We start from the raw sequence: 113,319 nt of genomic DNA on the forward strand, positions 1-113,319 counted from the left end.
GTCTTGGGATTGAGATAGGCGGAAATGTCGTGCTCCAGCACGCCGGAGGCGCAGTAGAGGCAGCGGAACCACTCCGCCGAGGCATAGGGCGGTTTCACCTCGTTGTAGTAGACCTCGACCACCATCAGCCGCATGCGTCGACGATCGATCCACGGCTTGATGTTGTCGGGCCGGTCCTGCCAGGTCGATTCCAGCGCTCCCTGGCCTCCAGTCACGGGATCGCCGATCCGGGCATAGGCTTCAGGGTTGCGCGCCTTCACGTCAGCCGCATCCATCCACTTGGCGATGCCGAGATATTTGGCGTCCTTGAAATCGGGGCGGCGCGAATAGGGATCGGCGAAGAACTCCTCCCAACGGATCTGGGTGTTGGTGATGTTCTGCCCATCGGCCTCGATGATGATGGCCGCGGTGCCCTCGATCAGGAAGTTCTCAGCGCAATCCAGCTTCACCTGCTGGAAGTTCGACACGTCGGCGATGTAGCGTAGGCACTTGGAACCGAGGTCGGCCGCATTCTCGTCGTCGGGCGTGGGATTGCGGGGATAGCCGCGCGGATCGACCTTTGCGGCCTCCAGCACGCCAAGAATTCCGTCGATCGCGGGGCGGATGCGGTTGGTGTAGATCGGCGGCTGTCCGCGCTGCTTCATGATGCGGCGGACGTCGGATTTCAGTTGGAGCGGACCGTCATAATAATCGCGATCGCGCTGGCAGAGCAGCCGGTTCGCTTGTGACGAGTCCCTGCTGTCGTCGAACATCTTGCGCAGGCGTTCCTGCGGGGGCGGATCGACAGCGAACCTGTGCGGGAGCATGTCGGACTTGCCGCTGATCGGTGCCGGGGCGGCAACCACATCGTCAGCCAGCATCGCGAAGCTCTTTCAGCCGGCGCTCGATCGCTTTGACCCGCTCGCCATAGCCACCGCCCTGGAGCTTGGACGCGGCGAGCTTAGCCTCCAGTGCTGCGATTTCCTCGGCTCGATCCATGCGCGGGATTTATCATCGGCGCGGTGCCGGCTTGCTTTAGAGCGCGGACCACCGCCTCTGCGATCGCATCGCACGACAGAAGACACTTTGTCCGAAACGGTGTGATCTCTCGGACGCCGAAACTGTGGATTACGAATAGATCATGATAAGACTCCCCCATCATAGGGGGAGGCAAACGAATGACTCGCGTAAAGATCGAGGCGTAGCGGTATGGACCGCAAAGGGGGTGTCATTTTGGCAATGTTCGCGCTCTGTGGTTGCGACCTATTGTCGCCGCAGTGGAAGGGATGGGTCTATCCAAATGGAGCCGAGCTTACAGTCGACATTCCCATTGGCCTGTTCTCAACACTGGAGGAGTGTAGGGCCAGCGCAAAAAGAACCTTACAGTTCACAGCTTCCCGAGATGAGAATGGAAACGCGATCGAGGGCGACTATGAATGTGGATATAAATGCAAGGCCGCCTCGGATCTCGGCGGTCTCAACGTCTGCGAGAAAACTGAGCACTAGTGTATGTCATTGCGGATCAGAACCCTTCCAGTTCTCTTCTCCTCTATTCTGGTCGCCTGTTCAGGTGCCAGCAGCCGTTCAGACACGGCGACGCTGTATCGCAACTCTGCTTTCGATCCGACGATGCGGGTTCACTGGGCTTCGTTCGATGCTGACGAGAGCGATCCCGCATACAACTCTAACAATTGCGGGATGGCTGCGCGGTTACTGAATGCCAATGTCGCGGCAAGCGCAAAAGCTGACGGCAAGGAGCGAGATGCCTCCGTAGGGTTCTGGTGCGAGCTTGGCCCCTATCGAGAAAAGGGTAGCGTACCGAGCCAGTTTTATGAATCGTTTCCGGCGGACGTTGCTTACTAATTCCCTGGATAAGGTGGGGCCGCGACTATGAACGGCGACGACATCACCAGCACCGTATTCGCGACTGTCGCTATATGCTCCTGGCTGACGGTCAGGTCTTTGAAGCGGAAAATCGACGAGCAGGCCGCTATGCTCGCGAAACTGTCGAACGAGATTTTGGATGAGATGAAGCGCAACGCGCCGCGGAAATCCTAAAGATGCTGTCCCTATCCCTCTCCCTTAGGACTGAGGGTGGGGAGTAAGTCGAATTGGATGCGTTATGACTCGCTCTCTATTGACTCTCACAACTAAGCCGTGATGATTTAGGTCAATGTCCAGATTGCATCTTTATGCCGACGAAGCCGGTGATTTCGTTTTTAAAAGAAACGGGAAGGCAAGTAAATATTATATCCTCTGCACGATAGGCATCGAGGATTGTTCTATTAGTCATCAGCTTCACAACCTGCGCCGACAGTTGGCATGGGATCAGAAACCTGTCTCCGATTATTTCCATTGCACGACTGACAAACAAGAAGTCCGTGATGAAGTTTTCCGCATAATCTGCGAGCATGATTTCACAGTGCATGCCACGGTCATGGAGAAGTCCAAGGCACAGCCACAAGTTAGAGTGAGCGAGGAGCGATTTTATCAATACGCTTGGCTTTACCACTTGAGGTATTCTGGCAGAATATATCGCGGGAGTTACGATGAGTTCCACCTGACTGCCGCGACGATCGGCGTTAAAAAGAAGAGAACAGCCTTCGAGGATGCTGTCCGTGATGTCTGCAACCAGACCGTCAACACTTCCCAGTGGCGCACATCATTCTGGCCGTCGCAGTCCGATCCGTGCCTACAGATGGCGGACTATTGCACCTGGGCTATTCAGCGGAAATGGGAGATGGGGTGCACGCGCTCTTACGACTTGATCAAGAGCAGGATTGTATATGAGTACGATCTTTGGCGGCGCGGCAGCACTCATTGGTATTGAGTTGCGGCCGCATCCTCAGCTATCTCACGAAGTGCCCAGGGGCCCTTATCACTGAGTGCCAACCGCGCTGCGGTTGGAGCACAAAGCGCCGTGATTGTCAACGTTCTAACACCCCCTCAACCGCCCTCCCCGATCGAACTTATCCCATCGCACCGCGACGCCAGCTCGAATAGCAGAGCAGGAGTCGCACTTCTTCCTAAGCGTGGACAACTGGTGATGATGCCTCGCGGCTTGCTCCAGTCCTGATCACTCGACATAAGCGCCTCGGGACGCAGCGGGGGCGCAGCGATGAGATTGAAGCCATCCGATCAGCAGATCGAGATCATGCTCGCCGCCGCTGCTTCTGGCGGCACCGTAGGGGCAGCAGTTTTGTTCCAGCATCTTGGCGGAGAAACCAACGACATCCTCGGTTTCCTCGGCGCAATGGTCGGAGCATCCGCCACAATATGGGGGGCTCTCTTCGTGGAAGACCGGCGAGCATCCACAGCCAACCGCCAAGAGGTTAGGGCCACTGCGGAAATCGTCAGGTTCGCACCCGCCCTGATCGACGAGGTGGCCAATGTGCTCGACCTTGCCCGCACCAGCAATTACAACATGGAAGATCTTGAGATAAGCCTCGAAGCGCAATGCGACGTACTGCGCACCATCGCCGCGACGGCAATGGAGGCCGCCGATCGAGCGGTCACCTTTAGGTTTGACCTGCGGGTGCATTTGAGGCGCTTCTCGGTTGCCACAACAGATCTGGTCGAGGCGTTTACAGGCCGCCCAATCCTGCGCGTCATCCGCGACCAGCAAAGTCGAAATATCCGTCAGGCATTTGATACAACCTACGGTTACATCGACGTTGCCCGGGAAAAGGTTGAACTGGCGCTCACAGCTCTCGATAGAAGCTGACATCACCCCGCCCCCGCCAAATCATTGGAATCCATCCCCATCGACGGCCGCATCGCGATCACCGGCCAGCCCACAGCCCTCACCCGAACATGCTCCCCTCGCTATCGGGCATAGCCGGCGGCCTGTAGTCGGTCGGCGTGTCCACCTTGGCGATGGTCGGGACGATCGCGGGATGAGCCATGTCGAGAGCACGGCCGATGTTCGCCGCTGCATCCACCTCATCATCGTGCTTACCTGCCGGAAACTGCTTGTACTGCGCGATGACCTCGCTGCCGAGAGACCCAACCGGGATATGCACCTCTCCCATCGACGCCTTTGCTTGGAATGGTTGCGCTTTCGTCGGCTTGTCGGATCCGTGCGGGCTTAGAGGCTCAATCCGGCAATAGATCCGGTGCTTGCGCATCGCGGCGATAATGAACGGCTTGGACGCTTTCCAATTGTTGTCGTCCTCGGGGAACCAGCAGAGCGGTTTCCACTTGCGGATCAGCGGCAACGCGCCCTCGGCCGCGACCGCCTGCTCCCCTGTGTGTTCGTCGATCTGGATGCCCATCGCCTTGTCGATCGTGCCTTGGGTACGAAATCCATCGAGCAGCCAGATGTGCTGACTGGCGTCGACACCCCAGATGCGCAGAACATTGAAGTCAGAATCCTGTGCATCGCCGGGCGCGTGATCGCTGGTCATGTAGATGTTGAGGTTCTTCGGCGCGACCTCGTACCGCTTGAACCACGCCTCCTTAAAGAACAGCCCCTCTTCCGGCGCCGGCTTCTGCTGATAGAGGCTGGTCCAAGTCCGCACATTTCGTTGAAATGGCCGCCAGTGTTCATGACTGAACCACTCCGGCCAAAGCGTTTCACCCATCGACCGGCCTAGTGGATCGTCCGCCGCATCGGCGATGGCTGGCAAGCAAATCACGTACCAGCGCCGACCGTCGCGTCCGTCGAACCAACCGCTTTCACCCCGCCATCCGTCAGGCAAGATACGGCCGGCCGGATCATCTTCATGCCACCTAGTCAGGATCATCACTTGTGGCGCCCCTGGGATCAGCCGTGAGCAGAAATCGTCCGTGTAGGCATCCCACGTCTTGTCCCGGATCACCTGGCTCTCGGCCGCTTCACGGCCTCGGATAGGATCATCGAGGACGCCAAGCGCCGCCCGGTTGCCTGTCAGGCCCGAGAGGATGCCCCCGGCCATATATTCGCTGCCATTATCCAGCATCCATTCGTCAGCCGCCGTCTTCGATGGATCGAGGCTTCGACCGAGCAGGTTGGCGAATGATCGCGACTGGATCAGTTGACGCGCCCTTCTGCCCTGCTTTGACGCGATATTGCTGGCGTAGCTGGCGAGAATGACATGTCGCCGCGGTTTGCGGCTCATGAACCACGGAATGAACACCACGTCGCTGTAGGTGCTCTTTGCGCTGCCCGGCGGCATCAACACCATGAGATTGGGGATCAGTCCACCTTCAACCCTTTGCAGGCAGTCCAGCAGTAGAGCGTGGTGAGCAGCCAGTGATCCGATCTTCATGATCGAGAAGCCGTCCTCGTCCTCCGCATCACTCAGCGGGACGGTCGGGATATCGACCATGCAGGCGAAATCGGGGAGGCTGTTCTGCGCGAGATCCCGCCTCACCGCCTGTATCAAGTCGCTGTCGATCAGCATCAGAGCGCCAGTTTCGCGATCTCCCGCTTTGCCTCAAGCGACAGACCAGAAACATCGATCTTGTTCCGGATGGGCGGCGCCTCATCGTCACCACTGATCGGCTGCGTTGGCTTTCCCCAACCACGGTCCAGAAGAGCTGTCGATGCGGCCACGATCGCGGCGGGCGGGCTCGCGTCGTCCCTGATCACCTTCACCAGCGCATTGAGCGCAATTTCGGTGTGCTGCCGCGCCATCTCCCGCAGCGACATGCCATTAGCCAGGACAGCCTTCGGCCTTCCTGACGGGTTTCCAGATTGCCCTTTTTGAAACGGCATAGCTATCAACCTACCCCGTCAACCCGCCTTCCGAAGCTTTAGACTGCCGGCGGGGACCTCGATGCCGAACCTGCGGCACAGGTCGATGGTTCGGTCAGCGGTCAACCCGGGTGGGACGGCGCCATGCTTCGCCGCCCATCCCAGAATTGCGAGCAGCAGGTTGTGCGAGCCCATCGCTTCGGGCGTCTGCGAGGTGTCGACCTGCGGGAGGGCAAGGCCTTCGCCACGACGGATGCCGCGGTCGTTGTAATCACCCCGGCGGAGATAGGTCAGGCGCATGTTGATCGCCTCGGGCGTTCGACCGGGCAGGAAGCGCTCGGACATCTCCGGTGCGGAGATGCCCAGCAATGGCGCGGATATCTTCCTCCTCGGCCCAAACGTTGTTCAGATTAGCCACGCCAGCCTCTCATCATTCATGGATTTGTGCATGCTCAAAGCTGCGTCACGCCTATTCGCGCTCGTGCCGATATTGATCGGGGAGGCAATCGTCCGCGAGCATCGACCGATATTCGGGGATGACGAGCAGCGCTTCGTGCACCTTTTCGGACGGAATGTCGTGGAAGGCAGTGACGTGCCAAGCCTCGATCATGAGCTGGAGCTTCTGACCACGATCGTCCAACTTACCCCAGTATGCGAAGCAAGCCCCCACGCTCGACCGATAACGATCGGACCTTCCAGCTCGATCAGGATGTCGGACCACCTCGACATCCTCACCGCGAGTCCAGCAAATCATCGCGTTCTCAATCGGAATATCCATTTTCAATCCCCGCATTGTGATCGCTCTAGCCACTTTAGCCACTCTCGCCGGGCCCCCGGCTAAAGGCCGGCCAGACAGTGGAAAATGTCAACAGCGAGAGAGATATTATGTTTAAAAGACAATAGGATAGGCCGCTCCCATTCCCTGTAGAAATGGAGATAAAAGACCCGTCACTGTCGAACGCTAGCCAGACTTTAGCCGGCAGGTGGCTAGAGTTATGGCCCGCCGCGCATCGCATATGCCTCCCACACCGGAACGGCGCGCGATCGGTCGAACCGACGCCAACGCAACTGATTGCCATGATCGACGGTCAGGACGATGCTTTCGACATCGACCCGATGGATTTCGATGGGACCGCTCCAGCTCCACAAGAGCAGCGCCAACCCGTTCCTGTCAGCGCGAGCGGCCGAAATATCGGGGTTTGAGCCATAAACCTCCAGGACATCCCAGCCCCGGGCAACGAGATCACCGCCCCACTGCTGATCGATCTGGAGGCAGGTCCAGACCAGTCGGTCCCATCGCTCCATCGGCATGTGCATAGGAGCCGGAAGCGCCTTCAACAGGCGCAATCCCTCTGACCATGGACGGCCGGGGGCGGCTAAAGTGGCTAAAGCGGCTAAACTTTCGCGTCCATCACGACGGGCATCGCGGAAGCGGGAGAACCGCGCGGCCTTGATGCCTGCCTCGAAACCGTCCGCAATCGCGGGTTCCGTCGAAGCTATGGCCGGCTTCAATACCGGGATGAAGGGGACATATTCCTTAGCGGACATTGACGACCCAAGCCTCCTTGCAGCGCTTGCCGTCGATGGTGGTTCCGGCAGGAATGGGCGTCAGATGGTCGTTGCGCGCCAGGAGCGCGCAAATCTCGCGGACGCGATCCACCGGCAGTTTGCGCAACGAACGCGGCGCGCGCTGCTGGATATGGCTCATGCCTATCTCAGGCGCGGCATACTTGTCCTTCAACCACTCAGAGAGTTCCTCCGCCTCCAGGATGAGCTGGTCGACCACGCCGTGATCAGCGAGCCGCAAGGCCTCGCTGATATAGAAGTTCATGAGCTGGATTCCGGCCGCCATATACTCTGCGCGGATCGTCGCCTCACGCCGACCGACCTGAAAGACATGGATCACCGCCGCCAGGCGGCAGGCATTTTCAGCGGCCTTGCCGGCGAAACCGCGAATACCCGAGAGGATACCGCCCTTCCCCTGCTGCTGCTCGATATGATTATAGAACTCCCAGAAGAGCCGCTGGCCCTCGGGATCGAATGACAGTTCGGCCCGTTCGAGCGCGTTCATCCGCTCGGGGTTCATCGGCAATTGCGTGCGGATGATCGTAGCCAATCGCTCCTTGAAGTCGGCGAGAGCGTCCGCGATCTCAACCGGCTCGATCGCCCCGACTTCATGCAGGCGGGTCCCGGCCAGGGTCTTCGGCTTGGCCGGCAGCATGCGGGCAAGGAAGCCTTGCTCGCGCATCTCCTGGTTGCCGAACATGCGATCGACGTAGAAGCTCTGAAACATGACGTGGAACGAGAAGGCGCGGCCGGGGAGATATTTATAGCCCTCCCCCTTCGTCAGGGTCTTGATCGGCTTGCCGTCCCACAGATCGGAATAGGCGGCGATGGTTGCCGTCAGGTTCTCGTCGGACATGCCCCAGCTTCCAAGCCAGGCGCCGCCGTCGTTGTGATACAGGCCGACCGAAGGCCGGCCGTGCTCGAGGATGTGAAGAACGCCCTGCGTGGATCCCGGCGGGACGATCATCGCCGGCAATAGCGGTTCCTGAGGCGGCGCACCGTGCCGCTCGACCGCTTCGCGGATCTGGGCGTAATCGCCCTTATGGTCCTTGGCGATCTGGTCCTTGATCGATTTCCACGAGGCGTGTGCTGACTGGTAGATGAGCTTCTCGCGCTGATACTCGACGCTGAGATCGGCTTCATGTTCGTCGATCGCGGCACAGGCGAGCTTGTCCGATGCGGTCTTTCTGTCTCCGGAGTCGGCAACGGTCGTCAGGAAGAGCGAGACCGGCTTCACTTCGAGAGTGGGCAGACGAACCACGACATGGCCCTGGACTGCCAGGGCTACGGCCGACAGGACCGAATGAGCCGCCAGGGCATCGGGCACCTGGACCCGGCGCATGATCGAGCGGGTGGCCGCCGCGGCGATAACGCCCAACGCATCGACGGGATATGGATCAGGGTCGACCGGCGTCCCCCGCAGCGGGATCGGCTCGGGCCTGCGCACCTCGGCTTGGGCCGCATTGGCGGCAAAGGCCCCGCTCACTGGCGGATACCCCTGAGCTGATCATTCCAATCCTTGTAGCCATTGGACGGCCACATCACGCGCACGGCCAAGCCGACATCGGTCAGTTCCTGAGCCGCCCTCTCCACCGCAGATCGTCCGGCCGCGTCGTTCTGGCCTGCGATCAGGACGGATTTGACGACTTCGGGAAAGCGGATCATCGGCATCAGCGCCGTTCCGAGAGCGGCAAGGACCGTTTGACCCGGCATCTCCTGCGCGAGCGAAAGGGCGTCCTCAGGCCCCTCAGTGATGACGACTTCGGCGGCCGGCGGTCCAAGCCAGATAGCTCCACCAGCGACACGCCCGAGGCTCAGCTTGGATCGCCTCGGCTTCTGCCAGCGCTTATCGGCGCCATCATCGAGCAGGAATATCCGCTGAATCGCGACCAGATCGTCGCCGATGGTTACGGCGCCAAGCAGCGCGGGAAGCGCCCTGCCCCATTTGCCGGTTTCCTTGTCCCGCGCCGCCGGGACCATGCCGAAGCGGATCGAGGGCGGTAGCTCCATGTTTATGCCCCGTGAGCGGGCATAAACCGATGCCGGGGTCCCAGCCGTAGGAACCGCCGCATCCCAGAACGTGCGAGCCTCGGCAATCGCCTGCTCGCGTTCGGCAGCGTCCTCAGCAGCGCGTTGTGCGCGTTGCTCGGCCGAGACGATCGGAAGATCAGACACGCCCAGCCACGCAAGGGTATCGGTAAAGCCGAGCCCCTCCTTCGCCATGACGAAGCGAATGATGTCGCCAGACGCGCCACAGCCGAAGCTATGATAGGTCCCCTTCGCGTCGTTGACCCGCAGGCTGGGCGAACGCTCGTCATGGAAGACGCAGAGGCCTTGCAGCTCGCGCCCCGCCTTGCGGAGCTTGGTATATCGCCCGACGACATCGCTGATGTTGTGCAGCGACCGGGCATCTTCGACCCGCTGGCGGAACTGGGCTTCCTCCGCTGGGTCGCGGGGCTGTGCGTTTCGGGGGTGCTTCCACATCATGCGGCGAAGCCTGACACGGGCGCGTTGTCGCCGTTACCGCCGTCATTGCAGATGACGTGCATGAGCGTTCCCGTCATTCCGATGCGCCATGGCTCTGCGCCAGCATGTCAAGCCAGCGGCGGGTGAGCGCATTTACCTTGCGGATGAGCTGGGCGTGCGGCCGAAGCTCCTCGGCCTCGGTGATGCCGTCAGCCTCGATCTCAATGATCGCCGGCAAGAGCATCGCCAGAGTGAGCGCGGCGCGATCGTCCGAGGAACAGATCGCCCCGGCCTCGGCCCATCGACCACCGGCCAGCCGTAGCAGCGGATCCGCAAACCGCCCTCCCCACACGTCGCAGCCGGCCAGGAAGGTCGGCAGGTCCATCGCCGACCCACCAGCCGCGTAGATCGCGGCGCGGTCCTCGGAGCGCCCCAGAACGCGGGCCATGTCCTTGAAGGTGATGTCGTCGTCGGCTTTGATCTCGGTGAGGACGGAGCCCTGCACCTCGACCGCTTTCGACGCGGAGAACGTCCGGCGGGCCCGGTGGATGTGCGGTGCGTTCATGCCGTAGCTCCGACAGCATGACGAATGATCCAAAATGGCGACATCACTCGCCACCTCCCCGGCGCCCGAGATTGTTCCCAGGCGCCGGTTCGGTCATTCTGCGGTTGGAACGACCAGCAGAAAGGCAGTGGAAATGGCCGACAGCGTTACGATCACGAACTTGCCCGATAGCGGCAGCCCGGAACGAGTTGCGCTCGATCTTTGCAAGATGGTGCTGCACGGCTCCATTAAGGGAGACAACCACGCGGCCGTTTACAGCAAGGGCAACATTCTCGCGACCTACGCTGAATGCCGCCAGGCAGTTCGAGGGGGAGCCTACGATATCAGCAACCTCGTCTGACCGGTCAGTTCGCCAATCGATCCATCGCGGCCTTCGCTTCATCTGCGAGGGCCGCACGATCGGCACTGACGAGGAAATCGTAGAACTCAGCCGCAAGGCGAACGGTGTCGGCTTCCAGACCGAAACTGACGGCAAGGCGGAGCGCTTCCAGGCGCAAATCTTCCTGTGGCATCGATACATCCTTTCGATTGATCTATGCATGGAGGCGCTCCAGCCGCTTAAGCGCCCGCCAGCGCTTCGACTCGATCAAACGGCGACAATCTGCCGCCGAGCGACCCGACCGCCAGCGATCAAGCCCCGGCTGCTGTCGAAGGACGGGATGCGTCATCGGCCCGCCCCCGCATGGTGAAGGACCGCAAAGCTCGCATGGGCGTGCAGAACGTCATGTGCGCCTACGCCAACCTCATCGGCGCGACGATCGAGGCGTTGCAGAAGGCCGAGGTGCCGGATGCCTATACCCATTATTTCCTCGACCGACTGGAACTGGCGAACGAGGCGACGCTGGTCGGCGCGGAGGCGGAGTTCGCCGCGCACCTGATCGAGCTTTTTCGGAGGGTGGTGTCGGAGGCTGACTGAGTCTTGCTCGGATGCCCGCCGCCGTTAAGGGAGACGGCTGGGCTCAGAAGATGGAGTATTTCCCTTGCGTCTGACGGTATCGTCTCGCGCGGCCAGTTTTGCTCGGACCCGAGATAAGCTAGACAACGCTCAAACGTTGAAATTTCCATTGTCCGACCGTCGCGCAATCGTTCGAAGAGCTTGCCGTCATTTGTCGACCGCGAAGACAGGGTCTTTAGTGTGGTTTTTGGCTGCAATTGCTGGGCCTCTTCGACCCAGCGAGTAGCCAGCCGAACGAGATGGGGAATGAGCGCCATGAGGATCAAATACGGGCTAAAACCCGCATCGTCAAGGGCTACAGCCCGTCAGAGCGGAGCGATTGTGAATGAGTGAAGACCAGCCGCGCCCAAAGACGGTGTTTTCTATCGAGGAACCCCCGATTGAGCTGATGATCCAGCGCATCGACGAGCGACTGAAAGTGCTTGGCCTGACCGATCGCCAGGCTTCGATACGTGCGACAGGATTGCCCGACGCCATTCGGGAGATTCGGCGCTTCAAGCGACCCGGCTCGAAGCGAATGATCCAACTTGCCAAAGCCCTCGAAACTACACCCGACTGGCTGGGTGGATACGTTGATCACCAGCGGGGAAAGGTGTGGCTTGAAAGCACCGAATCAGCGCTGCCAATCTATGGCGTTGCCGACCTGCCGAGAGACATACCCGTTTTCGCAGCCAGCGTAGATGAAACCGCCCCCGCCTTTTTCAAAGACATCGTGGAGAAGGAACACTCTATAGAGGTGAAAAAGCGCCTCTACGTAATGTGTTTTGGCTATAATTTTAACGATCCCATCGACTTCGCACGCCGCCCCCCCAGGCTAGCGAAGCGAGACGATTGCTACGGGATCATTATCCATGACGATGCACTATATCCCCGTTTTGAGATTTCCGATGTCCTCTACGTGGATCCACGCCGACACGCCGCTCCCGGAGAATACGCTCTTGTTCGGATAAAGAAGGAAGCGATACCTGACTTTAAAACTCAGGGAGAATGGGCTTTCATCGCACAGATCGATCCCGATAAATCGGAGCGATTAGACCAGCCTTGGGCGCTACGTGTGTTCAATCCCGATCTTCGATTTACCCTCGACCGCCGCACCGTGGCGGAGGCTCATCGCATAATTCCGTGGTCTGAACTTCTGTCATTATAGTGCGGGCCACAGCCCGTTGACGCGGGCTATAGCCCGCATTATAAGTTCTCCATTGGCCGGCTCACTCGTGGCGGCTAATGGCAGGCTTCGGCGATAGACACGTCGCCCCTGTCTCCTCTCGAATGAAGGAGACTACCGATGAACGCTCATTCTTCGATTATCGCGATGGCTACCGCCGAGCAGGCGACCGCTCCCCTCGCCTGGGAACAGGCCTACGAGACCTATCAGGCGGCCCGCAAATCTGGCGTGGAGTATAGCGAGAGTGGGGCCTACATCGACGAGATCGGAGGCCCTCTAGGCCTCACCAGATATGAGGCGCTCAAGACGCTTCTCGCCACTCCCGCACCCTCGTTGGATGCTCTCGCAATCAAACTGGCCATCTTTGCCGGTGATGATGGGCATGAATATGAGGCGGCCGGCGTCATGCAGGCTCACATCATGGCGGATGCCCTCCGCCTGGCGCATGAGAGTAGTGCGTCACCTGAAATTACCCGCATTGCGGTGGCCCAGCACGAAAAGGCTGTGGAGAGCCTGTCTTACTATTTCGACGACGCTGAGCGAGCAAAACGGATGGAAATACAGGCCATCTCAGCACGTGTAGTCGAGCAGATCACCGGCAAGCCGGTCGCCATCGAGCGCTCACCAGTTTCATGGAATGACGCTGTCGCCGCCCTCGACGCGATCACGGTAGAGGAACAGGCATTTGAGGCACGGGTCAAGGCAGGTGAGAACCCGGCGGACCATGAGACCGACGCACTCGCGACGAAACTCGCCGTCCGTTATCGCAACGTATTCGCTTTTCCCGCACCGACGATCAAGGAAGTTGGAAGCAAGCTCCAGCTTTTTGTCGATCATCAGTTGTGCGAGCGGGCGGATGCCGCAACCTTCATCGAGCCAATCATTGAGGATATCGAACGCCTCGCGCCCTCGACAGGTCCCGACGTCGATCCAGAGCTGATAGCGGCCTGCACCGAAGTATTGCAGCTTCGTGCGAGCGAGCCTGAACCGAGCCGTCAAGATACTGAGGCCGCGGAGTGGGAATGGCGCATTGGAAAAGTCGAGGAAGTCCTGCGAGATAATGTCTCGACATCCGCCCCGGTATTGATCGCACAACTTTGGGTGGCCGTGGACCACATGGTAGACCGCGCAAAACCGTCTTGGCTTCGTGATGCGATCAGCCAGAATGACTTCGGAACGATCATGGCTCGGCGTGAAGATCTCGACTTCGACGTGCGTATGGTCGTCCAGGCAATCGACGGCCTCATGGCTATGGAAGCGGTAGCGGTCGAAGCGGGGCAGAGTGCCGAACGCGAGGTCGCCCATGCCTGACACCTGCCGCCGCTGCGATTTCTTCCTCGATCGGGGGCTGGCTTCGGCCAGCTCCCCACCATCGAAGAAGAGCGACGTGAACACGGGCATCTGCTGGCGCCACGTTCCGCAGATCAAGCCGGGCTCCTCGGTCGACGGTCGAGCGATCTTCCCAACGATCCACGCCGATCACTGGTGCGGCGAGTTCCAGAACCGCGCGCTCCTTGAATCGCCCTGCTGAGGAGGGCCGCAGATTGCCCCGGACAATGTACCGGGCGAGTTCCCTGCCCTCGCCGGGCAAATCTGCGGACTGGCACGAAAGCCATGGCTTTAGCCGTACAAGGATATTGAAATGAACAGCTTTCACAGCTTTGGAATGACCGAGGTCGCCACCAGCGCGATCGTCTCGATGCGCCGGTTCAAGCGCAGCGCGCAGGATTGGGCCTATAAGATCACGCTTTCAAACGGCGAGGGTCTCATCGTCGAGACAAGTGACGTCAGCATTCTCCTGGAGCGGCCGATCCAATTGATACCGGCTCCGATCGGAACATCGATCTGCCATTTCAACGACGAAGATTGGAACGCGCACCGCGCTCAAGTGATCGCCTGGGCCTTGTGCGCCGATGGCGAGGTTCGGCCGGTGACGCCAGCCGGGGTGAACGATAGCGAGTGCCTGGGGCCACACGAGAATCTGATCGTCGAGCTACCTGATGGCACGTGCCACGAAACCGGGTTCGACGGGCGGCACTTTGCCAGTCTCGATGAACTAGTGGAGGACCGCAAGGCTTGGGTCGAGCGGGCTCGCAACGCTGCCATCCAGCAGGACGCGACTTCGGAGGCAATCCGATGAAACCTGCGGCGGATCCTATCGCGCAAGCTTGGGAAGCTTACGACGCAGCCGCCCTGGAGTGCCATCGCATGCGGATAGAGGGTATCCCAGCCGACCAGAGGGTCGAGAAGGAGCTCGAAGCCGTCCGACTGCACCAGGCCTTCTATGTCGCGAGCCTGCGATCGGAGCCGGCGTCGCAATGCGCTGGGATTGATACGACAAGCGCGGCGGGCTGAAAGGATGCAACTGATGAACACTGTGGTTGTCCGCGATCGGCGCAAGGACCGCCTTCTCCGTATCGCGGAGGTCCGCCAACGCACGGGCCTTTCCGTTCCCTCTGTCTATCGACGGGAGGCGGCCGGAACCTTCCCTGCTCGCATCCGCACAGGCCCGCGCATGGTTGCCTGGTACGAGAGCGACATTGACGATTTCGTAGCCGATCCAGGCGGATACCGCGTCAATCAGGCTGCCTGACATCCCGGCAGCATGTGGCATACGCACTAGGACCGACACCCACAGCATCGGATAAGCTGGCAGTTTCCGAGGGTTCCAGTGATTAGCGGCTTGATCGCCGGAATCGCGGCGTTTGCGGGGTTAGGTGGCGATATAAAACTCAGGGTGGTCCTTGAACATAATAGAAATGTTGCGCCCGCCATCATTACCAGGAGCGCCAACCCCTCTAATTATCAATTCGACACATTCCTGTGTCACGTGATCTTCTTGAGATATTGTATCCGTATATTCGATACGAGCAATAATAATAAGCCGATATTGACCACTCGCGATCGCATTAAGATCGGAGGAGCTTATCGGATTTGTGTGCCCGACAATATGGCGGTTTTGGACTATAGAGCGTCCAAATCTTCGATCGATTGCCGGTATGTCAGAGAGATTCTGAGAGATTGGTTCTCCAGATTTTATCCATCGCATCGAAACCATGACGCCCGTGCGCATGGCAGGAGTTTGACCGAAATTGACAAATGGAATCTCAACCACTTTCGGAGCGTTGGTATCGGCATTGAATCCGAATTCAATAGTTCCGGCGTGCATGTAAGCTCGCAGCCGCAGGTAGGCTTCATATTGGGCATGTTCGGCCGATTTTTCAGCCGCAACGGCATTGCGGCTAGCGATTGCCAAGGCATCCTCAGCACCTCTGGTCGCCTCCTCGGCAGCAAGCACAGCCTTACGCGTGTAATGGAGAGTGGCGAGCAATCCAACGAGGCCGCCAATGGAGACCCAGAAACTCCACTTTGCCCAAAATGCGCTATTTTCGGTGGCCTTAGCCGCGCGCCACTGGGCGCAAAGATCGCTTTCGTCGTGCCCATATGGCTCATGGCATGGCTCGCCATATTTGATGGCTTTAATCGTCGCCGGCTGCTGTGGATCGCTGGCGGAATAGCGATATTCGGGATACCGCTGCTCCTGGGGGTAATCTGATACCCCCACCATCAACCCGGCACCGTAGGCAGTGAATAAGGCTGCTACCCCAGCTGCAATTGCGAGGCCCCGATAGCCTCTAGGCATTGTAGGAAAAACGCAGCCGTGAAGCCGCCCCTGCTGATCTTGTTGTTAAGGTTGCGCTCGTTCTCTGTGATGCCAAGCGACGCCAGCTTTTCCGCAAGCTGAGCATAGGTGACCCCTCGACGTTTAAGCTCCCCCTTCAGGAGGTTCTTGGCCAGCGCCTCATACCGGACGTTCACGGGATCCGATTTTGCGACCATAGAAGATCATACCTTGGAATACCGCCGGTGGATAACATGCGCTTTTTATCGGTTGGCATATCACCGCATCCAGTTCAAATCGTCTGTTGGCGACCTGCAGCACCGCTGATCAGCGACTCACCAGAAATCCCTATCGGGCGTTGGCCATGGCTCTCGCCGAATCTATCTTGTCATGTTGACGGCGAAATGCCCACCAAGCCATCTTAAAGCGGTTGGGCGAAGATACTGGATGCCCATCCTTAAGCCAAGTCGCATATAGCGCGGTAGCCTCGCAATAGATTGATGATTTCTTAGCCTGCATCGCATTAATAAAATCAGATGCTCCTTCATAATCCATCATGAACTGATTATGGTACCATCGCTTATAGAATGCCTCGTCGAAAAGACCTCGGCGAATACCAAGCGCCATCAACTCATATATATTCATCTGATGAGTAATAACGTTCCGGTCAGATGTTCCGATAGATCCATCATCAGCGATCGAAACAATCTTAAACGGATCATCTACATCTGCGTTCTTACGAATAAGATCACGGAACGCACGGTATTTTTCCTGCACGTCCGAATCCATTAGAGTTTTCATGACCATGTCTAAAGTGGCTCGACGGCGATTAGCGCGACGCGTGTACCAGAACGCGATAAAGGCAACGACAACGGATACTGCAGCGAGCATTGCGCCAGCGGCCGGCGCGGCGTCCTTCCACGCCACCAAAATATCTTTCATGTTCCCCCCGAAACGAAAACGCCCCAGCTTATAAAGCCGGGGCGTTTGGTTCAATCCGTATGGTTGCGGGGCTTAGTCGACGTATCCTTCATGAGCCATTTTCATCACTCCCATTTCCCCTCCAGATAACCATCCATTGCTTAACAGCAAGTGCACGGTGCATTTATATTTTAGCAATCATACATCATCACATACGATGATCTTCTACCAAACGAATGATGATATTTTTCCCAAATTACTGCTTAGCAATCAGCAGGTCAACGTTTATCGGAATGCTCACGTTCCCTCTAAGGGACATTCCATACCATGCCAGCACTCTAACTGCCCCGCGCTTTCCGACTTCCCAGCCGCCCCCAAGCCCCTCATTGGAGCAATCTAAAGGGGTCCGGCAGATCCTTGGTGATCATGTCCGCCCAAGCTTGCCCCAGATCGCGCCGCCGCTTCAAGTATCGCGCGCGGTTATAGGCCCACTCCGACGCCGACATGCCTTCCGGCACATGCGCCAGCATCATGTCGATGATCATCCGGTCGCCATCGCGATCCAGTTCGGCGGCGCGCTCGTTCATGATGGTGGAGAAGGCCGAGCGCCAGCCGTGCGGGACCATCTTGCCCTTGTACCGGCCGCCGCCCAGCCGCTTGTACATCGAACTCACCGCCGAATCGCTCATGGGCACGCGACGATCATGCTGACCGGGGAACAGCAGGTCGAACCGCCCGGTCAACACGCGCAGCGCGCGAAGGACCTGAACCGCCTGCGACGGCAGCGTGACCTCGTGTCCGAAGGCTGCGTTCCCCTTGTCCTCTACCTCCAGCTTCATCCGCTCGGCCGGGATCGACCACAGCGCGTCCGGTGCCGGCGCGTCGGGATCATCCCAATCTATGCCAGTGAACTCCGACCAGCGCGCGGTGCGCAGGACGCCGATGCGGACGACCGTCATAGCCAGCAGGCGCGAACAGAGCTTGGTTTGCGGGTCTGAGGTAGAACGGTCGACCGCCGTCTGGAAGTCGAGTAGTTCGGCCGTGCTGGTGAGAGCAGGATGCTTCGACCCGGCCGGCGTCGGCCGCAGCGCTGCGCCGATCTCCGACACGGACAGCAGCGCCTCGGCACCAACCAGGTGCTCGCCCTTGGCGAGCTTGAAGATGCCGACGACATAGCCCTTCACCCGCTTCGCTGTTTCGATCGAGCCTCGCTTCTCAATCTTGCGCAGCTCGCGGAGCACCATCGGTCCTGTCACCTCCGCGATCGGCATCTTGCCGAGCGCCGGATAGAGATCGCGGGTCAGCCGCTCGTTCACCCGCTTGAGGTGGCCGGGCGACCATCGGACTTTCTCCGCCTCCATCCATTGCTCGGCGACGGCCTTGAAGGTCGCGCCAGCCGCGGCGATGGCTGCCAGCTTGCGCCGCTCGATCTCGATGGCGGGGTCCTTGCCCTCGCGCAGCATCGCGCGAGCCGCGTCCCGCCGGTCGCGCGCCTGGGCCAGCGTGACTTCAGGGAAGAGACCGAACGTCAGCAGCTTTTCCAGCTTCGCATAGCGATATTTGAACCGCCACGACTTCGCCCCCTTGGTGGTGACGAAAAGGTGGAGCCCTTTCGAATCGGCGAGCTTATAAGGTTTCTCGCGCGGCTCGGCGTTGCGGACTTCCGTGACGGTCAGCATGCCGCTATCATATGGGGGTATCGAAAGCGCTTCAAGGCCCTGCTACCCCCACCGATCCCCCCAGCTATTGCAAGCTATAGCGGAATTTGTGGCAAGTTGTGGAAGATGGCCCCACCAGAAAAGCCCGAATTTCAAGATCTAGCGATATCTACTGGAGCTAGTGAAAAGTGGCGCTGGTGGGCCCGGCAGGACTCGAACCCGCAACCTAGCCGTTATGAGCGGCCAGCTCTAACCATTGAGCTACAGGCCCCGCCCAGCGCCGCGCAGGCGATAGACGAGCCTTTGCCGCGCGGCAAGTTACACCGCGTCCTGTTCGGCGTGCAGGTCGCCCAACGGCAGGCTGAGATAGAAGCGGGTCGCGTCGATCTCCAGCATGCCGCCGCTGGCAATGGCGAGGTTGCGGACGAGGCGGAGCGCGAAGCCGAGGCCGAGCACCGGTGCGTCCGGCCAGTTGCCGCTCGGATTATAGCCGGGATCGAGCAGCATCTTCTCGTCACGGCCGTCGAGCGAGCGCGGGCGCAGGATCGTCAACAGCATGTGCGTCGAGCGACGCGGATCGCGTTGCAGATCGACGCTGATCCGCTCGCCCTCCCCGGCCATCGCGATGGTGGCGGCGAGCAGGCGGGACAGCATCCGCTCGACGGTCGGCGCGTCGACCGCGACCGGCGGCAGGGTGGAATCGATCCGGAAGGCGAGACCGCTCGCCCGCTCCTTCGCGACCGCCTCGAAATTGGCATGGAGCCGGGTCAGGATCGCGCCGGCGTCGACCGCCGCCGGGCCGCTCGCCGGCGGCTCCGCCGTCCGCGCCGCCGCAACCATGTCCAGATCCTCGACCGCGCCGAGCAACTTCCTGCTCTGTTCCAATATCTCCTGCGCGCGGCCGCGATAGGCTGCCGCTGCGGGGCCGCGCATCTGCCCCTCGATCATCTCCGAAAAGCCGATGATCGCGTTGAGCGGGGTTCGCAGCTCATGCACCAGGTGGCGCAGCGAATCATTGAGCGCCGGCCCCGCCGGCGGGTGCGATCCGCCCGCCATCACCGCGGCACTCTCATCGGCGCGCGGCCGGCGGGCAGTGCCGCGATAGCCGCTGAACCGGCCGTCCTTGGGATCGAAGAAGGGCACTGCCGAAATCCGCCAGTCGCCTGAGGCGGGCCCTTGCCCGGCGATCGTCAGCCGGGCGTCGCGGAACGGGGTGCGGCTGCGATAGGCCCCGGCGGCATGGCCGTCGACGCCATGGTCGGTCTGGTGAGCGGCGACGGCGATGGTCTCGCCGATGATCGGCCCGCGCGGTACCCCCTGCACCCAGCAGATCACGCCGTCGACGCCGGTCTCGAACCGGAAATTCTCGACCCGCCCCGGCACGCCGCCGTCACCGGCCGGCTCGCTCTCGAGCCCCGCCTGCGGATAGCGGCTGCGGAAGGTCTCGATACGGGACAGGAGATCGCGGATCTGGCTCTCGCCCGACGGCGGCAGCGGCTCCGCCGCATCATCGAGCCAGGCCGAGAGCGCGGCGGGCTCCACCGGCTCCGGCGCGTCCTGCGATCCGTCCGGTTCGACCGCGGCAGTGCCTTCCTCGACGCTCGCGGCGGCCGGCGATTCCGGTTCCTGCGCTTCGGCGACGAGCGCCTCGATCGGCGCGGCGAGCGGCGCGAGGCTCGCCTCGGGCGTTTCCACCGGCCCCGGGATCAGGAAATCGCTGGCGCCGAAGCCTTCGAGCGCCTTCTCGACCTCGCCGCCCAGGTCGCGCCGGTTCCGCAGCAGGTTGCGCGCGCTGGGGGTGAGCCGGGGCAGCAGGTCGAGCCATTGGCGCGCGCTCAGGATGACATGGCCGAGCATCGGCGCGGCGATGTGGGGCAGGTCCTCGGCGAACAGCAGGACCAGTTCGGGGGGCACTCGGCGCCCGGCGAGGCCACGCCCGGCGGCCAGCCGCAGCTCGACCGGAATCTCCGGCCGCACCGAACGCAGGAAATTATAGGCGTCGACCGCGCGCGGCGCGTCGACCAGCGGATCGTCGACGCGATGCCCACGTCCCTGCGCCAGCACGTCGACCACCTGCCGCCAGAGGATCGCCCTGGCTTCAGGTGTCGGCGCCGGCTGCGCGAGCAACGTGGCCAGCATGTCATCGAAACGCAAAGGCCCGCCTCCACTCGGTGTTGAACGGGTTTGAGCCACCGTTCCCCCTGCGCCGGATATTAGATGGCAACGCGGCGAGCGGAAAGAGCGTTTGAGTCGGAGGCGCCGGTGCTATTTTAATTGCACTTGGCGGAAACTTTATTCTACGGATGGCGCCAGTTTTTGAAAGGTTGCTCCATGTCCGCCCCCTCTCTCGATCAAATCGATCGCACCATCCTGCATGAGCTGCAGGAGGACGGGCGGATGACCAACGTCGACCTGGCGAAGAAGGCCGGCCTCACCGCCCCGCCCTGCCTGCGCCGCGTCCGCGCGCTGGAGGAAGCGGGCGTGATCGAGAGCTACCATGCCCGCCTCAACGCGGCGGCACTGGGCTATGGCATCACGGTGTTCGCGCTGGTGTCGCTGCGCAGCCAGGCCGAGGAGGATCTTCGCCAGTTCGAGAGCCATGTCGCCGCCCTGCCGGAAGTGCGCGAATGCCACATGCTCAACGGCGAGATCGACTTCATTCTGAAGATCGTGGCGCATGACCTGCAGGCCTTCCAGCAGTTCCTCACCTCCCAACTCACCACTGCCCCGAATGTCGCGAGCGTCAAGACCTCGCTGACGATCAGGACCTCCAAGGACATCGCCGGCATCCCCGTCGACGGAATCTGACGACCGCACGCATGCCCATATCAAGGCAAAAGGGCCCGGCGCCGATGGCGTCCGGGCCCTTTCCGCCATGGCCTATGGCTTACGAGGTCGGCGGGTTCTGCGCCCAGACCTTCGCATAGTTAGCGAGCACGGCGTAGTTGCCGGTCGTCACCTGGTCGAGGGCAGCCTTGGCGCCGGCCTTGTCGCCGGCCTGGGCGAGCGCGAGGCCGAGGCGGAAATTGGCCTGGGCGGCATCGGCGCCGGGCTTGGTCAGCGCGACCTTGTAGAGTTCGGCCGCCTTCGCATAGTCCTTGTAGCCATAGACGAGGTCAGCCGTCGTCATCACCGACTTGTAAGTCGCCTTCGGGCCATTGGCGGCGGTGATCGCCGCCGGGATCGACGCCTTGTCCGGCGCCAGCTTCGGCTGCGACAGCGCGATGATCTCGCGGGTGTTCTGGCTGGTCGAGGGATTCAGCTTGCCCGCCGCGATTCCCTCGTTGAGGACGTCGACCGCCTCGTTCGGGAAGCGCAGATACACCGCCAGCGCATAGTCGATATAGTTCGACTGCGCCGACAGCGGCAGCACGCCGACCGCACGCGACAGGCGCAGCAGGTCGAGGTCGGCGTCGCCCGACAGGCCGGCCATCTGGCGATAGATGAATAGCGAATCGTGCCAGTTCTGCTTGACCGGATAGGCGGCGAGCCAGGCGGTGGTGATCTTGACGAACTCGTTCGGCAGCTTGCCGCGCGAGGCCATGTCGGCGCCGCGGCCATACCATTCGCTCGGCGCGGCCTGGCCGGCAGCGGCCTTGGCGTCGATCACCTTCTGGAGCGTCGCCAGCGCCTCGGTGGTCTTGCCGTTGCGCGACTGGGCGTCGGCGAGGATCGCATAGGCATCCGCCTCGGTGCTGCCGGCGGCGATGGCGCGCGACAGCGAAGCCTCGGCCTTGGCGTAGTTCTTCGCCTGATAGGCGAACTGGCCCTGGAACCAGTAATATTTGGAGCGGGCGTCGTCGTTGAGCTGATTGGCGGCCTCGCCGGTCGCGATCAGCTCGTCGAGCGCGGTCGAGAGCCGGGCCTGGTCGCCGCTCGCCTGGGCGGCGTTGAGGCCGTACTGGGCGACGACATATTGCTCGTCGGGGGTCTTGGCGAGCTGCTTGGCCTGCGCCAGCGCGGCATCGGCCGCCGGGATGTTCTTGGCCTTGATCGCGGCGTCGGCTTCGGCGAGCGGCTTGCGGATCGCCTCGCCGATCTTGAGCGCGGGCGCAGCGGCCTCATCCTTCTTCTTGGCAAAGGCGGGGGTACCCGGCGCCACCGCGGCGACGGCAACGCCAAGCGCCGCGACGAGCGCAAAACGGGACGTGAATTTCATGCTTCAGGCCTCCTAGGCGGCGACCGCAAGGGGAACGGCCGCCGGTAAAACACGCCGGTTGACTAATCGCTCCCACGGTTCCGCACAAGCGCGGGCGAAATGATCCGGCTTCACTCGTCGTGCTCTAGGCACCGCTCGCTGAATGGGGATTGAACCGCCGGCGGTTGATCGCGTCCGTCCGCGCAGCTAGGGCGGGCCCATGCTGCTGCTCCTCTCGCCCGCCAAATCGCTCGATTATACGAGCCCGCTGCCCCCGCTCGAAGCGACCGCGCCGCGCTTCGCGGAAGAGGCGCTGGCGACCGCGCAGGCGGCCTCGAAGCTGAGCGCGAGGAAGCTCGCAGGGCTGATGGGCATCTCGGACAAGCTGGCGAAGCTCAACGCCGGGCGCTACGCCGATTTCGCCGGCCAGGAGGAGCGGCCCGCGCTCTACGCCTTCTCGGGCGACGTCTATGTCGGCTTCGAGGCGAAGACCCTCGACGAGCCCGCGATCGGCTTCGCGCAGGACCATGTCCGCATCCTCTCGGGCCTCTACGGCCTGCTCCGCCCGCTCGACCTGATTCGCCCCTATCGGCTGGAGATGGGAACGCGCTGGGCGCCGGGCCGCAAGAAGAACCTCTACCAGCTCTGGGGCAGCAAGATCTCCGACGCACTGGCCGCCGACCTGCTCGCCGAGGGATCGGACGTGATCGTCAACTGCGCCAGCAAGGAATATTGGCACGCGGTCGAGCAGGCACCGCCCAAGGGCATCCGCATCGTCACCATGGACTTCCGCGAGCTGGCGCCACAGGGCCTGATCTTCAACAGCTTCGGCGCGAAGCGGGCGCGCGGCATGATGGCGCGCTGGATGTGCGAGCACCGGATCACCACCCCCGAGGACCTGAAGGGCTTCGACAGCGACGGCTATGCCTTTTCGGCCGAGGGGTCGGACGATTCGACCTGGCGCTTCGTCAAGACCCGCTGACGCCGGCAGGAACATCCCGCGATCCGGCCCGTTGATGCCGCAGGACCGACGGGAGACAGGATATGAACAGCCGCACGCACCCGACCGATCGGGACAAAGGCAATGGCGTGGAACTCACCACCGAGGAAGCCCGTGCGGGCGCGACCCCGCACATGACGCGCTACATACTTGGCTGGGGCCTCGCTCTCGTCATCATCGCCTTCCTGATCGTGCTGGCCGCCTACAGCTGGGGCTGAACGCCCCTCGCGGGGGTCGGAGCGTCCCCGCTTCACGTGCCGTGGGCCGCATCGCCTCTGGCCTTTGCGACCGTCCTTCGTTAGGAGCATCTGACCACCCCGTTCCGGGGTCAGAAGATCGCCTCAACGAACACGGACCCACAGACTTTGGCCAGCGTACCGCCGCCCATCGAAAACAGCGACATTTCCCCGATCTCGATCATCGACGAGATGAAGTCGAGCTATCTCGACTATGCCATGTCGGTGATCGTGTCGCGCGCCCTTCCGGACGTGCGCGACGGGTTGAAGCCGGTGCATCGCCGAATCCTCTATGCGTGCCAGGAGGGCGGCTTCGTTCCCGGCCGGCCTTATCGCAAGTCGGCGAAGATCGTCGGCGACGTGATGGGCAACTATCACCCGCACGGCGACGCATCGATCTACGACGCGCTCGCGCGTCTCGCCCAGGATTGGGCGATGCGGGTGCCGCTGATCGACGGCCAGGGCAATTTCGGCTCGATGGATCCCGATCCGCCGGCGTCGATGCGCTACACCGAGGCGCGGCTCGCCAAGGTGGCGATGACCCTGCTCGACGATCTCGACAAGGACACCGTCAACTTCACGCCGAACTATGACGGCTCGCGCGACGAGCCGCAGGTGCTGCCGGCGCGCTTCCCCAACATCCTGGTCAACGGCGCCGGCGGCATCGCGGTCGGCATGGCCACCAACATCCCGCCCCACAACCTCGGCGAGGTGATCGCGGCCTGCAAGGCCTATGTGGACAACCCAGCGATCACGATCGACGAGCTGATGGCGATCGTCCCGGGCCCGGACTTCCCGACCGGCGCGATGATCCTCGGCCAGTCGGGCGCGCGGCAGGCCTATCATACCGGGCGCGGCTCGATCATCATGCGCTCGCGGCACGAGGTCGAGGAAGGCCGCGGCGACCGGCGCTCCATCGTCCTGACCGAGATCCCCTACCAGGTCGGCAAGTCGGGCCTGGTCGAGAAGATCGCCGAGGCGGCGAAGGACAAGCGGATCGAGGGCATCTCCGACATCCGTGACGAGTCGAACCGCCAGGGCGTCCGCATCGTGCTCGACTTGAAGCGCGACGCGACCCCGGACGTGGTGCTCAACCAGCTGTGGCGCCACACCCCGGCGCAGACCAGCTTCCCGGCCAACATGCTCGCGATCCGCGGCGGCCGGCCCGAGACGCTGAACCTGCGCGACATCGTCGAATCCTTCGTCAAGTTCCGCGAAGAGGTCATCACCCGCCGTTCGAAGTTCGAACTGAACAAGGCGCGCGAGCGGGCGCATATCTTGCTCGGCCTCGTTATCGCGGTCACCAACCTGGACGAGGTGGTGCGGATCATCCGCGGGTCGGCGAGCCCGGCCGAGGCGCGCGCCGCCCTCCTCGCCCGCGAATGGCCGCGCGGCGAGATCGAGGCCTATATCAAGCTGGTCGAGGCGGTCGACACGATCGGCGACGCGCCGACCTACCAGCTGAGCGAGGTCCAGGTCCGCGCGATCCTCGACCTGCGCCTGCACCGCCTGACCGCGCTCGGCCGCGACGAGATCGGCGACGAGCTCGCCAAGCTTGCCGAGTCGATCGCCGAACTGCTCGAGATCCTCGGCAACCGGGTCCGCCTCTATCAGGTGATGGTCGAGGAATTCGACGCGATCCTGGTCGAGTTCGCGACACCGCGCCGCACCGAGATCGCACCCGCCGGCGACGATATCGACGACGAGGACCTGATCGAGCGCGAGGACATGGTCGTCACCGTGACGCACGGCGGCTACATCAAGCGCACCCCGCTCGAGGCGTTCCGCGCGCAACGGCGCGGCGGCAAGGGCCGCTCGGGCATGGCGACCAAGGACGAGGACGCCGTCACCGAGCTGTTCGTGACGAGCACCCACACGCCGGTGCTGTTCTTCTCGAACCACGGCAAGGTCTATCGCAAGAAGGTGTGGCGCCTGCCCGAGGGCGCGCCGCAGGCGCGAGGCCGGCCGATGATCAACCTGCTGCCGCTCGCCGAGGGCGAGAAGATCACGACCGTCCTGCCGCTGCCCGAGGACGAGGAGAGCTGGAGCGCGCTCCACGTCGTCTTCGCGACCGCACATGGCAATGTCCGCCGCAACTCGATGGACGCCTTCGCCAACGTGCCGACCAACGGCAAGTTCGCGATGCGCTTCGACGAGGATGCGACCGACCGGCTGATCGGCGTCGCGCTGCTGACCGAGGAGGATGACGTCCTGCTCGCGACCCGCGGCGGCAAGGCGATCCGCTTCGCCTCGACCGACGTGCGCGAGTTCCAGAGCCGGACCTCGACCGGCGTGCGCGGCATCCTGCTCAAGGGCGACGACGAAGTGATCTCGCTGTCGATCCTCAAGGGCTTCGACGCGACCACCGAGGAACGCGACGCCTATCTGCGCGCCGCGCCGTGGAAGGACAATGAGGCGGAGCCGACGCTATCGCCCGAGCGCATGGCCGAGTTCGAGGCCGCCGAGGAGTTCATCCTGACGGTCTGCGCCAACGGCTATGGCAAGCGCAGCTCGGCCTATGAATATCGCCGGACCGGCCGTGGCGGCCAGGGCATCGGCAATATCGACAATCTCGAGCGCAACGGTCCGGTCGTCGCCAGCTTCCCGGCGCATAATGGCGAGCAGCTGATGCTCGTCACCGATCAGGCCAAGCTGATCCGCCTATCGGTCGGCGACACCCGCGTCATCGGCCGCAACTCGGCCGGCGTCCGCCTGTTCAACGTCTCCGACAACGAGCACGTCGTGGGTGCGGCAAGGATCGAGGAAAGCGATGACGAGGCCGAGGTCGACCTGGGCGACGGCACCGGCGAAATCGCTCCCACCGACGACGCGGTGGTGGGTGAGGACCTGGCCGACGGCGGCGAGGCGTCGGGCGACGAATGAGAATGACGGCGCCCGGCCTGGAGCGATTTCCAGGCGTCGCAGCTCGAATATAACACCCTGAGGAGCCACTGAGCTTGGCGAAGTGGCGTCTCGAAGGGCCTTCGGGACGGGCTTCGACTTCGCTCAGCCCTCCTGAGGCTGAGCGGATATGGTGATCCCGATCTAAGGCGCAGTTCTCCAGGCAAATGGCAACATCTCCCGCCTCGGAAATCGCGGCAAGGCAATAGGCTGGAGCGGCCGATCCGACGCAGTCGGATCGTGAACCGCTCCTGCCGGGGCGCTTCAAAGGCCCTTCAGCACCCCTTCGAGCTTGTCGACCGGATGGTTGACGAGGTCCTTGTCGATCTCCGCCACGATCCGCGCCTCGACCGCCTTGTCATAATGCTGGCGCAGCTCGCCCAGCGTACGAGGCGGCGCCACTATTATCAGCTGTTCGAAGCCGTTGGCCTGCGCCCGTTCTGCTAGGAGCGCCGCCATATCGGCCGCGAAGCGATCCTCTTCCTGCTGGTGATAGTCGGTCTCCTCCATGGTGCTGTGCCGGCCGCTGCCGCCCTGCGACATCGCCTGTCCCGGCCCGTCCGACTTCAGGTCCCGATCCTTGAGGCCCGCCTGCGCGCGCTGATCCTCGACGACGAGGTTGGGATAGTCCGCATCCCCCTCGTTGCGCAGGAACAGCGACTTGCGACCGTCGGCGACCAGAATGAGCGCGTCGTGGGAAATCCGCATTTTCTGCTCTCCTCTCGATGATCTGTGAGGAGAACGCGTCAGCTAGGCGGGGGTTGCCCTCTCCGCGCTACCCGTCACCCCAGGACAGGCCGGGGTCCATGTCTCTCATCAGCCAGAGGACATCTGAGAAGCTATGAGCAGTTCTTCGGCCATGTCTGAGCGTACCACAGACCCTCGCTCTTCAATAGCGTCGGAACAGCTTCCGCACGAGCTGCCCGCGCCAGGGACGGCCGTGATAGTTGAAGAAGAACCAGCCATAGACCGTCGTGAAATAGAGCACGACGAAGGCGAGCGGGTCGCGGTTGGCGCGCATGTGGCGGAACAGGGCGAGGTCGGCGGCGCGGCGGTCGCGCTCGGTGCCGCCGCCATATATGCCATAGGCATTGTCATGGGCGCGGCAGCCAGCATTGCGATTATGCTTGGAGCCGTCCATGAAGAGACAATACTGACGTTCCTTGTCAGCCATGGGTCGAGTAAGCAGCGGCGATGCCGGCGTTCAAGCGCAAAATCTTCTATCTCAGCGGTTTCGATCCTCGGGGCGCTCGCTTCTACCACCAGCTCTACGCCGAGCAGGCAGCGTTGTTCGGCGCCAATGCCGGCCGCGAGATCGCGGTCGGCAAGCGGCGTCGCGAGCCTCCGCATTCGGTTGCCTGGACGGTCGAGGACAAGAGCGGCGACACCGTCTCCGACCATGTCTTCCTGGGCTGGGACGACGTGGTACGCGCCCATTGGGTCAAGAATCCGCTCGCGCTGCTCCGCCGGTCGGTCGTCGCCTATTGGAACTTCACCCGGCTGCTCGACTGGCCGATCGTCCGGACCTTCCCCTTCGGTGTCCGCTTCGCCTTCTATTATCCGGGCGTCTCGACGATCCTGCTTCCCGTCCTGTTCGGCCTGCTGCTCGCGCTGCCCCTCATCCTGCTGCTGGGATCGACCTGGGGGGTCGCCGCCGCGGGGCTGGTCGGCCTCGCCGTCGCCCTGTTCGTGGTGAAGAAGATCCAGGGCTTCTGGCTGCTGCGTTTCATCATCTTCAACGACACGCTGGCGAGCGATCGCCTGCCCGCCGACGTCGACCAGCGCATGGCCGAGTTCGCCGGCCAGATCCGCGCCAGCCTCGATGAGGACTGGGACGAGATACTGTTCGTCACCCACAGCAACGGATCGATCCTCGCCGTGCCGATCATGGCGCGGCTGCTCGACGCCTGCGGCGGCGCGCTGCCTGATCGGTTCAGCCTGGTGACCCTGGGATCGTGCATCGCCCTGATCGGCAACCGCAAGGACAGCCGCCGTTTCCACGCGCTGCTCGAACAGGTCGGCCAGGGTGATTTCCGCTGGCTCGATATCGGATCGATCACCGACGGCGCCTGCATCGCCGGGATCGACCCCTGCGTGAGCTGCGCCCAACCGCGCCGCGCCCGGCTGTTCCAGACCAGCCCGCGCTGGTTCAAATATTGCGATCCAGCGACCTATCAGGCGCGCCGCCGCAACAAGTACGAGACCCATTTCGACTATCTCAGGACCTTCGACCGCATCTCGCCGCTCGACTATCTCGCGATCAGTTCCGGCCCGCGCCCGCTGGCCGCGTCGATCGAAGCCTTCAAGGCCGAGAACCATGGCTGACGCGTCCGACGGCGAGCGGCCATTCACGCCCCCCTACCCCATTCCGCACCGGAGCAAGGCGTCGCTGTTCAAACGCTTCCTGACCGGCTGGAACAGTTGGATCCACACGCTGTTCGAGCGCAGCTACACGATGCAGATGGGCGAAATCCGCCTGCCCCGGCTCGATTTCTTCATCGCCAACGACCTGTCGGTGGTCGAGCGGGTGATGGACGACCGGGAGAAGGTGTTCCCCAAGCACCGCTTCCAGCACGAGCTGCTCGACCCGCTGATCGGCAACAGCGTATTCTCCGCCAACGGTCAGGACTGGGAAGAGCAGCGCGAGATGGTCAACCCGGCCTTCGCGCACACCAACCTCAAGCGCGTCTTCCCGGCCATGCAGGGCGCGGTCGACGACCTGCTGGCGACCATCGCGACGATGGACCGGTCGAAGCCGATCGCGGTCGACCCGCTGATGACGCATGTCGCGGCTGACATCATCTATCGCACCATCTTCTCGGTGAAGCTCGACCAGGCCAGCGCCGACCGCATCTACCACGCCTTCCACCGCTATCAGAAGAACATCCAGCCGGGCGCGATGCTCAAGCTCTACGGGCTGCCGCTGTTCGGCTATCGGGGGCGCGCGGCGCGGGCGGCGGCGGAGATCCACGCCGTGTTCGGCCCGATCGTTAAGGCGCGCTACGACGCATGGCATAGCGGAGGGGGCGAGGCCGGGAACGACATCCTCCAGTCGCTGCTCGAGGCGCGCCATCCGGCAAGCGGCGACCCGTTCAGCTACCAGGCGATCATGGAGCAGGTGTCGACCATCTTCCTGGCGGGGCATGAGACCGCCGCATCGGCGATGACCTGGGCGCTCTACCTGCTCGCCGAATGCCCGCACTGGCAGGACGCGCTGCTCGCCGAGATCGACCGTGAGACGGGGGGGCAACCGATCGCCTTCGAGCATCTGCGCGCGCTGGGCGGCGTCCGCAACCTGTTTCGGGAGACGCTGCGCCTCTATCCGCCGGTCAGCTTCCTGGTGCGCGAGGTGACCGCGTCGACGACGATGCGCGACAAACTGCTCCACAAGGGCGCGATGATCGTGATCTCGCCCTGGCTGATCCAGCGCAACCGCAACAACTGGAAATGCCCGCACGCCTTCGCGCCCGAGCGGTTCGACGATCCCGAGGAGGCCGAGGCCTGCCGCCGCGCCTATATGCCTTTCGGCAAGGGACCGCGCATCTGCATCGGCGCGGGTTTCGCGCAGCAGGAGGGCATGCTGATCCTCGCCAGCATCGTTCGCGCCTTCCGCCTGCGCTATCCCGACATTCCCCGGCCCGAACCGGTCAGCCGGCTGACGCTGCGTCCCAAGCGCGCGGTCCAGCTCTGGTTCGAGGACCGCCGCTGATGCTGGAAGACCTCCCGACCGCCGAACTCGCCGCCTATGTGCGCAAGTGGGACGGCCACCTCACCCGCTATTTCGGTCCGCGCATGGACCCGGCGGGGAAACGCATCCTCGTCATCGGGTCGCAGTTCGGCCCCGAGATATTATGGGCGCTCAAGCGCGGCGCGGCCCGTGTGGTAGGCGTCGATCCGGCCCCCGCGCGCACCGATGCGCTGGAAGCGGCCCTGGTCGAGGCAGGCCTGGGCGACCGGCTCGACGCGTTCGAGATGATCAGCGGCACCACCCACACGCTCGGCGACGTGGGCGGCTTCGACTATGTGATGTCGAACAATGTGTTCGAGCATATCCACGACCTCGCCCACACCCTGATGTCGCTGCGCCGTTTCGTCCCGGCGCGAGGCAACCGGATCGTCATCTTCGCCGATCCGCTGTTCTATTCCTCGGCGGGGCACCATCTCCGCGCCGGGCCGTGGGAGCATCTCACGCGATCGGCGGCCGAGCTCGAACCGACGGTGCCGCCGCGCCAGTGGGAGGCCTATCGCACCCAGCTCAACGGCATGACGATCACCGATTTCCTCGGCGCGGTGCGCGACAGCGGGATGATCCTGCTTGACCTCGGCATCGTCCCCGATCGGGCGATGGACCGTTTTGCCGAGCTGCGGCCGCTCATCTCGCCGGGCCTGAAGCCGATGGACCTGTGTTGCGAGGGGATCGCCTGCACCCTCGCCTTCCCCGAGAATATCTGAACGTCAGCCTCGATCGCCCCCTGTCCGGCCCCTCACCCGCGACCGATAGTCGGCCGGCCCTTCGCCGGCCAGTTGGGCGAAGGCCTTGGCGAAGGCGCTGAGCGAGGCATAGCCGACCTCGGCCGCGACGTCGGTGACGCGGCCGCCATCGGCGAGCATCCCCATCGCCCGCAGGATGCGGAGCTGCGCCACCCAGGCCTGCCAACCCATCCCCGTCTCGCGGGAGAAGGCGCGGCGGAAGCTGCGTTCCGACATGGCGGCGGCGGCGAGCGCCGCCGGCAGGTCGATCCCCGCCGGATCGACCACGGCCAGGTCCATCGCCCGGACGATCCCCGGATGCCGCGCGCCCGGCAGGCTGAGCGGCAGCTCGCTCTCCAGCCACTCGCCGCACATCAGCGCCAGCGTCTCGAAGAAGCTGCGCGCGACCGGATCGCGCTCGGCCACGTCCTGCGGCCAGCGCAGCGCGTGGAGGATCATCTCCCGCATCACCGGGCTGGCGACGAGGATGCGCACCCGCCCGCCATCGTCAGCAATGGCATCTGGCGCGAAATAGAGCGAGGCGGTGTCGACGTCGTGGACCAGCGTGCGGTGCCGCTGCCCCGCCGGAATCCACGCCGCGCGGCCGGTCGGCAGGAGATGGCGGGCGCCGTCGGTTTCGATCTGGATCGTGCCGGCCACCGCATAGATGAGCTGGTGATAGGGATGATCGTGCCAGTCGTAGGAAATGGCGCGCTCGGGATCGCGGAAGGAGAAGCCCCGCCCGCTGGGGTGGGCCAGTCCATAATCTTCGAGAGCGGTGCGGGTGGCGGGCTGGTCGAGGGTACGCATTGGCCGATTCGCGCTGATCAATGACCGATCGACGTTAGTCGGCCATTCACGCCAAGGCTATAGCCCCTCCTCGATTTCGGGAGGACCAGATGAACGACGACAGCCAGCATAATGACCGGATCATCAGCCAGTTCACGCGATGGGCGCAGCCCTTCGCCGAGCTGCCGATCCATTCCGCCGAGGACGGCATGGCGCGCACCCTCGCCGCGGCCGTGATCGCGCCGACCGATCGGGTGCTCGACGTCGCGTGCGGCCCCGGCATCGTCGCCTGCGCCGCCGCCGCCCATGCCGCGCATGTCACCGGGATCGACCTGACCCCGGCGATGATCGAGCAGGCCCAGGCGCGCCAGGCGGCGGCCGGCCTCGCCAATCTCGACTGGCGGACCGGCGACGCGACCGCCCTTCCCTTCGCCGATGCGAGCTTCGACCGGGTCGTCACCCGCTACAGCTTCCACCATCTGCGCGAGCCGGGCCGGGCGCTGGCCGAGATGCGGCGCGTCTGCCGCCCCGGCGGCCGGATCGTCGTGATCGACGCGACTCCCGCGCCCGAATGCCAGGCCGCCTATGACCGGATGGAGACGCTGCGCGATCCGTCGCACACCAGCGCCCTGACGCTCGACCAGCTGCGCGGGCTGGGCCAGGCCGCGGGACTGGAAGAGGCGATCGTCGACAGCTACCGGCTGGAGGCGCTGCTCGCCACGCTCGCCGACGCCGACGACATGGCCGCGCTCGACGCGATGTTCGACGCCGATATCGCCAGCGGGGAGGACCGCATCGGCGTCCAGGCGTGGCGCGCGGCGGACGGCGTCCGCTTCCTCTTCCCGATCTCGATCGTCGCCTGGCGGCGCTGAACATCCGCGCGGCGGTCACGCCGCCGCGCGTGCCAGCCGTTCGAGGGTCGGAATGAGATCGTCGAAATGGTCGATCAACGCGGCGGCGCCCAGCTGATCGACCGGGCGATCGGAGAAACCGAAGGTCACCGCAATCGTCGGGACATTGGCGTTGCGGCCCGTATCGGTGTCGGTGATCGAGTCGCCGACATAGGCCGCCCTGCCCCCGCCGCACCGCGCGATCGCCTCGAACAGCGGGGCGGGATCGGGCTTGCGAACAGGCAGCGTGTCGCCGCCGACCAGCGCGTCGAAGCGGTCGGCCCAGCCGAGCTGGTCGATGCAGCGGCGGGCGAGTCCCTCGGCCTTGTTGGTGCAGACGGCGAGCTTGACCCCGCGCGCCGCGAGTCGGTCGAGCGCGGCGTTCAGGCCGGGGAAGATCTGCGTCCCGTCGGCGATATGGTCCAGATAATAATCGATGAAGATCGGGAAGCCCTGCTCGACCAGCGCCTCGGTCATCTCGCCGGTCGCGGCGAGGCCCTTCTGGAGCAGGGCGCGGGCGCCATGGCCGACCATGTGGCGGACGTCCTCGGCCGGGACCGGCGGACGACCCAGCACGCCCAGCGCATGGTTGAGCGCAGCGGTGAGGTCGGGCGCGGTGTCGGCAAGGGTGCCGTCGAGATCGAAGGCGACGACGTCGAAGGGAAAATCGGCTGGCATGGCCCGCTCCATCGCCCGGCCGATATGGAAAAGGCAAGCGCTTCGTGGCAGAGCAGCGCATCATGACCGACCGCCCCTTCGCCGCCTTGATCCTTGCCGCCGGCAAGGGCACCCGCATGAAATCCGATCTCCACAAGGTGCTGCATCCGATCGCGGGCAAGCCGATGCTGGGCCATCTGATCGCCGCGGTCGACCGGCTCGGCGCCGCCCGCAAGCTGGTCGTCACCGGCGCGGGGCGCGAGCAGGTGGAGGCGTTCGTCGCGCCGCTCGGCGTCGAGGTGGCGACGCAGGAGCCGCAGCTCGGCACCGCCCACGCCGTCCAGCAGGGCGAGGCGGCGCTCGCCGATTTCGACGGCGACGTCCTGATCCTCTACGGCGACGTGCCGCTGGTGCCGGCCGAGACGATCCGCCGGATGCTCGATCGGCTGCAGGCCGAGGACGCCCCGGTCGCGGTGGTGCTCGGCTTCCGGCCCGACGACGCGCTCGCCTATGGCCGCATCCTGGCACGCGGGGACGGCACGATCGACGACATGGTCGAATATAAGGACGCGACCACCGAGCAGCGCGCGATCGACCTGTGCAATTCCGGCCTGATGGCGGTGCGCGGGCGCGAGCTGTGGCGGCTGCTGGCCCAGGTCGGCAACGACAATGCCGCCGGCGAATATTACCTGCCCGACATCGTCCGCATCGCGCGCGCCGAGGGCGGCCGCTCGGTCGTGGTCGAGGCCGAGGCCTGGGAGGTCGCCGGCGTCAACAGCCGCGCCGAACTGGCCGCGGTCGAGGCCGAATGGCAGCGCCGCCGCCGCCTCGCCGCGATGGCCGACGGCGCCACGCTGATCGCACCCGAGACGGTGTGGTTCAGCCACGACACCATGGTCGGCCGCGACGTGGTGATCGAGCCGCACGTCGTGTTCGGCCCCGGCGTGACGATCGAGGACGGCGTTACCATCCGCGGCTTCAGCCATATCGAGGGCTCAACCATTCGGACAGGTGCCGAGATCGGCCCCTATGCACGGCTGCGGCCGGGGGCGGACATCGGCGAGGGTGCGAAGATCGGCAATTTCGTCGAGGTCAAGAACGGCCGCTTCGGCAAGGGCGCCAAGGCCAATCACCTATCCTATATCGGCGACGCCGACGTCGGCGCGAAGGCGAACATCGGCGCGGGCACGATCACCTGCAACTATGACGGCTTCCTCAAATATCGCACCGTCATCGGCGAAGGCGCCTTCATCGGATCGAACAGCGCGCTGGTCGCGCCGGTGACGATCGGCGACGGCGCGATCGTCGGCGCGGGATCGACCGTCACACGCGACGTCGAGGCCGATGCGCTGGCCGTCGCGCGCGGCCAGCAGGAAAGCCGCACCGGCTGGGCCGCCCGCTTCCGCGAGGCGATGAAGATCAAGAAAGCCGCACGCAAATAGGGATGATTGTCAGCCGCGATTAATAGTGCTTTGAGCACGGAGCGGCCGGATGGTCGTGACGGATGCGGGGCGTTAGTCGATGTGTGGCATTATCGGCATATTGGGCAAGGAAGACGTTGCGGGGCGGCTGCTCGAAGGGCTGCGGCGGCTCGAATATCGCGGCTATGATTCGGCGGGCATCTGCACGATCCATGATGGCGCGCTCGATCGCCGCCGCGCCGAAGGCAAGCTCGACAACCTCGCGAAAAAGCTGGCGGCCGAGCCGCTGCCCGGGGTGATCGGCATCGCCCATACCCGCTGGGCGACCCATGGCGCGCCGACCCAGGACAATGCCCACCCCCACGCGACCGGCGAGGTGGCGCTGGTCCACAACGGCATCATCGAGAATTTCAAGCCGCTCCGCGACGAGTTGATCGCCAAGGGCCGCACCTTCGAGAGCCAGACCGACACCGAGGTGGTGGCCCATCTGATCTCCGCCGACGTCGAGGCCGGCATGGACCCGGTCGAGGCGGTGCGGACCAACCTCAAGCGGCTGCACGGCGCCTTCGCGCTGGCGATCCTGTTCCGGCGCGATCCCGACATGCTGGTCGGCGCCCGGCTCGGTTCCCCGCTGGTCGTCGGCTATGGCGAGAATGGCGAGACCTATCTGGGCTCCGACGCGCTGGCGCTCGCCCCGCTCACCCAGAAGATCGCCTATCTCGAGGAAGGCGACTGGGTCGTCATCACCCGCGAGAAGACCCAGATCTACGACCGCGACGACCAGCCGGTCGAGCGTGCCGTCGTCCATTCGGGCGTGTCGAACCTGTCGATCGACAAGGGCAATCACCGTCACTTCATGCTCAAGGAGATCTACGAGCAGCCGATCGTGGTGGCGCAGACGCTGAAATCCTACGTCCGCCGCCTGGAAGAGCAGGTCTCGCTGCCGATCCCCGACTTCGACCTTGGCACGATCCGCCGGGTATCGATCGTCGCCTGCGGCACGAGCTTCTATGCCGGCATGGTCGCCAAATATTGGTTCGAGCAGTTCGCACGCGTGCCGGTCGACCTCGATGTCGCGTCGGAGTTCCGCTACCGCGCGCCGGTGATGGAGGAAGGCGGCCTCGCCCTGTTCATCAGCCAGTCGGGCGAGACCGCCGACACGCTGGCGGCGCTGCGCCACGCCAGGTCCGAAGGGCAGAAGATCGCGGTGGTGGTCAACGTCCCCACCTCGACCATGGCGCGCGAGGCGGACCTGCTGCTGCCGACCCATGCCGGGCCCGAGATCGGCGTCGCCTCGACCAAGGCGTTCACTTGCCAGCTCGCGGTGCTCGCCGCCTTCGCCGCCAATCTGGCGCGCGCCAAGGGCCGGCTCGACGCCAAGGCCGAGAAGGAGGTCGTCCGCCACCTGTCGGAGGCGCCGGCCGCGATCAACGGCGCACTCGCCTATGACGAATCGATCGAGGCGATGGCGAGCGTGATCGCCGGCGCCCGCGACGTGCTCTACCTGGGCCGCGGGCCGGACTATCCGCTGGCGCTGGAAGGCGCGCTGAAGCTCAAGGAGATCAGCTATATCCACGCCGAGGGCTATGCCGCCGGCGAGATGAAGCATGGCCCGATCGCCCTGATCGACGAGAATGTTCCCGTCATCGTCATCGCGCCGAGCGGCCCGCTGTTCGACAAGACCGTGTCGAACATGCAGGAGGTGCAGGCGCGTGGCGGCAAGGTAGTGCTGATCTCCGACTATGACGGCATCCAGGCGGCGGGCGAGAATTGCATGGCGACGATCACCATGCCCAAGGTCCACCCGCTGATCGCCCCGATCGTCTATGCGATCCCGGTCCAGCTGCTCGCCTATCACGTCGCCGTGGCGAAGGGGACCGACGTCGACCAGCCCCGCAATCTCGCCAAGTCGGTGACGGTGGAATAGGCCTCCAGAGTACCGTGTGTTCCACCACTTCCGCTCAACCTGAGGAGCCATTGAGCGAAGGCGAAATGGCGTCTCGAAGGTCCTTCGAGACGGGCCTTCACCTTCGTTCAGTCCCTCCTCAGGATGTGCGGAGGTGGTGTATCAAATGAGCCGCACGATACCCTAGACCACGAAATCGGCGGTGCCGATCCATGCCGGATCGACTGCGCCGAGGTCGACCGCCGAGTCCACCGTCGCGCCGCCGCTGCCCGAATAGAAGATATAGGTATCGGCGCCGACCTTCATCGCCGCCACCTCGCCCAGGCCGGGATGGGCGTCGAACAGATGCTGCGCCTCGGCGGCGGCCGCCGACAGGCTGGTCTGCGCCGCGCCGGTCAGGACCGCGGCGGGCCGGAAGCCGATCGACAGCCGGTCGACGCCGTCCTGGAAATCGGTGATTCGGTCGGGCGCCGCCAGGATCGAGCCGCTGCCCGCGAAGACGAAGCGGTCGATCCCCGCCCCGCCGGTCAGCAGGTCGGCGCCGAGATCGCCCGACAGGATGTCGTTGCCGTCGCCGCCGACCAGCGTGTCGTTGCCCTGCCCGCCGCGCAGATAGTCGTTGCCGACCCCGCCATCGACCTGGTCGTTGCCAAGATTGCCGTTGATGCTGTCATTGCCTTCGCCGCCCCGGATCGAGTCGTCGTCGGCGCCGCCGTTGACCCGGTCCGATCCGTTGCCGCCGTCGAGCGTGTCGTTGCCGGCATTGCCCTGCAGATAGTCGCTGCCGTCGCCGCCATCGATGAGGTCGGCCCCGTCCGGCCCGCCATTGGGCGACTGGCCATAGAGATGGTCGTTGCCCGCACCGCCATGGATGGTGTCGGCGCCAGCCCCGCCCTGGATATTGTCATGCCCGCCGGTGCCGGTCAGCACGTCGTTGCCGGCCGGCGCCTGCCCCGGCGCGGAAGGCAGCTCCGACAGCGTATAGGCGCGGACATAGTCGATCTTGTAGTCGGCCAGCAGCGATCCCGTCGTCCCCGACGTCACCGCCAGGTTGAGGATCATGTAGAAGGGCTTGTGCATGTCGTCGGGGGTCGACGCCGTCTTCACGGCGGTCCCGTCGATATACCAGGTCAGCGAATCCTCGGTCCACAGCAGGCCGTAGCTGTGCATTCCCGAGGTCGCGCCGTCGACGAAGGTCTTGGTGTAGGATTGGGTGTGCGTGCCCGTCTCCTTGGTGTGGAGCGTCTGGACGGCCTGTTCGGTGCCATAGGCCTCCATGATGTCGATCTCAGGCGGCCAGGAGCCGTCCGCCGGCATCAGCCAGAAGGCCGGCCACGCCCCCTTCTCGGCGGGCAGGTCCAGCCGCGCCTCGAAATAGCCGTAGGTCTGCGACCACACATCGCGCGTCGTGATCGCGCCCGACATATAGTCATAGTTCCACAGCGCGCCCTTTGCGTCGGTGGGCATGTCGCTGGCGGTGATGGTGAGCACGCCGTCGGCGATCCGGAACGGATTGAGACCGAGCTCGGTGGCACCGGTCCCCTTGAGCTGCGGATCGACGTAGATCTCCTCCTCGCCATTGCCGCGCAGCGTCCGGTTGTCGAGGCCGCTCTTGTAGTTGCCCCCGCCATACCAGGTCTTCCACGTGCCCCCGCCGCCGCCGCTCCACAGATCGAAGCTGTCGAACTCATCGGCGAAGCTGAGCGTCAGGCCGGACCGGTCGAGCGGAAGCTGGAAATTGTCGGCGGTGAAGTCGCCGATCGAGGCGTTCCTGATCGTCACCATATCCTGGCCGGACAGGCGCAAGAGGACGTCGCCGCCCTGCTGCGTCATCGCGCTCACAACGGTCTGGAAGTTCTTGAAACTGGTGAGGCCGGCAAGGCGGATGACATCGGCGTCGTCCGCATTGCCCGGCTTGAAGTCATTGACGACGTCGTTGCCAGATCCCGTGCCGAAGATGAAGACGTCTGATCCGCCGCCACCGGTCAGCGTGTCGCTGCCGCCGCGTCCTTCGAGCTGGTTGGATTCGCCATTGCCGACGATCCGGTTGGCGAGCGCGTTGCCCACCCCGGCATAGCCGCCCCAGATCTCCAGATTCTCGACATTGTCGGGCAGGACATAGTTGGTCTGCGCGATCACCTTGTCGGTGCCGCCGCCCGCCTGTTCGACAATATATTTCGGAACCGTACCAATAGAATAGGTATTCGAGGACGCATCCCCGATGATCTCGCCACTATAATTCATGATTGCCCGCCTGCTCGCATGCCCAATGCCATGAAGCCGGACGGTTTACGAATCCTAAAAGCCCGCCAGGGTCGAAATGACTTTCGGTAATCTACTTATTCTAGCCGAAATGACACGGTACTATTCATTTTAGCGTGAGGTCAGGCGGCTGATCTCGGCAGCGGCGGCGAAGCCCGCCTCACTTGCATAGGTACCGATCCGCCCGAACGGCCCGATCGGGTCGCACAGGTGCCAGAGCAGGCGCCGCCGCTTCGGCCAGGCGATCGCCGGGTCCTCGGGGGACAGGCTCATCGCGGCGAGCGTCGCCGGGTCGAGCGACCGCATCGGCCGCCTGACCGGCGCCGGCGGGAGCGCGACGGGCAGCAGCGCCCCCGCGCAGTCCCAGGCAAAGGCGAGAAGGTGACGAATGCCCTGCGCCCGCGCGACGACGTCGAGCACATGGCGCTCCTGGTCGGACATGGCAAGCAGCTGCGCCGCGAGATCGGCGAGATAGCGCAGCGAATGCTCGCGATGGAAGGCCGCCTTGACGAAGCCGATCGCGGCAAGGAGGCAGGCGTGGATCGTCGAGAGCACCGGGATCTCGGCGCTGCCGAGCGCCATGCGGCGGCCATTGCCGATATAGGACGCCAGCTCACGCGGTGCCGGGCAACCCGGCTGCTGGACGCGGTGGTGGAGATCGACGGTGGCGAGCGAACGGCCGGGCGGAACGAAATGCTGCTCTCCCAGATAATGGAGCCACCAGCGGCTCTCGCAGCGATCAGCCGGTGCATAGCCAAGCGCGCGCAGCACCTCCGCCGCGCGGTCATAGTCGTGGCGGTCGACCAGCAGGTCGAGGTCCGATGAGGGCCGGGCGAAATAATCATCATAGAGCGCACGGAGCAGCAGCGGCCCCTTGAGCACGACGAAACCGACGGAGGCCGCGTCGAGTGCGCCGCTCACCCGCTGCACGGTCGACAGGTTGACGCTGTTGATCATCAGCGACCGCTGACGGAACGCCTTGACGGCGGCGCCGACCTTCGGCGGCGCGGCGATCCCGCTGACGAGCAGGCCGTGCTGGACCTGAACGAGCAGCCGCCCGCGCGCCGCCATGCCGATCAATTCATCCCAGTCGAACCGGTCGCCGCGCGGCGGCAGCGGCCGTGCGACTCCGTCGAGCGCGCTCGCCAGCAGCGACAGCAACAGGACATGCTCGGCCCGACGATCGATCCCGGTCGCGACAGCCTCCGTCGTCACCGGACGATCGAACGCGCCGTCCAGCGCGGGCGCGAGACCGCCGACGGGGAGCGGTTCACTCGCCATGCGACGCCGGCCTGGTGACGGAGGCAGCCGGCGCACGGCCGGCCCGCTGCGGGGGAAAGGGGACGACGCCGTCGAGATCGGCGGATCCGCAGATATGGACGCGCCCCTGCTCGATCCGGACGACCTGGTCGGCGATTGCGGTGATCCGGGCGCGGTGGGCGATGATGAGGATCGCCATCGTCCCGCGCAGCCGTTCGAGCGAGCGGATGATCAGCGTCTCATTATCCTCGTCGAGCGCGCTGGTCGCCTCGTCGAGGATCAGCAGGTCGGGACGGCGCAGCAGCGCCCGGGCGAGCGCGATGCGCTGGCGTTCGCCGCCCGACAGGCGGATGCCGCGATCGGCGACGACGGTATCGAGCCCGGCCGGCATGCGCGCGACGAAGCCGGCCGCGCCGCTCGCCTCCAGCGCCGCCCACATCTGCGCCGGATCGGCACCGGGCGCGGCGACGGCGAGGTTGGCGGCGATGCTGTCGTTGAGCAGAAAGCCGTCCTGCGGGACATAGGCGACCCGATCGCGCCAGGCGCGCAGGCCGCAATGGGCGAGCGGCCGACCATCGAGCAGCACCCTGCCCGCGCTCGGCTCGACCAGCCCCATCACCATGTCGGCAAGCGTCGTCTTGCCGCTGCCCGAGGGGCCGGCAATGGCGGTGATCCGGCCGGCGGGAATGGCGAAGCTCACGTCACGAAGCACCGGGAGGCCTGCGCCATAGTCCATGCCGACCTGGTCGAACCGGATTTCCTGCCGCAGCGGGGGAATGGCGGCGAGCCCGGCGACTTCGGCCTTCTCGCGGTCGGCCTCGAACCGCGCGATCAGCCGCCGCGAATCCTGCCAGGCAGGCAGGTGCGAGAGGAGCTGCTGGAGCGAGTCCTGGATCATGTTGAAGCGCGGGCCGATCCGGACGAACAGGAACAGCAGCACCGCGATCCGCGCCAGCGGCAGGTGGAGCACCGCGACCGAGACATGGATGAAGCCGACCGCCGCGACCGCGCCGACCAGCTGGAACAGCAGTGTGCCGTTGGCGGTCGCGCGGGCGAAACGGATCATCTCCTCGCGTACGTCGCGGAGCATCGCCTCCAGCCGCGCGGCATAGCCCGCCTCGGCGTTGAACGCCTTGGCGACCTTCATACCGGCCAGGAACTCGGAGATCATGTGCTGCTGGTCGGCAAGCGAAGCGCCGAGCGTCTCGCCAAAGCGGGTCGCCCGGCGGCGAACCGGATAGAGCGCGAGCAGTACGACACTGCCGACGCCGATCGCGAACAGCGTCATCACCGGCGAGATCGCGGCGGCGAGCACCGCATAGATCGCCACCATGACCAGCGCCTGCAACAGCAGCAGCAGGTTATAGACGGCGGCGCGGACCCGTTCGACGTCGCCGGTCAACGCCTGCTGAAGGTCGGCGGCACGGGTCGCCGCGACGCGGGTCCAGCGCGCGGCCCCGATCGCGCGGAACAGCCGCAGCCGGATCGCGTCGACGCAGAGTTGCATCATCCGCGCGACATGGACCGCCTTGAACCGGGTGAGGACCGCCTGCGCGGTGACGAAAGCCAGGAAGCAGCCGAGCAGCGGCACGAGGCTCAGCCTGGTGGCCGGATCGAACAGATGCCCGACCAGCGGCAAGCCCGCCATCGGCACGCCGCCGCCCGCCCCGCCCGCGAACTGGAGCAAGGGGATCAGCAGCAGGATCGAGACGCCTTCGGAGAGGCTGCCGAGCAACAGCAGGACGAGCGCCATCATTCCCCGGCCGCCGCTGCGCCGCAGGACGAAGCCGGCGAAATCGGCTATCGGCCCGATCGTCATCGCCTGCCCCCGATCCGGACCGCGCCCTGCATCTCAACGCTCGCCGAGCAAGGCGTGGACGAAGGCCACCGTTTCGTCGAGCCGATCGAGGCCCACCGGCACATGGAGCCGCGACACCTGCGCGGTACGGGCGAGCCGGCCGCAGCGTTGTAGATGCTCGGCCTCCGCCGCTCCCGCCAGCACCGCGCGCCCGAAGCGCGCGATGTAGGAGAAGCGCATGACGGCGCCAAGCGCATCGAAGCCTTCGAGCGGCTCGACCATCGGCGCCTCGCCGCCGCGTTGCAGGACGAAGATATGGTCGGGCCGCACCTGCCGGTGGGAGAATCCCCCGCCGAGCCGGAACTGGCGCTTGGGCAGGCTGGCATGGGCCAGCGGCAGCGCCTCCGCGTCGCCGAGGTCGATCGCGGCCGAGCTTTCCTCGGACAGCTTGAGCTGGGCGAAGGCGGGCAGGATGCGCGGCACGAGCGGATCGACCAGGTCGATCGCCAGCAGGTCGTCGGTCAGCAGGCGATGGCCGGCCTCGACGAACGCCCCCGCCGTGGTCGATTTGCCCGCCATCTTGTCGCCGACGAACACCGCGCTCCTGCCGCCGATCGCGACCCCGCTGGCGTGGAGCACCAGCGCGCCCCGCATATGCAGCATCAACCCGAACACCGGCCCCAGCAGCGGAAAGGCGAGCAGTTCCGCCGAGATGCCGGGATAGGGCTCGACATCGATCCGAGCGGGGCCGTGGAAGCGGAAGGCGGCGACACCGGGCCAGGCGAGATAATGGCCGCCATCCGGATCGAGGTCGATCACCACCCCGCTTGCTTCGGGCGGCAGCGGGCGACCGCAGGGCTCTAACCGGATCGACAGGTCGGCGTCCCGGCCGGTCAGTTCGGACGGCGAGAGTTCGGGCAGCGGGATGTCGGAACGGATCGACAAGCCGAAGGCGAAATATTCGGTCGGGGGCGGCCCCTGAAGGGTCGCCGCCTCGCCGAACTCCTCGCGGCTGAGCTTCCTCACGCGGCGGCCTCCCTTTCGGCGATGTCGGTCCAGCTCCCCGAAACCCGTTCGCGGTGGTCGAGCCAGACCGCCAGCATCAACACCCGCCAGGCCGCGAACAGCGACGCGCCGTCGACCGCCCGCCCCTGGTCGAGCAGCCGACCGATCGCATTCCGCGCGACGTCCATATCGACGAAGCGGCCGATCCCTGCCCTGTCGCGACCTGCCAGGTCGGCGAGGGCCGCGCGCCGGCGCAGCAGCGCATCGGCGAGCGCGGGCGCGAAATCATATTTGTCGGGCCGCAGCCGCACCGGATCCGGCAACAGCCCGGCCATGGCCTGCCGCAGGACATAGCGGGGCAGGCCATCGTTCAACTTGTGGTGCGACGGCAGCGACAGGCAATATTCGACCAGACGCAGGTCGTAGAAGGGATAGAGGGCGGCGACCCCGGCCGCAGCGCCCATCCGGTCGAGCACCTCGAAGGCGTAGCCTTGCTGCGGCGCGGTCAGCAGTTCGACATGGACGTCGCGCTCGCAGTGGCGCGCCGAGCCCTTGATCGAGCGGTCGGCATGGCGGTCGGCAAGGTCGACCCGCGCGGCAAGGCCGGGTTCGACCAGCGCGTATCCGGCGGCTTCCGCCGGCCCGCCCCATCCAAGCCGGGCCTGGATCCGCGCCCGGCGCCCGCGTGCGAAGCGGACAAAGCGGTTGTGGCTCAGATAAGGGGACAGGATCGACCAGCGGCCGACCCCGTAAAGGCCCGCGATCCCGGCACTCTCCCGCCAGAGCCGCCGCCAGTCGCCCCGCGCCGCAAGCTCGTTGAGACGCCCCAGCCCGTGCGACACGACCTCGTCGCCGCCATGGCCATCGAGCAAGCGGGTCAGGCCCGCCGCCCGCGCCCGGCGGTAGAGGCGGCGCGACAGGCTGGCATTATAGGCGACGAAGGGCCCCTCCTGCTCGTCGATCAACTCGGGCAGCTCGGCAACCGGGTCGTGATCGGCGGCATCGATGAAGCGCGGGTCGAAGCCTCCTTGGCCGAGAACCGTCTCGATGAATGGCCGCTCGTTCCAGCCGGGCGTGTCGTCCAGCATCATCGACAGGCTCGGCATCGGTCGCACGCCTTGCGCCGCCTGGACGGCGACCGACGAGGAATCGAGCCCGCCGCTCAGCATCACCCCGACGCCGTCGCCCCGCGCGCGGCGACGGGCGACCGCCTCGGCGAAGAGGGCGCGGAACCCCTCGGCCGCGTCGGCGCGCTCCTCGACCGGCACCTCCTGTGGATGCCAATAGCGCGCGATCCGCGCGCCGGCCTCCGTCAGCGTCAGGCTGTGGCCGGGCGGCAAGCGGCGGATGCCGTGGTGCAGGGTGATCGCGCCGTCGGCATAGCCGCCGGCCAGCAGGTCGGCGAGGCCCTGTTCGTCGATCGCGTCGCCAACCGCGGGAAGCGCGGTCAGGAAGCGGGTAATGCCCGCCGCGGCGAACAGCCGGTCAGCAAGCGCATAATAGAAGGGGCGGATACCGAAATGGTCGCGTGCGCAGAAGATCGAGCCCCGCCGTTCGTCGCGGATCACGAAGGCGAAGTCGCCGGCCAGACGGCGGACGCAATCGCCGTCCCAGCGGCGATAGGCGGCAAGGATGACGTCGGCATCGGACGATCCCGGATGGAGCCGCAGCGCCGCGATCAGGTCGCGGCGATTGTCGAGCCGCGCATCGGCCGCGACGAGCATCGTCGCGTCACCAGCCCCTGCGATCGGCCCGGAGGCCGCCATTGCCCAGGTGCGGCCCCGCCGCCAGTGGCAGGGCCCACGGGCGCGCAACGCAGCCTCGGCACGATCAGGCAGGGCTTCGGCCATGGGGGCGCCGTCGCGGCGGAACAAGGCCGCGAAACAGCTCATCGCAGGCCGGCCTGCAGATCGATGAGCGGCGTGAAGCGAGCGAGTTGCTCATCCTGTCCGCCGATCAGCACGACGTCGCCGTCGACCAGCCAGGCATGCGCGGCGATCCGCCCGTCCTCACGCTGGCGGACGCCGATCCGGACGCGGGTCGGATGACCGGCACGAGCGCGGAGATAATGGAGGGCGAGCGCCTGGGTGAGGCAGGTCGCCCCCGGCACGATCCGCGAGCAATGCTTCACGCACCATATGTGGAGATGCGCGTGCGTGCCGGACGGGCGCGCGGGCGCCGCCTTCGCGATATGATCGAGCACGGTGCGGTAACCAAACAGGGCGAGACCGATGCGGATGGCGGCCACGACCGCGAGGCATTGCGCGAGCAGGCGCCCATGCCGCCACGCGAGTGCGGCGCGCCTACGCAGCCGGAGCATGCCCGGTCCAGGCATCGACCCCGATCTCGACCAGGCCGGCCGCGCGCATCGCCTCCAGCAGGGTATCGAGGTCGCGCGTGCAGCGATCGGGATCGACATCGAAGGTCTCGAGAACCGACCGGCGCAACGCGCCGACCTCGGCATGGTCGCCGAGCCGGCTCCAGACATGGGCGCTCACCCGGTTAAGCTTGAAATAGCGCCGCGTCCGCAGATTGAGCAGGACGGCACCACCATCGAGATCGCAATGAACCACGTCGCCACCGGGCGTGACGAGCGAAGACGGATTGATCGGCATCTGTTCCCCGACAGGATCTTCAAGGACGGGAGACGGACGAAGATGGCCAACTGCGGTGTCCCGCAGCTGGCCAGTTCGTCGCGTCTCCGATCAGGAAAAGGTCAGGTCGGAAACCGGGGTTCCTGCGGAGAAGCTGGCGTCGAGGACCGAACCGTTCGCTCCGCCTTCGGTGATCTCCTCGAACAGGCCCGCATCGATCAGTTCGGGTGTCTCATATTCGGCTTTGGGCATTACAACCTCCCATGAACGCAAAAAGACCGGCCATGTGAGCCAGCCGCCCCATAGCCGGTCGACCGAAAGACTGTTCCCCGCATCGAAATCTGTCAATAACGCAGCAAAGTTTACTTAAGCACTTTCACGGTTCATCGACCATTCATCATAGTCCGAACCAAACACAATCATCCTTTTTTACAGATAATCTTCATTATATTTTACAAAGATTTTGCGATCTTCATTAAAGATAAGCTTGAAGATTTTAACGACATATCGTCACGATGTCAGATTTGATCGAGAAATTACATGGATTTTAACTTTGGTTAATTGATCCTCTTGAACAGATCGACTTTCCCCGGCCGACCAGCCTATCATTTGGTCATCGCCGCTGGCGGATCATCTTCCTCCGTAAAATCCCCTATCCGCCATTACTCGCCGGCACCGGTTCGCCGAGGAGCGGGCAGCACCACCGCCCATTGCGGACGCGGTACGATGGGCCGTGGGGATCGCGAGGCCGTTCCGCACCCGTTGGCACCCATTTCCGGCAGTGCCCTGCCCTTGGTGCCCGCGAGGATGCTGCGTCGCAGCTTCGCGGCAGGCGGGCTGGCGCGAATCGAGGACCGGGAAACCCGGCCTCAGACCATCAGGGAGCGGAGCTTGCGGACGAATGCGGTACCGATCGGCGTACTGCGGAGCGCCCGCAGCACCGCCTGCCGCATGCCATGCCCCATCGTGTCGGGCAGCGACTTTTCCCGCCGGAAGCGTTCGCGCGCGGCATCGACCTGATGCTGCGGCCAGACGATCCGTTGCGTCTCGATGCTCAGCACGGGGCGGCCGCTGAGATCGGCGATCTCGACCGCCTGGCGATCCTCGCTTTCGACGAACAGACAGGCATTGGTCTTGCGATAGACCCGCGCCTTGTGAACCGCATGCATCTTCAGCCGTCGCCGTTCCTCGGCCGAGGGCAGGTCGAGCATCCACAGCCGCTCATAGTCGACGCCGTGCGCGCGCAGCCATTGCTCGGTCTGGGCACGATATTTCTCCAGCCGGCTCGTCACCAGATGCTTGATCGGGACTCCTGGCAGATGAAGCGGCCTCGCGTTGACCAGAAAGCGACCATAGCGTTCGCCGTCGTCATTCTCGTCCTCGGCAGGATCGTGGCAGAGCACCCCGTCGATATCGAAGCAGGCGTCGCCCAGCCGCCGATGCCGCATCAGGTTCCACTGGAAGATGCGCGGGTGGCCGACGATCTCCAGCCAGACGTCGATCTCAGGATGGTCCTCGCGCGCCGCATAGACCGCGCAATAGGTGATGTCGGCGCCGGGCCGCGCCGCCGCCAGCCGGTTCCGCACCTCGACCATCGACTCTCCCGACAGGATGCTGTCGTCGACGACGAGCACCCGTGCCGGCGCCGCCGATCCGTCGACCCGCATCGTCGGCCGGACGGTCCGGCCGACATAGGGGTCGAGCCCGGCGACGAAGCTCTCCAGATCGAGGAAGGGCAGGTTGAGATGGGTAGCGAGCATATTTGCCGCGAGCATGCCGCTGCGCGGTACCCCGACGATCAGATCGATGTCCGCCGGCAAGCGATAGCTGTTCCGCGCAATGGTGGCGGCAAGGTCGGCAAAAGAGCGATATTCCATCGCCGGGACACTCCATATCCCCTGTCCATGACCCCGCAGCGCACCCCTACGCCGCACCCAATAGGCTGAAGCTATTGGATTATTCCCCCTGTGTAATTGGCCATGCTGCAAAGCGGTATCACCGCAGGGCGAAGCGTTGCGCCGCGCGGGACAGCATCGGTTTGTGCGGTGCGGAAAGCATCGGCGCCCCGCCGCTGATCAGCGCTCAGGCTTCCCCATCCCCAGACGGGCCGCGACGAGCTCGGCGATGGCGAGCGAGGCAGTGAGACCGGGGGACTCGATCCCGAACAGGTTGACCAGACCCGGCAGGCCATGTCGCTCGGGGCCGTCGATCCGGAAGTCCGCGACGGGATCGTCGGGACCGCCGATCTTGGGCCGGATGCCGGCATAGCCCGGCCGGAGCTTGTCCGGGTCGATTCCAGACCAGATCAGCCGCGCCGCCGCCAGGAACCGCGCTCCGCGCGCCGGATCGACGCCATAGTCGATCGCGTCGATCCATTCGACGTCGGGGCCGAACCGCGCCATCCCTGCCATGTCGAGCGTCAGATGGGTGCCCAGCCCGCCAGGCACCGGCACCGGATAGACCAGATGGCGGAACGGCACCTTCCCGGCATAGGTGAAATAGACGCCGCGTGCATAACGGATGTCGGGGATATGCTCGGCCGCCAGCCCCTCGGTCGCGCGGGCGAGCCGGTGCGCGGCAAGCCCGCCGGCATTGACGACGTTTCGCGCGACCAGCGTGGGCTCCGCCTCGCCATCGATGTGGAGGCCCCAGCCGTCGCTCCGCCGCGTCAGCCGGGTCGCCTTCGACCGCGCCGCGAAGATCGCGCCGTGCGCGGAAGCCTCGCCGAGCAGCGCGGTCATCAATCCGTGGGAGTCGACGATCCCGGTCGATGGCGAGAGCAGAGCCTCATGGCAGTGCAGCTCGGGCTCCAGCGCCGCGGCCTCGCGCGCGCCCAGCCGGCGCAGGTCGCCGACTCCCGCCGCCTCCGCCGCCGCCATGATCACGTCCAGTCGAACCGCCTGCGCGGTATCCGCGGCAAAGATGATCTTGCCGGTCCGCCGGTGCGGAATCCCCCGATCCGAGCAATAACGATAGAGCAGCTCGCGTCCCCGCGTACACAGCCCGGCCTTCAACGAGCCTGCCGGATAGTAGATTCCAGCGTGGATAACTTCACTATTCCGTGCACTTGTCCACGTGCCGAACGCTTCCTCTCCGTCAATAATGATCGTTTCATGACCGGAAATAGAAAGTTTCCGGCCAACAGATAGCCCTATAACGCCAGCACCAACGACAAGCGCGTCAATAATCCTCATATGTGACTTCCATCACAATCTATTCATGTACTGCTACATTACTGAAACACTTTGTTAAGATGCTTTGCCTCCCCGGCCACTCTGTGCTAGGGGATTTTACGGGGATTGTATGCGTAACACAGGAGGCGCTATGCGCACCGTTTCCGCTGTGGTTCTGACCTACAACCGGAAAGACTTGGTCGAGGAATGCCTGAAGGCGATCCAGGCCCAGACCGTCCCGGTCGAACGGATCATCGTCATCGACAACGGCAGCAGCGACGGCACCGCCGAGATGCTGGCCCGCAACTGGGCGGAGCGGATCGAACTCCATATCCTGCCGAAGAATATAGGCGCAGCAGGCGGCTTCAACACCGGCATCCGGATGGCCTATCGAGCCCAGGCCGATGGGATCTGGGTGATGGACGACGACGTCATCCCGGATTCCGACGCCCTGGAAAAGCTGCTCGACGCCGACCGGCTGCTGCGCGCGCGGGAGATCGACCCGCCCTTCGTGGTGTCGACGGCACGAACGCCGGGCGGGATCGTCACCAACGTCCCCGACATCGACCTGAGCCGCAACAGCCTGTCCTACCAGAACTGGCCCGAGCTGCTCGAACATTGCCTGGTGCCGGTGCGGCGCGCGACCTTCGTATCGATCCTGATGCCGCGTGCGACGCTCGACCAGTTCGGCCTGCCGATCGCGTCGATGTTCATATGGGGCGAGGATACCGAATATACGACGCGGATCACCCGCGAACGGCCCGGCTACCTGGTCGGCGACAGCAAGGCCGTCCACGTCCGCCAGCTCGACGGAAAGCTCGACATCCGTACCGAGGTCAACCCGACGCGGATCGGCTATCATTATTACTTCCTGCGCAACCAGGCCTATAACGTCCGCCGTTACCAGTCGAAGGGCGCCTTCATCCGCCATGTGGCTCGACAGGGCAAGCTGGCGCTCCAGCTCCTCCTCTCGGGCCGGTTCGAAAAGGCGCGGATCGTCGCGGCCGGTACGCTGTCGGGCATGCTGTTCCGCCCGGTGATCGAGTCGGCCGATGCGCCGGTCGACATGTCGGGATGGCAATCCTTCATGATTGTCGCCGACAAGCTGCTGCAGCAGACCGCGGCCTGAGCCGGCCGCGGCGCCCGCCCGGCGGCGAGGCGCGGCGATCAGAATACCGAATCCGCCGACAGGTCGATCAACGGCCAGTTGGCGTCCTTGTCGGATATCGTCGTGACGGGCAGCGGCCAGCTTATCGCGAGCAGCGGGTCGCTGTAGCGCACTCCGCCCTCCGCCTCGGGCGTATAGGGCGCGGTGACCAGATAGCTGACCTCGATATCGTCGACGAGCGTCTGGAAGCTGTGCGCAAACCCGGGCGGTACGTAGAGCTGACGCCGGTTGTCGGCCGACAGCTCGAACCCCTCATGCTTCAGATAGGTCGGCGATCCGCTACGCATGTCGACGATCACGTCGAGGATCCGGCCGCGCACGCAACGGACCAGCTTCGCCTCGGTATGGGGCGGTCGCTGATAGTGCATGCCGCGGATCGTGCCCGCCTGCGCCGACACCGACATGTTCTGCTGGACGAAGTCGGTCAGCAGGCCATGCGCCTCGAATTCCTGGCGGCAGAAGGTGCGCGCGAACATGCCCCGCTCGTCGCCGCGCGGTTCGACGTCGATCAGCCAGGCGTCCTTCAGCGTCGTTTCGTGGAAGATCATGGAAGCTCCCTCAGGCCGCCCGCAGCTTATCGGCGAAATGCTCCTGCTGCTCGGCATAGAGCCGGTCGATCAGGCGCCCCGGAGGCACCGCGACGTCATCCCGGCCGATCGGCTGGTCCTCGGCCACCGGTCGCACCAGCGTGCAGCCGAGCGCAAGACCGAGCGGCAGCAGCCGGTCGCGCTCGATGACGTCGGCATTCTCGGCGACGCCATAGGCCTCGTAGCCGCCGAGCTCGCCGATCACCTCGCCGGGCTGGAGCAGCTTCTTGGCCATCGCGATCACGCCGACCCGCGGCGCGCCTTGCGGCGCCAGCACCGCATCATCGAACAGCGCTGCCCGCGCGATCGAGGTTGGCACCTCGAAATGGCAGAGATGATAGGGGGTGTAGAAGCAGTAATAGGGGCCCGTTCCCAGCTTGTAGAGGTTCAGGAAATGCTGCTGCCGGGGATCATCATGCGTCCCCAGCACGAACACGCCCGGCCCCGGCCGGGCGCCGACCACGTAATCGACCAGGCCCGCGGACGCGCCGTCGAGCGCATCCGCGAAGGCCGCAACGGTCTCCTCCAGCGGGACCAGGGGGGCTGTCGGATTCCCGCCGGAGAAGTCTGGCCCGATCATCCCGCGACGGGCGACGGAAAAGCCCGTGCCGTTGGCGACGATCGCTTGTTCGTAGGAAATCTTGGTGCCGTCCGCGAAGGACGCGACCATCGCCGGCTTCTGCCCCCATTTTTCGGCAAAGGCGCGCTGCGTGGTCGGATTGCGCTTCGGGTCGTGCAGGCCCTTGATGTTGCCGCACAGCACCGGCTTCACGCCGATCCCCGCGACAAAGCGGAACAGGTTCATCTGCACGCCCGGCTGGTCGCCGTCGGAGAAGCTGTAGACCAGTCCCGCGGCATCGGCCTTGCGCTTGAGGATCGGGCCGACGGTGCCGTCGACCTCGGCGTTCATCTGGACGACGTGCTTGCCCGCGCGGATCGCGGCGACGATCACCGCGGCGGCATGCTCGATCGATCCAGTCACCTCGACGACGACGTCGATGCCGTCGGCCTCGGCCAGGCCGATCGCGTCCTCGGTGACGGCGGGCTGACCGGCGGCGATCGCGGCCTCGACGGCAAGCCGGGAGTCGCAGCGGCGCGGCGCGATCCCGAGCGCGTCGAACGCCGCGACGGCGGGCCCGATATTGCGGTTGGCGAGCGCCGCCACCGTCATGCCCGGCGTCACCGTCATGATCTGGCGGACGATCGCGGCACCCTGGAACCCGGCGCCGACGATGCCGACGCGTATCGGCCGCCCCTCTTCCTCGCGACGCCGCAGCGCCGTGTCGACCAGGATCATCGATAGTCTCCCATCGCAGCCTACCAGACCTTCCAGGGGGCTCCATTGGCCCACAATTCCTCGAGCAGATGCTTGTCGCGCAGCGAGTCCATGCTCTGCCAGAAGCCATCATGATGATAGCTGGCGAGCTTGCCGCGCTCGATCAGCCGCTCCATCGGCTCGGCTTCGAAGGTGGTGTGATCGCCGTCGATCAGGTCGAGCAGCTCGGGCTCGCAGACGAAGAAGCCGCCGTTGATCAGGCCGCCGTCGGCCGCCCCCTTCTCGCGGAAACCCTGCACCCTGCCCCCATCCTCGTCGATCCGGAGCGCGCCGTAGCGGCCCGGTTGCGTCACCGCGGTCAGCGTGCACCAGGCGCCCGCCGCCTCGTGCGCGGCGACCACCGCCGGAATATCGACATTGCTGACACCGTCGCCATAGGTGAGGCCGAAGCGCCCGCCCTCGAGCAGGTGGCGCGCCCGCAACAGACGCCCGCCGGTCAACGTATCGTGGCCGGTGTCGACGATGGTGACGCGCCAATCCTCCCCGATCGCCTCGAGCCAGTCGACGTCGCCCGATTTCAGGTCGATCGTGAAATCGCTCGCGCGGCTGCGATAGTTCAGGAAATAGTCGCGGATATATTCGACCTTGTAGCCGCCGATCACCACGAAGTCCTTATAGCCGTAATGGGCATAGATCTTCATGATGTGCCACATGATCGGACGGCCGCCGATCTCGACCATCGGCTTCGGCCGGATGGTCGTCTCCTCGCTCAGGCGCGTGCCGAAGCCACCCGCCAGCAGGGCGATCTTCCTCATTCCGCCATCCTCCGCGATCAGGCCGCGATGGCGGCGGGATCGGACGGCGACAGCCAGCTCAGCGCCTCCGACAGGCGACCGCTGGCGATATGGTCCTGCAGCACTCGCAGCCGGATCAGTGGCGAGGCACGGAAATCTGGATCGGCGAACCCCATCCGGCGCATCCCGGCGATCAGCTCCTCGATAGACCGCGACAGCGTGACCTGCGGCATATGCTGCGGGGCGAGCCGGGCGAACGCGCCGAAATCCACCTGGTACGAGCGGCTGTCGGCCGGTGCATCGGTGTTGATGCTGACGCTCGTCCCCGGCAGTGCGGCGGCCACCGCGCCGGCCAGATCGCGCACCTGGTAATTGGCGCTGTCGATACCGGCATTGACGACCAGGAAGCGACCGCCATTGTCCGCCGGACGGGTCGCCCCCCATTCGATCGCGCGCGCCATGTCGGCGGTGTCGATCAGCGGGCGCCAGGGCGTGCCGTCGCTCAGCACCGTGATCTGGCCACTGGTCAGGGCACAGGCGACGAAATCGTTGAGGACGAGGTCGAGCCGCAGCCGGTCGGACATGCCGCAGGCGGTGGCGAAGCGCAGGCAGGTGACGACCATGCCACCGTCGATCGCCTCCAGCTCGCGCTCCGTGCCGATCTTCGATGCCGCATAGTCGGTGACGGGGTTCAGCGGATCGCCCTCGCGGCGCGGGCCGCCCTCGGCCACGCCATAGACGCTGCAACTCGACGCGAAGACGAAGTTCCGGACACCCGCCGCCGCGGCGAGCCGGCCGATCCGCGCCGAGGCATCCTGGTTGATCGCGCGCGTGACCGCAGCGAAGCGGCTGCCCATAGGATCGTTCGAGACGGCGGCGAGATGGACGACCGCGTCATAGCCCTTGAGCGTGCCTTCATCGAGGTCGCGGACATCGCCGAAGAACTGGCGATCCAGCTTGCGCTCGGGCAGCTCGGTGGCGCCGGTCAGGCAATGGGCAAAATAGCCATTGTCGAAGCCGTCGATCATCGCGGTCGGAAAGACCTCGCGGAAATGCCGGACGACGGCCGGGCCGACATAGCCCATATTGCCGGTGACGAGGATACGCATAGACACTTCCTTTCCAGATAAGCCACTGCCAGAGGCGCGAGCCTCCGGTGCCCCCCGGCACAGTCGATCGACCGGCGCCTTTTCGGACTTCATCCGAAAACGCCGCCGGCACATCCCCGAGTAACTTCAGGTCAGGACAAACCTTGGATCGGTTTGGTAACGTCCAAATAGGATCATGAACCGACCGACCCGTCAACTGGAATTTGTGCAACGCAACCAGTTGACATCCCCACGATCTTAAAGCAGCCTCCAATATCGATCCGTTTCATGACGAGATCGCAACAATTCATTTTTTATATTTAACCACGGTCAGGGGTGGCACCGGATTTACCGGAGTAATGCCTTATGGCTTTTATATTATCACCACTTCACATGGACTTGATCTCCCTAGCATCCATTCGACGGAAACCGGATGGACTCATAGGGATGACGCAGGTCAGCCGCACAAGGCCAAAGAATGAAGCTGGGATTTTCCAAGGCATCGCCGCCATCCCGGGCGATGGAATGTTGCTATGCAGCAGAGCCCCTCGTCATAGTGAGCGCGGGAGACCGATTCGTCTCCGCGATCATTCCGCCACCCTGGGACCAGTTACAGCAAATAACTTCGTCCATTTCCATTTCAAATTTGTAGATTTCGTTCTCGAAACCATCAGTTCAGCGATAGAATGGTTCGCTTTATCGTTTCGGATCATATCCGGTATCATAGACAGCATTTTTACCCTGCATCCGACAGGTCACGACAATGATCGCCATCATCGCGGATTCGGGCGGCATGACCTTGGTAACTACTTTCAGCTCGACACGGCTTTAGACCATTTCACCGCCCGGACACCTCGGCCGGTCGCGGTAGAGACGGGTCGGGATCGTCCGCCTGCCATGGCCGCAGGGCCGCTGGTCGCATCGTATCTCGCTTTTCCAGCCGGACGCGACCAGCTTCGCCCGCCTTGCGAGGCATTGCGCAGGAAAAGGTGCCGCCGCGCCGTCCGGTGCGAACGCGAAGGAGTATGCGTCCCATGATCGTCGACAGCGCCCCACCGCCCGATCCGGTGCGCCAGCCGCCGGCCCGCCTGCTGCTGGCCGACGTCCGCCACGACATGGCCGCGATCTTCGGCGAGCTCGAAGCCGGAGACGCTCCGCCCCCGCGCACGATCGCGATGGCGGTCAAGGGCGCGACCACTCCCCTGGCGCCCGCCGCCGGGCGGCGGACGGCTGCGGGCCCGCTGCTCGCCGCCGCGGCCGCGGGCCTGCTGATCGGGGTCGCGGGCACCGGTGGCCTGCGCTTTGCCGATCTCCGCGACCAGGTGGCACCGCCGCCCACCCTGGCGCCGGCGACCGGGGTCGCCGAAAACCCGTTCGAACGGCCTCCCCCAGCCATGCCGGCACCACAGGCGATCGCGAAGGCGACGGCGCCTTCGCTTCCATCCGGCAACGACCGTGAGGAAACGCGTGCCGAACGGCAGGAGACCTCCACGCCACCCCGCCCCGCCGCCAGGGAAAGAACGAGGAAGACCACCGAAGCCGCAAGACGGCCCGCCGAATGCGAAGGCGACCGCCTCGAACAGGCCTGGTGCATGCGCTCCGACATATTGGCCGCCGATCGCCGGCTGCGCCGCGCCTATGCCGAAGCCATCCACCAGGGTGTCGAGCGCCGCTTCCTCGTCGAGCATCAGCGTCACTGGACCCGCCTGCGCAACCGCGCCGCGCGCGATCCGAAGGGCGTCCTGGAAGGCTATCGAGAGCTGGCCGGCGACCTCGAGCGCCTGTCGATCCATGGCCGCGCGGCGGATCGCATCCGATGACGGCGGCATCCTATCGCCCGCCCGCGCTGCGCACCGCCGCCACGGCGAAGATCGCCGGACAGCTCGTCTATGCGATCGGCGACATCCACGGCAGCTATTTGTTGCTGCGTGACCTGCTCGCCCGGATCGTCGCCGACGCCGCGGCGACCGCGCGGGGCCGCCGGCCGATCATCATCCTGCTCGGCGACCTGATCGACCGCGGCCCGCATTCGGCGCAGGTGGTCGAGGCGGTGACCTGGCTGCAGCGCCAGCACCGCTTCGAGATGCGCCTGCTGATGGGCAATCACGAGCGGGCGATGATCGCGTTCATCGACCATCCCGCCGAGGCCGGCGAATGGCTGCTGTTCGGTGGCGACGCGACGCTGCGCTGCTACGGGGTCGAGCCGCCGGGCCCTGGTGCGCCGACCGACGCCCTGATCGCCGCGCGCGACGCGCTGCTCCAGCGGATGCCGGCCGCACACCTGCTCTGCCTCCAGCAGGCGTTGCCGATGCTGACGCTGGGCGACTATGTCTTCGTCCATGCCGGTGTCCGACCCGGCCGGCCGCTTACCGAGCAGGAAGAAGTCGACGTGCTGTGGATCGGCGCCGAGTTCACCGCGTCGACCGAGCGGTTCGAGAAGATCGTTGTCCACGGCCATAGCATCGCCGACGAAGTGCAATGGCCCGGCAACCGGATCGGGATCGATACCGGCGCCTATCGCAGCGGGATATTGACCGCGCTCAGGATCGAGGACGATTGGCTGCGCCTGATCCAGACGGGAAGGGAGGACGTGCGTGCCGCCGTCGCCTAGCTCAATGCGTCAGATAGCGGATCGCGAGCCAGGCGCCGCCGAGCACGACCGCCCAGCTGCCGACCGCGAGCACCACGCCGAGGAGCACGCGGACCGCACCGGAAAAGCGAGGCTCGGCTTCGGTGGCAGTGATTGGCTGTTCCATGCGCCGACGCAAATAGGCGCGCAAGCTACGGGCCGGGGAATTGGCCGAACCTACCGAAAGGAATGCGGCGCCGAGGGGCCGTCCCTGGTCGCCCTCTCCGCCCCCCGTCTCGATCTTGTCCGGCGCGCGTTCCACACCAATTGGTGTAAATGCATCTCCAGCCACGAGCAAGCTGCGTTTACCCTTGGAGTAATACTTAGGAGACGGATGAATCCGCTCCAAGCGAATGCCCGGATATTGAGACGGTCGCTTCATTCTTCGCGACGGGCCGAGCCGGAAAGTCTTGGAAAATCGTCATTTTGCACTGCATCATTTCGGCAGGGGGACGATATCCGGCCGCGCAGTGCGGCCGGGACAGCATCACCGGGTGCCCCATGACGAGCCGTACAGCACAGCCGCCGACCGTCAGCATCATCATGGCCTGCTTCAACGCCGCACCCTATCTGCGAGCCTCGGTGTGCTCGGCGCTCGACCAGTCGCTGCGCGAGATCGAGCTGATCATCGTCGACGACGGATCGAACGACGGGTCGGTCGCGATTGGCCAGGAGCTCGCCATGGCGGATCGCCGGGTCCAGTTCCATCGCATGCCCCGCAACGGCGGTCCGGCGGCGGCGCGCAACCATGCGTTGGACCTCGCCTGCGGCCGCTTCGTCGCGATCCTCGACAGCGACGACCTGATGCACCCCGATCGGCTGAGGCGCCTCGTCGCCGTCGCCGATGCGATCGAGGCCGACGTCGTCGCCGACGACCTGGTCGTCTTCGACGATGCCGACCGATCGCCGCCGCAAAGCTTCTTCCGCGGCTCCAGGGCGCGTCGGGGCGAATGGATCACCCTGGCCGACTATTTCCGCGAGACCCGGCTCTATGGCCGGACGCCCAATCTGGGCTTCCTGAAGCCGCTGATCCGACGCGACCTGATCGCCGCCAACGGCATCCGCTACGACGAAAACCTGCGGATCGCCGAGGACGACGATCTGATCGTCCAGCTCCTGCGTGCCGGCGCCCGTTACCGGACGATCCCCGATGCCGGCTATTTCTATCGAAAGCATGGCAGCTCGATCTCGCATCGGCTGTCGCTGGCCGACGTCGAGGCGATGGTGATGGCGGGCGAGCGGCTGGCCGCCGACCTACGCGACGCGCCAGTCGGCATCCGGCGCGCGCTCGCCCGGCGTAACCGCTCGATCCGCGCGGCCCGCGACTTCACCCTGGCGATCGAGGCAATCAAGGCACGCCGCCCCGTCGCGGCGGCCGGGCTGATACTCGGCCATCCCCGATCGATCCCGCTGTTCCGCATGCCGGTCGCGGCCCGGCTCGGCCGGCTGAAAGGGGGCGGACGCGACACCCCGCCCCTTCCTCCTTCCGCCGCCGCCCCAAGGGTCTGCTTCATCAGCAATCAGCGGCTGATCGGCGCCACCAACGGCAGCTCCGCCTATCTGATCGACCTCGCCAAGGCGACCCGCGTCGCGGGCCGCGAACCGCACCTCGTCCAACCATCCCCGGCGATATTCGGCCGCTTGCCCCTCTTTCGGCTGCGGCCGGAAATGGCGGTGTTCGCGAGCCATCACGTTCGCGGCGCCTGGCGGATCGGCGACTGGGTCGTCGCCCGCGATCCGCGCGTCCATCTGAGCGCGGCGGTCGGGGTCGCGCGCCGGATCGCACGACGGATCGGGATAGACGCGCGCTGGACGCTCGACCGGCCGGCACCCTATGCGGTCGCCGCGCGCTGGACCAAGGCGGACCAGCTCTTCGTCACCGGCCACGCCCGCCCTCGCGCCGACATCGTCGTCGCCGACTATATGTTCCAGTCGCGCGCCTTTCCCTTCGTCGCCCGGCCGGGCACGCCGACCGCGATCGTGATGCACGACCTGTTCCACGCCCGCTCGCAAGGCTTCGCCGCGACCGGCGACGGCGACAGCGTGGCCGCGATCGGCCGGGACGCCGAGCTGGCGCTGCTCGGCCGGGGCGATGCTGTGATCGCGATCCAGCAGGCCGAGGCCGCCTTCGTCCGAAGGGAGCTGCCCGACAGCGAGGTGATCCTGGCGCCGATGGCGGCCGAACCGGTCGCGGCGCCCCAGCCGGGCGAGACCGACCGGCTGTTGTTCGTCGGCAGCAACACCGCGCCCAACGTCCACGGCCTGCGCTGGTTCTTCGAGCGGGTATGGCCCGCGATCCGCGCCGCGCGGCCGGCGGCGACGCTGGACGTCGCGGGCTCAGTCGCCGCGGCCTTTTCGCAGGGCGGCCCCGCCGGCGTCCGCTTCCTCGGCCTTGTCGACGACCTCGCACCCCTCTATGCGGGCGCCGGTGTCGTGATCTCACCCCTGATCCAGGGGTCGGGCCTCAAGATCAAGCTGATCGAGGCGCTGGCCCAGGGCAAGGCGACGGTCGCGACCGGTATCACGCTGCAAGGCGTCGAGGAGATTGCCAGCCAAGCGGTCGCAAGGGCCGATGATCCGACCCCGTTCGCCGACGCCGTCATCGGCCTGATGCAGGCCGAGACCGCGCGCGCGACGCTTGCGGCGAAGGCCCTGGAAACCGCGCGAGTCCATTTTTCCGGCGACGCATGCTATCGGGCGTACCGGAACTGGCTTGCGAAAATCACCACCAACCGACTCCCCCAAGTCAGCAACGAGGAGGCAAGATTATGCGCCTGACGATCATCGGTACGGGCTATGTTGGAATCGTCTCGGCGGCTTGTTTCTCCGAATTCGGCCATGTCGTAACCTGCGTCGACATCGATGCGAACCGGATCGCCGAATATAATGCCGGCCATGTCCCGATCTTCGAGCCGGGCCTGGGCGACCTGATCAACCGCAACGTCAAGGGCGACCGCCTGTCCTTCACCACCGACCTCGCCGAAGGGGTCAAGGATGCCGAGGCGGTGTTCATCGCGGTCGGCACCCCCTCGCGCCGCGGCGACGGCCATGCGGACCTCAGCTATGTCTTCGCCGCGGTCCGCGACCTTGCCAAGCTGGTCCCGGAAGGCTGCGTCATCGTCAACAAGTCGACCGTGCCGGTCGGCACTGCGAGCGAGGTCGAAGCGATCCTCGCCGAGGTGGTGCCGGGCAAGACCGTGCATGTCGTCTCCAATCCCGAATTCCTGCGCGAAGGATCGGCGATCGAGGATTTCCTGCGCCCCGACCGCGTCGTCGTCGGCGTGTCGAGCGAGTCCGCGCGCAAGGTGATGGCCGAAATCTACCGCCCGCTGTTCCTGCGCGAGACGCCGATCCTGTTCACCGACTGCCGCACCGCGGAGGTGATCAAATATGCGGCCAACGCCTTCCTGTCGGTGAAGATCGCCTTCATCAACGAGATCGCCGACCTGTGCGAGACGGTCGGCGCCGACGTCAAGGGCGTCGCCAAGGGGATCGGCATGGACCGCCGCATCGGCAACAAATTCCTGAACCCCGGCCCCGGCTATGGCGGCTCCTGCTTCCCGAAGGACACGCTGGCGCTGCTGCGCACCGCCGAGCAGGCCAATGCCAAGCTGCGCATCGTCCAGGCGACCGTCGACGCCAACGACGACCGCAAGAAGGAGATGGCCCGTCGCGTCATCGCCGCCTGCGGCGGCAGCGTCGAGGGCAAGACGATCGGCATCCTCGGCCTGACCTTCAAGCCCAACACGGACGACATGCGCGACGCGCCGAGCCTGGTCGTGATCCCCGAGCTGCAGAAGGCCGGCGCGAAGGTCCGCGCCTATGATCCCGAAGGGCGCCCGGCCGCCGAGAAGATGCTGCCGGATGTCGAGTTCGTCAGCAATGCCTATCAGGCGGTCGAGGACGCCGCCGCGGTGGTGCTGCTGACCGAGTGGAACGAGTTCCGCGCCCTCAACCTCGATCGGGTGCGCGGCCTGCTCCGCAACCCGCTCTTCATCGACCTGCGCAACGTCTACGAGCCCGAGGACATGGCGCGCGCCGGCTTCCACTATATCTCGATCGGCCGCAGCCCGGCCGGACCGAAGGAGGCCGTCGCGCGGCCCGCCGCCGTCACGGCCGCCTGACGGCGCCGCCGGGGCGATCGGCAAACCGCCAGACGCGGATATGGTCGATCTCCATGCGCGCGGGCATCATCGTCCGCGCATCGGGATCGCCAGGCCAGCTTCCGCCGATCGCGAGATTGGCGATCAGGTACATGGGCTGGTTCGCGTCGGCGGTGGTCGGGATCGATGCGGTACGGACGCCGTCGATATAATAATCGAGCGTCTCGGGGGTCCACAGCACGGCGTAGAGGTGGAACCGGTCTGGCGCCCCCGGCATCGTCACCTTGCGGGTGATCGACTTCTGCCGCTTCGAATGCAGGCTCTGGAAAACGATGCCCGGCTTGTCGCCATGTGCCTCGAGGATGTCGATTTCGGGCGGCCAGCCGCCCTTGGCCGGCAATAGCCAGAAGGCAGGCCAGATTCCCTTGCCCCCGGTCCAGCGGGCGCGGATCTCGAAATAGCCATAGGCCTGCTCGAAGCTGCACTTGGTGGTGATCAGCCCCGAGCTGTAGCGCGCCTGGGCCAGTGCGCTGCCGCGGATGTTCGAAGGCTGCTTCGCCAGCGCCCCGTCGAGCTTCGCCTTCACCACCGGTGACAGCGGCCGCGCCACGATCGCCAGCTTGCCGTCGCGCACCTCGAAAGGCTGGACCCCGGCGCCCAGGAAATCGCGGTCGAAATAGATCTGCCGCTCGCGATTGCCGTAGAGGCTGCGGTTCGCGATCGTACCCGTCTTGCCGCAGGTCTTGTAGGCGGTGCGCCAGACATCGTCGCGCAAGGCGCGGCCGTCGAATTCCTCGTTGAAGCTCATCTGCATGGCGAGGCCGGGGGGTGGTCCGGAGCGCGGCGACGAGTCGGGCGCGCCGACGATTGCAAGCGCTGCAACCGAGCTGGCGAATAGCGCAAGGCCGCCAATGACATGGATATGCATCGCCATCTCCTTTTCGCACTGCAACACAATCGGGATGATTTATTTCCGCCTATCGCGCGGATTACACGAAGCTGAACGAAACCCGCCAATTCGACGCCGATTTCCATCAATTCGACGAACAGAGCAATTTCAACGGCAAAACGATTGATATTGCTAAAATTATCCCAAAAAAACTTCAGGATTCAGGGAACAAAATCCCGCTGCGGTGAAAGGTGCCTAATGCACGCCGAATATTCGCGAAAATGTCCTTCTGTCACGTTCCGACGTTGACCCACCTGATGGTGCATTGCAAAGTAATCTTATTGGGGGGCTCATCGAAACTCGCACTTGTGGGTTTAGGGAGCTTTATATGCTTCGTTCAACGATGCACCTCAGGCTCAAGCCTGGGAATGACGTGGACAGCGCGCCGCTTCGTCCGGACGAGATCATCGACGATCCCAGCAAGGCATCGGTCACCGTTCCGCCCGTCCGGCGGAAAGGGTTGTCATTCCACATCGCCCGCGACACGCGGCGCGCCTGCGAATTCGTGGCGCTCGCCGCAGCCCTGATGCTCAGCGCATCGCTGTTTCCCAAATGGATCATCAACGAACCCGTCAGCGTGTTCTGGGGTACGCTGATCTGGCTGACCACCTATGCCGGCCTGTGCGCCATCGGCCCGGACTCGGCGTTCGACTGTCGCACCGACCGGCTCGCGCAGAAGATCGGCTATTGGCTGAAGGCGACCGGCGCGATCATCGTGCTCGCCTTCCTGTCGAAGGACCATCTCGAGCTGTCGCGGCTGTGGATCGCCACCGGCGTGACGCTCGGCGGCGTGGTGATCTACGGCGTGATGGTGGTGTCCGACCAGCTCTCGGAATCGCTCCACCGCAACGGGACGCTGGGCGACCGGCTCGCCATCTACGGCACCGACGGCCGGGTCGAGCATCTGCTCAACATCCTTCAGAACAACGACCGCCGCTTCCAGATCGACAGCATCTATGGGGAAACGCGCGACGTCGACGTCGCCGCCCCCGACCGGATCAAGCTGCGCTGGGGCCTCGACGACCTGATCGCACGGGCCCGCGCCGGCCATATCGACGCGATCCTGCTCAACCTGCCCTGGCACGAGCAGGGCGTGGTCGAGCACGTCATGCGCCGGCTCGAGGAGGTCAATGTCGACGTCATGATCGTGCCGTCGGAGCTGCAGCTCGCCCGCCGGACGATGAGCATCCAGCGCTGCGGCCCGTTCGCGACGATCGCGCTCTACCAGCGTCCGATGCAGGGCATCGGCGCGCTGATGAAGATCGCGCTCGATCGCAGCGTCGCCGCGCTCGCGCTGCTCTTCTTCGGCCCGCTGATGCTGTTCATCGCGGCGGCGATCTGGATCGAATCGCCCGGCCCCGTGCTGTTCCGGCAGAAGCGCCGGGGCATGAACAACGAGCCGTTCACGATGCTCAAATTCCGCAGCATGCACATCGCCGCGACCGATCAGAACGCCGACAAGCTCGTCACCCGTGGGGATTCGCGGGTCACCAAGGTCGGCGCCTTCATCCGCAAGACCAGCCTCGACGAGCTGCCGCAGCTCATCAACATCCTGCGCGGCGACATGTCGCTGGTCGGCCCCCGCCCCCATGCCTATGGCGCCAAGGCGGCGGACCGACTCTATGAGGAGGTGGTGGCGCGCTATCCGGCCCGCCATCGCGTCCTGCCCGGCCTCACCGGCCTCGCGCAGGTGCGCGGCTTCCGCGGCAACACGCTGCGCGAGGAGGACATCATCCGGCGCTTCGACAGCGACCTCGAATATATCGAACGCTGGTCGATCTCGCTCGACCTGGTGATCATCGTCCGCACCGCGATCACCCTGTTCTTCCATAGGGAGGCCTATTGACCCGCCGGTTCGCCCGGCGGGGAAGAGGATTTCGACATGACCGCTTTCGTGACATTCTGCTTTCGCCGCGCGACGACCTGGGCGCTCGCGCTGTTGCTGGTCCTGGGGCTGGCGCTACCCGCCGCTGCGCAGGAGCCCCAGGCACCACCCGCCGCAGCCGCCGCGCAGGGCGCCGGCATATCGGTGCCGCTGGGGACCCCCCTCGCGCCCGGCTATGTGCTGGGCACCGGCGACAAGCTGCGGATCAGCGTGTTCGGCGAGCCCAAGCTCGACGGCGAATATGTCGTCAGCAGCACGGGCATCGTCTCCTTCCCGCTGATCGGCAACATCCCCGCCAGCGGCCAGACCGTCGAGGCGCTCCAGGAGAGCATCCGTTCCAAGCTCGCCGCCGGCTATCTGAAGGACCCGCGGGTGAGCGCCGAAGTGCTCAACTATCGCCCCTTCTACATTTTGGGCGAGATCAACAAGCCGGGCGAATATCCCTTCGTCAACGGCATCACCGTCCAGCAGGCGGTCGCGATGGCGGGCGGGTTCAGCTACCGCGCGAACACCAAGCGCGTGTTCATCAAACGCGCGCTCGACACCACCGAGCGGCCGGTCCAGATCAAGGGCAAGGCGGTGCTGCTGATGCCCGGCGACACGATCCGGGTCGGCGAACGCTTCTTCTAGGGTCGGGTCCCGCGTGAACAGCGCCCCCACCGATCTGGTGATCGCGCGGCTCGCGGCGGTCGAGCGGCCCGCCGACCTCCGCGCCGCGAAGGGCTACGATCAGTTTTTCGGCTTCGCGGCGATCAGCCTGATGCTGTTCGTTCCGCAGCTCAAGTCGCTGACCCCATTGCTGCTGCTCGTCCTGCTCGTCTTCCACTGCGTCTGGCGGCGCGAGGATATCCCCCGCCTGCTGCGCGCATCGAGCCTCTATCTGCTGCTGCCGCTGTTCGCGGCGACCTCCTGGCTCTGGTCGGTCGATCCGCAGGCGAGCCGCTATTACGGCATCCAGTTCCTGATCACCGCGCTGATCGGCTGCATCGTCGGCGCCGGGCTCGACCGCAAGGCGGCGATGCGCGGCGTGTTCCTCGCCTTCGCCGTCTACGCCTTCTCTTCGCTGGTCTTCGGCCGTAGCGTCACCTGGGGCGGCGGCGCGATGGGCAATTCGGCGTTTGCCGGACTCGCCCAGGCCAAGAACACCGCCGGCGATTGCGGCGCCGTCGGCATCATCCTCTCGCTCACGGTGCTGTTCGATGCGATCGAGGAACGGAAACCCTGGCTGGCGCTGTTGGCGCTGGTCGCGATGGGGGTACAGGCCGAGATGCTGGTCGCCTCACGCTCGTCGGGCGCGGTGCTCGCCGTCGGCATCGCGGTGCCGCTGTTCCTGCTGTGGAACGTCTCGCGCCTCTTCTCCAAGCCCGCGCGGGTCGTCACGGGGGTCACCGCGATCCTCGGCATCGCGACCGCGGTGCTGACCCAGCACATCTGGCTGCCGCCGCTGGTCGAGCAGATGTCGCGCGCGATGGGCAAGGACAGCACCCTGACCGGGCGAACCTATCTGTGGGGCCGCGCCGCGGCACTGATCGATGAGAAGCCGTTGCTCGGGGTCGGCTACAATGCGTTCTGGCGCAAGGGCAATCTCGATGCCGAAGGGCTGTGGCGCTATGCGGGCATCACCTCGCGCTCGGGCTTCAACTTCCACAGCACGCCGACCGAGCTGCTCGTCCATCTCGGCTATGCGGGGTTGACGCTCTTCGTCATGGTGTTCGTCGTGCTCTCGATCCTGCTGCTGGTCCGGACGATGATCCGGCCCGACGCGATCATGATCGGATGGTGCACGCTGCTGACCTACGAAGTGGTGCGCATGCCGTTCGAATCGATCGGCACCGGCCCCTTCCACTATACGACCTCGCTGCTCGCCGCGGGGCTGGTCGTCAGCGCCGGATGGCTGGCGCGCGGCTATCGCCCTGCCCCCCTCTCCAACCGGCCCCGCCGCTTCCGGGGCGAGCGCGAGCCCCAGCTCCACACGCCCCGGACGGCCTGAGGAGGCGGCGTGCGCCGCCCCCTCCCCACCGCCGTCAGCGCTTGATCGTCAGCGTGATGAAGATGTTGTTCGAACTGAAACGGATATTCGGGTTCGCCGAGCTGCGCTTCTCGAACGCATAGCCGGCGCGCAATTCCATGAAACGGTTCGGCATGAGGTAGCGGGCGCCGAGCCGCGCCTCATATTCGCGGCTCTTGGGCGACAGCCCCGCCGGGTTGATCCGCGCGTAGCGCATGCCCGCCGACAGGATCAGGTTGCGCAGCAGCTCATGGTCGACGTCGGCGGTGAACTCACTGCGCAGATTGCCCGCCGTGATCTGCGAGCTGGTCTCGTCGACCGCCCGCTCGGCGGTGAATTTGAGGCTGGTCAGCGGCGTGACGTTCCACAATATGTCGGCGCCGTAGGACAGGCCGCTGACGTCGCGCAGCTTGGGATCGGCGTAGTTCTGCTTCATGTAGCCGAGCCGGATATTGCCGTAGATCAGGCTGGTCAGCTCCAGCCCGAGGCCGGCTTCGGCCTTCAGCCCCTTCGAACTGCGGTCGGTCTGGGTGATCGGATCGAACCCCGGATCGCCGGGCCGCAGGTCGTAGGTCCGCTTCTCGCCCTGGACCCGGATGAAGGCGCTGGTCCCCGATCGCAGCCGATAGGCGATCTGCCCGGTGCCGGTGCGGACCTTGAGGTTGCGGAAACTCAGATCGATCGGGTTTCCCAGCGGATCGATCGTGTCCATGTAGCGGATTCGGCGATATTCGCCCTTGCCGAGCAGGACGAAGTCGCCAACCTCCTGCTCCAGCCCGGCCGATCCCGAGAAGCGGTCATATTTCACCCGGGTGCGCGATCCGGAGAAGCTGGCGAGGCTCGACCGGTTCTCCGCATTGCGCTCGGCGCTGCCCGTCAGGCGGATCCGCGTGCGGCGGGTGACGTCGATGACGCCGCGGCCGTTGGCGCCATATTCGCTCGCATCCTCGGTATCGAGCTTGGCGTGGAAGCTGCGGTGGTAATAGGCCTTCACGTCGAAGGCATGGCGCGGCAGGTCGCTGCGCACGCGGATCTCGGGCTCGATCGTGAAGATCGTATCGCCGCGCTTGCCGGATGCGGTGGCGAGGACATTGTCGTCATATTCGGTCCGGCCCGCCACGCTGGGATAGATCAGCAGCGATCCGGCGCGCAGGCCGAGCGCGTCGAACGCCGGCCGGTCGCGGTCTGCCACGCCGACATTGGGCGGAATGTCCTGCGCCTGCACGGCCGAACAGAGCGCCGTGCCCGAAAGCACGGTCAGCAATTGGGGGATTCGCATGTTTCCTCCTCTGGTTGTCCGCCCCCAAGAGCCTGTCAGTTCTGGTAATATCCCTTGAATTTCTTGTGATAGCCGTAGACGTCGCTCTGCCCGGTGCTGGCGTAGCGGCGGATGTCGACCTGGGTCAGCGCCAGTCCGGCGATATTCGCATTGGCGTCGACCAGCAGCTCGATCGCCGCCTCCGCCGCGTTGATCGACGTCTTGCGCCAGCGCGTGATGACGAGGACGCTGTCGACCGACGAGGCTACCGCGCGGGCATCGGCGACGCCCAGGATCGGAGCGGTGTCGACGACGACGAACTCGAAGCGCTCGCGCAGCTGGCGGAGCAGCTTGTCGAGATTGGCGGGGGTCAGCGGGTCATAGGCGCTCGGCTGCGCTTCGGGAGTGCCGAGGATGTGGAGCCCGGTCGCCTCGTCGATCACCAGCGCGTCGTCGAGCCGCGCCTCGCCCGACAGCACCTCGATCAGGCCGACCCGCGGCCGGATGCCCAGCATCTCGCTCGATCCGCGGCGGCGAAGGTCGCAATCGACCAGCACCGTGCTCGTTCCGGCCAGCGCCGCGGTGCGCGCCAGGCAAACCGAGGTCGTGGTCTTGCCCTCCTGCGGCAGCGGCGAGGTGATTGCCAGCGTCCGGGCGCGGCTGCGCAGCGCCACGAAGGCGCGCAGGCTGCGCAGCGATTCCGCGAAGGAGGAGAAGGGGTGCGAGATGATATAGTCCTGCGGCGTCTCGGTCTCGCGCAGACCGCCCAGGGTCGAACCCAGGCTTGGGACCGCGCCGGCGTAGCGGACGCGCAGCCGCCGCTCGACGTCGGCCTTGGTCTGAACCCCACGCTGAAAATATTCGGCGAGCGCGACTGCAACCAGCCCGCCGAGCAGCGCACCGACGATGCCGAACAGAATAGCGAGCTTGATGTTCGGCGAGTCCGGAAGCAGCGGTACGGCGCCGAGCGCCGAGATGCGCGCGTCGGGCTGCTGCAACCCTTCCTGCGCGGCGGTCTCCTTCGACCGGTTGAGGAAGGCCTCGTAGATCTGCTTGCTCGCCTCGGCGCGGCGTTCGAGTTCGAGATAGCCCACCTGTGCCGCGCTGTTCGAGGCAAGCGATCCCTTGGCCTGGGACTGACTGCCCTGAAGCGAAGCGAGCCGTGACGAGGCGACGCGGACATCGGCCTCGAGACTGGAGAGGATGCGATCGATCTCCTGCTGGATCTGGGCACGGATGTCCGCCAGCTGGCTCTTGGCGGTCTTTACCTCGGGATAGAGCTCTCCATAGCGGGTTTCCAGCTGTGCGAGCTGCTGGCTCGCCTCCGCCTCGCGGGCGCGCAGGCTGGCGACGGTGCCAGATCCGAGCGCCGCGCCGACGTCGGCCCCCTTGCCGCCGCGCTGGAGCTGGGCACGGGCGGCGTTGAAGCGGCCTTGCTTCTCGGCGAGGTCGGCACGGGCGAGCGATATCTGCTGGTTGAGCGAGGATACCTCCTGCTCGGCCATGGTCGCGCCCTGCGCGCTCATCAGCCCGTTGCGGATCTTGTAGTTCTGGAGCGCGGCGTCGGCCGCCCCGGCAGCGGCGCGCAGCTCGGTCATGCGGCGGTTGAGCCAGACATTGGCCGAGCGGGTGGCGCCGACCTTGGCGTCGGTCTGCGCGGCGACATATTGGCGGGCGAAGGTATTGGCGATCGCGGCGGCCATGTCGGAGCGGTCCGAACTGGCGGTGATGTCGATGACATAGGTCAGCCCCGACCGGGCGACCGCCACCTTGCGGAGGAGCAGCGCCGCCGTATGGGCCAGTTCGGCCTCGGTCCGAATCGGCCCGACGTCATAGCCCTGCCGGCTGAGGTCGGTCGCGACCCGCATCGCCAGGGTCGGCGAGGTGATCATCCGCACCTCGGTGTCGACGACGTCACTGTCCTTGGGCAGGTTCGGGACGACCGACTGCACCTCGATGACGTCGTTGGTGCGCGGCTCGATCACCACGCTGGCGGTGCTGGTGTAGATCGGCACCATCATCACGGTCCGCAACGCCACCGCCGCGAGGATCAGGAAGGCGACGCCCAGGAACAGCCAGAGATGGCGCCTGAAGATCATCCACAGATAGCCCGGGTCCGGCAGCAGCCCTTTCAGGCGCCCGCCCTCGGGCCGGGCGTCCGCCGTGGGGAATTCCTGCACATGGTCCATGATCGATTATCAACCTCCGATTTGACCTGCCAAAAGCCCCCTTTCAGCCTTCAATGTGATTCGATTGCGGGTCGCCCCCTTCCCCGGTCCCGCCGGTCCGCCCTGAACCGGCCCAGCCGGCTGCCGACCAGCCCGCTGGCCTCGGCCAGCGTCTCCCGGCCGGGCGCGGTGAAGGCGAGCAGCAGCGCGAAGGAACCGAAGGCGAAGCAGCCCGCGAGGACCAGTCCCGCCAGCCCGGTCCCGCCACCCCACAGGCGCAGCCCGGCCAGCCCCGCCAGGGTCCCGGCCAGCGCGATCGCGAACGGCCAGACGATCGACAGCAGGTCGCGGTGGCGGACAGGGCCGGAGCGACCGACCCACCACCACAGCACCGGCATGCGGATCAGCACGTCGCTGAGCGCATAGGCGGCGGCGACGCCGATCGCACCCCAGGGCAGGCCGATCGCGAAGGCGAGCACGCTGGTGACCATGTTGAACAGTCCCCAGCGCCCGAACTCGCCGCCGCGCCGCTGGCTGATGAACAGCCAGCCGAAGGTGGCGCTCATCGGCTGGTGCAGCGCCGCGACCGCGAGCCAGGTGAAGATCGCCGCCGCCGGCCGCCAGCGCGGCCCCATCAGCGTGTCGATCAGCGGCGCGGCGAAGACCAGCATGAAGGCGACGCCGGGTAGGGTGACCATCAGCATCAGCCGGATCGTCCGCCGATAGGCGTGACGATAACGGTGCGGCTCGTCGGCCAGCCGCGATAGCACCGGCACCATCACCCGCCCGATCGGGTTGTTGATCTGTTGCAGCGGGAACAGCAGCAGCTTGTAGGCGCGGTCGTAGAAGCCGAGCTGCACCGCCCCCGCCCAGCGCCCGATCATCACATTGTCGAGATTGCGGGCGAAGAAATTGGACAGGGTGAAGGTCGACAGGCCCGCGCCGAGGCGCAGCAGCTCGCGCACCTCGGCGAACCGCGCCGGCCGTCCCGGCAGCCAGCGGGCCGTCGCCCAGGCGCCGACCAGCCCTACCGCCATCCCGACCAGCACCGAGGCGACGAGCGCCCAGATGCCAGGCGCGAACCAGGCGATCCCCACCGCCGCGGCGAAGCCGAGCAGGGTCGAGGCGATGTCGATGATCGCGATCGTGCCGAATCGCAGCGTCTTGGTGAGATGGGCGAAATGCTGGGTGGCGAGCCCCGACACCAGCACCGATCCGGCGAGCGCGAGGGCCGGCGCCACGAGCCGGGGTTCGCCGAAGAAGGCGGCGATCAGCGGCGCCGACACCGCGAACAGCACCGCCAGCGCCAGCGACAGGGCCGCGTTGATCCAGAACATCGCACTGGTTTGCGCCCGGCTCAAATTGGGCGAGGCGACGACCGCCTGCGACAGCCCGATATCCTGCACCATCATGACGAAGGCAGCCAGAGGCATGACCATCGCGAACAAACCAAAGTCCGCAGGTGCGAGGAGCCGTGCTAAAATCACGACGGATAGTAATTGTGTTGCAAATTTTACAACTTGCGCGAGCCCAATCGCCAGCGTGCCATGAACAGCACGATGCCTGAGATCACTCTTGTCTGCGGAAGACACCGCTTCCGGCGCGGCTTGCATGGCAGTTCACCACCCTGCGGTTAGTGTTTACTGCCCCCCAACGAGATTGTTATATTCGCACTGCAGCATAAAACCATCTTTTTTTAATCGCGCCATCGGAATAGATTTCGTCACGGACTCACAAGGCTTTGCGCGCCGGGAGGGCCCCGTCGGGGCGGGCAAGGCGGGTCGCGGCTGACGCCGCCGACCAGTGATTCCAGCCGAATCGCCTTCGGGGGGAGGCGTGATCAATGGAGACACGGCCCTTATGACCGCCCCCACGACCGTTGCCGACCGCACCCCGCTGCCCGTCACGGTGCTGATGCCCACCTTCAACCGCGCCCATTATCTGGCCGAGGCGCTGGACAGCGTGCTGGGTCAGGAGCCGCCGCCAGCCGAGGTGATCGTCATCGACGACGGCTCTGACGACGCAACCGGCGAGGTCGCCGCCGCCTATTCCGCGCGGGGGGTCGCCTATGTCCGGCAGGACAATGCGGGGAAGGCTGCCGCGCTCAACAATGGCCTCGGTCGCGCCACCCAACCCTTCGTGTGGATCTTCGACGACGACGACATCGCCGCACCGGGGACGCTCGCCGCGCTCCATCAGGCGCTGGTCGACCATCCCGACGCCGGATACGCCTATGGATTGTGCGACAAATTCTTCGGCGAATGGCCCAATGACGCGCGCGAGCGGAACACCGCCTATGCCTCGGACGAACGCGTCGCGCTGTACGTCCGACTGATGGAGGACTTCTTCATCTGGCAGGGGGCGATGCTGGCGCGCCGGAGCTGCTACGAGGCGGTCGGCCCGTTCGACACCCGCCTCGCCCGCTCGCAGGACTATGAGATGGCCCTGCGGCTCGGCCGCAGCTTCAAGGGGATCGGCCTGCCGATCGTCGCCTTCCACCAGCGCCATCATGCCGGCGTGCGCGGGCCCAAGGGTGCGAGCGTCAAGGCGCATGAGGTCGAGCAGGCCTGGCGGAAATACAACCATCTTATCTTCCGCGAGCTGCACGGCAGCCATGGGCTGCCCGAATTCTTCATCGGCACGCCTGCCGACGCAGGTGAGCTGTCACCGCGCCAGACGCTGACCGCGCGAATCCAGCGCGGCAGCATCATGGCCCGCAAGGGGCTGTGGGATCTCGCCGCCGCCGATTTCGAAACCGCCGCGCACGAAGCGTCCGCGCTGGGCGTCACGGAGCTGTGCGAGCAGGAGAAGGCGGCGCTGCGCCGCATCTTCCAGCGCGGCGCGCGCTCGATCTTCCAAGACGACGGCGAGGCACAGCGCTTCTTCGGCGCAGTCGCCGACTTTCCCAGAGCTCTGCGCGGCCGGATCGAGGGCAATCTGCTGCTGCCCGTCACTTATCGCTTGCGGCGGCTGTCGGGGGCTACCGACCGCCGGTTCGAGATCGGCCAGCTCCGCATCATGGCCCGGCACCTGCTCAAGGGCTCGTCGATCCGATCCTATTTCAACGCCCGCCGCACCGACCGCGGCATGTACGGCGTGCAACCGCTGCTCGCGGCTTGACCTATCAATTCCTCCCCGAGCACGCTCGGGAAGGAATAAGAAATGCGTCACACCTTCAGCACCGGCGCCGCGAGCCGGCCGATCCGGTCCGCCAGCCGCAACGCGAGGGCGACGATCGTGAAGGTCGGGTTGGCATGTCCGCCGGTCGGCATCACCGAGGCGCCGCAGACATGGAGATTGGCGAGCTGGTGGACCCGGCAGTCGGCGTCGACCGTGCCTGTCGCCGCGGTCGCCGACATCCGCGTCGCGCCGATATGGTGGTAGCTTTCCATCATATGTTCGGCGGTCAGGCCGCCGCTTTCGTCGAGGCCGGCGATCGGCACCAGCGCGCCCCAGCCCTGCCGAGCAAACATCTCCCGGATGCGGCCGGTGAAATGGGCGACGGTGCGGCGCTCCAGATCGGCGATCCGCCAGTCGACCCGCACCTTGTTGAGCCCGAACCGATCCTTGCTCTCGGCGAGGGCGATGCGGCTCGCCGGATCGGGCGCCTGCTCGACGTCGACGACGACGGTCGCGACGGGATCGGCCAGGATCGGATGCACGCCCCGCGCATGGCGCCACAAGTCGCGGCAGACGTCGCCCGGCCGCACGCCCTGCGGCGGAGGTGACAGCCGGACGTTCCTGAGCGGGATACCCTCCCGCAGCTGGCGCAGGGCGTCGCGCAACGAGCCGGGCCGCGGCGCATAACGGATCACGGCGCTGGCGTTGAGCAGCCCTTCCGATCGCTGTTGGCTGTCGCGCAGCACGAAGCCCGTTTCATATTCGGTGCCGCTGCGGACGACGAAGCGGTTGAGCAGCTTCTGGAGACCGACCCCTGCCGGTTCGAGCGCGACGTCCGCCACCTTCACGCGCGGATGCTGCATGAAATAGTGGCCGGTGGTCTGCCCTACCGCGCGCAGCGGCCCCTTGGCGACGATCGCCGCGTTGAGCAGCAGGCGCGCATTCTCGATCCCGCCACAGCAGAGCACGAAATGCTGCGCCTCCACCCGCACCGATGCGCCACCGGGGGCATCGGCGACGATCGCGCGGATGCGGTCGTCGTCGGCGCTATCCTCGATCCGGGTCAGATTGGCGTGGAGGATCAGCTTGGCCCGGCGCGACCGGCGCAGATCAGCCAGGTAGCGACTGCCCCAGTCCTGATAGCGGTTGCGGCCATGCGGGGCGAAGCGCCACAGATAAGGCTCGATCGCGTCATCGGCCATATCCAGCGCGGCGAGCCGGTCGAGCTCGGGAACATGCTGTCGCCATGGCTCGTCGAAGCCGCACATCGCCTCGGCGGCGCGATAATAGGGCTTGAGGTCGTCGAGTCCGATCGGCCAGCCGCTGCCCGGCACCCAATCGCGCCGTTCGAAATCGATCGGGTCGAGTTCGGCGCAACGCCCGGTCCAGCTTCCGGTGGCGCCGCCCAGCCGGCGGAAGCGCCCTTCGTCGAGGCGGATCGGCGCGCCGACCGATTCACCGTCTAGCAACGCCTGCTGCTGCTCCTCGGTCTTGCGGCCGCCGGCTTCGAGCAAGCAGACCTCAAGGCCGCGATCGAGCAGGGTCTTGGCGATGGTGACGCCGGCCGCGCCGCCCCCGACTACGCAGACCGCGGCGTTCACCCACAGCCGGCCGTCGGCCACCTGCTCGAGATCGATGATCAATCGGTTCCCCTCATGCCAATCCCGCCGGCGGCCCCTTGGTCAGCCGAACAAATAGCGCAAAGCCGCCTCCGGTTCCCTGACCGTCCCGACATTTCGTCCGCGCAGCTTGTCGCGCACGACGTCCTGGGCGATCCGCCACAGCGTCGCCGGCCGCGCGAGATAGTCACCGACCGCACGCGACAGCCCGCCATTGTGCTTGCGGTCGAGGAAATCGCGGTGGTGGAGCTTGCGCCGGACATGGTCGAGATGACGTTCGACCAGCGCCCGGTCCGCGGCGGGAAGCCCCGGCAGATCGAGCAGCCGTTCGTGCGCCTTAGCCAATGCGGCGAGGTCGGCGGTGCGGTGCCGGCCGCTCAGCGAATGCGCACGCTCGACCGCGACATAGCCGCACTGATCGGTCAGCCGGAATCGCGCGCCCGCCGCCAGCGCCTGGCAATAGAGGATGAAATCCTCGCCAAGGCGCAGCCCTTCGTCATAGGTGAGGCGGTTTCGTTCGAGGAAGGCGCGGCGCATCACCGGCTTCAGGAAGCCCAACTCGCCGCGCCGGACTCCGGGTTGGGGGATGTTGCCCGCCACGAAGGCGTCGAGGGCCATCAGCCGGGCATTGGCAGGGAAGTCGCGCAGCTCGGCAAAGGCGAATTCCGCCGCACGGCGTTCGGGCAGGAAGGCGATGTTGTCGGCGATCATGTCCCAGTCGGACATTGCCAGCAGCCTCGCGAAGCGGCCCGGCACGATGAAGTCGTCGGCATCGAGCACGGCGATCAGTTCGGCCGAGCTGGCGCGGAGCGCGGCATTGCGCGCCGCCGACGGCCCCCGGTTGCGATCGTGCCGCAGGATGGCGAGGCGACCGCTGCCGTCGTCGGCGCGCACCGCGCGGGCGGCGGTCGCATCGGTCGAGGCGTCGTCGACGACGACGACCTCGCGCACCTCGGCCTCGCGCAGCGCGGAGGCGACTGCACGGCCGATCGTCCGCTCGCCATTATAGGCGGCGATGACGACGCAAACGCCGGGCTGCGAGGGACGGAAATCGGCCATCCGCCGAAGAATATACATCTCCCGGTCGCTGACAGGGGCCAGGGCGTTCGCCCGGGCCGCGAAACTGCACGGGCCATCGAAGAAAAGCCGATCGGTGGCGAAATCCGCTGGGTGCAGCGCAATAAGGAGTGCGTTCGACACGGGGATTCGCGGCGGGGGCCACGAAAGGTACCAGGTTGAAGGTTGCGTATTTCGTCCATGATCTGAACGACGCCGCGGTCGCGCGGCGGATCGCGATGATGCGGGCAGGCGGGCTCGATCCCGTCGTCCTCGGTTTCCGCCGATCGCCCCTCCCCCCTTCCGACGTCGGCGGCGCCCCGGTGGTCGACCTGGGCCGCACCGCGGATGCGCGGCTCGGCCAGCGCGCGGCAGCGGTGCTGCGTAACTGGCTGTTCGCCAGTCGGATCGCGCGGGCGGTCGAGGGTTGCGCGATCTACATGGCGCGCAACCTCGAATCCTTGATTCTCGCGGCGCGCGTGGCCGGTCGGCAGCGCGGCGTCCGCCTCGTCTACGAATGCCTCGACATCCACCGCACGCTGCTCGGCAGCCGGACGGTCGATCGGCTGATCCAGCGGATCGAGCGCTCGCATCTCGGCAGGATCGACCTGCTCGTCACCAGTTCGCCGGCCTTCCTGTCCAACTATTTCACGCCACGGCTCGCGCCCGACGAGCCCGCGCTGCTGGTCGAGAACAAGGTGCTGGGAATCGGCGGCCCGGCTGCGCGGCCGGCGCTGCGCCGCGACCCCGGCCCGCCCTGGACGATCGGCTGGTTCGGCATGCTGCGCTGCCGAAGATCGCTCGCCATGCTGACCGACCTGGCGCGGCGCGGCGAGGGCCGGATCAAGGTGCTGATCGCCGGCAGGCCGGCGCTGTCGGAGATGCCCGATTTCGACCGGACGGTGCACGGCGCCGACCATCTCGCCTATGCCGGGCCCTACCGGCCCGAGGAGCTGCCAGCGCTCTACCGCCGCACCCATTTCACCTGGGCGATCGACTATTTCGAGGAGGGATTGAACTCCTCCTGGCTGCTGCCCAACCGGCTCTATGAAGGCAGCTTCCACGGATCGGTGCCGATCGCGCTCGACCATGTCGAGACGGGCGCCTGGCTGCGGCGGCGCGGCGCGGGCATCCTCCTCCGCGATCCGGTGCCCGAACTGGCGGCGCTGCTCGCCGGGTTCGACGAGGCGCGCTATGCGGCCGAGCAGGCGCGCGTCGATGCCATCCCGCTACCCGACCTGGTGACGGGACAGGAAGATTGCGCCACGCTCGCGGCAGCGCTGGCGGGGCGTACGGCATGACCGGGCCCGGCCTGCTCGCCGACGACGTGCTGGTCGTCGTCCCCTGCCTCAACGAGAGGGCCAACCTGCCGCGGCTGCTCGATCGATTGATCGCCGACACCGGCGGCGCCGACATCGTCATCGCCGACGGCGGCAGCACCGACGGCAGCCAGGAGATCGTCGCCGACTATCGCCGCCGCTTCCGCAACATCCACCTGCTCGCCAATCTGCGCCGCGTCCAGAGCGCCGGGATCAACCTGGCGGTGACGAAGATGGGGCGGGGCAAGCGCTGGCTGCTGCGGATCGACGCGCATTGCGACTATCCGCCGGGCTATATGGCCGGGCTGCTCGATAGCGCCGTGCGCCACGGCGCGGCATCGGTGGTGGTGCCGATGATCACGCGCGGCCATGCCTGCTTCCAGCGCGCGTGCGCCGAGGCGCAGAACTCGCTGATCGGCACCGGCGGATCGCCCCACCGCCATGTCGGCGAGGGCCGCTATGTCGACCATGGCCATCATGCGCTGATGCGGATCGACCTGTTCCTGCGGGTCGGCGGCTATCGCGAGACGCAGAGCCATAATGAGGACGCCGAGCTCGACATCCGGCTGCGCGCGGCGGGCGGGCGCATCTGGCTCGAGCCGCGCCAGGCGATCGTCTATCACCCGCGCAAGACGGCGGGCTCGCTGTTGCGCCAATATTTCAAATATGGCGAGGGACGCGCGCGGACGATGCGGCTGCACGGTAGCCGGCTGAAGCCACGCCAGGCCGCGCCGCTGCTGGTCCCGCCTGCGGTCGCGCTGCTGCCGTTCGCGCTGCTGCACCCGCTGTTCGCGCTGCCCGCCGCCGCCTGGGCCGCGATCTGCCTGCTCTACGGCCTGCTGCTCGGGGTGCGGGCGCGATCGGCCTGTGCGGCGGCAAGCGGCATCGCGGCGATGATCATGCATCTCGGCTGGGGCAGCGGCTATCTGCGCCAGCTCCTCCAGCCGCGCCCGCGCGACCGGCGCCTGCCGGCGCTGACCTTCCAATGAGCAGCCAGGCGCCCGCCCCCCGCATCCCTGTCCCCGCCGCCGCCGCGCGGATGCCGAAGGCGGTCGACCGGGTCCAGGTGACGCGCGGGCTCGCCTGCCTGCTGCTGGTGCTGTTCCATGTCGTGGGCGGCAAGGCCGACGACGGGCTGCGCATCGCCGACGCGAGCCTCGGGCGACAGATCCTCGACGTGCTGCTTTACGTCCGGATGCCGCTGTTCGCCTTCATCTCCGGTTATGTCTATACATTGAAGCCGCTCGATCCGGCACGGCCCGGTCCCTTCCTGCAGGGCAAGCTGCGGCGGCTGGCGCTACCGCTGCTGACGGCCACGACGATCTTCTACCTGACCGCGCTCGCCCGCGCACCGCAGCCACCGGCCGACGCCGTGCTGGGGTTGCTCCACGCCTATGTCTTCTCCTACGAGATCTACTGGTTCCTGCAGGCGATGCTGCTGATCTTCCTGCTGCTACCGCTGCTCGAACGCTTCCTGCTCCATTCGGCGGCGGGCTGCGCGGCGGCGGTGCTGGCGGGGTTCCTGCTGACCGTGCCGGCCGAGCCCATCGACTTCCTGTCGATCAACGGCGCGGCCTTCCTGGCGCCCTTCTTCTTCATCGGCATCGCCGCGCGGCGCTTCATCGGGACGCTGAGCCCGACTTGGACGCTGGCGCTGCTGGCGGTCCTGATCGTCGCCTTCGCGCTGCACATCCACAATGTCGCGACGCTGCCGCCGCATATGGGCGCGCGGCGCGGCACCTGGCTGTCGTTGCTGATCGGCGGGATCACGCCGCTGCTGCTGGTCGCGCATGTGCCGCGCATCGCGCTGCTGGCGCGGATCGGCCATGCATCCTTCGCGATCTTCCTGTTCCACATCTTCTTCATCGTCGCGATGCGGATGCTGCTGCGGGCGATCGGGATCGAGGATTTCGCGATCCACCTGCTCGCGGGCCTGGCCGCGGCGATCGCCGGGCCGATGCTGCTGGAGACGCTGCTGGCGAAGGGGAAGGCGACGCGCCGCCTGTTCCTGGGCCTGCGCTGATTAGAGCGGTTCACGATCTGATTGCATCAGATCGGCCGCTCTAGCCCCTTGTTTTACCGCGATTTCCGAGTCGGCAGATGTTTCCATCTGCCTAGAAATCGCTCTAGCCGTGGAGCAGGGCCCAGGCGGCGAGGATCGGGGTCCAGGAGAGCGCGGCCAGCGCGACGGCGGTCATCACGCAGGCGCCGGGATGCCAGCGCTGCTCGTGACGGACCACGAAGGCGCTCGGTTCGGCAGTGAAGGCGTTGCGGACCATCTGCGATCTCCCTGGCGTCCGAGCCTAGGGGATCAGGCTTAACAAGTCGTAAACCCTACCAACCGCCCCCGCCGCCGCCTCCCCCGCCGCCGCCCGACGATCCGCCGCCGGAGGAACCGCCGCTGCTGCTGCTCGGCGAGGTCGAGGCGGAGGAGATGGTGCTGGCCAGCGAGGAGCCGACGCTGCTGGCGAAGCCGCCGGGATCGTCCCAGACATTGCCGCCGCCAGAATACCAGCTCGCGGTGTGCGCCACCGTCCCTGCTGCTGCTGCGGCGGCCAGCACCGTCGCGAATTTGTCGGCCCAGCGATTTTCCACGTCGAGCGCGATCGCATAGGGCAGATAGCGCTCGAACAGCTCGGGGGTCTTTTCCGGCGGGTGCAGCGCATCGAGCCGCTCCTCCTCGGTGATGCCGAGATAATGGCGGAAGCCCTCGATCCGGTCCGTCACCGCCCGGCCCTCCACCGTCGGCGCATACATCCAGCGGAAAGCGGTGATCGCCAGCGGCAGCGCGGCGAGCGGCAGCAGCACCGGCCAGGCGCCGTCGCTGAGCGCGAGGCCGACCGAGCCGAAGGTGCACATGAAGGCGATCATCACCGCCGCGATCAGCCCCAGCCAGGCGAGGATCACCACGCAGCCCTTGCCCTGGGTCAACTTGTAACAACCCCAGGCGGCGAGCAGCGCCAGCCCGCCCAGCAACGGCATGGTGAGAACGCCGGTCGCGACGCCGCCCTGGTGGACCAGCAGAGCGAAGGTCGTGACCAGCAGGATCGCCGCCGGGATGGTGAGCAGGCCGACCACGGCCCAGACGCCGTTCTTGACGAACAGCCGCCCCGAATAGGCGTCCTCCAGCCCCTTGGCGAGCTTCGCGCGGGCGGCCTGGAGGGTGCCGTGATTGTCCTGCTTCAACTCGATCCGGCTGCTGATCGACGGCAGCAGCGTGTCGCGCATCGCAATCTCGGGCGCCGGTGCGGGCCTGCCACCCTGTCGCCGTTCGAGCGTGGTGCGGTCGCGCGACAGCCAGCCGCCATCCTCGCGCGTGATGCCGATATGGCCGCGCACCGCCAGGTCGATGATCGCGGCGGTGAAGCCGCGATTGTCGTCGCCCATGCGGCGGATATAGCGGCAGGCGGCGGCGCTGAGATCGTCGGGCGGCGCGAAGATCGGGACGATCGTACCCCGGCGCGGGCCGCGCCCCGCGCGCAGCCAGGCGTAGAAATAATAGCCGAGCAGCGCCGCGAGCGCCGCCAGCCCCGCGACGAGCGGCCCCCAGTCGGACAGCCACCAGCCGAAGCGGCGGGCCCGGCTCGGCGTTTCCAGCACGCTCTTGGGAAAGGCGGCGGCGACGGTCAGCCCGCTATAGGAATCAAGCGGCGCGGTGGTGCGGAAATGGATGAAGCCCGGCCGTTCCTCGATGACCGCCGCATCATGCGCGGTCGATCCGTCGGGGCCGGTATAGACCGCGCGATCGCCGAAGCGCACCGGCGACGGCAGAGTGATCCGCGCCTCCGCCATGTCGATCGGAAAGACCCAGCCATTGCCGGTGACGTTCCAATAGACCTCGTCATACCCGTCATGATAGCCGATCTGCCGGCTCGTCCGGTAGCGGATGACATAGACATGCTCGCCGGGCGGCAGCAGCGTCTCCGCCTCGCCCATCCGCACCCGCACGCCGTTGCTCAGGTCGATCAGCTCATAATGCTCGGGCCGGCCGTCGCGGCTGACCGCGACGACATCGAACGAGACGCGGGTCTTCTGACCCAGCCGGTTGCGGTAGCTGGTCGGGAAGTCGCGTTCGAGGCCGTGCTTGATCCGGTCGGCGAGCGAGACGACCCGGATCGTCTCGGTCACGTCATAGTCGCCGTTCCGCGCCACCGTCACGTCGCTGGTGAAGGCGAGGATGCGTTCCTGCCCCTGCGCCTTCTCATAGGCGGCGACCACGGCGGCGGGATCGTCGATCGCCTGCGCGGCGGCCGGCAGCGTCCAGCCGGCGATGGCCAGCCAGACGGCACACAGGAAGCGCATGGTCAGCGCCCGCCGGCGCCGAAGGTCACCCGCGGCGCGGCCTGGAGCGCCGCGACGTCGTCGGCATAGCTCTCCTCCTCGCGGAAGCCGAACGGGCCGGCGACGAGGACATTGGGGAAAGACTGGATCGAGCTGTTCAGGTCGCGTACCGTCGCGTTGTAATAGCGGCGCGCGCCGGCCAGTTCCTCCTCGATCTGCGACAGCTCATCCTGAAGCTGGCGGAAATTGGCATCGGCCTTGAGGTCGGGATAGGCCTCCGCCACCGCGAAGAGCTGTCCGATCATGCCGCTCATCCGCGCATCGGCGCGGGCGGTGGCGTCGACGCCCTTCGCCGCCGCAGCCTCGCCCCGCTGCGCTGTGACGGCCTCGAACAGGCCGCGCTCATGAGCGGCATAGCCTTCGACGGTCGAGACGAGATTGGGGATCAGGTCGGCGCGACGGCGGAGCTGCACGGTGATGCCGCTCCACCCTTCGCGCACCAGTGCACGCAGCCGGACCAGCCGGTTGTAGATCGCGACGAGCCAGACGAGCAGCAGCGCCGCGACGCCGATCGAAATCCAGAGCCCCATATGAACCTCCCCGAACCGCGCAGGCGCCGTTGATGCCACAGATACGGCGGCCGCGCGACCGGGGTCGCATCCGCTTCTATCGCGGCTTGCGGAAGCGATAGAGGAAGCGATCGGTCTTGCCGCGGACGGCCGGGTCGAACACCAGCTTCTCATGATCGTCGGCCGGATTGGCGAGCAGCGGGCTTTCCGCCTCCAGCGTGAAGCCGGCCGCCGCGAAATCGGCCTTCACCACGGCGGGATCGATGCGGTGCAGCTTGTCGACGATCGCGCGGGTGTCGCCCGCCGGTCCGGCATGATCGATCACGCCGACCACGCCGCCGGGCTTCACCGCCGCATAGAGCTGCTTGAGGAACGCCTGGGGGTCGGTGCGCGGGATGCCGTATTTGGCCGATTCCCAATAGAGATCGTGATAGTTGAGGTTGATCATCACCGCGTCGAAGCGACGATCGCCAGCCGTGAACGCCTCGAACGGATAACGGACGAATTCGATGTCGGAACGCCGGGCGGTCAGCGCCTTCCACACCTTCTGCTCTTCCGGATCATTGTAGAACTGGGCGGGCTCGAACGCGGTCACCTTGCCGCGCGGGCCGACCGCGTTGGCCATGATCTCCGCCCAATAGCCCGATCCGGTCATGATGTCGGCAGCGGCCATGCCGGGCTTCAGGCCGAGGAAGGCGAGCACCTCGGCGGGCTTGCGGCCGGCGTCGAGCGCCTGCGCATCGGCGGGGCGGCCGGGCGCCGACAGGGCGGTCTGGAGATAGGCCGGCACCTTGGCCGGAACGACGGCCGGGGCCGCCACGGCGATCAGCAGCGCGGTGCCGCCAAGAAACGGAAAGATCGATCGGCGAAGCATGGCATTCCTCCCTTGTATCGGGGGAAACTGGACCCGCAGGCGCCGCCGCTCAAGCGGAGTCCATGTCGATCGTCGACCGGGCAAGGCGTTGATCGAAAGGCCCAGGCCCCTGCCAGCCGGAACAGGCGCCTCCGGCCGATCGTTTCCACCCGCCGGCCCTTTGACAAACAGAGCCCGTCGGCCGGTCCTTTTAGGAAGGATGCCACGATGACAAGGTCGATATCCACCACCAGCCTGGCGGCGATCGCCGGCGCCCTGCTTCTCGGCGCCGCGACGCCCGCCTTCGCGCAGGACGGCGAGGAGCTCGTCGTCACCGGCCGCTACGGCAAGGTGCCCGACAGCGTCCAGAGCCTGTCCCAGACCGTGAGCTATGCCGACCTCGACCTGAGCACGAAGGGCGGCCGGGCCGAATTCCGCCACCGGCTCAAGCTGACCGCCCGCTATCTGTGCGAAAAGCTGGGCGAGAGCAGCACCAGCACGCCGATCGCCCCGTCCTGCCAGGATGCAGCGGTCAGCGATGCGCTGAAGCGCGCCGGCACGATCGAGGAAAGCTTCGCGCCGCGCGGCACCGCGTGGGTTGCCGCGCCGCGGTGGCACGCGCCCTATCCCGATGACTGGTACAGCCGCTATCCCGACTGACCAGGAGGTCGCGGTCAGGCGGGAAAGCGCCAATCGACGCGGAAACTCCCGTCGAGATTGACGAAGGCGAGGGTCGACCGGTGCAGTCGCGCGATCGTGTCGACGAGGCTGAGGCCAAGGCCGATCCCCGCCCCCGTTCCGTTCTTCGCGCGGTAGAAGCGCTCGGTGACGTGCGGCAGGTCGCTCTCCGCGATGCCCGGACCGGTGTCGCGGACGGTGATCAGCAGCGCGCCCCTCTCGGCCTGCCCCGACAGGACGATCTCCCCGTCCCGCGGGGTATGCCTGATCGCGTTGTCGAGCAGGTTGGCGACCGCCTGGAAGATCAGGTCGCGGTCGCAGCACAGGACCAGCCCGGCCTGGACGAAGGTCGACAGCATGACGCCACGCGCTTCCGTTTCCGGCCGATAGAAATCGGCGACGTCCTCGAGCAGGACGGTCAGGTCGGCGGGCGACAGCTCGATCTCGCGGCTGCCGGTCTCAAGGCGGGCGATGCGCAGCACCGTGTCGAAGATCGCGCCCAGCCGCTCGGCCTCGGCCAGCGCCTCACCGACCCTGGGCGCGTCCCCCTCGCCCGAGGCGAGCGCATCCTCCAGGCTGGCGCGCAGGCGGGCGAGCGGGGTGCGCATCTCGTGCGCGACGCTGTCGGAGACGCGGCGGACCGAGTCCATCGAATGCTCTATCCGATGGAGCATCGCATTGAGCGTCTCGGCGAGCCGGTCGAATTCGTCGCCGCTGCCGTCGACCGAGACGCGCTTCGACATGTCTCCCGCCATGACACTGCGCGCGGTGGCAGCGACCCGGTCGACCCGGCGGCCGATCGCACGGCTCATCAGAAGGCCGCCAAGCAGCGCCAGCAGCACCGCCGCCGCCGCGACGAACGACGCGCCCGACGCGAGCGCCCTCTCCCGCTCGGTGATGTTGTCGATGTCGCGGCCGACGATCAGTCGGGCGCCGTCGTCGAAACGCCGATCGAGCGCCAGCGCCTCGAAATCATGCTCGTCGCCGTCGACGGGAATGTCGGCCTCGATCCTGCCCCAGCCCTGGAACACGGCGCGCGGCCAGCTCGGCAGGTTGGCGGTGACAACCTTCCCCTTTCGGTCGACGAAGGCATGGAAGGCCTTGTACCGATCGGGCGCGGCGTCGCGTGCGCGCAGGCGGCGGACCAGGGCCGCCTCGCCATCGACGATGTAGACGTTGGCGAGCGCTTCCGCCTCCCGCCGGACGACCTGCTCGGCCTGGCGGAGCGGCACCCGGACGACGATGGCATAATAGGCGCCGACCAGCAGCAGCAGCGATCCGACGAACAGCACCGCATAGGTGAGCGCGAGGCGGAAGGAGAGGCTGGCGAATATCTGTCTCACGCGGCCGGGCGCACCACATAGCCGGTGCCGCGCACCGTCTCGATCAGCGGCGTGTCGAAGCCCCGGTCGAGCTTCTGCCGGAGCCGGCTGACATGCTGGTCGATGATGTTGGTCTGCGGATCGAAATTATAGTCCCAGACATGTTCGAGCAGCATCGATCGGGTGACTACCCGCCCGGCGTTGCGCACCAGATATTCGAGGATACGGAACTCGCGCTGGGTGAGGTCGATCCGACGCCCTGCGCGGGTGACGGTGCGGCCGAGCAGGTCGATGGCCAGGTCGCCGCTGCGCAGCTCGGTCGCCTCCGCGATCGCCGGCCCGCGACGGCCGAGCGCCTCGACCCGGGCGACCAGCTCGGACAGTGCGAAGGGCTTGGGCAGATAATCGTCGCCGCCCGCCCGCAGGCCCCGGATCCGCTCGTCGACATCGCCCAGCGCGCTGAGGATCAGCACCGGGGTCGTATCGCCGGTGGCACGGATCGTCTGGAGAATCTTGAGCCCGTCGACCTGCGGAAGCATGCGATCGAGGACGATCACGTCGAAGCTTTCGGCGGCGGCGCGGAGCAGCCCCTCGCGCCCGTCGGCCGCCGACTCGACGATATGCCCCGCCTCGCACAATCCCTTGCCGACATGGTCGGCGACGCGAGGGTCATCTTCGATCAGAAGGACATGCATCGTCCCGCTATATCGCCTCCCGGCCGCATCTCAATCGTCATGGACCAGCGCGATCCGCTGCCCCGTCGAGGCGTCGAGGCGGACCTTGCCGACGCCGGCGGCGGTCGCCAGCTCGATCTCGTAGACGCCGCGCCCATTATAGATCTCGAACTCAACCTCCTTGACCTCCCCGCGGCTGTGCCGTTCGAGCGCGACGAGATGCTCGCCGAGCGGGGTCGCCTTGCCGCCGCTCCGCAGCCGATCCCTGTCGAACCATCCGCGCAGCCAGTTCTCCGCCCTGGGTTTCACCGCCGAGATGAGCTTGCCGGTCCGGGCATCGACGAGCGCGCGGTGGAGCACCTGCCCGCGCACCAGATCGATCTCATAGACCAGCCGGCCGCCGCTGGTCTCCAGCTCGCCCTCGATCGCGCGCGCCGACAGGCTGCGTTCGGCGACGCCGATCGCGCGGGTCAGGCCGATCAGGTCCTGCGCGGCAGCGGGGCCCGCTGCCGCCGCGAACGCCGCCGCCGTCAGGACGAGCAACCGTCGAAACATCGTCTTTCTCCTCGAACGAAGGAATTCAGCGCGGGCGGGCGCCGATGAAGCCGGCGATCGCCGCCGCCGCGCGCCGCGAATAGCTTTCGCCGTCGCGCAGATCGAAGGTGTCGGCGAAGGCGCGCCGCTGCTCGGGTACATAGTCGCCATGCCCGGCGACCGCCCGGTCGAGCCCCGCGACCAGCGCCTCCGGCCCGTCGACCACCGGACCGAAGCGCCAATGCGCATAATCGGGATCGCCCTGCCAGGCGTGACCGTGGCTGTTGACGAACAGCGCAGGCCGAGGCGTGCGCAGGAATTCGTAGACCTGGCTGCTGACATCGCCGACATAGATGTCGGCGAGCGTCGTATAGCTCATGTCGATCGAACGATGGCTGCCGAGGTCGACATGGACGTCGGGACGCTGGGCATAAGGGGCGAGCGCCGTCTCCACCGCCGCGCGGCTGCGGGCATTGTCGCACAGCCGGATATGAGGCGCGACGATCAGGTTGAAGCGGCCGTCGCGCACGATCGCATCGACGATCGCGACGCCGTGGCGCGGCCAGGACCCGAGCTTCGCCGAGAAATGCGGGTTGTAGAGGACGACCGGCCGATCGTCGGCGAAGGGCGTCCAATGCGGATCGCGCAGCCGGTCGATCGCCTCGAATTTGGGATAGCCGACCACCGCGTGCGCGCCCGGCCGGATCAGCCCTTCCGCCAGCATGCGACGCCGTTGCTTCTCGCCCGCGACGAGCGCGAAGTCGAACCGGGCGATGCGCCGGTCGAAGCCGGCGGCGCGATCCCCGGCGCCATGGTCGACATGGATCAGACGCGGCCGGACGACGCCGAGCCGGCGCATGATCGTCGAGGTCCGTTCGGGCAGCGCGATCGCGTCGTAGCGGTCGAGCTGCCGACGGACGGAGGCAAGGGTCAACAGCTTGGGCGGCACCGCGCTACGCAGCAGATCGGCCGTGCGATGGAGCAGCCGCGGGCCGATCCGTTCGAAACGGAGCAGACCGTGGCTCTCCGCATGCGTCAGCGTGCGGGCGAGGTCGAGATGGGTCGCCGAGGCCGACAATATGTCGACGTCGACCTGCCAGCCCATGGCGAGCGCCTCCGCCGTGGTGATGCCATGCAGGATCTGGTGGGCCTGGGCGTTGAACAGGAAGGCGACGCGTGGCAGCGCGTCCGTCGACCGCGCCAGCGCCGCTTCGCCGTCACTTGCCTGATTGCTCGGCGCGGTTCCCATTCCGGACCGCGCGACGATGAGCTGACCCGCCAAACCCGATCTCCTCGTTCAATGACGAGGCCAATAGAGCCACTGCCTGTACCGGGGATGGCGCGAAGATTTGATTTCCGCAATCTTGGTTCGAGGAGCCGCCGTCCTCGGGAGCCGGACCGATGATGGACGCGGCTATTCCCAACCGAGACCGAGCGCCTTTTCGAGGGCGATGAAGTCGGTGGTCATCTGCGCCTTGGCCTGGATCAGCGCCTGATCCGCCGAGATGCGCTGCCGTTCGGTGTCGAGCAATTCGATCCGTGTCGCCGTCCCCGCATCGAAACGCTGTCGAACCAGCGCCGCACTCGTATCCGCCGACGCCTTGCTGCGCGCGGCGGTGACGACCGCCTGACGACGAGCGCCATAGCGCGACAACGCGTCCTCGGCATCGCGAAGCGCAGCGAGCACGGCCGATCGATATTGGGCGGCGGCCTCGTCGCGCGCGCCCTCCGCCTGCCCGACCCGCGCCGCGTTGCGGCCGAAATCGAGGAAGTTCCAGCTCAGCTGCGGCACCGCGACCGCCGCCAGCTTGTCGGGATCGACCACATCGCCGATGCTGGTGCCGCCAAGGCCGATCAGCCCCAGGAAGCTGAGGCGTGGAAAGGCCGCAGCCTTCGCCACGCCGATCTTCGCGGTCGAAGCGGCGAGCTGGCGCTCGGCCGCACGCACGTCCGGGCGCCGCTGGAGCAGCGCCGCCGGATCGCCGACCGCCACCTCGGCCGGAGGAAGCGGCACCGCCGCCGGAGCGGCGAGCAAATCGTCGAGCGCGCCGGGGACCTCGCCGGTCAGCGTCGCGAGCGCGTTGCGATAGGCGTCATATTCGGCGCCAAGGGGCAGCACCGCCGCATTGGATTGCTCGACCTGGCTCCGCTGCCGCTCGACGTCGAGGGTCGAGGCCGCGCCCCTGTCGCGCCGTTGCGCAGTCAGCTCGTAGATGGCGCGCTGCTTCTCCGCCGACTCGCGGGCCAGCGCCAGCCGGTGCTGGCGGTCTCGCAATGCGACATAGGCCTGGGCCACCTCGGCGGCGAGGCTCACCCGCGCATCGGCGAGGTTGGCCTCGGCCGCGCCGAGCGAGGCACGTGCCGCCTCAAGGTTGCGACGCTGCCCGCCGAACAGGTCGATCTCCCAGCTCGCGTCGAAGCCGACATTGTAGAAGTTGAGCGACTCCTGGTCCTCACCCGAGCCGCCGCCGGCCGTCCCACCATCCTGGTTCGAGGAACCGAGATCGACGCCGGGCACGCGGGCATGGACATAGACCGCCGAGGCGTTCGCCTTGGGCAGCGAATTGGCGCGTTCGAGACCGAGCGACGCCCGCGCCTGGCTGAGGCGCGCCTGGGCGATCGCGACGCTGGGACTGCCCGCCAGCGCGCGCCGTTCGAGCTCGTCGAGCACCGGATCGCCGAGCGCGGTCCACCACGCCGCCGCGGCCGGCGCCTGCGGTACAGCCTCGCGATCGGCCCGCGCAAAGGCGGCAGGGGGCGTGGCGGCGCCCGCCGAGACGGGTCCGCGATAATCGGGCCCCACGGTACAGCCGGCCAGCAGGGTCATCGGCACAAGCCAGAAGGGAAAGCGCATCATCAACCTCAATGCATCGCGACCGCCTGCCCCTTGGGCAGCGGGCGGAGGAGCAGGACGAGCGGCATCACGCAGAGGATGCCGACCGTCATCAGCCAGAAGATATCGTTGAAGGTCATCACCAGCGCATCGCGCTGGATCGTGCCCGCCAGGGTGCGCAGCGCCGCGTCGGCACTGCCGAGCGCGTGGGTCAGTCCCGCCAGATAGTCCTGGACGCCGCCCGAATTGGCATTGAGCACTTCTTCGATCCGGCGGTTGTGGAGCCATTGGCGCTGGTCCTGGACGATGGCGATCCCGGCGAGCGCGAACGACCCGCCCAGGTTGCGCATCGCGTTGAACAGGCCCGCCGCGTCGCCCGCATCCTCCGCGCTCACCGAAGCGATCGCCGCCTGGTTGAGGAAGAGGAAGGCCATGATCGTGCCGACACCGCGCAGAAGCTGGCTGTCCACGAAAGCCGCGCCGTCCGACTGCGCGCTGAGCGCCGTGTCGATGCCGCAGCTCATCGCCATGATCGCCAGGCCGATCCCGACCGCGATCCGGATGTCGACATAGCGGATCAGCAGCGGCGTGAAGGGCATCAGCAGCAGGCTGGGAATCCCGGAGATCAGCACGATCTTGCCCGATTGCAGCGCATTGTAGCCGGCGATCGCGGCAAGGAATTGGGGAATCACATAGGAGGTGCCGTAGAGCATCATGCCGATCACGATCGCCATCACCGCAACCGCGCCGAACTGCCGGTCGAGCAGCAGCTTGAGCTTGATCACGGGGCGCCGGGCGACGAACTGCCCCGCGAACAGAGAGATGAAGCCGAGGGCGGCGACGATCGAGACCTTCACGATCACGTCGCTCTCGAACCATTGCTCGCGCTGCCCCTCCTCGAGCACCACAGTCAGGCCGCCGAGGCCGAACGTGAGCCCCGCGATGCCCAGCCAGTCGGCGTGGAGCAGCTCGCCCAGCCGTGCCTTCTGGTGCGGCATGGTCAGCAGCAGCAGCGAGATCAGCAGGATGCCGATCGGCAGGTTGAGGAAGAAGGCATAGTGCCAGCTGATATTCTCGGTCAGCCAGCCGCCGATCAGCGGCCCCAGCACCGGCCCCAGGATCGCCGTCACCCCGAACAACGCATTGCCGACCGGCTGCTGCTCACGCGGCAGGCGCGTGGCGATGATCGTCATCGCGGTCGGGATCAGCGCACCGCCGGTAAAGCCCTGACCCACCCGGCCGATGATCATCACCGTGAGGTTCGTCGAGAAGCCGCACATCATCGAGAAGCCGGTGAACAGCGTCGCCGCGACGATCAGCAACGTCCGGAGGCCGAGCACGCGTTCGAGCCAGGCCGACAGGGGAATGATGACGATCTCCGCGACCAGATAGGCGGTCGCAATCCAGGTGCCCTCGGTGCCGCTGGCGCCGATCTCGCCCTGGATGGTGGGCAGCGAGGAGTTGACGATCGAGACGTCGAGCGTCGCCATCATCGCGCCGAGGCTGCCGGCGATCACCGCCAGCCAGGCGCTGGCGTCCGCACGCCGGACGGGCGTACCTGCCGCCTGAGCCGTGCGGCCGTCAGCGGCGGCCGCGCTCATCGCACGACCCGGGCATTATGGCGCTCCTGCTCCTCGCGGACCCGGTCGGCGGCGCCCTTTGCCGAGCGCGTGTCGACCGTCACTTCGACCGACATGCCGGGAACCAGGAGCGCACGGGTCTCCGGGCCGGGGCTGATTGCGATCCGGATCGGCACGCGCTGGACGATCTTGGTGAAGTTGCCGGTCGCGTTCTGCGGCGGCAGCACCGAGAATTGCGCGCCGGTACCCGGCGAGATGCTGGCGATCCGGCCCGGGATGTCGACACCGGGCAGCGCGTCGACCTCGACCTTCACCGGCTGGCCGACCCGCATCAGGCCGAGCTGGGTCTCCTTGAAATTGGCCTCGATATAGACGTCGCGGGTCGGCACGACGCTCATCATCCGGGTGCCGGCCTGGACGAACTGCCCCTGGCGCACCGTCTTGTCGCCGATCCGGCCGTCGACCGAGGCGCGGACGATCGTCGCCTCGACATTGGTGCTGGCGGCGGCGAGCTGGGCGCGGGCGGCCTCGCCCTGCGCCTGCGCCTGCCGTACCTGCGCGCGCAAGGTGCCGACGCGGCGCTGCGCGCTGGCGAGCGAAGCCTTGGCGGCGCTGAGCTTGGCGTTGGCGAGCGCCGCCTGGTTGCGGAGCTGGGAGAGCTTCTCGCGCGTTTCGGCGCCGCTTTCGGCGAGCGGCTGGTAACGGACATATTCGGCCTGCGCGAAGGCCGCATCGGCGGCGGCGGCGGCGACATCGGCCTCGGCTCGCGCGATCGCCGCCTGCTGCTCGCCCATCTCCGCGTCCACGCCCGCGGCATTGGCGCTGGCAACGTCGATCTGCGCCTGGAACTGCGCGGCCTGCGCCCGATAATCGCGCGGATCGATGCGGACCAGCGGCTGCCCCGCCTTGACTGCCTGGTTCTCGATCACGAACACCTGATCGACATAGCCCGACACCTTCGGCGCGGCGATCACGGCGTCTGCCTGTACATAGGCGTCGTTGGTCGACTGCTGGAAGCGGCCGTAGAGATGATAGCGCAGGAAACCCAGGACGGCGCCGATCAGCAGCACCGCGACGGCGATCAGCAATATCCGCCGAACGCGCGGATTCTGGAGAGGCGACGTCTTGCCTTCCTCATTTTCGGGAGGGGCGAGCTGCACGCTATCGTTGCTCATCTGGATGTCCGTATCTGGATAGGGTGGTGCGCCATATGCTCGCACTTGCAACATAATGCAATACCATGTTATGAGGTTCCTCATGAAAGTGGACGAGGAAGAGCTGATCACGGGTCTCGCCAAGGCCTATATGCTGATGCATCGGCGGGTGAACCGGGCGATGACCAAGCAGGGCGCGTCGCTTGCCCGCACCAAGATGCTCGCCTTTGTACGGAAGTCGGGCGGCTCGGCGCGCGCCGCCGACATCGCCGACCTGTTCGACCTGGCGCCACGCACGGTGACCGAGTCGCTCGATTCGCTCGAGCGCGACCAGTTGATCGTCCGCACCTCCGATCCGCAGGATCGGCGGGTCAAGCGGCTGGCGATCACCCCGCTGGGCGAAAGCGCGATCGCCGCCACCGAACCGCTTCGCAGGGAATTGATGGCGGAAATCTGCGCAGTTCTGTCGGAGACCGACCGGGCGCAGCTCCACGACATATTGAGCCGCCTCGTCGCGTCGCTCTCCGAGCCCGAGGATGTTGTGAATTGCGGATAATGTGATAGGCTTTCCCCTCGGCCGATCGCGTGGAAACAGCGCGACGGCAGACATCGGGAGAGTCGTATGGAACGGGTTAGTCCTGGTTTCTGCGAATGCAGTTGTCGCCTGCTGGCACTGTGCAGCGCCGCCGCGCTCAGCGTCACCGCGCTGGCCTACCTGGCCCTGGGCTGAGGCCCCCTCCTCACCGATCGTTCACGGTAATCCGATTCTAGCGGCGCGTTTTCCTGCGCTTTCGCTCCTTGCGTGCTGCATGTGCGAGATGGGAGATGCTCAAGGTCCCGCCGCCCTCTCCTTCACGACAGAGGCGCTGGTTCGGATCGTGCGGCAAAAAAGCTTCCGATAGATAAGAAAAAGGCCGCACCCTTGCGGGATGCGGCCTTTCCTATGCCCTGGAGGTAACGGTCAGGCGGGCTTGGGCTCGCCCCAGCCGCCGCCGCTCGACCCGCTACCGGGACGGCGGCTCTTCGGGATCGACGAGCCGCCGGTGCTGAGCGCGGCCGGCGCGCGGGAATTGCCCTGGTCGCGGCCGATATCGTCGCCGGCGATGACGCGCTTGGCCTCCTCGCCCGACAGCGTCTCATATTCGAGCAGCGCGGTGGCGAGACGGTGGAGCTCGTCGAGATGGTCGGTGAGCACCTTGCGCGCGGTTCCCTCGGCCTCCTCGATCAGTCGGCGGACCTCCTGGTCGATAAGCTGGGCGGTCGCTTCCGACACGCTCTGGTTGCGCGCGACCGAATGGCCGAGGAACACCTCATCCTGGTTGTCACGGTAGCGCAGCCAGCCGAGCTTCTCCGACATGCCATATTCCATCACCATCGCGCGGGCCATGTCGGTGGCCTGCTGGATGTCGTTGGAGGCGCCTGTGTTGAGCTCGTCCGCACCGTAGATCAGCTGCTCGGCGATGCGACCGCCGAAGCAGAGCGCGAGACGCGCCTTCATCTGCTTCATGGTCATCGAGTAGCGGTCGCGCTCGGGCAGGTTCCAGGTCACGCCCAGCGCGCGGCCGCGTGGGATGATCGTGACCTTGTGGAGCGGATCGCAGCCCGGCACGTGGAGCGAAACAAGGGCGTGGCCGGCCTCGTGATAGGCGGTCGCCTTCTTCTCGTCCTCGGTCATGACCATGGACTTGCGCTCGGCGCCCATCATGACCTTGTCCTTGGCCTCCTCGAACTCCTTCATCGCGACGAGGCGCTTGCCCTTGCGCGCGGCGAGGAGCGCGGCCTCGTTGACGAGGTTGGCGAGATCGGCGCCCGAGAAGCCCGGCGTGCCGCGCGCGATGGTGCGTGCGTTGACGTCGGGCGCCAGCGGCACCTTCTTCATGTGGACGGCGAGGATCTTCTCGCGGCCCTCGATGTCGGGGCGCGGCACGACGACCTGGCGGTCGAAGCGGCCGGGCCGCAGCAGCGCGGGATCGAGCACGTCGGGACGGTTGGTCGCCGCGACGATGATGATGCCTTCGTTCGCCTCGAAGCCGTCCATCTCGACGAGGAGCTGGTTCAGCGTCTGCTCGCGCTCGTCATTGCCGTTGCCGAGGCCGGCGCCACGATGGCGGCCGACCGCGTCGATCTCGTCGATGAAGACGATGCACGGCGCGTTCTTCTTCGCCTGCTCGAACATGTCGCGGACGCGGCTCGCGCCGACGCCGACGAACATCTCGACGAAGTCGGAACCCGAGATGGTGAAGAAAGGCACGTTCGCCTCGCCCGCGATGGCGCGGGCGAGCAGCGTCTTGCCGGTGCCGGGCGAGCCGACCAGCAGCGCACCCTTCGGGATCTTGCCGCCAAGGCGGGCGAATTTGGTCGGGTCCTTCAGGAAATCCACGATCTCCTGGAGTTCCTCGCGTGCCTCGTCGATGCCGGCGACGTCGTCGAAGGTGACGCGACCATGCTTCTCGGTCAGCATCCGCGCGCGTGACTTGCCGAAGCCCATTGCGCCCGAGCCGGCATTCTTCTGCATCTGACGCATCACGAAGAAGGCAATGCCGAGGATCAGCAGGAAAGGCAGCGACTGGTAGAGCATGATCATCCAGAAGCTGGTCTGCTCGGCGGGCTTGGCGCGGAAGGTGACGTTCTTCTCGGCGAGCCGCTGGATCAGCATCGGGTCATTCGGCGCGTTGGTGCTGAACCCAGCGCCGTTGTTGAACTTGCCGCTGATCATGCCGTCGCCGATATCGGCCTCGCGGACCTGGCCGTCGTCGACGCGGGCGAGGAATTCGGAATAGGCGATCTGGTCGCCCGCCGCGGTGCGCGACGAGCTTTCGAACATCGACACGAAGACGACGAGCGCCAGCAGGATACCCATCCAGATGGCGAGGCTCTTCATCCAGGGGTTGGGTTGTTTCGGCTCTTTTTCGTCGTTCATCGATCAATTCCGCCTTTCGCGGGATTAGGGTCCAGACCCAGATAGGCATCGCCGCATTAATAACAATGGAACAGATCGGAAGGCTCCCCGCGATCAGCGTCGCGGCGGCGCCTTTTCGATCGAGATGCGGCGTCCGGGCGACAGTTTGAGCGTGCCCAGGCTCGCAACCTGCCCCGCATCGAGCCGCGCCATCGCGGTTTCGAGCGCCGGGCCGTCCACCGCCGAATCGGCTTCGCCGACCAGCCGGGCGAGTATCCGCCTGCGAACCTCGCGCGGCAACCCCTCGATATCGGCGACGATGCGGCCGCCTCCTGGGCGATCCACGCGCGAGCGGATCGCCTCCTCCACGAGCCAGTCGAGCGCCGCGTCGGCCTCGGCCAGATGTGCCGCCGACGCGGCGAGCCGCATCGGATCAAGCCGGTCGCCTGCCGCCGCCAGCAGCGCGCGGGCATGGGTGCGGTCGTGGCGCGGGTCGACGTTGCTGGGGTCGTCGACGGTCTCGACCGCCGCGACGATCCCCGCCAGCTCGGCACGGCGCCAGCCGAGCAACGGGCGAACCAGCAATACGCCACCGATGTCGCGGCGCTCCCGAATGCCGGCGAGCCCCGACAGCCCGGCGCCGCGGGCCAGGCGCATCAGCAGTGTCTCGGCCTGGTCGTCCGCATGATGCGCGGTAGCGACCGCGGCGAGCCCCTGCCCCGCCGCCCACCCCGCAAGCGCCGCATAGCGCGCGCGCCGCGCGGCGGCCTGGATGCTGGCGGCCCGCTCGACGGTCACCCGGAGCGTCGCGTGGGGCACGCCGAGCGCGGCGCAGGCACGGGCGACGAGCTTCGCCTCGGCCGCGGCTTCGGCGCGCAGGCCATGATCGACCGTCGCCGCCTCGACCCGGCCGGGACAGGCCGCCGCCGCGAGGTGGAGCATAGCCATGCTGTCGGGCCCGCCCGACACGGCGAGCCCCAGCCGGGCACCGTCGTCTGGCAGCAGCGACGCGAGAGCGGCGAGGAAGCGGGCCGCCTGGGCGGAGTCGATGTCGATCATCCCCTATCGTCACCCCAGCCCAGGCTGGGGTCCATGCCTCTCGTCAACCAGATGCCATCGAGAGGGAATCCAGACATGGAGGCCAGCCTGCGCTGGCATGACGGAAAATGGAGGTCGTCGTTCAGCCAAGCCTCACTTGCACTTGGCATCGGTCCTTCCCTTGGCGACCATCTCGGCGAGCGGGCCGGTCACCTTGTCGGGATATTTGGCCTGGAGCACATCATAGGCCTGGCATGCCTTGTCGAACAGCGGCGGCTTCCGCTTCATCAGCGCCTGCGCCATGAAGACATAGCTGTGCGGCGCCCGCTCGCCGTCCTCGATCTTGGTATTCTCGAAGAACTCGCGGATCGCCTCGTTGTACTGGCCGTTGTCGAGATAGGCACGTCCGGCGAGGTTGCGGGCGTAGCTGGCATATTTGTTCTTCGGATATTTGGCGTACATCGCCTTGAGCGCGGCGACCGCCTCCGGATATTTCTTCTGCATCCAGAGATCGTAGCCCGCCATATAGGCGTCCTTGCCAGGATCGCCGCTCGGCGGTGCCGAAGCGGTCGGCGCGGGCGCCGGCGCCGCCGGGGCGGGCGCCGCGGCGGTGCCGCCCGCGGCCCCCTTGGGAGCCGGCGGGACGACATAGGGCAGGTTGCCGCCGCTCGCGGCACCCGCCGGGGCGGGCGGCGCCTTGCCCTCGAGCACGTTCAGCCGATAGTCGGCGTCGCCCTTCATCTTGGCGAACTGATCCTCCAGCTTGCGCAGATTATAGCTGTTCTGCTCGACCTGGCCGGTGAGCTGGGCGAGCGCCTTCTCCAGCGCGTCGACCCGTCGGGTGAGGTCGGTCACGGCGGAATCGGCCGGGGAGCCGACGGGGGTCGCCGGCACGACCTGCGGCTTGATCTCGGGCTCGAAATATTGCTGGGCCCCGCCGGGGAAGACCTTGCGCTGCACGGCCTTCATTTCCTTCTCCAGCTTGTCGACCCGCTTCTCGACCGGCAGCGACTGCTGGGCGATCGCCGGAACGGCGGCGGAGATGAGCAGGATGGCGAAGAACGCCTTCTTCATGATCGGTAATTCCCCGTGATCGTTTCGCTTCGATAATGCCGCGCGAACGCGGCCCGGATCAAGGCCGCGGGCGGCGGTCCGAGTCACTGGCCGGTCCAGCCGAGCCCGTGCGGTCCGCAGCCGGGTCGTAGATCGGCGGCGCGCCGCGGAAAGCTTCCGGGACGGCAGCCGCGTCGCTGGCATTGGCCGCCCCATCCGCCGGAACGGCGGCGTCGGGCTTCGCGGTGGCGATCGCGACGAGCGCGTCGCGCTTGAGGCTATAGTCGCGAACGAGCCGGTCCGGCTCGCCCACCGGCGGCAGTTCGGTCGTGCCGATCAGCACCTTGAGCGACTGCGGCCGTCCGGTGCGCAGGATCGGGTCGACCGCGTCTTCGGGCACCGTGAAGCTCTGCCCGGCGGCCAGCACGTTCATGAAATAGGTCTTGGCGCCCTCACGTTCGGACACCTTGATCCAGACGTCCTCGCTCGCAGCGATGCTGATCGGACCGGTCGGGACGGCTGGCTGCGCCGGCACGGCGGCGGCAGGCGGCGGACGGCGGGCCGGAACCGGACGGATATCCTGCACCGTGTCGGCCGCCAGCCTGGCGAGGTCGCTGCTGTCGCCTTCGAAGCGGAGCAGCAGATAGCCCATGCCGAGCAGCAGCGCGACGCCGAGCGCGATCATCGCCAGCAGCCGCGACGGCACCCGGGTCGGATCGACCGGCTCATAGGCCTCGGGCTCGAAATGGGCCCGCTGCTCCCCGCCGATCTGGTCGCGGAAGGCGCGCGACAGGGCCTGGCCGTCGAGACCCAGCATGTTGGCATAGCTCTTCACGAAGCCGGTCGAATAGGGCAGCGCCGGCAGGCCACCATGCTCTCCCTTCTCTATGGCGTCGAGATGGCGCAACGGAATGCGGGTGCGCGCGGCGACGTCGCTCAGCTCCAGCTTCTGCCGCGCACGCTCGGCGGCAAGTTGTTCGCCAACATTGCGGGAATCCGCGCCTTCACTCATCGCGTCCTTCTCCACGCTCCGGAGCGATCAGGCAAGCAAGCAATCGTCGAACCCAGCAGCATCCGCGCCTCAGACGTAACGTTCCCCCGTCGCGGGAACGGTCTGCCGCGCATTTCAGGCGACCGCAACCCCATTGCTCTCCGCCCAGGCGGCGAGGTCGCCGCGCAGGCTGCGGAGCGGACGGCTCAGGAAGCTGTCCATCACATCGCGCAGCGCCTTCGCGTCGAGCGAGCGGATCATCGCCTTGACCGGGCCGACCGCCGCAGGCGTGATCGACAACCGGTCGATTCCGAGGCCGATCAACGCCATCGCCTCTAGCGGGCGCCCGCCCATCTCCCCGCACACGCCGACCGGTACGCCCGCCGCGCGCGCCTGCCGCGTCACCCGGCCGATGAAGCGCAGGATGGCAGGACTCAGCCAGTCGTAGCGCTCGGCCAGCTTGGGGTTGGCGCGATCGGCGGCGAACAGGAACTGGGTGAGGTCGTTGGTGCCGATCGACAGGAAGTCTAGCTTGGGCAACAGCATGTCGAGGCTCTCGGCGAGCGCCGGCACCTCGAGCATCGTGCCGTAGCGGATTCCGTTGGGCACGCCGCGGCCATGATCGTGGATCCATTTGCGCTGCGCCTCGAACAGCTCGACCGCCTCCTCGAATTCCCACGGCTCCGACACCATCGGGAACATCACATTCAGGGTACGGCCCGCCGCCGCCTCGATCAGCGCGCGTGCCTGGACCTTCATCAGTGCGTCGCGTTCAAGGCCGAGGCGGATGGCACGCCAGCCCAGGGCGGGATTCTCCTCATCCGCATCTTCGCCGGTCTTGAGATAGGGCAAGGCCTTGTCGCCGCCGATGTCGACCGTGCGGAAGGTCACCGGCCGGTCCCCCGCCGCATCGAGCACGTCGCGGTAGAGGCGCAGCTGACGCTCGCGCTGCGGCAAGGTGGCGGAGACAAGGAACTGGAATTCGGTACGGAACAGGCCGATGCCATCGGCACCAGTGACGTCGAGCGCGGCCATGTCGTCACGCAGGCCGGCATTGACCATCAGTTCGATACGCAGGTCGTCGCGGGTCCGGGCCGGCAGGTCGCGCATCGCCGCGAACTCGGCACGGCGCTTCTGCCCGACCATCATCTTGGCCTCGAAGGCCTCTTCCATGCTCGTGCTGGGCCGGACGATGACAGACCCGGCGGTGCCGTCAAGCAGCAGCGTGTCGCCTTCGCCGATCATCCGGCGGACATCCTTGACCCGGCCCAGCACCGGCACGCCCATCGCGCGGGCGACGATCGTGACATGGGCGGTGAGCGAGCCTTCCTCGAGCACCACGCCCTTGAGCCGGCGGCGATCATATTCGAGCAACTCGGCGGGGCCGAGATTGCGCGCGATCAGGATCGAGTCGTGACGCAGGCCGAGCTGCGCCGCCGTACCGAGCTGGCCCGAGACGATGCGGAGCAGGCGGTTGGAGAGATCCTCCAGATCGTGCATCCGGTCGGCGAGCAGCGGATCGCCGATCTCGCGCATGCGCATGCGGGTGCGCTGCTGGACGCGCTCGATCGCCGCCTCGGCGGTCAGGCCGCTGTCGATCGCCTCGTTGATCCGCCGGATCCAGCCCTCGTCATAGGCGAACATCTTGTACATCGCGAGGACGTCCTGATGCTCGCCGCCCGCGCCGAAATCGGCTTCGCGGGTCATCCGCTCGATCTGGTCGCGCATCTTCGCGAAGGCGGAGATGACGCGGTGGCGCTCGACCTCGATGTCTTCGGCGACGGTATGCTCGATCTCGATGCGCGGCTGGTGAAAGACCGCCCTGCCCCGCGCCATCCCCTCGACCAGCCTGAGGCCGGCGAGGCGCACCGCGCCATTGTCGCGCGTCCCCTTCGAGCCGGGCGCACCCTCGTCGATCAGCCCGGCACCGGCGATCAGCTCGGCCAGCACCATCGCGACGGTCTGCAGCGCCTCGATCTCGACGTCATCGAACCGGCGCTGGTCGCGATGCTGGACGGCGAGCACGCCGACCGCGCGCTCCCGACGGACGATCGGCACACCCGCGAAACTGTGGAACAGCTCCTCGCCCGTCTCGGGCTTGTAGGCGAAATCGGGGTGGCTGGTCGCCTCGTCGAGATTGAGCGTCTCGACATTCTGGGCGATGGTTCCGACCAGCCCCTCGCCCAGCGCGAGCTTGGTGACGTGGACGGCGCCCTGCTTCAGGCCGCGGGTCGCGAACAACTCGAGCGCGCCGTCGCGCAAGAGGTAGACCGAGCAGACTTCGGTATCGAGCGCCTCGCCGATGATCTGGACGACCTGGTTGAGCTTGGTCTGCGCCGCCGACCGTGACGCCATGACGTCATGCAGGCGCGTCAGTATCTCACGCGCGGCGGAGGTTGCTGTCAGCGGTGCCATTGCTTCGCCCGCTATCAGAAAGAGGGGCAGGATTCCAACGATGGAATCCATGACGAGCGAAGAAGCTGCACCAATTCGGTCGCCAACATATCCTGAAGATCAGGCGGCGCGCTTCTCCAGCGCCGCCGACGCCTCGCCGATCAACAGCGCGACGATATCGGCGAGTGGCTCTTCCTTGGTGACCATGCCGACCGACTGGCCCGCCATTACCGAGCCATGCTCGACATCGCCGTCGATCACCGCGCGGCGGAGCGCGCCGGCCCAATAATGCTCGATCTGGAGCTGGGCCTCGGCCATCTCGACCTTGCCCTCGTCGAGGAGCTGGGCGACCTCGCGCTGCTTGGCGGTAAACAGCTCGGACGAGGCGTTGCGCAGCGCGCGGACCGGTATGACCGGCAGGCGCGGGTCGATCTGGACGCTGGCGACGGCGTCGCGCGCCGAGGCGCGGATGAACGCCTTCTTGAAGTTCGGATGCGCGATCGATTCGGTGGCGCAGACGAAGCGGGTGCCGAGCTGGACACCCGCGGCGCCCATCTCCAGATAGCCGGCGATCGCCTCGCCCCGGCCGATCCCGCCGGCGACGAACACCGGCAGCTCGCCGGCCACGACCGGCAATATCTCTTGCGCCAGCACCGAGGTCGAGACCGGCCCGATATGGCCGCCGGCTTCCATGCCCTCGATCACCAGCGCGTCGATGCCGGAGCGGATCAGCTTCTTCGCCAGCGCGAGCGCCGGGGCGAAGCAGATGACCTTCGCGCCCGAGGCCTTGATCCGCTCGATCGCACCGCCCGGCGGCAGGCCTCCCGCCAGCACGACATGGCCGACGCCATGCTTCGCGCAGACGTCGATCAGGTCGATCAGCTGCGGATGCATGGTGATCAGATTGACGCCGAACGGCTTCGCGGTCAGCGCCTTGGTGCCCGCGATCTCGGCATCGAGCAGCTCGGGCGTCATCGCGCCGCACGCGATCACGCCGAAGCAGCCGGCGTTCGACATGGCGGCGACGAGGTTCCGTTCGGAGACCCAGCTCATCGCCCCGCCGAGGATCGCATATTCGCTGCCCAGCAGGGCCGCGCCGCGCTCCATCAGGGCGGCGAGTCGGGTGCCGCCGCTCGTCAAGCGGCGTCCTCCGCGTCGAGGCCATAGGCGGTGTGGAGGACGCGGACGGCGAGCTCGGTATAGTCCTCGTTGATCAGGACCGACACCTTGATCTCCGACGTGGTGATCGCGAGCACGTTGATGCCGCGCGCCGCGAGCGCGTCGAACATCTTCGACGCGACGCCCGCATGGCTCCGCATGCCCACGCCGACGACCGAAATCTTGGCGACATTGGTGTCGTGGATCAGCCGCTCATAGCCGATCGTGCCGCGCTCGCGCTCGAGCACGTCGAGCGAGCGAGCCAGCTCCGCGGTCGGCACGGTGAAGGTCACATCGGTCGAGCCGGTGTCGTGCGCGACGTTCTGGACGATCATGTCGACATTGATGTTCGCGTCGGCGAGCGGCGCGAAGATCGAGGCGACGGCGCCCGGACGGTCGGGAACGGCGGTCAGCGTGACCTTGGTCTCGTTCTTGTCATAGGCGATGCCGGTGATGAGCTGGCGTTCCATGGTGGTTCCTTCGATTTCGTCCTCGCCGACGATCATGGTGCCGGGCGTGGGATTGTCGGTCGGCTGGTCGAAAGAGGAGAGCACCTGGACGCGCACCCTCTCCTTCATCGCGAGGCCCACCGAGCGGGTCTGCAGCACCTTGGCGCCGACCGAGGCGAGCTCCAGCATCTCCTCATAGGTGACCTTGGCCAGCTTGCGGGCCTTGGGCACGATACGGGGATCGGTGGTGTAGACGCCGTCCACGTCGGTGTAGATGTCACAGCGGTCGGCCTTCATCGCCGCGGCCACCGCGACCGCCGAGGTGTCCGAGCCGCCGCGACCCAGCGTCGTCACGCGATCGTCGACGGTCATGCCCTGGAAGCCGGGAATGACAGCGACCTCGCCGGCGGCCATCGCCTTGCCGATCGCCTCCGAATTGATCGTCTCGATCCGGGCCGAGGCATGGGCGTCGCTGGTGCGGATCGGCAGCTGCCAGCCGAGCCAGCTACGCGCCTTCACGCCGAGCGACTGGAGGACGATCGCCAGCAGGCCGCTTGTCACCTGCTCGCCCGAGGCGACCACCACGTCATATTCGCGGGGATCGTAGAGCGGCGACGCCTCGCGGCAGAAGTTGACGAGCCGGTCGGTCTCGCCCGACATCGCCGAGACGACGACCGCGACCTCGTTGCCCAGATCGACCTCATGTTTGACGCGGTTGGCCACGTTGCGAATTCGCTCGATCCCCGCCATCGAGGTTCCGCCGAATTTCATAACGATGCGCGCCATTGCCTGTCGTCTGTCCCAAAGAGGCCGAAAAGCCGGAAAAGCCCTTGGGCTCAAGGGCGCGGCCCTGATAGAGAGGGGGCGCAATGAACGCAAGCGCACAACAGCATGGCTCGGTGGTCGCCGAGGAAGCCGCCCATTTCGGAAAGCTCGCCGCGGAATGGTGGGACCCCAAGGGGTCCTCGGCGATGCTGCACAAGCTCAATCCGCCGCGCCTGCGCCATATCCGCGCGACGATCGAGGCGCAGTGGGGAATCGCGCCCGAGGAGCTGCGCCCGCTGACAGGCCGCCGCGCGGCCGACGTCGGCTGCGGCGCGGGCCTGCTCGCCGAGCCGCTGGCGCGGATGGGTGCGGCGGTGACGGGAATCGACGCCGCGCCGGAGAATGTCGCGGTCGCCCGCCACCATGCCGAGAAGCAGGGGCTGGCGATCGACTATCGCGCCGGCGGGGTCGAGGCGCTGGCGGGCGAGAGCTTCGATCTCGTCACGTCGATGGAGGTGATCGAGCATGTCGCCGATCCCGCGGCCTTCGTCGCCCGGCTCGCCGCGCTGCTCGCCCCGAACGGGATCATGATCCTGTCGACGCCCAACCGCACCCCCCTATCGAAGCTGGCGATGATCACCGTGGCCGAAGGGCTGGGCATGGTGCCAAAGGGCACGCACGACTGGCGCAAATTCGTGACACCCGAGGAGCTGACCGGCCATGTCGAGGCCGCGGGCCTGCGCGTGATCGACCGCAAGGGCCTCGGCTTCTCGCCGGCCGCCGGCTTCCACCTCAGCGACAATCTGACGCTCGACTATTTCCTGACCGCGATCCGGTGAGCGCGTTCAAGGACCATTTCTCGTCGCACGCGGCGGCCTATGCCGCCTATCGCCCGGCCTATCCGCCGGCGCTGGCGGCGTGGCTCGGAACTGTAGCACCCGCACCAAAAACGGCGCTCGACGTCGGCTGCGGGTCGGGGCAGCTCTCGCTGCAGCTCGCCGAGCATTTCGACAGGGTGATCGCGACCGATCCGAGCGCGCAGCAGATCGCGAGCGCGACCCCGCATCCCAGGGTCGATTATCGCGTCGCGCCGGCCGAAGCGAGCGACCTGCCGGACGGATCGGTCGACCTGATCACCGCCGCCCAGGCCGCGCACTGGTTCGACCTGCCCGCTTTCTTCGCCGAGACCAAGCGGCTGCTGCGCCCCGACGGTATCGTCGCGCTCATCACCTATGCCGGGATGGAGCCGCAGGGAGAGATCGAGGCGATCGTCGAACGCTTCCGGGTCGAGACGCTGGCGGAGCATTGGCCGCCCGAGCGCGCGCTGGTTGAAAACGACTATCGCGACATCCATCTCCCCTTCGCCAGGATCGAGGCCCCGGCCTTCTCGATCGAGGTGCGCTGGCCGCTCGCCGCGCTGATCGGCTATCTCGACACCTGGTCCGCGGTGCGCGCGCTCGAACACAGCACCGGCCGCGCGCCATTCGATGCGGTCGCGGCGGACCTTGCCAGGGCCTGGGGCGATCCGGCGGCGATTCGCACGATCCGCTGGCCCCTGACCATCCTTGCTGGACGACATTCATGACCCGAACGCTTCCGCCGGCCATTCCGGCCGCCACCATCATCCTGCTGCGCGACCGCCCCGGCGCGCCGCCCGAAATCCCGATGATCGGGCGCGGTGCGCATCTCAGCTTCGCCGCGAGCCGGATGGTGTTTCCGGGCGGCAGGGTCGATCCCGACGATTACAGCTTCGCCGCCCGGCCCGAGCTGCTGGTCGAAGGGCCGGCGATCGATCCCGAAGACCTGGCCCATCGCATCACCGCGATCCGCGAGACGATCGAGGAGATCGGGCTGGCGCCTGGCCTCGTCGGCCTCGACGACGCCGATCGGCTGGCGGCGATCCGCGCGGCGCTGCACGGCGGCGATCCGCTGAGCACTATCGTGGAGCGGCATGGCCTGCGGATCGATCCGCACGGCATCCACCCCTTCGCCCGCTGGCGGCCCGACCATGAACTGTCGCGCCGCTTCGACACGCGCTTCTACATCGCGCGTGCGCCCGACATCGGCGAGGCCCGCGCCGACGGCAGCGAGAGCAGCCATCTGGTCTGGGCGACCGCCGAGCAGCATCTGGCCAATCGGGCGCTGATCTTCCCGACGATCCGCAATCTCGAACGGATCGGGCAGGCCGGCGATTTCGAGAGCGCGGTCGCGCTGGCCGGACGCTATCCGATCGAAATGGTCACGCCATGGATCGAGACCCGCGAAGGGGAGCATTTCCTCTGCATCCCCGACACGCTCGGCTATCCGGTGACGGCAGCCCCGCTGGCCGAGGTCGACCGCGATTCCGATCCCAACAACCCATCGATCACCCTCAACCCCGGATAAGCGACGTAGAGGGTGCTGCCCGGCGTGATGTCGATCGCCGCGGCGCCCTCGACGATCACCGTGTCGCCCAGCTCGACGGCCTTGCCGTCGATCGAGGCGCTGCCCCCGACCGGCATCACCCAGATCGTGGCGCTGCCGGGCGCGATGACGAAGCCGCCCGCCATCGTCCAGCGTTCGAGCACGAACTTGCGCCGGTCGGCGAAGATGGTGCGGCCGGGGCCGATCTCGCGCGGCGGGACCGGATCGGCGAAGGGGCCGAAATCGGAGACCGCCATCGCCTCGTCGAGGTGCAGCTCGCGGCCGGAACCATAATCGTAGAAGCGGTAGGTGAGGTCGAGATTCTGCTGCACCTCGACGAGGCGAAGCCCCTTGCCGATCGCGTGGATCGTGCCGGCGGGCGAATAGATCACGTCGCCGGCGCGGACCGGCTTCCAGTCGAGCATGTCCTCGATCGAGCCGTCGAGCGCCGCGGCGCGGACCGCGTCGGGCTCCATCGGCTCACGCAGCCCGAGCGCGATCGTCGAATCGGGCTCGGCGGACAGGATGATCCAGGCTTCGTCCTTGCCGCGCGCGAAGCCGCGCGCCTGTGCCGCCGCGTCGTCGGGATGGACCTGCACCGACAGACGCTGACTGGTGAAGAGATATTTGACGAGCAGCTCACGCGGGCGGGCAGACGGATCGTCGTACCAGATCTCCCCCACCGGCGACCGATCGGCCGGCTGATCAGGAAACAGCGGCGCGAGATCATGCCGGCCCCACGGCTTTTCGACCCGATGGTTGGCGAGGATGGTGGCCGGCAAATCACGTCTCCCGATACTTGGGACAAGCTAAAACCCGATCGCCTGGGCAGGAAGCGCTGCGCACCTCAGCCGACGGCGAGAATCAAGCTCTATATCCAATAATCGGGAGAAGGGTTCCGCGTGGATGTAAAATTCCGGCGGGACAGCCCTAAAGCCGCCCGCCGGCACGACGGACAAGTCAGTTCGGCAAGCGGGCTTCGACCTTGTCGACCCATTCCGGATAGAAGGCCGGCTCGCGGTTCGACCAGCCGGGGGCGGTCGCCGCGGCCTCGCTGATCGACTGGAGGAGGGTGCGCCGCTTCTCCGGATGGAGATGGGGCAGCGCCGCCGCCGCGCAGAAGGCGCCCGGCAGCCACGGCCGCACATGAGCGCCGATCAGCCGCTCGTAGAGGAAGCGATAGGCACCGAAGCTGGTCAGCCGATCCTGCCCCAGGTCGAAGGCGGTGACGGTGATGAGCGGGGCGAGGAAGGGTTCGATGGCGTCGAGGCCGCTATCGTCGGGAACGAGTTCGCGGATGTGATCGAGGCGGCTGTAGACGCGCGCCTGGGCCATGATGCTGGCGGACTCGACCACGTCGCGCGACCAGCGCGCGAGCGCGTCCTCCCTCCCCAGGCCGACGTCGAGCGATCGGCGGATATAACGCTGTGTCGAGGCGGGGAAGCTGGCGAACTCCTTCATCTCCGCCAGGGTCATCGCGCCGTCCGCAGGTCTCATATGCGTGCCCATATCAAACCCCCTAACTGGAAGCCTGAAGGGATCATGCGGCCGACATGGTTTACGGACGCTTAAGCCCTTGTAAGGCTTCTGTTCAGGATCGAATCACGTTCCTTGCTGCGACGCAACGTGCAATCGCGGCAGAGAGTCCCCAAACCACAATATTCTGTGGATAATTTCCCAAGGAGCGCTGGCGAGCCACAATAGAATGGCGCGCGGTGAAACGTCGCCGCGCGCCAGCTCAATTACCGACCAGCTCCTATTCCTTGCCGGCCATGCGGGCTTTCTGCTTCTCCGCCTCCTCGTCATAGCCGGACGACGGGGGCGGGTCCTTACCCTTGCCGGGCTGTGTGTTCGACGGCGCATCCGAAGTGGGAAAGCTTTCGTCGAGGGCGACGTCGAGCTTGGCGTCCTCGTCACTCGGATTGCGCGCGAGCTTACGGTCGTCGGTGGCATCGTGCGCCGTCCGAATATGCGGCGTGCCACGTTTTTCGTTATCAAAAACATCCGTGGTCATGGCCTCGATCCTCTGCCAGTGTCAGGATGATTCAACGTCCGATGGGTGCGGCTGTTCCGGGCCGCGGCGGCGGTCGGAAGCTGAACTTTCGATGAACGACATGGGGCGCTCGACCAACGTCACGGCCGCGGAGGAGCATATTTACACCCTTGATCATATATAGGCGGAATGACTTTGAACCATGATGGCCATCGCGGAACCGGGGTAAGTCCCCGCGTGGCCCTGCTCTCGATCGTGGCGTTCTGGCTGGTCTATTTCGCCATCGCGACGATCCGGTCCTACATGATCGATTTCGGCCACCAGACCGAGATGCTGGCCGCCCGCGCCTTCGTCACGATCGGATCAATGGTCGCGACCTATATCGTCTACCTCGCGATGCGGCCCCTGGCGGGCAAGTCGCTGGCGGTCAACGTGACCGCGGTGGCGTTGCTCGCGGCACCCGCCGCCGTCGCCTACAGCTCGATGAACTGGATGGCCTTCCGGCAGTTCGACAAGCAGGTCGAGGCGGAGAAGGCGCGCGAGGCGGCATCGCGGAAGATCGTCATCGACGACCGCAGCGTCGCCGCAGCGCGCGAACAGGCGCAGGTCGCGATCGCCGCCGCGCGCGACGCGATCCGCGAAGCGACCGAACAGGCCAAGGCTGCCGCCGAGGCCAAGGCGGAAGCGCAGCGGGAAGCCGCCCAGCGCGAGGCCGAGGTACGACGCGAGATCGAAAATGCGCAGCGCGAGGCCAACCAGAACGTCCGCGATGCCACGCGGGAAGCGGAGCAGGCGCGCCGCGAAGCGCAGCGCGAGGCCGACAGGGCGCGGCGCGAGGCCTATCGCAGCCAGCGCGAAGCCTATGCCGAGGCGATGGCCGATTATAAGGAGGGGCTTCGCGAGGCCAGACAGGCGGTCGAGGAAGCCCGCCGCCACGGCGTGAATATCGACATCGACAGCATCCTGGCCAGTGTTCCGCCGCCGCCGACGCCGCCCCCCCCACCCGCGCCCGCAGCGCCGGCCGCGCCGCCGGCCCCCGACACGACGAAAACGCAGCCCGCCCCGCCCGCCCCGTCCCGCGCGCCGGTCAGGATCGAGGTGCCGAAGCCGATAACGATCCCGACGCCGGTGATCAGCGAACCGACCCCCGGCACGGTGATGATCCAGGTCGGCCCGCCGACCGAGCCCTATGACAAGAAGAAGGAGGTCGGCGTCGTCAGCCAAATCGCCGACCAGGCCCTTAACGGCTATTTCTTCTTCGCGGCCTGGGGTGCGCTGTTCCTCGCGCTCAGCTATGCCGCCGCGGTGCGATCGGCCGAGCGGGAAGCCGCCGGCTATCGCGCCGCCGCGCGCGACGCCGAGCTGCGGGCGCTGCGCTATCAGGTCAATCCGCACTTCCTGTTCAACACGCTCAACTCGCTGTCGACGCTGATCCTCAAGGACCATCGCGACGAGGCCGAGAAGATGATCCTCAACCTGTCGACCTTCTTCCGGACCAGCCTGACGGCAGATCCGACCGAGGACGTCGTGCTGGCCGAGGAGATCAGGCTGCAGCGCCTCTACCTCGACATCGAGGCGATCCGCTTCCCCGACCGGCTGATCGTCGACATCAGGGTGCCGCAGGAGCTGGCCGACGCGCGCGTGCCTTGCCTGATTCTCCAGCCGCTGGTCGAGAATGCGATCAAATATGGCGTCTCGCGGGCGAAACGGCCGGTCACCGTGCAGATCACCGCGCGGCAGGATTCGGAAGGGCTGGTGCTCAGCGTCGAGGACGATGGCGAGCCGCTGGGCGAGGACGAGCAGCTCCGCGGCACCGGCGTCGGGCTGAAGAATGTCGCCGACCGGCTGAAGGCGCGCTTCGGCAGCGATGCGGCCTGCCGCTACGGGCCACTTCCCAATGGTGGTTTTGGCGTGACGCTTTTCATGCCATTGATCAGGGATGACGTCTGATTCACCGATAAGAACCCTTGTCGTCGACGATGAGCCGCTCGCGATCGAACGTCTCCAGATCCTGTGCGCGCGAGAGCCGATGATCGATCTGGTCGGCACCGCCTCCGACGGCGAGGCTGCGCTGCGGCTGATCGAGGCGCTCCAGCCCGAGATGCTGCTGCTCGACATCGCCATGCCAGGTCTGGACGGCATTGGTGTCGCCAAGGCGATGGAGAAGGCCGCGCATCGCCCGGCGATCATCTTCTGCACAGCCTTCGACCAATATGCGGTGACGGCGTTCGACCTGTCGGCGACCGACTATCTGCTCAAGCCGGTCGCGCAGGACCGGCTGGCGCGCGCGGTCTCGCGCGTGGTCGAGCGGCGGCGCGAGCCGGCCGACGAGCGGCCGGCATCCGAATATGCGCAGGAATTCTGGGTGCCGCACCGGTCGGAGATGATCCGGGTGGCAGCGCAGGACATCGACCGGATCGAGGCCGAGCGCGACTATATGCGCCTGCACCTGGGCCAGCGCAGCTTCCTGCTGCACCAGACGATCACCGAGCTCGAACGGCGGCTCGACCCCGCCAACTTCATCCGGCTGCACCGATCGACGATCGTCCGGCGCGACCGCATCGCCCGGCTGAGCCATGACGGCATGGGCGTCTGGCACGCCGTCCTGACCGACGAGGAACGCATCCGCATCGGCCGGACCTACCTGCCCGCCGCCCGCGCCCTGATGGGGCGCTGAGCGGCATATTGGTCAAAGCGCGGCGAGGACCGCGTCGCCCATCTGGGTGGTGGTGAGCTTGCCGCCGAGGTCTAGCGTGCGCGCGCCATTTTCGAGCGCGGTGGCGACGGCGGCCTCGATCCGGTCGGCTTCGGCCGCGAGCCCGAGCGAATAGCGCAGCATCATCGCCGCCGACAGGATCGTCGCGAGCGGATTGGCCTTGCCCTGTCCGGCGATGTCGGGCGCCGAGCCGTGGATTGGCTCGTACAGCCCCTTCTGGTTGGCGTCGAGCGAGGCCGAGGGCAGCATGCCGATCGACCCGGCGCACATCGACGCCTGGTCCGACAGGATGTCGCCGAACAGGTTGCCGGTGACGATGACGTCGAACTGGCCGGGATTGCGGACGAGCTGCATCGCGGCGTTGTCGACATACATGTGGCTGAGCTCGATGTCGGGGAATTCGGCCGACACCTCGATTACCACGTCGCGCCAGAGCTGCGAGGTCTCCAGCACATTGGCCTTGTCGACCGAGCAGAGCTTGCCGCGCCGCGCGCGCGCCGTCTCGAAGCCGACGCGGGCGATGCGGGCGACCTCGTCCTCGTCGTAGGACATGATGTCATAGCCTTCGCGACGGCCCGAGGCGGTCTTGCGCATACCCTTCTCGCCGAAATAGACGTCGCCGTTGAGCTCGCGGATGATCACCATGTCGATCGCGCCGGCGACCTCGGGGCGGAGCGCGGAAGCGTCGGCCAGTTCCTTGAACAGCGTGGCCGGGCGGAGATTGGCGAACAGGCCCAGCTCCTTGCGGAGCCCGAGGATCGCCTGTTCGGGGCGCAGATGGCGTTCAAGCCGGTCGCAATCGGGATCGCCGACCGCGCCGAACAGGATCGCCTTGGCGCGCTTCGCCAGGTCGAGCGTGGCGGGCGGCAGCGGATGGCCTTCGGCCTTATAGGCGGCCCCGCCGACCGGCGCCGTCTCGAAGCGGAGCTGGTCGGTGACGCGATCGAGCACGCGGACCGTCTCGGCAATGACTTCAGGACCGATGCCGTCCCCCGGCAGCAAGGCAATCAACATGGCGAACCTTTCTCATGCAATCGTCGCCCGCCCCCTGCCCTGCCCTGCGCGCCCGCGCAATGCGTTTGTCGTCAAGCCAGCCTTCCGATCCGGTCGACCAGCCGCCGCCGCGCGTCGAGCGCATCGGCCCGCCGGTCGACGAGGATGTCGCGCGCCAGGAAATGGCCGGTCAGCCGCATCCCGTCGACAATGTCCGACCAGTCGCTGTCGGCCGAGGGATCGACCAGGAAGGCCGGCAGCGGCAGTAGCCGGGCTGCATAGGGCTCCCCCGCCGCCCGCGACACCGCCCCGCCGCTCTTCGGGCTGACGAAAGCGAGATCGTCGCGCGCCCCGGTCGCGGCGCAGGCTGACAGGTCGAGCGCATAGCCGAGGTCGGCCATCAGCATCAGTTCGTAGCGGACCGCGGCCGCCGCCCAGCCCCGCGCCGATGGTGCATATTCGATCGCGGCCAGCACCGCTTCGAGCGCCTCGTAGAGCCGGCCGTGCGGCTGCCCCTCGGCCAGCGCGGCGGCGGTGAGGCTCGTCAGCCAGTCGATCGCCGCCGCCGCGAGCGGCTCGGCGAGCAAGCCGGCCCGGCTGTGCGACAACTCTACCGTCAGGCCCGGAAGCTGCTCGGCGGTCCGCGCCCGGAATTCGGCCTCGACCAGATTGCCGGGGACCAGCACCGGCCGCAGCCGCCGCGATCGGCCGCCGCGCACATAGCCCGCGAGCAGGCCATTGTCGGGGGTGAGCGCACGGACGATCGCGCCGTGCTCCCCATGCGCGCGCATCGCGCAGATGATGGCGGTGGTGCGGACCTGCATGGCGGGGTTCAACCGTGGATCGGCGCCGTGCGCAAGCGTCGCCGGACCGTCAGGTGCCGCGCTCCTCGACCTGATCTGCCCAGAGCTGCTCGATCAGGCGGCCCATGCGGCGTAGCCCGGCCGGAGGCAGCGGCATCGACGGTCGGTCGAGCGGCAGGTCGCCCAGCTCGGTGAAGAAGGCGGTGGGAAAGCGTTTCCGTTCCTTCGACAGGAAGGCGCAGAGATCCTCGAAGCGCTTCACATGGACCTTGTTGGGGGCGGTGCCGGCGCGGTTGGCCAGCTCGCCGCTGCCGGTGACGATGGTGACGATGGGCTGCCGCTGATCGGCGGCATGGAGGATCGCCGCCTTGATCTCGCCGAGCGACAGCGCGCAAATGCGCAGCGCGAGCGGGCCGCCGCTGGCGCCGATCACCGTCACCGGCACCTCAACCACGCCCTGATGCAGGACCGGCGCGATCTGTTCGCGCGGGAGGCTGATCGCGCTCGGCCAGGGATGATGCTGGCCGTCATGGCTGCTGTCGAAGCGGAAGCCGAGATCGGCCAGCACGCGCAGGCTGTCGTCATCGGCGGCATGGTCGCCGGCGCGGAAGGCGATCGGATCGGGCGCCCCGGCCTCCATCAGCAGGTCGCGGGCGCGCCGGATCAGCTCGCGCTGGACGCCGCGATCATGACCGGTCAGATAGGGTTCGTCGCTCTCGCCGGCCCAGCACGGCTGGAGAAGGAGCTGTACCTCCTGCCCCGCTTCGAGGATCGGCTCGACCATGCGCCGGACCGAATCGATCCCGAAGCCGCAGGCGGGCATCGGATCGACGAAGAAACAGGCCTTCAGCGCATATTGGGCGAGGATGCGGAGCTGATAACGGACGCCGACCCCTGCCGCCTCATAGGATCGCTGGTAGGCGGCCTCCCAGCGCGCACCCTCCGGCCCTGGCGGCCAGGCGAGCGCGGTGTCGACGGTCAGCAGGACACGCGTCTCCGGCTCCGCCGATGCGGGGGAGATGGGGCTCGCGGCCATCAGCCGCCCGCGTGGAAATGATCGTGGATCGCCCGCGCCATGGCGCGCGAAACACCGGGCGCGCGTTCGAGATCCTCGAGCGAGGCCGCGCGGACCGCGCGCGCCGTGCCGAAATGCATCAGCAGCGCCTTCTTGCGCGCCGGGCCGATGCCGGGAACGTCGTCGAGCGGGCTCTTGGTGAAATTGGCAGCCCGCTTGGTGCGATGCGCGCCGATCGCGAAGCGGTGCGCCTCGTCGCGCAGCCGCTGGAGATGGAAGAGCAGCGGCGAATTGGGCGGCAACATCGCCTCCCGCCCGCCGGGCAGGTGGAAATGCTCGCGCCCCGCATTGCGGTCGGGGCCCTTGGAGATGCCGACGACGGGAACGTCCTGCACGCCCATTTCCTCCAGCACCTCGCACACCGCACCGAGCTGTCCCTTGCCGCCGTCGATCAGCAGCAGGTCGGGCCATTCGCCGCTGCGCCGTTCAGGGTCCTCCTTCTCGAGCCGCGCGAAGCGGCGTTCGAGCACCTCGCGCATCATCGCGAAATCATCGCCGGGGGCGGTTTCGGGCCGCTTGATGTTGAACTTGCGATAGCTGCCCTTGCGGAACCCCTCCGGCCCCGCGACGATCATCGCGCCGACCATATTGGTGCCCATGATGTGGCTGTTGTCGTAGACCTCGATCCGGTCGGGCGGCCCCTCCAACTCGAACAGGTCGGCCATCTCCTGGAAGATGCGGCCCTGGGTAGTGGATTCGGCGAGCCGGCGGTCGAGCGCCTCGCGGGCGTTGCGGCGCGCCTGCTCCATCAACTTGCGCTGCTCGCCGCGTTGGGGAACCTTGATCTGCACCTTGCGGCCGGCGCGTTCGCCGAGCGCCTGCGCGAGCAGCTCGGCCTCGGCAGGCTCGCCGCCGACGAGGACGAGGCGCGGCGGCGGCACCTCCTCGTAGAACTGCATCAGGAAGCTGGCGAGCACCTCCGGCTCGGGCACGTCGGCGGTGTGTGCGGGGAAGAAGGCGCGGTGACCCCAATTCTGGCCGCCGCGGATGAAGAAGGCCTGGATGCAGACGGTGCCCGCCTTGCAATCGAGCGCAAAGACGTCGGCGTCGGCGACGCCTTCCGCGTTGATCGCCTGGCTGCCCTGAATGAAGGTCAGCGCGCGCAGCCGGTCGCGATAGACGGCGGCGAGCTCGTAATCCATCGCCTCGGCGGCGGCGCTCATCGCCTCGCCCAGCTTCTTCTGCACCTGGGTCGACTTGCCGGTGAGGAAGGCCTTGGAGTCGTCGACCAGTTCGGCATAGTCGGCCTCGTCGATCCGGCCGACGCAGGGCGCCGAGCAGCGCTTGATCTGGTAGAGCAGGCAGGGCCGGTCGCGATTGGCGAAGAAGCTGTCCGTGCAGGAGCGCAGCAGGAACAGCTTCTGCAACGCGTTGAGCGTCCGCGTCACCGATCCGGCGCTGGCGAAGGGGCCGAAATACTGCCCCTTGGCGCGCCGCGCGCCGCGATGCTTCTGGATGCGCGGAAAGGCGTGGTCCTCGCGCAGCAGGATGAAGGGGAAGCTTTTGTCGTCGCGCAGCAGGACGTTGTAGGGCGGGCGATAACGCTTGATGAGCTGCGCCTCGAGCAGCAGCGCCTCAGCCTCGCTGTTGGTGGTGACGATCGTCATCGACCGGGTCTGCGCGACCATGCGGCTGAGCCGCTTCGGCAGGCGCGCCACCTGGGTATAGTTGGAGACGCGGTTCTTGAGCGCACGCGCCTTGCCGACATAGAGGACGTCGCCGCGCGCATCCTGCATCCGGTAGACGCCGGGCCGCGCCGGCAGGGTCTTCAGCACGTTGCGGATCGCGGCGACGCCGGCCTCCAGATCGGGCGCGTCGGTGCCGCGCACCGTATAGACGCTCTTCTCCTCGTTGAACCGGTCGTTCTGGATCGTATCGCTCACCGGGATGATCTAGGATGGGACAAGGGCCGTCGCAACGCCGCGCGAACGCTTATCCCCATCAACGACGCCGATCAGGCGGGCAGCAAGCCCATCACCGCATCGGGCCGGCTGATCCCCGCCGCGAGCA

108 protein-coding genes and 1 tRNA gene (2 of these 109 running past the window's edge) are annotated in these 113,319 nt (G+C 66.4%); 40 read left to right on the top strand and 69 right to left on the bottom strand.

The genetic code is table 11. The features are described from left to right. Positions 1-860: the start of a portal protein gene (locus tag B5X82_RS09795; RefSeq protein ID WP_079647981.1), read on the bottom strand. 1,099 nt of this gene lie to the left of the window's left edge; the window shows 860 of its 1,959 coding nt (coding positions 1-860); the start codon lies at positions 858-860; its stop codon lies beyond the left edge, outside the window. Continuing rightward, entirely contained in the window at positions 850-978 is a 129-nt protein-coding gene (locus B5X82_RS27230) for a hypothetical protein (RefSeq protein WP_268878225.1), read from the bottom strand. Before B5X82_RS27230 ends, B5X82_RS09795 begins: the two co-directional genes overlap by 11 nt. 510 nt (positions 979-1,488) lie before the next feature. On the opposite strand from B5X82_RS27230, the gene B5X82_RS26330 reads away from it, so the two are divergent. The 4 genes from B5X82_RS26330 to B5X82_RS09810 all read left to right on the top strand — a co-directional run bounded on the left by B5X82_RS26330 (position 1,489) and on the right by B5X82_RS09810 (position 3,703). After that, complete coding sequence (locus B5X82_RS26330; RefSeq protein ID WP_139385077.1) at positions 1,489-1,842, top strand: hypothetical protein; 354 nt, start codon at positions 1,489-1,491, stop codon at positions 1,840-1,842. A 27-nt stretch (positions 1,843-1,869) separates the two neighbouring features. Continuing rightward, positions 1,870-2,037 (top strand): hypothetical protein, encoded by a 168-nt coding sequence (locus B5X82_RS26745; protein WP_176152518.1) that lies wholly within the window; start codon positions 1,870-1,872, stop codon positions 2,035-2,037. Positions 2,038-2,152: 115 nt separating this feature from the next. After that, positions 2,153-2,809 (top strand): DUF3800 domain-containing protein, encoded by a 657-nt coding sequence (locus B5X82_RS26335; protein WP_139385078.1) that lies wholly within the window; start codon positions 2,153-2,155, stop codon positions 2,807-2,809. A gap of 288 nt (positions 2,810-3,097) precedes the next feature. Continuing rightward, complete coding sequence (locus B5X82_RS09810) at positions 3,098-3,703, top strand: hypothetical protein (RefSeq protein ID WP_079647984.1); 606 nt, start codon at positions 3,098-3,100, stop codon at positions 3,701-3,703. A 79-nt stretch (positions 3,704-3,782) separates the two neighbouring features. Here the strand turns inward: B5X82_RS09810 and B5X82_RS09815 are convergent, their stop codons facing one another. From B5X82_RS09815 to B5X82_RS09840, 8 genes are all read right to left on the bottom strand, one after another. Beyond that, entirely contained in the window at positions 3,783-5,363 is a 1,581-nt protein-coding gene (locus tag B5X82_RS09815; protein ID WP_079647985.1) for a hypothetical protein, read from the bottom strand. Then, entirely contained in the window at positions 5,363-5,677 is a 315-nt protein-coding gene (locus B5X82_RS09820; RefSeq protein ID WP_235862648.1) for a DUF5681 domain-containing protein, read from the bottom strand. Before B5X82_RS09820 ends, B5X82_RS09815 begins: the two co-directional genes overlap by 1 nt. An 18-nt stretch (positions 5,678-5,695) precedes the next feature. After that, a complete protein-coding gene (locus tag B5X82_RS09825; protein ID WP_079647987.1) occupies positions 5,696-6,025 on the bottom strand; it encodes a hypothetical protein in 330 nt (109 codons plus the stop codon). Between the two features lie 100 nt (positions 6,026-6,125). Continuing rightward, entirely contained in the window at positions 6,126-6,296 is a 171-nt protein-coding gene (locus B5X82_RS26750; protein ID WP_176152519.1) for a hypothetical protein, read from the bottom strand. 353 nt (positions 6,297-6,649) lie between these two features. Next, a complete protein-coding gene (locus tag B5X82_RS26340) occupies positions 6,650-7,204 on the bottom strand; it encodes a hypothetical protein (protein ID WP_139385079.1) in 555 nt (184 codons plus the stop codon). After that, the gene (locus tag B5X82_RS09830; protein WP_079647988.1) at positions 7,194-8,708 is read right to left on the bottom strand and encodes a YfjI family protein; all 1,515 of its coding nucleotides are present in this window, start codon (positions 8,706-8,708) and stop codon (positions 7,194-7,196) included. The genes B5X82_RS26340 and B5X82_RS09830 overlap by 11 nt, the downstream gene beginning before the upstream one ends. Further along, positions 8,705-9,709 carry a CHC2 zinc finger domain-containing protein gene (locus B5X82_RS09835; RefSeq protein ID WP_079647989.1) on the bottom strand — a complete coding sequence of 335 codons (1,005 nt, stop codon included), beginning with the start codon at positions 9,707-9,709 and terminating at the stop codon, positions 8,705-8,707. The genes B5X82_RS09830 and B5X82_RS09835 overlap by 4 nt, the downstream gene beginning before the upstream one ends. Before the next feature lie 73 nt (positions 9,710-9,782). After that, the gene (locus B5X82_RS09840; RefSeq protein WP_079647990.1) at positions 9,783-10,253 is read right to left on the bottom strand and encodes a hypothetical protein; all 471 of its coding nucleotides are present in this window, start codon (positions 10,251-10,253) and stop codon (positions 9,783-9,785) included. 133 nt (positions 10,254-10,386) lie between these two features. Here B5X82_RS09840 and B5X82_RS09845 point away from each other — a divergent pair, with 133 nt between their 5' ends. Further along, on the top strand, positions 10,387-10,593 hold the full coding sequence (locus tag B5X82_RS09845) for a hypothetical protein (protein ID WP_079647991.1): 207 nt from the start codon (positions 10,387-10,389) through the stop codon (positions 10,591-10,593). Between the two features lie 4 nt (positions 10,594-10,597). Here B5X82_RS09845 and B5X82_RS26755 read toward each other — a convergent pair whose 3' ends face one another. After that, positions 10,598-10,765, bottom strand: a complete 168-nt coding sequence (locus tag B5X82_RS26755) for a hypothetical protein (RefSeq protein WP_176152520.1) — start codon at positions 10,763-10,765, stop codon at positions 10,598-10,600. Positions 10,766-10,959: 194 nt separating this feature from the next. Here B5X82_RS26755 and B5X82_RS09850 point away from each other — a divergent pair, with 194 nt between their 5' ends. The 6 genes from B5X82_RS09850 (at position 10,960) to B5X82_RS09880 (ending at position 14,966) form a co-directional block, all read left to right on the top strand. Beyond that, positions 10,960-11,169 carry a hypothetical protein gene (locus B5X82_RS09850; protein ID WP_139385080.1) on the top strand — a complete coding sequence of 70 codons (210 nt, stop codon included), beginning with the start codon at positions 10,960-10,962 and terminating at the stop codon, positions 11,167-11,169. A gap of 364 nt (positions 11,170-11,533) precedes the next feature. Next, positions 11,534-12,355 carry a hypothetical protein gene (locus tag B5X82_RS09855; RefSeq protein WP_079647993.1) on the top strand — a complete coding sequence of 274 codons (822 nt, stop codon included), beginning with the start codon at positions 11,534-11,536 and terminating at the stop codon, positions 12,353-12,355. A gap of 138 nt (positions 12,356-12,493) precedes the next feature. Further along, positions 12,494-13,684 (top strand): hypothetical protein, encoded by a 1,191-nt coding sequence (locus tag B5X82_RS09860; protein ID WP_079647994.1) that lies wholly within the window; start codon positions 12,494-12,496, stop codon positions 13,682-13,684. Then, entirely contained in the window at positions 13,677-13,904 is a 228-nt protein-coding gene (locus B5X82_RS09865) for a hypothetical protein (RefSeq protein ID WP_079647995.1), read from the top strand. Before B5X82_RS09860 ends, B5X82_RS09865 begins: the two co-directional genes overlap by 8 nt. A 111-nt stretch (positions 13,905-14,015) precedes the next feature. Beyond that, on the top strand, positions 14,016-14,513 hold the full coding sequence (locus B5X82_RS09870) for a hypothetical protein (protein WP_079647996.1): 498 nt from the start codon (positions 14,016-14,018) through the stop codon (positions 14,511-14,513). A 228-nt stretch (positions 14,514-14,741) separates the two neighbouring features. After that, entirely contained in the window at positions 14,742-14,966 is a 225-nt protein-coding gene (locus tag B5X82_RS09880; RefSeq protein WP_079647998.1) for a helix-turn-helix transcriptional regulator, read from the top strand. 120 nt (positions 14,967-15,086) lie between these two features. Here B5X82_RS09880 and B5X82_RS26345 read toward each other — a convergent pair whose 3' ends face one another. The 6 genes from B5X82_RS26345 to B5X82_RS09905 form a co-directional block, all read right to left on the bottom strand. Further along, positions 15,087-15,941 (bottom strand): hypothetical protein, encoded by an 855-nt coding sequence (locus B5X82_RS26345; protein WP_139385081.1) that lies wholly within the window; start codon positions 15,939-15,941, stop codon positions 15,087-15,089. A 32-nt stretch (positions 15,942-15,973) separates the two neighbouring features. Continuing rightward, positions 15,974-16,213 (bottom strand): DUF6471 domain-containing protein, encoded by a 240-nt coding sequence (locus B5X82_RS27335; protein ID WP_079647999.1) that lies wholly within the window; start codon positions 16,211-16,213, stop codon positions 15,974-15,976. A gap of 130 nt (positions 16,214-16,343) precedes the next feature. Continuing rightward, the gene (locus B5X82_RS09890; RefSeq protein WP_139385082.1) at positions 16,344-16,937 is read right to left on the bottom strand and encodes a DUF4760 domain-containing protein; all 594 of its coding nucleotides are present in this window, start codon (positions 16,935-16,937) and stop codon (positions 16,344-16,346) included. 362 nt (positions 16,938-17,299) lie between these two features. After that, complete coding sequence (locus tag B5X82_RS09895; RefSeq protein WP_079648001.1) at positions 17,300-18,595, bottom strand: tyrosine-type recombinase/integrase; 1,296 nt, start codon at positions 18,593-18,595, stop codon at positions 17,300-17,302. A gap of 174 nt (positions 18,596-18,769) precedes the next feature. Continuing rightward, positions 18,770-18,845: transfer RNA gene (locus B5X82_RS09900), tRNA-Ile, on the bottom strand. A 47-nt stretch (positions 18,846-18,892) separates the two neighbouring features. Then, positions 18,893-20,728 (bottom strand): sensor histidine kinase, encoded by a 1,836-nt coding sequence (locus B5X82_RS09905; RefSeq protein ID WP_235862649.1) that lies wholly within the window; start codon positions 20,726-20,728, stop codon positions 18,893-18,895. 177 nt (positions 20,729-20,905) lie between these two features. Between B5X82_RS09905 and B5X82_RS09910 the strand changes: the two genes are divergently transcribed. Next, positions 20,906-21,382 carry an Lrp/AsnC family transcriptional regulator gene (locus B5X82_RS09910; RefSeq protein WP_079648002.1) on the top strand — a complete coding sequence of 159 codons (477 nt, stop codon included), beginning with the start codon at positions 20,906-20,908 and terminating at the stop codon, positions 21,380-21,382. A 79-nt stretch (positions 21,383-21,461) separates the two neighbouring features. On the opposite strand, the gene B5X82_RS09915 is transcribed toward B5X82_RS09910, so the two are convergent. Next, positions 21,462-22,733 carry a tetratricopeptide repeat protein gene (locus tag B5X82_RS09915; RefSeq protein WP_079648003.1) on the bottom strand — a complete coding sequence of 424 codons (1,272 nt, stop codon included), beginning with the start codon at positions 22,731-22,733 and terminating at the stop codon, positions 21,462-21,464. Positions 22,734-22,932: 199 nt separating this feature from the next. Between B5X82_RS09915 and yaaA the strand changes: the two genes are divergently transcribed. From yaaA to gyrA, 3 genes are all read left to right on the top strand, one after another. Beyond that, positions 22,933-23,694 (top strand): peroxide stress protein YaaA, encoded by a 762-nt coding sequence (gene yaaA / locus B5X82_RS09920; RefSeq protein ID WP_079648004.1) that lies wholly within the window; start codon positions 22,933-22,935, stop codon positions 23,692-23,694. 62 nt (positions 23,695-23,756) lie between these two features. Further along, positions 23,757-23,930 (top strand): hypothetical protein, encoded by a 174-nt coding sequence (locus B5X82_RS26760; protein WP_176152521.1) that lies wholly within the window; start codon positions 23,757-23,759, stop codon positions 23,928-23,930. A gap of 147 nt (positions 23,931-24,077) precedes the next feature. Beyond that, entirely contained in the window at positions 24,078-26,831 is a 2,754-nt protein-coding gene (gyrA, locus tag B5X82_RS09925; protein WP_079648005.1) for a DNA gyrase subunit A, read from the top strand. A gap of 282 nt (positions 26,832-27,113) precedes the next feature. Here gyrA and B5X82_RS09930 read toward each other — a convergent pair whose 3' ends face one another. Both B5X82_RS09930 and B5X82_RS09935 read right to left on the bottom strand, forming a co-directional pair. Beyond that, the gene (locus B5X82_RS09930) at positions 27,114-27,557 is read right to left on the bottom strand and encodes a host attachment family protein (RefSeq protein WP_079648006.1); all 444 of its coding nucleotides are present in this window, start codon (positions 27,555-27,557) and stop codon (positions 27,114-27,116) included. A 181-nt stretch (positions 27,558-27,738) separates the two neighbouring features. After that, complete coding sequence (locus B5X82_RS09935) at positions 27,739-27,990, bottom strand: hypothetical protein (RefSeq protein WP_235862650.1); 252 nt, start codon at positions 27,988-27,990, stop codon at positions 27,739-27,741. Between the two features lie 53 nt (positions 27,991-28,043). On the opposite strand from B5X82_RS09935, the gene B5X82_RS09940 reads away from it, so the two are divergent. Genes B5X82_RS09940 through B5X82_RS09950 form a run of 3 tightly spaced genes read left to right on the top strand, consistent with a single transcriptional unit; the run spans position 28,044 to position 31,301 of the window. Continuing rightward, positions 28,044-29,174, top strand: coding sequence for a hypothetical protein (locus tag B5X82_RS09940; RefSeq protein ID WP_079648008.1), 1,131 nt, complete (start codon positions 28,044-28,046; stop codon positions 29,172-29,174). Continuing rightward, positions 29,167-30,558 (top strand): cytochrome P450, encoded by a 1,392-nt coding sequence (locus tag B5X82_RS09945; RefSeq protein ID WP_079648009.1) that lies wholly within the window; start codon positions 29,167-29,169, stop codon positions 30,556-30,558. The genes B5X82_RS09940 and B5X82_RS09945 overlap by 8 nt, the downstream gene beginning before the upstream one ends. After that, positions 30,558-31,301: a class I SAM-dependent methyltransferase gene (locus tag B5X82_RS09950; protein WP_079648010.1), complete on the top strand. Its 744-nt coding sequence runs from the start codon at positions 30,558-30,560 to the stop codon at positions 31,299-31,301. The genes B5X82_RS09945 and B5X82_RS09950 overlap by 1 nt, the downstream gene beginning before the upstream one ends. Positions 31,302-31,304: 3 nt before the next feature. Here the strand turns inward: B5X82_RS09950 and B5X82_RS09955 are convergent, their stop codons facing one another. After that, on the bottom strand, positions 31,305-32,129 hold the full coding sequence (locus tag B5X82_RS09955; RefSeq protein ID WP_079648011.1) for an AraC family transcriptional regulator: 825 nt from the start codon (positions 32,127-32,129) through the stop codon (positions 31,305-31,307). Positions 32,130-32,218: 89 nt separating this feature from the next. Between B5X82_RS09955 and B5X82_RS09960 the strand changes: the two genes are divergently transcribed. Next, positions 32,219-32,980 (top strand): class I SAM-dependent methyltransferase, encoded by a 762-nt coding sequence (locus B5X82_RS09960; protein ID WP_079648012.1) that lies wholly within the window; start codon positions 32,219-32,221, stop codon positions 32,978-32,980. Positions 32,981-32,995: 15 nt separating this feature from the next. On the opposite strand, the gene gph is transcribed toward B5X82_RS09960, so the two are convergent. Beyond that, positions 32,996-33,676, bottom strand: coding sequence for a phosphoglycolate phosphatase (gph, locus tag B5X82_RS09965; RefSeq protein ID WP_235862651.1), 681 nt, complete (start codon positions 33,674-33,676; stop codon positions 32,996-32,998). Positions 33,677-33,738: 62 nt separating this feature from the next. Here gph and glmU point away from each other — a divergent pair, with 62 nt between their 5' ends. Both glmU and glmS read left to right on the top strand, forming a co-directional pair. After that, on the top strand, positions 33,739-35,097 hold the full coding sequence (glmU, locus tag B5X82_RS09970; RefSeq protein WP_079648014.1) for a bifunctional UDP-N-acetylglucosamine diphosphorylase/glucosamine-1-phosphate N-acetyltransferase GlmU: 1,359 nt from the start codon (positions 33,739-33,741) through the stop codon (positions 35,095-35,097). Positions 35,098-35,176: 79 nt separating this feature from the next. Continuing rightward, the gene (gene glmS / locus B5X82_RS09975) at positions 35,177-37,003 is read left to right on the top strand and encodes a glutamine--fructose-6-phosphate transaminase (isomerizing) (RefSeq protein WP_079648015.1); all 1,827 of its coding nucleotides are present in this window, start codon (positions 35,177-35,179) and stop codon (positions 37,001-37,003) included. A 162-nt stretch (positions 37,004-37,165) separates the two neighbouring features. Here the strand turns inward: glmS and B5X82_RS09980 are convergent, their stop codons facing one another. The 10 genes from B5X82_RS09980 to B5X82_RS10020 all read right to left on the bottom strand — a co-directional run bounded on the left by B5X82_RS09980 (position 37,166) and on the right by B5X82_RS10020 (position 49,095). Then, the gene (locus tag B5X82_RS09980) at positions 37,166-39,226 is read right to left on the bottom strand and encodes a family 16 glycosylhydrolase (protein WP_079648016.1); all 2,061 of its coding nucleotides are present in this window, start codon (positions 39,224-39,226) and stop codon (positions 37,166-37,168) included. A gap of 129 nt (positions 39,227-39,355) precedes the next feature. Beyond that, a complete protein-coding gene (locus tag B5X82_RS09985) occupies positions 39,356-40,525 on the bottom strand; it encodes a nucleotidyltransferase domain-containing protein (RefSeq protein ID WP_079648017.1) in 1,170 nt (389 codons plus the stop codon). Beyond that, positions 40,515-42,323: an ABC transporter ATP-binding protein gene (locus tag B5X82_RS09990; protein ID WP_079648018.1), complete on the bottom strand. Its 1,809-nt coding sequence runs from the start codon at positions 42,321-42,323 to the stop codon at positions 40,515-40,517. The genes B5X82_RS09985 and B5X82_RS09990 overlap by 11 nt, the downstream gene beginning before the upstream one ends. A gap of 33 nt (positions 42,324-42,356) precedes the next feature. After that, positions 42,357-43,328, bottom strand: a complete 972-nt coding sequence (locus B5X82_RS09995; RefSeq protein ID WP_079648019.1) for a serine kinase — start codon at positions 43,326-43,328, stop codon at positions 42,357-42,359. Next, entirely contained in the window at positions 43,325-45,157 is a 1,833-nt protein-coding gene (locus tag B5X82_RS10000; protein WP_176152522.1) for an asparagine synthase-related protein, read from the bottom strand. The genes B5X82_RS09995 and B5X82_RS10000 overlap by 4 nt, the downstream gene beginning before the upstream one ends. Positions 45,158-45,195: 38 nt before the next feature. Continuing rightward, the gene (locus B5X82_RS10005; RefSeq protein ID WP_176152523.1) at positions 45,196-45,627 is read right to left on the bottom strand and encodes a lasso peptide biosynthesis B2 protein; all 432 of its coding nucleotides are present in this window, start codon (positions 45,625-45,627) and stop codon (positions 45,196-45,198) included. Continuing rightward, a complete protein-coding gene (locus tag B5X82_RS10010) occupies positions 45,611-45,922 on the bottom strand; it encodes a PqqD family protein (protein WP_079648022.1) in 312 nt (103 codons plus the stop codon). Before B5X82_RS10010 ends, B5X82_RS10005 begins: the two co-directional genes overlap by 17 nt. 90 nt (positions 45,923-46,012) lie before the next feature. Continuing rightward, entirely contained in the window at positions 46,013-46,153 is a 141-nt protein-coding gene (locus tag B5X82_RS26350; protein WP_125724813.1) for a lasso RiPP family leader peptide-containing protein, read from the bottom strand. A gap of 617 nt (positions 46,154-46,770) precedes the next feature. After that, positions 46,771-47,778: a phosphoribosyltransferase family protein gene (locus B5X82_RS10015; protein ID WP_079648023.1), complete on the bottom strand. Its 1,008-nt coding sequence runs from the start codon at positions 47,776-47,778 to the stop codon at positions 46,771-46,773. Positions 47,779-47,976: 198 nt separating this feature from the next. Beyond that, positions 47,977-49,095, bottom strand: a complete 1,119-nt coding sequence (locus B5X82_RS10020; RefSeq protein WP_079648024.1) for an NAD(P)/FAD-dependent oxidoreductase — start codon at positions 49,093-49,095, stop codon at positions 47,977-47,979. Between the two features lie 130 nt (positions 49,096-49,225). Here B5X82_RS10020 and B5X82_RS10025 point away from each other — a divergent pair, with 130 nt between their 5' ends. After that, on the top strand, positions 49,226-50,203 hold the full coding sequence (locus tag B5X82_RS10025) for a glycosyltransferase family 2 protein (RefSeq protein ID WP_223811380.1): 978 nt from the start codon (positions 49,226-49,228) through the stop codon (positions 50,201-50,203). A 38-nt stretch (positions 50,204-50,241) separates the two neighbouring features. Here the strand turns inward: B5X82_RS10025 and rfbC are convergent, their stop codons facing one another. From rfbC to B5X82_RS10045, 4 genes are read right to left on the bottom strand one after another with little or no spacing between them, the layout of a single operon-like run. Continuing rightward, positions 50,242-50,790: a dTDP-4-dehydrorhamnose 3,5-epimerase gene (rfbC, locus tag B5X82_RS10030; RefSeq protein WP_079648026.1), complete on the bottom strand. Its 549-nt coding sequence runs from the start codon at positions 50,788-50,790 to the stop codon at positions 50,242-50,244. A gap of 10 nt (positions 50,791-50,800) precedes the next feature. Continuing rightward, a complete protein-coding gene (locus B5X82_RS10035; RefSeq protein WP_079648027.1) occupies positions 50,801-52,126 on the bottom strand; it encodes an NAD(P)H-dependent oxidoreductase in 1,326 nt (441 codons plus the stop codon). Positions 52,127-52,146: 20 nt separating this feature from the next. After that, on the bottom strand, positions 52,147-52,920 hold the full coding sequence (rfbF, locus tag B5X82_RS10040) for a glucose-1-phosphate cytidylyltransferase (RefSeq protein WP_079648028.1): 774 nt from the start codon (positions 52,918-52,920) through the stop codon (positions 52,147-52,149). A 17-nt stretch (positions 52,921-52,937) separates the two neighbouring features. After that, positions 52,938-54,008 carry an NAD-dependent epimerase/dehydratase family protein gene (locus B5X82_RS10045; protein ID WP_079648029.1) on the bottom strand — a complete coding sequence of 357 codons (1,071 nt, stop codon included), beginning with the start codon at positions 54,006-54,008 and terminating at the stop codon, positions 52,938-52,940. 1,013 nt (positions 54,009-55,021) lie between these two features. On the opposite strand from B5X82_RS10045, the gene B5X82_RS10050 reads away from it, so the two are divergent. After that, a complete protein-coding gene (locus B5X82_RS10050) occupies positions 55,022-55,807 on the top strand; it encodes a lysozyme inhibitor LprI family protein (protein ID WP_079648030.1) in 786 nt (261 codons plus the stop codon). Beyond that, the gene (locus B5X82_RS10055) at positions 55,804-56,598 is read left to right on the top strand and encodes a metallophosphoesterase (protein ID WP_079648031.1); all 795 of its coding nucleotides are present in this window, start codon (positions 55,804-55,806) and stop codon (positions 56,596-56,598) included. Before B5X82_RS10050 ends, B5X82_RS10055 begins: the two co-directional genes overlap by 4 nt. Before the next feature lies 1 nt (position 56,599). Here B5X82_RS10055 and B5X82_RS26765 read toward each other — a convergent pair whose 3' ends face one another. Further along, positions 56,600-56,743 carry a hypothetical protein gene (locus B5X82_RS26765; RefSeq protein WP_176152524.1) on the bottom strand — a complete coding sequence of 48 codons (144 nt, stop codon included), beginning with the start codon at positions 56,741-56,743 and terminating at the stop codon, positions 56,600-56,602. 374 nt (positions 56,744-57,117) lie between these two features. Between B5X82_RS26765 and B5X82_RS10065 the strand changes: the two genes are divergently transcribed. Together B5X82_RS10065 and B5X82_RS10070 are read left to right on the top strand one after the other, a co-directional pair. After that, positions 57,118-59,394 carry a glycosyltransferase gene (locus B5X82_RS10065; protein WP_079648033.1) on the top strand — a complete coding sequence of 759 codons (2,277 nt, stop codon included), beginning with the start codon at positions 57,118-57,120 and terminating at the stop codon, positions 59,392-59,394. Continuing rightward, entirely contained in the window at positions 59,385-60,740 is a 1,356-nt protein-coding gene (locus B5X82_RS10070) for a UDP-glucose dehydrogenase family protein (protein WP_079648034.1), read from the top strand. The genes B5X82_RS10065 and B5X82_RS10070 overlap by 10 nt, the downstream gene beginning before the upstream one ends. On the opposite strand, the gene B5X82_RS10075 is transcribed toward B5X82_RS10070, so the two are convergent. After that, the gene (locus B5X82_RS10075) at positions 60,727-61,647 is read right to left on the bottom strand and encodes a glycoside hydrolase family 16 protein (protein WP_235862652.1); all 921 of its coding nucleotides are present in this window, start codon (positions 61,645-61,647) and stop codon (positions 60,727-60,729) included. The genes B5X82_RS10070 and B5X82_RS10075 overlap by 14 nt on opposite strands. Before the next feature lie 349 nt (positions 61,648-61,996). On the opposite strand from B5X82_RS10075, the gene B5X82_RS10080 reads away from it, so the two are divergent. Genes B5X82_RS10080 through B5X82_RS10090 form a run of 3 tightly spaced genes read left to right on the top strand, consistent with a single transcriptional unit; the run spans position 61,997 to position 65,543 of the window. Next, complete coding sequence (locus B5X82_RS10080) at positions 61,997-63,514, top strand: exopolysaccharide biosynthesis polyprenyl glycosylphosphotransferase (RefSeq protein ID WP_079648035.1); 1,518 nt, start codon at positions 61,997-61,999, stop codon at positions 63,512-63,514. 36 nt (positions 63,515-63,550) lie between these two features. Beyond that, positions 63,551-64,183 carry a polysaccharide biosynthesis/export family protein gene (locus B5X82_RS10085; protein WP_079648036.1) on the top strand — a complete coding sequence of 211 codons (633 nt, stop codon included), beginning with the start codon at positions 63,551-63,553 and terminating at the stop codon, positions 64,181-64,183. Between the two features lie 13 nt (positions 64,184-64,196). After that, positions 64,197-65,543, top strand: coding sequence for an O-antigen ligase family protein (locus B5X82_RS10090; RefSeq protein WP_079648037.1), 1,347 nt, complete (start codon positions 64,197-64,199; stop codon positions 65,541-65,543). A gap of 34 nt (positions 65,544-65,577) precedes the next feature. On the opposite strand, the gene B5X82_RS10095 is transcribed toward B5X82_RS10090, so the two are convergent. Genes B5X82_RS10095 through B5X82_RS10105 form a run of 3 tightly spaced genes read right to left on the bottom strand, consistent with a single transcriptional unit; the run spans position 65,578 to position 70,600 of the window. Then, positions 65,578-66,840 carry an outer membrane beta-barrel protein gene (locus B5X82_RS10095; protein WP_079648038.1) on the bottom strand — a complete coding sequence of 421 codons (1,263 nt, stop codon included), beginning with the start codon at positions 66,838-66,840 and terminating at the stop codon, positions 65,578-65,580. 35 nt (positions 66,841-66,875) lie between these two features. Beyond that, a complete protein-coding gene (locus B5X82_RS10100) occupies positions 66,876-69,008 on the bottom strand; it encodes a GumC family protein (protein WP_079648039.1) in 2,133 nt (710 codons plus the stop codon). Positions 69,009-69,058: 50 nt separating this feature from the next. Next, positions 69,059-70,600 (bottom strand): lipopolysaccharide biosynthesis protein, encoded by a 1,542-nt coding sequence (locus B5X82_RS10105; RefSeq protein ID WP_079648040.1) that lies wholly within the window; start codon positions 70,598-70,600, stop codon positions 69,059-69,061. 247 nt (positions 70,601-70,847) lie between these two features. On the opposite strand from B5X82_RS10105, the gene B5X82_RS10110 reads away from it, so the two are divergent. After that, on the top strand, positions 70,848-72,107 hold the full coding sequence (locus B5X82_RS10110) for a glycosyltransferase family 2 protein (RefSeq protein WP_079648041.1): 1,260 nt from the start codon (positions 70,848-70,850) through the stop codon (positions 72,105-72,107). Positions 72,108-72,154: 47 nt separating this feature from the next. Here the strand turns inward: B5X82_RS10110 and B5X82_RS10115 are convergent, their stop codons facing one another. Further along, entirely contained in the window at positions 72,155-73,750 is a 1,596-nt protein-coding gene (locus B5X82_RS10115; protein ID WP_079648042.1) for an FAD-dependent oxidoreductase, read from the bottom strand. A 39-nt stretch (positions 73,751-73,789) separates the two neighbouring features. Next, positions 73,790-74,803, bottom strand: a complete 1,014-nt coding sequence (locus tag B5X82_RS10120; RefSeq protein WP_079648043.1) for a glycosyltransferase — start codon at positions 74,801-74,803, stop codon at positions 73,790-73,792. A gap of 158 nt (positions 74,804-74,961) precedes the next feature. Between B5X82_RS10120 and B5X82_RS10125 the strand changes: the two genes are divergently transcribed. From B5X82_RS10125 to B5X82_RS10135, 3 genes are read left to right on the top strand one after another with little or no spacing between them, the layout of a single operon-like run. Beyond that, on the top strand, positions 74,962-76,083 hold the full coding sequence (locus tag B5X82_RS10125) for a glycosyltransferase (protein ID WP_079648044.1): 1,122 nt from the start codon (positions 74,962-74,964) through the stop codon (positions 76,081-76,083). Further along, complete coding sequence (locus B5X82_RS10130) at positions 76,080-77,090, top strand: glycosyltransferase family 2 protein (RefSeq protein WP_079648045.1); 1,011 nt, start codon at positions 76,080-76,082, stop codon at positions 77,088-77,090. The genes B5X82_RS10125 and B5X82_RS10130 overlap by 4 nt, the downstream gene beginning before the upstream one ends. Beyond that, on the top strand, positions 77,087-78,124 hold the full coding sequence (locus B5X82_RS10135; RefSeq protein ID WP_079648046.1) for an acyltransferase family protein: 1,038 nt from the start codon (positions 77,087-77,089) through the stop codon (positions 78,122-78,124). Before B5X82_RS10130 ends, B5X82_RS10135 begins: the two co-directional genes overlap by 4 nt. Positions 78,125-78,227: 103 nt before the next feature. On the opposite strand, the gene B5X82_RS26770 is transcribed toward B5X82_RS10135, so the two are convergent. The 4 genes from B5X82_RS26770 to B5X82_RS10150 all read right to left on the bottom strand — a co-directional run bounded on the left by B5X82_RS26770 (position 78,228) and on the right by B5X82_RS10150 (position 81,825). Beyond that, the gene (locus B5X82_RS26770) at positions 78,228-78,380 is read right to left on the bottom strand and encodes a hypothetical protein (RefSeq protein ID WP_176152526.1); all 153 of its coding nucleotides are present in this window, start codon (positions 78,378-78,380) and stop codon (positions 78,228-78,230) included. Between the two features lie 55 nt (positions 78,381-78,435). Continuing rightward, complete coding sequence (locus B5X82_RS10140) at positions 78,436-80,403, bottom strand: DUF2207 domain-containing protein (protein WP_079648047.1); 1,968 nt, start codon at positions 80,401-80,403, stop codon at positions 78,436-78,438. Between the two features lie 2 nt (positions 80,404-80,405). Continuing rightward, positions 80,406-80,972, bottom strand: coding sequence for a LemA family protein (locus tag B5X82_RS10145; RefSeq protein WP_079648048.1), 567 nt, complete (start codon positions 80,970-80,972; stop codon positions 80,406-80,408). A 76-nt stretch (positions 80,973-81,048) separates the two neighbouring features. Then, complete coding sequence (locus tag B5X82_RS10150; protein WP_079648049.1) at positions 81,049-81,825, bottom strand: class I SAM-dependent methyltransferase; 777 nt, start codon at positions 81,823-81,825, stop codon at positions 81,049-81,051. A gap of 207 nt (positions 81,826-82,032) precedes the next feature. Between B5X82_RS10150 and B5X82_RS10155 the strand changes: the two genes are divergently transcribed. Then, positions 82,033-82,464, top strand: coding sequence for a UrcA family protein (locus tag B5X82_RS10155; protein WP_079648050.1), 432 nt, complete (start codon positions 82,033-82,035; stop codon positions 82,462-82,464). Positions 82,465-82,478: 14 nt separating this feature from the next. On the opposite strand, the gene B5X82_RS10160 is transcribed toward B5X82_RS10155, so the two are convergent. The 7 genes from B5X82_RS10160 to B5X82_RS10190 form a co-directional block, all read right to left on the bottom strand. Continuing rightward, positions 82,479-83,825, bottom strand: a complete 1,347-nt coding sequence (locus tag B5X82_RS10160; RefSeq protein ID WP_079648051.1) for a sensor histidine kinase — start codon at positions 83,823-83,825, stop codon at positions 82,479-82,481. After that, entirely contained in the window at positions 83,822-84,499 is a 678-nt protein-coding gene (locus tag B5X82_RS10165; RefSeq protein ID WP_079648052.1) for a response regulator transcription factor, read from the bottom strand. Before B5X82_RS10165 ends, B5X82_RS10160 begins: the two co-directional genes overlap by 4 nt. Before the next feature lie 30 nt (positions 84,500-84,529). Next, positions 84,530-85,033: a PepSY domain-containing protein gene (locus B5X82_RS10170; protein WP_079648053.1), complete on the bottom strand. Its 504-nt coding sequence runs from the start codon at positions 85,031-85,033 to the stop codon at positions 84,530-84,532. Positions 85,034-85,058: 25 nt separating this feature from the next. Continuing rightward, on the bottom strand, positions 85,059-86,294 hold the full coding sequence (locus tag B5X82_RS10175; protein WP_079648054.1) for a CDP-glycerol glycerophosphotransferase family protein: 1,236 nt from the start codon (positions 86,292-86,294) through the stop codon (positions 85,059-85,061). 132 nt (positions 86,295-86,426) lie between these two features. Continuing rightward, positions 86,427-87,866 carry an efflux transporter outer membrane subunit gene (locus B5X82_RS10180; protein ID WP_079648379.1) on the bottom strand — a complete coding sequence of 480 codons (1,440 nt, stop codon included), beginning with the start codon at positions 87,864-87,866 and terminating at the stop codon, positions 86,427-86,429. Between the two features lie 8 nt (positions 87,867-87,874). Next, positions 87,875-89,446, bottom strand: coding sequence for a DHA2 family efflux MFS transporter permease subunit (locus B5X82_RS10185; protein ID WP_079648055.1), 1,572 nt, complete (start codon positions 89,444-89,446; stop codon positions 87,875-87,877). Beyond that, the gene (locus B5X82_RS10190) at positions 89,443-90,600 is read right to left on the bottom strand and encodes an HlyD family secretion protein (RefSeq protein WP_079648056.1); all 1,158 of its coding nucleotides are present in this window, start codon (positions 90,598-90,600) and stop codon (positions 89,443-89,445) included. The genes B5X82_RS10185 and B5X82_RS10190 overlap by 4 nt, the downstream gene beginning before the upstream one ends. Before the next feature lie 82 nt (positions 90,601-90,682). On the opposite strand from B5X82_RS10190, the gene B5X82_RS10195 reads away from it, so the two are divergent. Next, complete coding sequence (locus B5X82_RS10195) at positions 90,683-91,135, top strand: MarR family winged helix-turn-helix transcriptional regulator (protein ID WP_079648057.1); 453 nt, start codon at positions 90,683-90,685, stop codon at positions 91,133-91,135. A gap of 405 nt (positions 91,136-91,540) precedes the next feature. Here B5X82_RS10195 and ftsH read toward each other — a convergent pair whose 3' ends face one another. The 7 genes from ftsH to B5X82_RS10230 form a co-directional block, all read right to left on the bottom strand. Continuing rightward, a complete protein-coding gene (gene ftsH / locus B5X82_RS10200) occupies positions 91,541-93,499 on the bottom strand; it encodes an ATP-dependent zinc metalloprotease FtsH (protein WP_079648058.1) in 1,959 nt (652 codons plus the stop codon). A 93-nt stretch (positions 93,500-93,592) separates the two neighbouring features. Further along, positions 93,593-94,537 (bottom strand): tRNA lysidine(34) synthetase TilS, encoded by a 945-nt coding sequence (tilS, locus tag B5X82_RS10205; RefSeq protein ID WP_079648059.1) that lies wholly within the window; start codon positions 94,535-94,537, stop codon positions 93,593-93,595. A gap of 132 nt (positions 94,538-94,669) precedes the next feature. After that, positions 94,670-95,590 carry a YbgF trimerization domain-containing protein gene (locus tag B5X82_RS10210; RefSeq protein WP_079648060.1) on the bottom strand — a complete coding sequence of 307 codons (921 nt, stop codon included), beginning with the start codon at positions 95,588-95,590 and terminating at the stop codon, positions 94,670-94,672. A gap of 58 nt (positions 95,591-95,648) precedes the next feature. Further along, positions 95,649-96,581, bottom strand: coding sequence for a helix-turn-helix domain-containing protein (locus tag B5X82_RS10215; protein ID WP_079648061.1), 933 nt, complete (start codon positions 96,579-96,581; stop codon positions 95,649-95,651). Positions 96,582-96,695: 114 nt separating this feature from the next. Beyond that, on the bottom strand, positions 96,696-98,975 hold the full coding sequence (gene ptsP / locus B5X82_RS10220) for a phosphoenolpyruvate--protein phosphotransferase (RefSeq protein ID WP_079648062.1): 2,280 nt from the start codon (positions 98,973-98,975) through the stop codon (positions 96,696-96,698). 99 nt (positions 98,976-99,074) lie between these two features. Then, the gene (locus tag B5X82_RS10225; RefSeq protein WP_079648380.1) at positions 99,075-100,061 is read right to left on the bottom strand and encodes an NAD(P)H-dependent flavin oxidoreductase; all 987 of its coding nucleotides are present in this window, start codon (positions 100,059-100,061) and stop codon (positions 99,075-99,077) included. Positions 100,062-100,090: 29 nt separating this feature from the next. After that, positions 100,091-101,347 carry an aspartate kinase gene (locus B5X82_RS10230; protein WP_079648063.1) on the bottom strand — a complete coding sequence of 419 codons (1,257 nt, stop codon included), beginning with the start codon at positions 101,345-101,347 and terminating at the stop codon, positions 100,091-100,093. 83 nt (positions 101,348-101,430) lie between these two features. Between B5X82_RS10230 and ubiG the strand changes: the two genes are divergently transcribed. The 3 genes from ubiG to B5X82_RS10245 are packed head-to-tail and all read left to right on the top strand — an operon-like array spanning position 101,431 to position 103,711. Further along, positions 101,431-102,165 carry a bifunctional 2-polyprenyl-6-hydroxyphenol methylase/3-demethylubiquinol 3-O-methyltransferase UbiG gene (gene ubiG / locus B5X82_RS10235; RefSeq protein ID WP_079648064.1) on the top strand — a complete coding sequence of 245 codons (735 nt, stop codon included), beginning with the start codon at positions 101,431-101,433 and terminating at the stop codon, positions 102,163-102,165. Further along, on the top strand, positions 102,162-102,911 hold the full coding sequence (locus B5X82_RS10240; protein ID WP_079648065.1) for a class I SAM-dependent methyltransferase: 750 nt from the start codon (positions 102,162-102,164) through the stop codon (positions 102,909-102,911). Before ubiG ends, B5X82_RS10240 begins: the two co-directional genes overlap by 4 nt. After that, the gene (locus B5X82_RS10245) at positions 102,908-103,711 is read left to right on the top strand and encodes an NUDIX hydrolase (protein WP_079648066.1); all 804 of its coding nucleotides are present in this window, start codon (positions 102,908-102,910) and stop codon (positions 103,709-103,711) included. The genes B5X82_RS10240 and B5X82_RS10245 overlap by 4 nt, the downstream gene beginning before the upstream one ends. Here the strand turns inward: B5X82_RS10245 and B5X82_RS10250 are convergent. From B5X82_RS10250 to B5X82_RS10260, 3 genes are all read right to left on the bottom strand, one after another. Beyond that, positions 103,627-104,511, bottom strand: a complete 885-nt coding sequence (locus tag B5X82_RS10250; RefSeq protein WP_079648067.1) for a class I mannose-6-phosphate isomerase — start codon at positions 104,509-104,511, stop codon at positions 103,627-103,629. The two genes, B5X82_RS10245 and B5X82_RS10250, sit on opposite strands and share 85 nt — an antisense overlap. 178 nt (positions 104,512-104,689) lie before the next feature. Then, on the bottom strand, positions 104,690-105,238 hold the full coding sequence (locus B5X82_RS10255; protein ID WP_079648068.1) for a hypothetical protein: 549 nt from the start codon (positions 105,236-105,238) through the stop codon (positions 104,690-104,692). A gap of 247 nt (positions 105,239-105,485) precedes the next feature. After that, entirely contained in the window at positions 105,486-105,743 is a 258-nt protein-coding gene (locus B5X82_RS10260; RefSeq protein WP_079648069.1) for a hypothetical protein, read from the bottom strand. A 216-nt stretch (positions 105,744-105,959) separates the two neighbouring features. On the opposite strand from B5X82_RS10260, the gene B5X82_RS27035 reads away from it, so the two are divergent. Together B5X82_RS27035 and B5X82_RS10270 are read left to right on the top strand one after the other, a co-directional pair. Continuing rightward, on the top strand, positions 105,960-107,672 hold the full coding sequence (locus B5X82_RS27035) for a histidine kinase (RefSeq protein WP_223811383.1): 1,713 nt from the start codon (positions 105,960-105,962) through the stop codon (positions 107,670-107,672). Next, the gene (locus tag B5X82_RS10270; protein ID WP_079648070.1) at positions 107,662-108,399 is read left to right on the top strand and encodes a LytR/AlgR family response regulator transcription factor; all 738 of its coding nucleotides are present in this window, start codon (positions 107,662-107,664) and stop codon (positions 108,397-108,399) included. The genes B5X82_RS27035 and B5X82_RS10270 overlap by 11 nt, the downstream gene beginning before the upstream one ends. Before the next feature lie 12 nt (positions 108,400-108,411). Here B5X82_RS10270 and leuB read toward each other — a convergent pair whose 3' ends face one another. The 5 genes from leuB to B5X82_RS10295 form a co-directional block, all read right to left on the bottom strand. Further along, positions 108,412-109,452, bottom strand: a complete 1,041-nt coding sequence (gene leuB, locus B5X82_RS10275) for a 3-isopropylmalate dehydrogenase (protein WP_079648071.1) — start codon at positions 109,450-109,452, stop codon at positions 108,412-108,414. Between the two features lie 71 nt (positions 109,453-109,523). Next, positions 109,524-110,255, bottom strand: coding sequence for a DNA repair protein RecO (gene recO, locus B5X82_RS10280; RefSeq protein WP_079648072.1), 732 nt, complete (start codon positions 110,253-110,255; stop codon positions 109,524-109,526). A 49-nt stretch (positions 110,256-110,304) separates the two neighbouring features. Further along, positions 110,305-111,270: a polysaccharide deacetylase family protein gene (locus B5X82_RS10285; RefSeq protein WP_079648073.1), complete on the bottom strand. Its 966-nt coding sequence runs from the start codon at positions 111,268-111,270 to the stop codon at positions 110,305-110,307. Continuing rightward, positions 111,270-113,192, bottom strand: coding sequence for an excinuclease ABC subunit UvrC (gene uvrC, locus B5X82_RS10290; RefSeq protein ID WP_079648074.1), 1,923 nt, complete (start codon positions 113,190-113,192; stop codon positions 111,270-111,272). Before uvrC ends, B5X82_RS10285 begins: the two co-directional genes overlap by 1 nt. Positions 113,193-113,263: 71 nt before the next feature. Further along, positions 113,264-113,319, bottom strand: partial view of a hypothetical protein gene (locus tag B5X82_RS10295; protein ID WP_079648075.1) — the 3' portion only. Its footprint extends 208 nt past the window's final position; 56 of the gene's 264 nt are visible here — the last part of the coding sequence; the start codon falls outside the window, past its right edge; its stop codon occupies positions 113,264-113,266.

The organism is Rhizorhabdus histidinilytica, from assembly GCF_900167915.1.
In the GTDB taxonomy this organism is placed as follows: domain Bacteria; phylum Pseudomonadota; class Alphaproteobacteria; order Sphingomonadales; family Sphingomonadaceae; genus Rhizorhabdus; species Rhizorhabdus histidinilytica.

Coding starts and splice junctions, on each gene's coding strand:
- B5X82_RS27230 (WP_268878225.1), bottom strand. CDS start 978: ATGGATCGAGCCGAGGAAATCGCAGCACTGGAGGCTAAGCTCGCCGCG.
- B5X82_RS26330 (WP_139385077.1), top strand. CDS start 1,489: ATGTCATTGCGGATCAGAACCCTTCCAGTTCTCTTCTCCTCTATTCTG.
- B5X82_RS26745 (WP_176152518.1), top strand. CDS start 1,870: ATGAACGGCGACGACATCACCAGCACCGTATTCGCGACTGTCGCTATA.
- B5X82_RS26335 (WP_139385078.1), top strand. CDS start 2,153: ATGTCCAGATTGCATCTTTATGCCGACGAAGCCGGTGATTTCGTTTTT.
- B5X82_RS09810 (WP_079647984.1), top strand. CDS start 3,098: ATGAGATTGAAGCCATCCGATCAGCAGATCGAGATCATGCTCGCCGCC.
- B5X82_RS09815 (WP_079647985.1), bottom strand. CDS start 5,363: ATGCTGATCGACAGCGACTTGATACAGGCGGTGAGGCGGGATCTCGCG.
- B5X82_RS09820 (WP_235862648.1), bottom strand. CDS start 5,677: ATGCCGTTTCAAAAAGGGCAATCTGGAAACCCGTCAGGAAGGCCGAAG.
- B5X82_RS26340 (WP_139385079.1), bottom strand. CDS start 7,204: ATGTCCGCTAAGGAATATGTCCCCTTCATCCCGGTATTGAAGCCGGCC.
- B5X82_RS09835 (WP_079647989.1), bottom strand. CDS start 9,709: ATGATGTGGAAGCACCCCCGAAACGCACAGCCCCGCGACCCAGCGGAG.
- B5X82_RS09840 (WP_079647990.1), bottom strand. CDS start 10,253: ATGAACGCACCGCACATCCACCGGGCCCGCCGGACGTTCTCCGCGTCG.
- B5X82_RS09845 (WP_079647991.1), top strand. CDS start 10,387: ATGGCCGACAGCGTTACGATCACGAACTTGCCCGATAGCGGCAGCCCG.
- B5X82_RS26755 (WP_176152520.1), bottom strand. CDS start 10,765: ATGCCACAGGAAGATTTGCGCCTGGAAGCGCTCCGCCTTGCCGTCAGT.
- B5X82_RS09850 (WP_139385080.1), top strand. CDS start 10,960: ATGGGCGTGCAGAACGTCATGTGCGCCTACGCCAACCTCATCGGCGCG.
- B5X82_RS09855 (WP_079647993.1), top strand. CDS start 11,534: ATGAGTGAAGACCAGCCGCGCCCAAAGACGGTGTTTTCTATCGAGGAA.
- B5X82_RS09860 (WP_079647994.1), top strand. CDS start 12,494: ATGAACGCTCATTCTTCGATTATCGCGATGGCTACCGCCGAGCAGGCG.
- B5X82_RS09865 (WP_079647995.1), top strand. CDS start 13,677: ATGCCTGACACCTGCCGCCGCTGCGATTTCTTCCTCGATCGGGGGCTG.
- B5X82_RS09870 (WP_079647996.1), top strand. CDS start 14,016: ATGAACAGCTTTCACAGCTTTGGAATGACCGAGGTCGCCACCAGCGCG.
- B5X82_RS09880 (WP_079647998.1), top strand. CDS start 14,742: ATGAACACTGTGGTTGTCCGCGATCGGCGCAAGGACCGCCTTCTCCGT.
- B5X82_RS26345 (WP_139385081.1), bottom strand. CDS start 15,941: ATGGTGGGGGTATCAGATTACCCCCAGGAGCAGCGGTATCCCGAATAT.
- B5X82_RS27335 (WP_079647999.1), bottom strand. CDS start 16,213: ATGGTCGCAAAATCGGATCCCGTGAACGTCCGGTATGAGGCGCTGGCC.
- B5X82_RS09890 (WP_139385082.1), bottom strand. CDS start 16,937: ATGAAAGATATTTTGGTGGCGTGGAAGGACGCCGCGCCGGCCGCTGGC.
- B5X82_RS09895 (WP_079648001.1), bottom strand. CDS start 18,595: ATGCTGACCGTCACGGAAGTCCGCAACGCCGAGCCGCGCGAGAAACCT.
- B5X82_RS09910 (WP_079648002.1), top strand. CDS start 20,906: ATGTCCGCCCCCTCTCTCGATCAAATCGATCGCACCATCCTGCATGAG.
- B5X82_RS09915 (WP_079648003.1), bottom strand. CDS start 22,733: ATGAAATTCACGTCCCGTTTTGCGCTCGTCGCGGCGCTTGGCGTTGCC.
- yaaA (WP_079648004.1), top strand. CDS start 22,933: ATGCTGCTGCTCCTCTCGCCCGCCAAATCGCTCGATTATACGAGCCCG.
- B5X82_RS26760 (WP_176152521.1), top strand. CDS start 23,757: ATGAACAGCCGCACGCACCCGACCGATCGGGACAAAGGCAATGGCGTG.
- B5X82_RS09930 (WP_079648006.1), bottom strand. CDS start 27,557: ATGCGGATTTCCCACGACGCGCTCATTCTGGTCGCCGACGGTCGCAAG.
- B5X82_RS09935 (WP_235862650.1), bottom strand. CDS start 27,990: ATGGACGGCTCCAAGCATAATCGCAATGCTGGCTGCCGCGCCCATGAC.
- B5X82_RS09940 (WP_079648008.1), top strand. CDS start 28,044: ATGCCGGCGTTCAAGCGCAAAATCTTCTATCTCAGCGGTTTCGATCCT.
- B5X82_RS09945 (WP_079648009.1), top strand. CDS start 29,167: ATGGCTGACGCGTCCGACGGCGAGCGGCCATTCACGCCCCCCTACCCC.
- B5X82_RS09950 (WP_079648010.1), top strand. CDS start 30,558: ATGCTGGAAGACCTCCCGACCGCCGAACTCGCCGCCTATGTGCGCAAG.
- B5X82_RS09955 (WP_079648011.1), bottom strand. CDS start 32,129: ATGCGTACCCTCGACCAGCCCGCCACCCGCACCGCTCTCGAAGATTAT.
- B5X82_RS09960 (WP_079648012.1), top strand. CDS start 32,219: ATGAACGACGACAGCCAGCATAATGACCGGATCATCAGCCAGTTCACG.
- gph (WP_235862651.1), bottom strand. CDS start 33,676: ATGCCAGCCGATTTTCCCTTCGACGTCGTCGCCTTCGATCTCGACGGC.
- glmU (WP_079648014.1), top strand. CDS start 33,739: ATGACCGACCGCCCCTTCGCCGCCTTGATCCTTGCCGCCGGCAAGGGC.
- glmS (WP_079648015.1), top strand. CDS start 35,177: ATGTGTGGCATTATCGGCATATTGGGCAAGGAAGACGTTGCGGGGCGG.
- B5X82_RS09980 (WP_079648016.1), bottom strand. CDS start 39,226: ATGAATTATAGTGGCGAGATCATCGGGGATGCGTCCTCGAATACCTAT.
- B5X82_RS09985 (WP_079648017.1), bottom strand. CDS start 40,525: ATGGCGAGTGAACCGCTCCCCGTCGGCGGTCTCGCGCCCGCGCTGGAC.
- B5X82_RS09990 (WP_079648018.1), bottom strand. CDS start 42,323: ATGACGATCGGGCCGATAGCCGATTTCGCCGGCTTCGTCCTGCGGCGC.
- B5X82_RS10000 (WP_176152522.1), bottom strand. CDS start 45,157: ATGGCCGAAGCCCTGCCTGATCGTGCCGAGGCTGCGTTGCGCGCCCGT.
- B5X82_RS10005 (WP_176152523.1), bottom strand. CDS start 45,627: ATGCTCCGGCTGCGTAGGCGCGCCGCACTCGCGTGGCGGCATGGGCGC.
- B5X82_RS10010 (WP_079648022.1), bottom strand. CDS start 45,922: ATGCCGATCAATCCGTCTTCGCTCGTCACGCCCGGTGGCGACGTGGTT.
- B5X82_RS26350 (WP_125724813.1), bottom strand. CDS start 46,153: ATGCCCAAAGCCGAATATGAGACACCCGAACTGATCGATGCGGGCCTG.
- B5X82_RS10015 (WP_079648023.1), bottom strand. CDS start 47,778: ATGGAATATCGCTCTTTTGCCGACCTTGCCGCCACCATTGCGCGGAAC.
- B5X82_RS10020 (WP_079648024.1), bottom strand. CDS start 49,095: ATGAGGATTATTGACGCGCTTGTCGTTGGTGCTGGCGTTATAGGGCTA.
- B5X82_RS10025 (WP_223811380.1), top strand. CDS start 49,226: ATGCGCACCGTTTCCGCTGTGGTTCTGACCTACAACCGGAAAGACTTG.
- rfbC (WP_079648026.1), bottom strand. CDS start 50,790: ATGATCTTCCACGAAACGACGCTGAAGGACGCCTGGCTGATCGACGTC.
- B5X82_RS10035 (WP_079648027.1), bottom strand. CDS start 52,126: ATGATCCTGGTCGACACGGCGCTGCGGCGTCGCGAGGAAGAGGGGCGG.
- rfbF (WP_079648028.1), bottom strand. CDS start 52,920: ATGAGGAAGATCGCCCTGCTGGCGGGTGGCTTCGGCACGCGCCTGAGC.
- B5X82_RS10045 (WP_079648029.1), bottom strand. CDS start 54,008: ATGCGTATCCTCGTCACCGGCAATATGGGCTATGTCGGCCCGGCCGTC.
- B5X82_RS10050 (WP_079648030.1), top strand. CDS start 55,022: ATGATCGTCGACAGCGCCCCACCGCCCGATCCGGTGCGCCAGCCGCCG.
- B5X82_RS10055 (WP_079648031.1), top strand. CDS start 55,804: ATGACGGCGGCATCCTATCGCCCGCCCGCGCTGCGCACCGCCGCCACG.
- B5X82_RS26765 (WP_176152524.1), bottom strand. CDS start 56,743: ATGGAACAGCCAATCACTGCCACCGAAGCCGAGCCTCGCTTTTCCGGT.
- B5X82_RS10065 (WP_079648033.1), top strand. CDS start 57,118: ATGACGAGCCGTACAGCACAGCCGCCGACCGTCAGCATCATCATGGCC.
- B5X82_RS10070 (WP_079648034.1), top strand. CDS start 59,385: ATGCGCCTGACGATCATCGGTACGGGCTATGTTGGAATCGTCTCGGCG.
- B5X82_RS10075 (WP_235862652.1), bottom strand. CDS start 61,647: ATGCATATCCATGTCATTGGCGGCCTTGCGCTATTCGCCAGCTCGGTT.
- B5X82_RS10080 (WP_079648035.1), top strand. CDS start 61,997: ATGCTTCGTTCAACGATGCACCTCAGGCTCAAGCCTGGGAATGACGTG.
- B5X82_RS10085 (WP_079648036.1), top strand. CDS start 63,551: ATGACCGCTTTCGTGACATTCTGCTTTCGCCGCGCGACGACCTGGGCG.
- B5X82_RS10095 (WP_079648038.1), bottom strand. CDS start 66,840: ATGCGAATCCCCCAATTGCTGACCGTGCTTTCGGGCACGGCGCTCTGT.
- B5X82_RS10100 (WP_079648039.1), bottom strand. CDS start 69,008: ATGGACCATGTGCAGGAATTCCCCACGGCGGACGCCCGGCCCGAGGGC.
- B5X82_RS10105 (WP_079648040.1), bottom strand. CDS start 70,600: ATGCAAGCCGCGCCGGAAGCGGTGTCTTCCGCAGACAAGAGTGATCTC.
- B5X82_RS10110 (WP_079648041.1), top strand. CDS start 70,848: ATGACCGCCCCCACGACCGTTGCCGACCGCACCCCGCTGCCCGTCACG.
- B5X82_RS10120 (WP_079648043.1), bottom strand. CDS start 74,803: ATGTATATTCTTCGGCGGATGGCCGATTTCCGTCCCTCGCAGCCCGGC.
- B5X82_RS10130 (WP_079648045.1), top strand. CDS start 76,080: ATGACCGGGCCCGGCCTGCTCGCCGACGACGTGCTGGTCGTCGTCCCC.
- B5X82_RS10135 (WP_079648046.1), top strand. CDS start 77,087: ATGAGCAGCCAGGCGCCCGCCCCCCGCATCCCTGTCCCCGCCGCCGCC.
- B5X82_RS26770 (WP_176152526.1), bottom strand. CDS start 78,380: ATGGTCCGCAACGCCTTCACTGCCGAACCGAGCGCCTTCGTGGTCCGT.
- B5X82_RS10140 (WP_079648047.1), bottom strand. CDS start 80,403: ATGCGCTTCCTGTGTGCCGTCTGGCTGGCCATCGCCGGCTGGACGCTG.
- B5X82_RS10145 (WP_079648048.1), bottom strand. CDS start 80,972: ATGGGGCTCTGGATTTCGATCGGCGTCGCGGCGCTGCTGCTCGTCTGG.
- B5X82_RS10150 (WP_079648049.1), bottom strand. CDS start 81,825: ATGCTTCGCCGATCGATCTTTCCGTTTCTTGGCGGCACCGCGCTGCTG.
- B5X82_RS10155 (WP_079648050.1), top strand. CDS start 82,033: ATGACAAGGTCGATATCCACCACCAGCCTGGCGGCGATCGCCGGCGCC.
- B5X82_RS10165 (WP_079648052.1), bottom strand. CDS start 84,499: ATGCATGTCCTTCTGATCGAAGATGACCCTCGCGTCGCCGACCATGTC.
- B5X82_RS10170 (WP_079648053.1), bottom strand. CDS start 85,033: ATGTTTCGACGGTTGCTCGTCCTGACGGCGGCGGCGTTCGCGGCGGCA.
- B5X82_RS10180 (WP_079648379.1), bottom strand. CDS start 87,866: ATGCGCTTTCCCTTCTGGCTTGTGCCGATGACCCTGCTGGCCGGCTGT.
- B5X82_RS10185 (WP_079648055.1), bottom strand. CDS start 89,446: ATGAGCGCGGCCGCCGCTGACGGCCGCACGGCTCAGGCGGCAGGTACG.
- B5X82_RS10190 (WP_079648056.1), bottom strand. CDS start 90,600: ATGAGCAACGATAGCGTGCAGCTCGCCCCTCCCGAAAATGAGGAAGGC.
- B5X82_RS10195 (WP_079648057.1), top strand. CDS start 90,683: ATGAAAGTGGACGAGGAAGAGCTGATCACGGGTCTCGCCAAGGCCTAT.
- ftsH (WP_079648058.1), bottom strand. CDS start 93,499: ATGAACGACGAAAAAGAGCCGAAACAACCCAACCCCTGGATGAAGAGC.
- tilS (WP_079648059.1), bottom strand. CDS start 94,537: ATGATCGACATCGACTCCGCCCAGGCGGCCCGCTTCCTCGCCGCTCTC.
- B5X82_RS10210 (WP_079648060.1), bottom strand. CDS start 95,590: ATGAAGAAGGCGTTCTTCGCCATCCTGCTCATCTCCGCCGCCGTTCCG.
- B5X82_RS10215 (WP_079648061.1), bottom strand. CDS start 96,581: ATGAGTGAAGGCGCGGATTCCCGCAATGTTGGCGAACAACTTGCCGCC.
- ptsP (WP_079648062.1), bottom strand. CDS start 98,975: ATGGCACCGCTGACAGCAACCTCCGCCGCGCGTGAGATACTGACGCGC.
- B5X82_RS10225 (WP_079648380.1), bottom strand. CDS start 100,061: ATGGAGCGCGGCGCGGCCCTGCTGGGCAGCGAATATGCGATCCTCGGC.
- B5X82_RS10230 (WP_079648063.1), bottom strand. CDS start 101,347: ATGGCGCGCATCGTTATGAAATTCGGCGGAACCTCGATGGCGGGGATC.
- ubiG (WP_079648064.1), top strand. CDS start 101,431: ATGAACGCAAGCGCACAACAGCATGGCTCGGTGGTCGCCGAGGAAGCC.
- B5X82_RS10245 (WP_079648066.1), top strand. CDS start 102,908: ATGACCCGAACGCTTCCGCCGGCCATTCCGGCCGCCACCATCATCCTG.
- B5X82_RS10255 (WP_079648068.1), bottom strand. CDS start 105,238: ATGGGCACGCATATGAGACCTGCGGACGGCGCGATGACCCTGGCGGAG.
- B5X82_RS10260 (WP_079648069.1), bottom strand. CDS start 105,743: ATGACCACGGATGTTTTTGATAACGAAAAACGTGGCACGCCGCATATT.
- B5X82_RS10270 (WP_079648070.1), top strand. CDS start 107,662: ATGACGTCTGATTCACCGATAAGAACCCTTGTCGTCGACGATGAGCCG.
- leuB (WP_079648071.1), bottom strand. CDS start 109,452: ATGTTGATTGCCTTGCTGCCGGGGGACGGCATCGGTCCTGAAGTCATT.
- recO (WP_079648072.1), bottom strand. CDS start 110,255: ATGCAGGTCCGCACCACCGCCATCATCTGCGCGATGCGCGCGCATGGG.
- B5X82_RS10285 (WP_079648073.1), bottom strand. CDS start 111,270: ATGGCCGCGAGCCCCATCTCCCCCGCATCGGCGGAGCCGGAGACGCGT.